Below are 112,350 nucleotides of genomic sequence, written 5' to 3' on the forward strand. Positions count from 1 at the left end.
GCCACACCTTGCCGCCTTCAAAGCGCACGGGCAGGGTCGCGGCCATGGCCGCGATGCGCGGCTCGTGGGCGGTGTCGATGGCCAGGCCGGCACGCAGCGCGGCCAGCGCCGTGATGCGGTACATCGCGCCCGAATCCAGAAAACGGTAGCCCAACCGCTGCGCCACGGCCGCAGCCACCGTGCCCTTGCCCGAGGCCGTGGGCCCGTCGATGCAGATCACCGGAATGCGCTCGGTGGCGGCCTGCGACACCGAGAACAGCGTCTCGAAGTAGTCGGGGAAGGTCTTGGCCACGCATTTGGGGTCTTCGATGCGCACCGGCACCTGGGCGGGGTTGAACGCCGCGAGCGAGAAGCACATGGCCACGCGGTGGTCGTCGTAGGTGTGGATGCTGGCGGCGGTCCAGTCGTGCACCCGGGCTGGCGGCGTCACGCGGATGAAATCGGCGCCTTCGTCCACGGTGGCGCCCAGCTTGCGCAGCTCGTTGGCCATGGCGGCGATGCGGTCGGTCTCCTTCACGCGCCAGCTCGCAATGTTGGTCAGCGTGGTGGTGCCCTCGGCGTACAGCGCCATCACGGCCAGCGTCATGGCGGCGTCGGGGATGTGGTTGCAGTCGAGCGCGATGGATTTGAGCGGCCATGCTCCGCGCTCGATGTGCAGCCAGTTGGGCCCGCCCGTGACCACCGCGCCCATGGCGCGGGCCGCCTCGACAAAGCGGATGTCACCCTGGATCGAGTCCAGCCCCACGCCCCTGATCTTGATGCCTTTGGGGTCTTTGGGGCCGCTACCGCTGGGTGCGATGGCGCCGAGTGCTATGAAATAGCTAGCGGATGATGCGTCGGCCTCGACGTGGATGCTGCCGGGCGACTGGTACCGGCTGCCGGCCGGGATGGTGAAGCGCTGCCAGTTCTGGTGCTCCACCACGATGCCGAAGCGCGCCAGCAGCTGCAGGGTGATGGCGATGTAGGGCTTGGAGATCAGCTCGCCCACCACTTCGATCACGATGGGCTGCGTGGCCGCCGCGAGGGGCAATGCCATGAGCAAGGCAGTGAGGAACTGGCTGGAAACATCCCCGCGCACACGGATCGGCGCGGCCATCGCCAGCGCAGGCACTCCGTCGGCGTGGGCAATGCGCAGCGGCGGGTAGCCATCGTTGCCCAGGTAGTCGATGCGGCAGCCCAGTTGGCGCAGCGCGTCGACCAGGTCGCCGATGGGCCGCTCGTGCATGCGCGGCACGCCGGACAGTTCGAACTCGCCCCCCAGCAGCGCCAGTGCCGCCGTCAGCGGCCGCATGGCCGTGCCCGCATTGCCCATGAAGAGCTTGGCAGGCGACTGCGGCGCGCGGCCGCCCAGCCCGGTGATGTGCACGGTGCTGCCGCTCTCGTCGACGGTGCAGCCGATCTGGCGCAGCGCATCGAGCATCACACGCGTATCGTCCGACGCCAGCAGGTCGTGCACGGCGGTGGTGCCATTGCTCAGCGCCGCCAGCAGCAGCACCCGGTTGGAAATGCTCTTGGAGCCCGGCAGATGGACTTCGCCCGCAGCGGCTTGCAGGGGAGGCAGGTCTAGGAAAGCAGTGCTGTACATCAGTGTGATTCGTCCATCGCTCAAAAGAGCATTAACCAGCCCGGTGAGTCGAGCCAGAGCACGAGGGCCGCAGGCCAAGTCAGTGGCGGTCATCCGCCAAACCCTGCGCACCCGTCACGCCCTACGAAACCGGCGCGCCCCAGGCGAGTGCACCCGTGGAACTGGCTCCGCCAGGCCACCGGGTGCGTCCCCCTTTGGGCGAAGGCGCCGCAGGCGACTCAGGGGGCTACCAGGCCGGGGGCTACTTCCGCTTCGCGCCCATGCGCCAGTGCGCCCGCGTCTCGCTGGCCAGCGTCAGCATGTCTTCCAGCGACTGGCTGTCGCTTTTTTCCATGGCCTCTTCGATGTTGTGCAGCGCCTGCCGGAACAGTTTGGACTGGGCGATGAGCTCTTCGCGGTTGGCCAGCAGGATGTCGCGCCAGACCTTGGGGTCGCTGGCCGCGATGCGGGTGAAGTCGCGAAAGCCCGGGCCGGCCAGCGACAAGAACTCATCGCCTTCGTTCTGTCCGGTGATGCTGTTCATCATGGCGAACGCCAGCACGTGGGGCAGGTGGCTCACGGCCGCAAACGCGGCGTCGTGCGACTCGGGCGACATGCTGCTCACGCGGCAACCGAGCGCCGTCCAGATCTCGCCGGCCTTTTGCAGTTGCACGGTCAGCGTGCGTTCGGTGGGCGTCAGGATGACCTGGCGGCCGCTGTACAGGTCGGCCTCGGCGTGCTCCACGCCCGACACTTCGCGCCCTGTGATCGGGTGCGCGGGAACGAACGAGCCCACCTGGTCGCGCAGTGCGCGGCGCGCAGCCTGCACCACATCGGCCTTGGTAGAGCCCACGTCCATGATCAGCATCTGCGGGGTGACCAGGTGCTTGATGGCCTTGAGCGTGGCTTCGGTGGCGGCCACCGGCACGGCCAGGAGCACGACATCGGCGCCCGCCACGGCCAGCAGGGCCGACGGGGCCTCCACATCGATCACGCCCATCTGGCGCGCGCGGTCGGTGGTGGAGGGCGACTTGCTGTAGCCCACCACGCGCTTGACGAGGCCCGCCTTTTTCATGGCCAGGGCGAACGAGCCCCCCATGAGCCCGCAGCCGATCAGTCCCAATTGTTCAAACATGGCGGTGGCTCCTTACGACGACACGGGGTAGGTCCCCAGGACCTTGTAGAACGCGCACAGGCTGCGCAGTTCTTCCAGCGCCCGCGCCACGTGGGGCTGGGCCGGATGGCCGTCGAGGTCGATGTAGAAGTAGTACTCCCACTGGCCCGTGCGTGCGGGGCGCGATTCGAAGCGCGTCATGGAGACGCCATGCGTCTTGAGCGGCACCAGCAGGTCGTGCACCGCGCCGGGCTGGTTGGGCACCGACACCACGAGGCTGGTGCAGTCCTTGCCCGACGGCGGTGGCGTCTGCAGCGTGTGCGGCAGGCAGATGATGGCAAAGCGGGTGCGGTTGTAGGCGTCGTCCTGGATGGCATGCGCCACGATGTGCAGGCCGAACTGCGTGGCGGCGCGTTCGCTCGACAAGGCTGCCCAGCCGGGGTTGGTGGTGGCCAGGCGCGCGCCTTCGGCGTTGCTCGACACCGGGCGGCGCTCGGCGTGCGGCAGGTGCTTGGACAGCCACGCCTGGCACTGCGCCAGTGCCTGCGGATGGGCCAGCACCACCTCGATGCCGTCGAGCGAGTTGCTCGTGCGCAGCAGGTTGTGGCGCACCAGCAGGCTGACTTCGCCCACCACATGGGTAGGAGTGTGCAGGAACAAGTCGAGCGACCGCGTGACCACGCCTTCGGTGGAGTTCTCCACGCCCACCACGCCGTACTGCGCGCTGCCGGCGGCCGTGGCGTGGAACACCTCGTCGAAGTTGGCGCAGTACATCAGGTCGGCCGCGCCGCCGAAGAATTCAATGGCCGCCTGCTCGCAGAACGTGCCTTCGGGGCCGAGCACGGCCACGCGCTGGGGCGATTCGAGCGCCAGGCAGGCGGACATGATCTCGCGCCAGATGGCGGCCACGTGCGGCCCCTTGAGCGGTCCGGGGTTGGCCGTCTGGATCTTCTCGATGACCTGCGCCACGCGGTCGGGGCGGAAGAACGGCGTGCCTTCGCGCTTTTTGACTTCGCCCACTTGCTCGGCCACCAGAGCCCGCTGGTTGAGCAGCGTGAGCAATTGCTGGTCGATGGAGTCGATCTGCACGCGCAGGCTGGCGAGGTCGGGTGAGGCTTGCGGAGTATTCATGAATGGGGTGTCAGTGCGCTGTCGCGAGAACGGGTGTCGGTCTGGGTTCCGGTTCAGGCGTGCTTTTGTTCAAATTCTCGCATGTAGTCCACCAGCGCCTGCACGCCGGCCAGCGGCATGGCGTTGTAGACGCTGGCGCGCATGCCACCCACGGACTTGTGGCCCTTGAGCTGCAGCAGGCTGCGTTCCTTGGCCCCGGCCAGGAACGCATCGTTGCGGCTTTCGTCGCGCAGGAAGAACGGGATGTTCATGCGCGAGCGGCAGTTGGCGGCCACCTTGTTCACATACAACTGCGAGCCGTCGATGGCGTTGTAGAGCAGGTCGGCCTTGGCGATGTTGCGCTGCTCCATCGCGGCCACGCCGGTCAGGCCGCCTTCGGTCTGGCGCTGGAGCCACTGGAAGGTCAGCCCGGCAATGTAGATGCCCCAGGTCGGCGGCGTGTTGTACATCGACTGGTTGTCGGCCACGACACGGTAGTCGAACGCGCTGGGGCAGGCGGGCAGGGCGTGGCCCAGCAGGTCTTCGCGCACCACGACCAGAGTGAGGCCGGCGGGCCCGAGGTTCTTCTGAGCACCACCGAAGGCCAGGCCCACGCGCGACCAGTCCACGCTGCGCGAGGCCACGTGCGACGAGAAATCGATCACCAGGGGCGCATCACTGCCCAGCGCTTTGAGGTCGGGCAACTGGTGGAATTCGATGCCGTTGATGGTCTCGTTGCTGCAGATGTGCACGTAGCTCGCGCCGCGGCTCAGCGTCCAGGTGGCAGGGTCGGGCAGTGTGGTGAAGCCGGTGTCCTCGGCCGAGCCGACGATGTTCACTTCGGCGGCGTACTTGCGCGCTTCCTTCTGCGACTTCTGGCTCCAGCTGCCGGTCAGCACGAAGTCGACCACGCCGGCACGCGACAGGTTCAGCGGAACGATGGCGTTTTCGGCCAGGCCACCGCCCTGCATGAACAAGATCTTGAAGTGGGCCGGGACCGCCAGCAGCGCGCGCAGGTCGGCCTCTGCCTGTTCGTAGATGGACAGGAATTCCTTGCCGCGGTGGCTCATCTCCATCACGCCCATGCCGCTGCCGTGCCAGTCCAGCATTTCGGCAGCGGCTTGCTCCAGCACTTCGGCAGGGATGGCGGCCGGGCCGGCCGAGAAGTTGTAAGGGCGGGTCATGGTCTGGCAGTCAGTCAAGTCAAAAATGCTGCCAGCGCTTGTTGGTAAAGCGCTGGCAGCTATATTTTTAGTAGCATTCGGGTGCCATGCCCATCATGGCACCCGGCAAGGACGGGGCGTCGGGGTCAGGCGTCTGACGCCGGCGGCGTGTCGGCATCCGGGGAGCCAGCACCGTCGGCGCTGGCGTCGCCCTCTGCATCGACATCGGCCACGTTGGCGTCGTTTTCCACGATGCGCTGCAGGCCGCTGAGCTTGGAGCCTTCATCCAGCGCAATCAAGGTCACGCCCTGGGTCGCACGGCCCAGTTCGCGGATCTCGGACACGCGGGTGCGCACCAGCACACCCTTGTCGGTGATCAGCATGATCTCGTCGTCCGCATGCACCAACGTGGCGGCCACGACCTTGCCATTGCGCTCGCTTTGCTGGATGGCGATCATGCCCTTGGTGCCACGGCCATGGCGCGTGTATTCGACGATGCTGGTGCGCTTGCCGTAGCCGTTTTCGGTGGCGGTCAGCACGCTTTGCGTCTCGTCTTCGGCCACCAGCATGGCGATCACGCTCTGCCCGTCTTCGAGTGTCATGCCGCGCACGCCACGGGCCTGGCGGCCCAGCGGGCGCACGTCGTTCTCGTCGAAGCGCACGGCCTTGCCGCCGTCGCTGAACAGCATCACGTCGTGCTTGCCATCGGTCAGCGCAGCGCCGATCAGGTAGTCGCCGTCGTCCAGGTTCACGGCGATGATGCCGCCCTTGCGCGGGTTGCTGAATTCATCGAGCGCCGTCTTCTTCACGGTGCCCATGCTCGTGCCCATGAACACGTAGCGGTCGGCCGGGAAGGTGCGCATGTCGCCGGTCAGTGGCAGCACCACGTTGATCTTCTCGCCGTCCTGCAGCGGGAACATGTTGACGATGGGGCGGCCCCGCGAGCCGCGCGAGCCGGCGGGCACTTCCCAGACCTTGAGCCAGTACAGGCGGCCGCGGTTGGAGAAGCACAGGATGTAGTCGTGCGTGTTGGCGATGAAGAGCTGGTCGATCCAGTCGTCTTCCTTGGTCGCCGTAGCCTGCTTGCCACGCCCGCCGCGCTTTTGGGCGCGGTATTCGGACAGGGGCTGGCTCTTGATGTAGCCGGTGTGGGACAGCGTCACCACCATGTCGGTCGGCGTGATCAGGTCTTCGGTGGAGAGGTCCTGCGCGCTGTATTCGACGATGCTGCGGCGCGCGCCCAGCTTGTGCTGGCCGAATTCCGTCTTGATGGACGTGAGCTCTTCGCCAATGATGGTGGAGACGCGTTCGGGCTTGGCCAGGATGTCCAGCAGGTCTTCGATGACCGCCATGACTTCCTTGTACTCGGCCACGATCTTGTCCTGCTCGAGCCCTGTGAGGCGCTGCAGGCGCATCTGCAGGATTTCCTGGGCCTGCGTTTCCGACAGGCGGTACAGGCCGTCCTGGCCCATGCCGAACTCCTTTTCCAGGCCGTCGGGACGGTAGTCATCGGCATTGATCACGCCGCCGTCTTCGCGGGTGCGGGTGAGCATCTCGCGCACCAGCTTGCTGTCCCACGAGCGCGCCATCAGTTCGGACTTGGCCACCGGTGGGGTGGGTGCGTTGCGGATGATGGCGATGAAGTCGTCGATGTTGGCCAGGGCCACGGCCAGGCCTTCGAGCACATGGCCGCGGTCGCGCGCCTTGCGCAGCTCGAACACCGTGCGGCGCGTCACCACTTCGCGGCGGTGCTGCAGGAAGACGACGATCAGGTCCTTGAGGTTGCACAGGCGGGGCTGGCCGTCGATCAGCGCCACCATGTTCATGCCGAAGGTGTCCTGCAGCTGCGTCTGCTTGTACAGGTTGTTGAGCACCACCTCGGGCACTTCGCCGCGCTTGAGCTCGATCACCAGGCGCATGCCCGACTTGTCGGACTCGTCCTGGATGTGGCTGATGCCGTCGATCTTCTTTTCGTGCACCAGCTCGGCCATGCGCTCCTGCAGCGTCTTCTTGTTGACCTGGTAGGGCAGCTCGTCCACGATGATCGCCTGGCGCTGGCCGCGGTCGATGTCCTCGAAATGGCACTTGGCGCGCATGATCACGCGGCCGCGGCCCGTGCGGTAGCCGTCCTTCACGCCATTGATGCCGTAGATGATGCCAGCCGTGGGGAAGTCGGGCGCCGGAATGATCTCCATCAACTCGTCGATGGAGGCCTCGGGGTGGCGCAGCATGTGCAGGCAGGCATCCACCACCTCGTTGAGGTTGTGCGGTGGAATATTGGTGGCCATGCCCACTGCAATGCCGGCCGAGCCGTTGACCAGCAGATTGGGCAGTTTGCTGGGCAATACCAGCGGCTCTTTTTCGCTGCCGTCGTAATTGGGCCCGAAATCGACGGTTTCCTTGTCGATATCTCCGAGCATTTCGTGCGCAATCTTTGCCAGGCGGATTTCGGTATACCGCATCGCAGCAGCGTTATCGCCGTCCACCGAGCCGAAATTGCCCTGGCCATCCACCAGCATGTGGCGCAGCGAAAAATCCTGCGCCATCCGGACGATCGTGTCGTACACCGCCGAGTCGCCATGCGGGTGGTACTTGCCGATCACGTCCCCCACGATACGGGCGGACTTCTTGTAAGGCCGGTTCCAGTCGTTATTGAGTTCATGCATCGCGAACAGCACACGGCGGTGCACTGGCTTCAAGCCATCGCGAGCGTCGGGCAGGGCCCGACCCACGATCACGCTCATCGCGTAATCGAGATAACTGCGCCGCATCTCCTCTTCAAGGCTGATGGGCAGGGTTTCTTTGGCAAACTGGGTCATTGGGGGCGGCGGCGGTGGCAAAGGAGAATCATTTTAGAGGTAAGAGCGTGTAGCGCCTCAGCAACATATCGTGGCAATTCCGGTTTTGTCCTACGGAGCCTACACGGGTGCCACCGCTTTTGCCCTGTTACGTATGGCACAATCGTTTGAACGCTTCGGGTGGTGGTCACCCCAGGCGTCCTGATTCGCAGCGCGGCTGCGGCTTTTTCCCCAAGAGGAGAACCATGAAGAAACTGAACAAAGTGGCGATGTTGTTTGCCTCTGCAGCGCTCGCAACCGCCGCTGGCGCACAAACCGTTGACAACTGGCGTGATGCTTCTGGCCAACTGGTCTGGAAGAACGGTACCAACGAATATTGCTGGCGCAATGCTAACTGGACGCCTGCTACGGCAGCTCCTGGCTGCGACGGCGCAATCGTTGCTCCCGCTCCTGCCGCTGCTGCTCCTGCACCTGGCGCCGCTCCTGCACCTGCTGCTGCTCCCGCACCAGCTCCAGCACCAGCACCCGCTGTTGCCACCAAGGTGACGTACGCTGCTGACGCATTCTTCGACTTCGACAAGTCGGTGCTGAAGCCAGAAGGCAAGGCCAAGCTGGACGACCTGGTTTCCAAGGTCAAGGGCATCAACCTGGAAGTGATCATCGCCGTGGGTCACACCGACTCCGTGGGCTCTGATGCTTACAACCAGAAGCTGTCGGTTCGCCGTTCCGAAGCCGTGAAGGCTTATCTGGTGTCCAAGGGCATCGAAAAGAACCGCGTTTACACCGAAGGCAAGGGCGAAAAGCAACCTGTCGCCGACAACAAGACTGCCGAAGGCCGTGCGAAGAACCGTCGCGTGGAAATCGAAGTGGTTGGCACGCGCGCCGCTCAGTAATCCCCGGATTGCTGTTATGCACAAAAAAGCCCCGGCAACGGGGCTTTTTTGCGTTTGGGGCTTTTAGATCCTTCATCTCTATCGTGGAAAATGACAGCCATGAGTGAAACCGTCAACGCAGATCCCGCCGAACTGGCCAAATTCTCCGAACTTGCCCACCGCTGGTGGGACCCCGACAGCGAGTTTCGGCCTTTGCACCAGATCAATCCTTTGCGGCTTGAATGGATCAACGGCTTGTGCCAGCTTTCGGGCCAGCGCGTGCTGGATGTGGGATGCGGCGGCGGCATTTTGGCCGACTCCATGGCGCGCAAAGGTGCCCAGGTGCTGGGGATCGACCTGGCAACCAAGGCGCTGCGCGTGGCACAGTTGCATGCTCTGGAGGCCCAAACGTCCCAGATAGAGTACCGGGAAATCAGTGTGGAAAGCCTGGCTGCAGAGCAACCTGGCACCTTCGATGTGGTCACCTGCATGGAAATGCTGGAACACGTTCCAGATCCCGCCTCGGTCGTCAAGGCCTGCTCGGCGCTCGTCAAGCCGGGCGGTTGGGTGTTTTTCTCTACCATCAACCGCAACGCCAAGGCATTCATGCTGGCGATTGTGGGCGCCGAATATGTGCTGAATATGCTGCCGCGGGGCACGCACGAATACGCCAAGATGATCAAACCCAGCGAACTGGCCATCAGCTGCCGGGGGGCGGGCCTGGATATTCAGGCCACGCGGGGCCTGGAATACAACCCGTTGACCCGGCGTTATTGGCTCAGTGCCGACACCAGCGTGAACTATCTTTTCGCAACCCGCCGCAGCGCCTGACACGATTGACCATGTTTCACAATATTCGCGCCGTTCTGTTCGACCTGGACGGAACACTGATCGATAGCGCCCCGGATCTGGGCGCTGCAGCCGACAAGATGCGCACGGACCGGGGCTTGTCCTGCTTGCCGTTGGAGCGTTACCGCCCCATGGCCGGGGCAGGTGCGCGTGGCATGCTGGGGGAAGCCTTCGGAATGACGCCCGATCACCCTGACTTTCCCGTCATGCGGGAGGAGTTCTTCGTGAACTATGAGTCGCGCATGACCGAACTCACCAGCATTTTCGACGGGGTGCCGCAGTTGGTGGTACAACTGCTCGAGCGAAACCTCGCGTGGGGCGTCGTCACCAACAAGGCCGCGCGCTTCACCGAGCCGTTGACCCGCGCCATGCCACTGTTTGCCAGCGCCGGGGCGGTGGTCAGTGGAGATACGACACCGCACGCCAAGCCCCACCCCGCACCCTTGCTCGAAGCAGCGGCCCGCTTGAAGATCGCACCCGAGTTCTGCATTTATGTGGGTGACGATGAACGAGACATCGTCGCTGGGCTGGCAGCCGGCATGGGAACCGTCGCGGCGACCTATGGCTATCTTGGCTCCAAGAGCGATCCGCTCCAGTGGGGCGCCCACGCGGCAATTAAATCTCCCACCGAGCTCTTGCAATTGCTCGAAGGCGCCTAAAATAGAGGTTCTGGGGCTGTCCTGGTTTCGACGTGGGTTCGGAGTCGGTGTGGTGCATGTCGAGCTTGAGTCACGCTCGTAAATCTCGATTTAACAAACTAACTGCAAACGACGAACGTTTCGCACTCGCTGCTTAATTGCCAGTGAGCCTTGCAACAGTTGGCCGATGGGCTGGGCAAGGGGGTTCTGAGCAATCAGTGCCTCCCGGCTGCAAGGATAATTACATGGGCTGGCTTTGATCCGGGTACCTTGGGTTGAAGTGAGAAAATAGGGTGCTGGCCGACGTTGTAGCGTGCGACTGCGCGATAACGTTAGCGAGACTTAAATCAGACCGCTAAACATGTAGATCTGCCCGATGAAGGCTTGCGGACGCGGGTTCAATTCCCGCCAGCTCCACCATACAAAGCACCGCCACACTCTGGAGAACCCAGGCTGTGGCGGTTTTTCTTTGCCTATCGGCAAAACTGCTTGGCAGGATCGGCGTAGGTAGCCTCGCCGCGTCGCGTGCGGCTGCTCCAGCGTTGTGTCAGCGGCGCTGTTTTTTAGTTGCAACCGCCTCAACGAGGACGGGGTCGCCACCACCTCGGATCACACTGTGCTGAACGCACTTCGCGATAAAGCCTTGGCCGCCTCCTGCCACAGCATCATTCAAGGAAAAAAGCGTTTCAACGCCTCTTCGAACGCCGGAACATCGGCACCCACGTGCGAGGTGTTGTACTCGGCCTTGAGCAGCGCCAGACCGGGCAGGCTCTGCGCGGACATCTGGTTGTACAGGGGGATGCCAATCAGCGGATGGTTTCCATTGCTGGCACCGGCAATGAACAATGTGGTGGGGAGCGGCTTGCCCTCTATCGTCTTTTCAAATCCCAGCACGCCGGCGGGGCTGGAGTATTCACCCACGCTGCACTCCGTGGAAAGGTAGTGCGAAAAGCTGGGCGGGCGGCCGGCCTGTGCCTCCAGCACCAGGGCGGCCACCACAAAGTAACCGCCGTGTGACAGCCCGGACAGCGCGCGGCGCTTGGGGTCTGCGCGGTACTGGCTTTCGATGGCGGGCGCGAGTTCCTTCACGATGAAGTCGAGGTATCTGGATGCCCCGGGCTGAAGGAAGTCTGTAGTGCGCCACGCAGTACCGCCAATGCCGACCAGGATTGCCTGCGTGCCCCGGCGCTGCATCACTTCCTTGAAGGTATCGAATCGCGACCGATTGGGCCCACCGCTCCCCGGCGCGACCCCGCCATAAGGCGCATCACCCTCCGTGGCGTAGATCACCGGCAGTGCCGCGGTGCCGCCCGCGTAGCCTGCAGGGATGAACACCTGAATGGAATAGGTGCTGCCGGTCGATGCGGACTGCATGGAAGAGTTGACGACTTGTCCCGCTGTTTCGGGCGGCGGAGCGTCGGGGCCGGATGAGCCCCCGCCGCCACATGCGCTCAAGGCGCCTGCCAGTGCCGCGGCCAGTGCAGCGCGCCGCGCGGGTTGGAATGATCCCTGGTGCATGTGTGTCTCTCCCTGTAGAGAGGCATTCTGGCACGCAAGCGTGGGAGTACCTGTTGCGCACGCTAAGCCTCGCTCAGAATGCCGTTGACCATCAGCTCCAGAAGTGCGGCACGCAAAGCGTCTTGCGGATCGTGGACATCGGTGACCGCGCCACGCTCCACCCATATGGCGCGGCCGTCAAAGTTGTAGTCGGTGGCCTGAAGATGCCGGACGAGGGCTTCGACCTCCTGGAAGTCTTTGTCCGATATGTTCCTGGCGAGGGTGACAGTGATACCCATGGCAATCCTGTAAGGCCAGCGTTGCGAAATCCAGGGTGATAGCCTGATGGAGCATGCGCCCGTTTGTCACGCCCAGGGCTCATCGTTTACCAGTGTCGCGGCCAGGCTGACGTGGGGGCCGTGATTTGTGCCACTGCGCACGCGAAAGGTGGGTGGTGCTCACATTCGCTCAGCACTGACCGTCAAGCGCCGCCAACAGTGACGCCGCTGATGTTTCGGGATCTCTACAGACCGGCGATGGCGGCTGCCAATGCCACCGCCACCACTTGCACGCCGAAAAATATCACCAGGATGGGCATTGCATCTCCTCGGGGAAAACGCCAATCCTACGAATGCGAATAATTCTTGTGACTGCCTTTTCTGCTTGCGACGATGTCAGACTCATCCTACGCAAAAGGCAATTTCCGGTATGTTGCTGACACAAACCGCCAATGGCTGTTCAGTGAGTGTGGGTTTAGGCAACAGACGCTGCACGCCATCGGCGCAGCTCCGCCATTGGAGAGCAGCCTGTTTGACCGCTATCTTGTAGCGACGTGTATCAATTCTTGAAGCTGCTTTTGCAGCGCCGCAAAATCGATACTCGTTCACGCCGGAGGCCGCCATGCCAATGGAGTATTTGAGACAACTCGAGCGCGACGAGCTCCCACTGGTCGAGTGGGACGTCGTCAACATCGACAAACTGCGTGTCCTGCATGCTGCAGGAATGGTGGAGGTGCAGCTTCCACCCGTGGATTCACCCTGCCAAAAAGCCCAGGTTCTGTACGTCACGGGACTGGGTTGCGCCACGCTCCGGGCCCATGGCGCAAGGATGCGAATGTCCCGCCGCAACCCCGCCCAACGCGATCTGGAAGCGTCCTTCGACTAGTGGTTGCAGCAGGCCCGCGACTGGGACGCGGTGGTCGGCACGGAGCATCTGTCCTACAAATTGATGCGCTGCACAAGAATGGTGTGCACGAGGGGGCTGTCTCTACCATGGGTCATCCGTAACACTGGCATGGCCAGGCGAAAGGCACCTATGAGCAGTTGGCACAAATTGGCCCTCGGAAACGACGACCAGGCATTCGAACCCACCTTGCGCATCCAGCAGATGTTCATGTCCAAGTTCCTGATGTGCCGTCCGGGTTCCGGCCGCGCGCTGTTTTCTTGCTACGACAAGGAAAACGACAACCTCTGGCTCTACTTTTCGCCGGCAGCTGAAGACATCGCTGTGCGCGTGTACGCCGAGCCGTGCGACCCGCCCACGGCGCTGGACTGCATAGGGTTGCTGGCGGGCGAGGGCGATGCGTTGGGAATCGAGGCGCCAGAACTGGCAAAGGCCGCTTGAACGCATGGCGCCTTTACAGCGGAGGCGTCATGTGCCAAGGGCGAGGTGGAGTCGTGCAGGTACTGACCAGGGATCGTAGGCATATTCCTACAACCTGCCGCATGACGTTCTGACATCGCCGCGCATGGCCCGATGCGCCAATGACTTTCACCAAGCGCAATCCAAGTGCATTGCGCAACCCTTCCAAATTCGTTGCGAGGATTTCATCATGTCGTTCTCTGCTTTTTCTTCGTCCCACCATCTGGAAGCTTGGCCTGAGCTGCCGTCGTTTCAGATGGGCCAGCCTTCAGACCGGGTTGAGCAGCGTCAGCAAACGGACGACCTGCGATCGCTCTATGGCGACGGCCACGGCGTCGAGCGTGAATTGCAGTTCTCCGACCTGGGCTGTCGCCAAACGCAGGCAATGGGCTAGGCAGCCCTGTTTCATCCGCCTTCAGGGCGCAATCGCCTTGGTTCCCACGCTTCACATTCGAGGGCACGGCGCCTCCCACTACCAGGCGCGCATATTCAGGGGCCAGGAGTTGATCGGTGAGCCCAGTGTGCACACCAGTGTGGAGCAGGCCATTGCCGCACACGCAGCCGGGGCGGGGCTCGCGGGTGTCACGGGTTTTCATCTATGGTATGAGGGCTGCACCGTAGGCGCTGTGCCTCTCACACAAATGCGCGACCAAGCCCACAGCCTCGCACAGAGGCTGATCGTTCTGACCGCCGTGATGCGGTAGCTGAACCCTCGCGTCGCCCATGCCACCGCCTGCAGGCCACGGGCGATACAAAGCGAAATAAACCGAAACTGCGCCGAGACCACCTCGGCCTGCCTCCGCGGCACCATCAGGGTCATGTTCAACACCGTCCGTGAAAGGACTGCATCATGAAACCCTGGATCAAGAAAACCCTGGTGGGATTGTTCGGCGCTTCGATCATGGTGGGTGGGCTCACCGCTTGTTCCAGCGGCCACCACTACCGCCAGGGGGCCATGACGCCTGAAAAGATGGCCGAGATGCGCGGCAAGGTGGTGGAGCGCGTGAGCAGCAAGCTCGATCTAACCGATCCACAAAAACAGAAGCTGAATGTCTTGGCGGACAAGCTCGAAGCGCAGCGCACCGCCTTCATCGGCAAGACGGCCGACCCGCGTGCAGAGGTGCAGGCCATCATGGCGGGCGACAAGTTCGACCGCACCCGCGCCCAGGCGCTGATGGACGAGAAGACCCGCGCAGTGCAGGCCAACAGCCCCGAGGTGATCACGGCGCTGGCAGACTTCTATGACAGCCTGAACGCCGACCAGCAGCAGAAAGTGCGCGAGCTGATGCAGCGGCGCAAGGGTTGGATGGCCCGCGGCTGAGGCAGGGGCATCGACATGTCTCCACTGCTGCAACCCATCCATCAACTCGCAGGGCAGCTGCGTGAGCATGGCCCCGCGCTGCTGGCGGGCATGCCCGAGCCGCACGACGAACTGATGTCCCTGGTGTGGGGCCCCCGGTTTGACCGCGAACACGCGCTGGGCCTGGTGGCGCGCCAACCGGCGGGCGCTGCCCACGCACTGCCTGCCTTGCTGGCCGCGGCGGATGCCTTCGATGCCCTGCACATCCCCGTGCAGCGGCGCTTGCGTGACCTCATCCGCCGGCACCGCGCATTGAGCGCAGTGCCGCAGGAAACACAGGCCGACGACCGCTACGGCGATGAGGCGGTTGCCGGCTGGCAGGGCCACCACGCAACGCCCACCGGCCAGCCTGCGATCGCTGTGCGCGGACAGGAGCGCCAGGATTGGGGCATGGCCGAGGAAGCGGGGCAACCCTGGAGCATTGCGCCCAGCGGCCACCAGCCCCTGGCTGGACGCACCCTGCCAATGTAAGAATCGCGCATGCACCGCATCCTCCTCATCGACGACGACGAACAGCTCGGGCCTCCGCTGACCGTGTATTTTCAGCGGTTCGAGCTGGAGCTGACCCATGCGCTGCGTCCCAGCGACGGACTGGCACGCCTTGCGGCGGGCGGCTTTGATGCTGCCATCCTCGATGTCATGCTGCCCGAAATGGATGGCTTCGAGCTGTGCCGCACCATCCGCAAGCAGGGCGACCTGCCCGTGGTGATGCTCACGGCCCGGGGCGAGGTGATGGACCGCGTCGTCGGCCTGGAGCTGGGGGCGGACGACTACCTGCCCAAGCCCTTTGAGCCGCGCGAACTCGTGGCCCGCCTGCAGACCGTGCTGCGCCGCCGCCGCGCGCCGGGGCAGGGCGGCGGCGACACCGGCGTCCTCGAGTTCGAGGGCCTGGTGATCGATGCGGCGCGCCGCAGCGTGCTGCGCCAGGGCACCGCTATCGAGCTGACCGGCACGGAGTTCGACCTGCTGCACCTGCTGGCGCGCGATGCCGGCAAGGTCTTCAGCCGCGACGACATCCTGAACCAGCTGCGCGGGCACGAGGCCGAGCTGTACACCCGCGCGGTCGACATCGTGGTCAGCCGCCTGCGCAAGAAGCTGGAGCCGCTCGACTGCATCAAGACGCTGCGCAACGCCGGCTACTCCCTGGCCCTGCGGCGGGCAGCCGCGCCATGAGGTGGCGGCGACGGCTGAGGGCAGAAGACATCCCCGGCGTGGAGCACGACTGCCCCTGGCACCGCCGCGCAAGCCGGGCGGTGGGGTACTCGCTGCGCATCCGGCTGGTGCTGGTGTTCATGGCATTGGCCGTGACGGTGGCCATCGCTTTCATGGGCGGCGTGCAAAAGGCCGTGTCGGTCGGCTGGCGCGAGGCTGCGCGCCCCTTGCTGATGGACTACGTGGACCGCCTGACCGCCGAGATCGGCAACCCGCCCAGCATCGAGCGCGCGCAGGCCATTGCCAAGCGCCTGCCCATCACGCTGCGCATCGACGGGCCGGTGGTGCACTGGGAGTCCCACCCCGACCAGCCGCGCCCGGACTGGATGAGCGACAAGTTCCAGCGCGAGGACCACTGGAACGGCCACGGCAGCGACGACCAGGGCCGGCGGCTCTTGCAGCGCATCACGGCCGACGGGCACAGCATCGAATTCGGGCTCAACGCGCTGTCGTGGGACAAGCGCCCGCGCATCGCGTGGGGCACGCTCACCGTGCTGCTGCTGCTCACCGCGCTGGCGTACGTGTACGTGCGCCACCTGCTGCGGCCGCTGGACGACATCCGCATGGGCGCCCAGCGTTTTGGCGAGGGCAACTTCGCGCAGGCCATCCCCGTGCGGCACGCCCACCGGCCCGATGAGCTGGGGCAGCTGGCCGCCACCATCAACACCATGGGTGACGACATCCACCAGATGCTGGAGGCCAAGCGCGCCCTGCTGCTGGCGATGAGCCACGAGCTGCGCAGCCCGCTCACCCGGGCCCGCCTGAACACCGAACTGCTGCCCGAAAGCCCCGAGGTGCAGACCCAGCGCCTGGCGCTGATGCGCGACCTGGGCGAGATGGCCGGTCTCATCACCGACCTGCTGGAGAGCGAACGCCTGGCCGGCCGCCACGCCGCGCTGCACCGCGAACCCACCGACCTGCCCGCCCTGGCGCGCGAAGTGATCGGCGAGCTGGGCAGGCGCCACGCCACTGCAGCGTCGATCGTGTTGCATGCTGGCGGGCAGGAAGAGGCCCTGCAAACGCTGTCGCTCGACCGCTCCCGCCTGCGGCTGCTGCTGCGCAACCTGCTGGACAACAGCCTGCGGCACAGCGACCCCGCAGCGCCTCCGCCCGAGCTGTACCTGCGGCGGGTGGATGCCGCGGTGGAGATCGAGGTGCGCGACCACGGGCCGGGCGTGCCGCGCGAACACCTGCCGCATCTGGCCCAGGCCTTTTACCGGCCCGACACCGCGCGCCAGCGCACCACCGGCGGCGTGGGGCTCGGGTTGTACCTGTGCCGCCTGGTGGCGCAGGCGCATGGCGGCACGCTGCAGATGCGCAACGCGGAGCCCGGCCTGTCGGTGACCGTGCGGCTGCCGGTCGTGGGTTGACGCCAGAATCGCCAGCCCGCCGCAGCTGCGGCACACCGCGTTTAACGAACTCGGCGGAAGGCGCGCGCGAACCGGCTTGGGGTCTGGGCACGTGAGCAGTTCGCCGCGGGGCAGGGCGCCGTTGCCTCGGGGGCCGGCCTCCCGGGGCAACGGCGTGGGCTTTGCACGGCGTTGGTGCGCGCCGCGCACACGCCGCACCGTCCCGGATGCCTTTGCGCAAATTCAGTGTTTTGAAAAGCTTCTGAAGAATACCTGCCTACCGCTTGATGGGTCGGCCTGGATAGCTATCGAATGTGTAGCAAGTTCGCGTTGGGGGCGTTCTGCGACGTTCTCCACCCCGCCTTGGCCCCGTTCTTGCTGATGCAGGTGACCCCGCTCTCAAATGGGTCACGCCTCTAGCGTTTACCCTGTATATACAGGTATGCTCGGGCTGTCATCATGGCGGCTGCAAGCGGGTGCGACCCGGCCGGAGTGGGCAAAGGTACTTTCTTCAAACAGGAGCAGATGATGACTCGATCGGTTGTGAAATGGACGTCGCTGGCGGCAGCCGCGGCTTGCGTGATGGCGGTGGCCGCACCGGCCCAGGCGCAAGAGACCAAGATTGTGCTGGGCATGTCCGGCTGGACGGGCTTTGCGCCGCTCACGCTGGCCGACAAAGCAGGCATCTTCAAGAAGAACGGCCTCGACGTGGAGATCAAGATGATCCCGCAGAAGGACCGCCACCTGGCCCTCGCCTCCAAGTCCATCCAGTGCGCCGCCACCACGGTCGAGACGCATGTGGCCTGGAACGCCAACGGCGTGCCCATCGTCCAGATCTTCCAGATGGACAAGTCCTACGGCGCTGACGGCATCGCGGTGCGTGGCGACATCAAGGGCTTTGCAGACCTGAAGGGCAAGACCATCGGCGTGGATGCGCCCGGCACCGCTCCGTATTTCGGCCTGGCCTGGATGCTCAGCAAGAACGGCATGAGCCTCAAGGACGTGAAGACCACCACGCTGTCGCCCCAGGCGGCCGCGCAGGCCTTCGTGGCGGGGCAGAACGACGCTGCCATGACGTACGAGCCGTACTTGTCTACCGTGCGCGACAACCCTGCCGCGGGCAAGATCTTGGCCACCACGCTCGATTACCCCATGGTGATGGACACCGTGGGTTGCGACCCCACCTGGCTCAAGGCCAACGGCAAGGCCGCGCAGGCCCTGGCCAACTCGTACTTCCAGGCGCTCGACATGATCAAGGCCGACCCGACCAAGTCCAACGAGATCATGGGCGCGGCGGTCAAGCAGTCGGGCGAGCAGTTCGCCAAGTCGTCGTCGTTCCTGCGCTGGCAGGACAAGGCCGCCAACCAGAAATTCTTTGCCGGCGAGCTGACTGCGTTCATGAAGGACGCCACGGCCATCCTGCTGGAGGCCGGCATCATCCGCAAGGCGCCAGAGGATCTGAACGTCACCTTCGACGCGAGCTTCATCAAGTAAATCGTTCCTGGAAGAAGAGCGCGCCATGTCTGCTGTGCAACCCCTGTCCGTGACCACGCCCCAAGCCCCCGTGCGCCGGCGCTCGCTCGCTCCCCTGGAGCCTGTGAGTGCCCGTGCCCGCTGGCTGCTGGGCTTCGGTTTTTTTGTGTTGTTCGTGCTGGTGTGGGCGTTCTTCACGCTGGGCGGCTTCGTGTCGCCCACCTTCCTGGCCAGCCCTGTCACCATGGCCAAGGAAGGCTGGCTGTTGTTCAGCGAGTACGGCTTTCACAAGGACATCGGCATGACGGTGTGGCGCGTGTTCGGCGGCTTCATCCTGGCCGCCGTCATCGCCGTGCCGCTGGGTATCGCGATGGGCGCATACAAGGGCATCGAGGCGTTCTTCGAGCCGTTCGTCTCGTTCTGCCGCTACCTGCCCGCGTCGGCCTTCATCCCGCTGCTCATCCTGTGGGCCGGCATTGGCGAGACGCAGAAGATCCTCGTCATCTTCATCGGCTCGGTCTTTCAGATCACGCTCATGGTGGCCGTCACCGTGGGTGGCGCGCGGCGCGACCTGGTGGAGGCTGCCTACACGCTGGGCGCGGGCCACAAAGGCATCGTCACGCGGGTGCTGATCCCCGGCGCCGCGCCCGAGATCGCTGAGACCCTGCGCCTGGTGCTGGGCTGGGCCTGGACGTACGTCATCGTGGCCGAGCTGATCGGGTCGTCGAGCGGCATCGGCCACATGATCACCGACAGCCAGTCGCTGCTCAACACCGGCCAGATCATCTTCGGCATCATCATCATCGGCCTCATCGGGCTGGTGTCCGACTTCGCCTTCAAGGCGCTCAACCACCGTCTGTTTGCCTGGAGTTTTGTGCGATGAGCCGCGTTTCCATACAAGCTGTTTCGCGCGTCTTCGAGACCGCCAAGGGCCAGCGCACACAGGCGCTGCAGCCGGTCGACTTCGAGGTCAAGGACAACGACTTCGTCACCATCCTCGGCCCGTCGGGCTGCGGCAAGTCCACGCTGCTGCGCATCGTGGCGGGGCTGGACCACGCCACCAGCGGCCGCGTGCTGCTCGATGGCGCACCGGTCGAAGGCCCCGGGCCCGAGCGCGGCATGGTGTTCCAGAGCTACACGCTGTTCCCCTGGCTCACCATCGAGCAGAACATCCGCTTCGGCCTGCGCGAGCGCGGCATGCCCGAATCGCAGCAGAAAGAGCGCGCCGCGTACTTCATCGCCAAGGTGGGGCTGCGCGGCTTCGAGCAGCACTTTCCCAAGCAGCTGTCGGGCGGCATGCAGCAGCGCACCGCCATTGCGCGCGCGCTGGCCAACGACCCCAAGATCCTGTTGATGGACGAGCCCTTCGGCGCGCTCGACAACCAGACCCGCGTGCTCATGCAAGAGCTGCTGCTGGGCATCTGGGAGGCCGAGCGCAAGACCGTGCTGTTTGTCACCCACGACATCGACGAGGCCATCTTCATGGCCAACCGCGTGGCTGTGTTCAGCGCGCGGCCCGGCCGCATCAAGACCGAACTGGCGGTGGACCTGCCGCACCCGCGCCACTACACGATCAAGACCAGCCCCGAGTTCATGGACCTCAAGGCGCGGCTGACGGAAGAGATCCGCGCCGAGTCCATGGCAGCGGACCTGCATTAAGGCTTTATGAGCGCCCGTCCTTCCCGCCGTCCCGCAGAGGCTCCGCGCAACGGGCCCCGTGCCGCCGCAGCCAAGGCGGTCGTGGCCGTCGCTGCGCCCGCGCAGGCCATGGCGCTGTACGAGCAGGTCAAGGACCACATCTCGCGCAAGATCCAGGAAGGCATCTGGCGCGCGGGCGACCGCCTGCCGTCCGAGAACGAGCTGGTCACCCAGTTTGGCATCTCGCGCATGACGGTGAACCGCGCGCTGCGCGAACTGGTGGAGCAGGGCCGCATCGTGCGCGTGGCCGGCGTGGGCAGCTTCGTGGCCGAAGACAAACCCCAGTCCACGCTGCTGCAGATCGCCAACCTCGCCGGCGAGATCCGCCAGCGCGGGCACGACTACCGCTGCGACGTGCTGGCAGTGGAGCGCATCTCGGCCACGCTCGAAGTGGCCGCTGCGCTCGACCTGCGCACGGGCGAGTCGGTGTTCCATTCGCTGTGCATCCACCGCGAAGACGGCGTGCCCGTGCAACTGGAAGACCGCCACGTGAACCCCCGCCAGGTGCCCCAGTTCGCCGCGCAGGACTTCACGCTGCTGCAGCCCTCCGAATACCTGGTGCGCAACGTGCCGTTCGACCAGATCGAGCACGTGGTCGACGCCGTCATGCCCACTGCAGAGCAGGCCACGCTGCTCGAGATGTCGCCGCAAGAGCCCTGCCTGCTGCTCACCCGCCGCACCTGGTCGCGCGGCGTGCCGATCACCGTGGTGCGCTGCCTGCACCCCGCCACCCGCTACCGCCTGGGCAGCCGATTTCGGGCGGACGGCAATCCCGTCGCAGGGTGAACGAGATGCCGATGTTCCTCCCCAGCCCACGCACCCCCAACCCGTTCGGGCTGAGCCTGTCGAAGCCAGGGCGCGAACACCGCAGCCCTTCGACAAGCTCAGGACGAACGGGCTGAGTGACCGACCAGCGTTGACTGACTGATTTTTCGCTTGTACCTACTTGTATATACAGGATGACCCCAATGACAAAAACGACCGCTTCGGCCTCCATCACCCTGCACCCTGGCCACGTACCGTTGGCCACGCTGCGCGCCATCTACGCCGCGCCCGTCCAGCTGTCGCTCGACCCGTCCGCACGCGCGCTCATGCAGGCATCGCTGGCCACGGTGCAGCGCATCGTGGACGAAGACCAGGTGGTCTATGGCATCAACACCGGCTTCGGCAAGCTCGCCAGCACCAAGATTGCCCACGAGCGCCTGGCCGAGCTGCAGCGCAACCTGGTGCTGTCGCACAGCGTGGGCACGGGCGATGCGCTGGCCGACGATGTGGTGCGCGTCATCCTGGCGACCAAGGCCATCAGCCTGGCGCGCGGGCACTCCGGCATCCGGCCCGAGATCGTGGATGCGCTGCTGGCCATGGCCAATGCCAACGTGCTGCCGGTGATCCCGGCCAAGGGCTCGGTGGGCGCGTCGGGCGACCTGGCGCCGCTGGCGCACCTGGCCTGCGTGCTGATCGGCGAAGGGCAGGCCAAGGTCAACGGCACGGTGGTGTCGGGGGCTGACGCCATGCGCTCCATCGGCCTGGCGCCGTTCGTGCTGGGCCCCAAGGAAGGGCTGGCGCTGCTCAACGGCACGCAGGTGTCCACCTCGCTCGCGCTGGCCGGTCTGTTCGGCGCGGAGAGCGTGTTCGCGGCCGCGCTGGTGGCGGGCTGCCTGTCGCTCGAAGCCATCAAGGGCTCGGTCAAGCCGTTTGACGCACGCATCCACGAAGCGCGCGGCCAGGCCGGGCAGATCGCCGTGGCGGCCGCCGTGCGCGCCTTGCTGGACGGCAGCGCCATCGACACCTCGCACCCGAACTGCGGCCGCGTGCAGGACCCGTACTCCATCCGTTGCGTGCCCCAGGTGATGGGCGCGTGCCTGGACAACCTGCACCACGCCGCGCGCGTGCTGACCATCGAGGCAAATGCAGCATCCGACAACCCGCTCGTCTTCGACAATGGGGACGTGATCTCCGGCGGCAACTTCCACGCCGAGCCGGTGGCCTTCGTGGCGGACATCATCGCGCTGGCCGTGGCCGAGATCGGCGCCATCTCCGAGCGCCGCCTGTCGCTGCTGCTCGACCCGGGCCTCTCGGGCCTGCCGGCCTTCCTGATCCGGGACAGCGGCGTGAACTCGGGCTTCATGATCGCGCAGGTCACCGCCGCCGCGCTGGCGGCCGAGAACCAGTGCCTGGCCAACCCCAGCAGCGTGACCAGCCTGCCCACCTCGGCCAACCAGGAAGACCATGTCTCCATGGCCACCTACGGCGCGCGGCGCCTGGGCGACATGGTGCGCAATGCGGCGGTGATGGTGGGCATCGAGGCCATGGCCGCTGCCCAGGGCATGGAGTTCGACCGTGCCTTGAAGTCATCGCCTCTGGTGGAAGACCAGTTCGCCGCCATCCGCCAGCGCGTGGCGTACCTGGAGCAAGACCGCTACCTCGCCACCGACATCGAAGCCATGCGCGAGTGGGCGATGCACACGCCGTGGCCTGCGCCGCTGCTGCAGTGCCTGCCCAGCCACGCCTGATTTCCTTCCATTCACACCCATCGATTCCCAGGAGCCCACCATGAACGCCAACGACGCCATCATCGCTGCCGCAGCTTCCTCCACCCCCAGCACCGACCCGCGCCACGACGCCAGCCGCGTGATCCGCGCGCCGCGCGGCAACCAGCTCACCTGCAAGAGCTGGCTCACCGAGGCGGCCTACCGCATGATCCAGAACAACCTCGACTCCGAAGTGGCCGAGCGCCCGCAAGACCTGGTGGTGTACGGCGGCATCGGCCGTGCCGCGCGCAACTGGGAGTGCTATGACCAGATCCTCGCCTCGCTCAAGGAGCTGAACGACGACGAAACCCTGCTCATCCAGTCCGGCAAGCCCGTGGGCGTGTTCAAGACCCATGCCAACGCGCCCCGCGTGCTGCTGGCCAATTCCAACCTGGTCCCTAAGTGGGCCAACTGGGAGCACTTCAGCGAGCTGGACCAAAAGGGCCTGTTCATGTACGGCCAGATGACCGCCGGCAGCTGGATCTACATCGGCACGCAAGGCATCGTGCAGGGCACCTACGAGACCTTTGCAGAGGCCGGCCGCAAGCACTACGGCGGCTCGCTCGAAGGCAAGTGGATTTTGACCGCGGGCCTGGGCGGCATGGGCGGCGCGCAGCCGCTGGCAGCCACGTTCGCGGGCGCGGTGTCGCTCAACATCGAGTGCCAGCAAAGCAGCATCGACTTTCGCCTGCGCACGCGCTACGTGGACAAGCAGGCGCGCGACATCGACCATGCGCTCGAGCTCATCCAGCAGCACACGGCAGCCAAGGAGGCCGTCTCCATCGCCCTGCTGGGCAACGCGGCCGACGTGCTGCCCGAGCTGGTCAAACGTGCCCAGGCCGGCGGCTTGAAGCCCGACCTGGTCACCGACCAGACCTCGGCCCACGACCTGGTCAACGGCTACCTGCCCGCGGGCTGGACGGTGGAGCAGTGGCGCGCCGCGCAGCAGGACGTGACCCAGCACGAAGCCCTGAAGCAGGCCGCAGCCCGGTCGTGTGCCGTGCACGTGCAGGCCATGCTGGACTTCCAGTCCATGGGCATCCCCACGGTGGACTACGGCAACAACATCCGCCAGGTGGCGTTCGACGAAGGCGTGAAGAACGCGTTCGACTTCCCCGGCTTCGTACCCGCCTACATCCGCCCGCTGTTCTGCGAAGGCAAGGGCCCGTTCCGCTGGGTAGCGTTGTCGGGCGATCCGGAGGACATCCGCAAGACCGACGCCAAGATCAAGGAGCTGTTCCCCGAGAACAAGCATGTGCACCGCTGGCTCGACATGGCGGGCGAGCGCATCGCCTTCCAGGGCCTGCCCGCACGCATCTGCTGGCTGGGCCTGGGCGAGCGCCACATCGCGGGCCTGGCCTTCAACGAGATGGTCAAGAGCGGTGAGCTCAAGGCCCCCATCGTCATCGGCCGCGACCACCTGGACACCGGCAGCGTGGCCAGCCCCAACCGCGAGACCGAAGCCATGAAGGACGGCACCGATGCCGTGAGCGACTGGCCGCTGCTCAACGCGCTGCTCAACACCTCGGGCGGCGCCACCTGGGTCAGCCTGCACCACGGCGGCGGCGTGGGGATGGGCTACTCGCAGCACTCGGGCATGGTCATCGTGGCCGACGGCACCGACGCCGCAGCCGAGCGCCTGGCGCGCGTGCTGGTCAACGACTGCGGCAGCGGCGTGATGCGCCATGCCGATGCGGGGTATGAACTGGCGGTGGAGACGGCCAGGAAGCAGGGGCTGAAGCTGCCGATGGTGAAGTGAGGGAATGTGCGGGGGCCGTGCAGGCCCCCGTCCGTTCGGGCTGAGCCTGTCGAAGCCAAGGTCCATCGGCAACCACCACCTCCACAATCTCTTCCCATGAACTTCTTTGACCTCGCAACCATTCCCAGCACCCCGTGGAAGAACGGCGGAGGCAGCACGCAAGAGCTGGCCTGCTGGCCGCCCGGCGCGGACATGAACAGCTTCGAGTGGCGCGTGAGCCTGGCCACGGTCGACCGGCCCGGGCCGTTTTCGGTCTTCCCGGGCATCGACCGCCAGATCATGCTGCTGGGCGGGGACGGCCTGCACCTGCGCAGCCCTGGCTGGGAGCAGTCGCTGGACCAGCGCTGGCAGCCGTTCGCCTTCTCTGGCGATGACGCGGTGGACGGAGCCATGCTCGGCGGCACGTCGAAAGACTTCAACCTGATGCTGCGCAGGGGCGTGTGGAGCGGCTCTTTGCAGGTGCTGCGTGAAGCGCCACCGCCGCCTGCAACGGCTGGGTTGTGCATGGTGCTGCAGGGCCGCTGGCAAGGTCCGCGCGTGCTGCAGGCGGGGCAGGGCTTTTGGTGGACTGGAGGGCAGGGCAAGGGCGTAAAGCCTGTGCTTGATGACGGCCCGGAGCCGGTTCTGGCCTGGATAGCGCTCGAAGACGTTGGCGGGGGCAATCCTTCCTTGGTTGGAGGAGTGCGGGGGTGACGGGTGAGTCAGGCACCGTGCCTGCGGTACGGCCCCCTCTCCCCCAGCCCCTCTCCCGCAAGGGGCGAGGGGGGCCAGAACGCCGGGCAGCGCGCGAGCATGTCCCGGTATTCACTCCCTCTCCCGCAAGGGGCGAGGGGGCCAGAACGCCGAGCAGCGCGCGAGCATACGCCGGTATTCACTCCCTCTCCCCCTGCGGGAGAGGGCTGGGGAGAGGGGGCGAACAGGCATGCTGCCCGCAACACACGTCCTCTTCACGGCCCACCTGCCAACGACCCCAGCCATCCAGGCCCCGCACTCCCCAAAAATTGATTCAAATCAGCCCCTACCGCTTGTCAGTCAAGCGCTACCAGCTATCAAAAACATAGTAAACATGACCCAGCCCATACCCCCCAGCGCCGACGGCATCTGGCACCACCTGCGCCCGGTGCCCGAACTCACCGTATTCGATGCACCGCTGCCGCCCGGAGCGCCGGCCTGCCTGGTGGTGCAAGGCGGCACGGTGCGCTGGGTCGGCCCCGCATCTGCGCTGCCCGCCACCTACGCAGACCTCCCCCGCCACGATGCCCGCGGCGCCCTGGCCACGCCCGGCCTGGTGGATTGCCACACCCACCTCGTCTATGGCGGCCAGCGGGCCAACGAATTCGCCATGCGGCTGGCGGGCGCCACGTACGAAGAAGTGGCCCAGGCCGGCGGCGGCATCGTGTCGTCCGTCAAGGCCACGCGCGAGGCGTCCGAGGACGAACTCTTTGCCCTCGCAGCTCCCCGCCTGCAGGCCCTGCTCGACGAAGGCGTCTGCGCCATCGAGATCAAGTCCGGCTACGGCCTGGCGCTGCAGCACGAGCGCAAGCAACTGCGCGTGGCCCGCCGCCTGGGCGCAGCCTTCGGCGTCACGGTGCGCACCACCTTCCTCGGCGCGCATGCGCTGCCGCCCGAATACGCCGGCCGCAGCCAGGACTACACCGACCTGGTCTGCAATGAGATGCTGCCCGCGCTCGCGGCCGAAGGCCTGGTCGATGCGGTGGACGTGTTCTGCGAACGCATCGCCTTCACGCTGGCCGAAACGGAGCAGGTCTTCCAGGCAGCGCAAAAGCTCGGCATTCCTGTCAAGCTGCATGCCGAGCAACTCTCCGACATGGGCGGCGCGGCCCTGGCGGCGCGCTACGGTGCGCTGTCGTGCGACCACATCGAGCACCTGTCGCAAGACGGCATCGCGGCCATGAAGGCCGCCGGCACCGTGGCCGTGCTGCTGCCCGGCGCCTACTACACGCTGCGCGACACGCACCTGCCGCCCATCGCGCAGCTGCGCGAAGCCGGCGTGCCCATGGCCGTGTCCACCGACCACAATCCCGGCACATCCCCGGCGCTCAGCCTGCTGCTCATGGCCAACATGGCGTGCACGCTGTTTCGCCTGACGGTGCCCGAGGCCCTGGCCGGCATCACCACGCATGCTGCGCGCGCGCTGGGCCTGCAGGACACGCACGGCCTCATCGCGGCGGGCCGACCCGCCCACTTCGTGCTATGGCCGCTGGGCGACGCGGCCGAGCTGGCCTACTGGTACGGCCACAAGCCCGCCTGCACCATCGTGCGGCAGGGGCGTGTGGCGGCCGACGGCCTGGGCATCCACACGCACCAGGAGGCACCCCATGGCGCTTGACGCACCGCACAGCCTTTTCGCCGCCGACGCGCTGCTGCCCACCGGCTGGGCGCGCAACGTGCTGTTGCAGTGGGATGGGGCAGGGCGCTTCACCCACATCGCCGCCGATGCTGCAGCGCCCGCGGGCGCGCCGGTGGCTGCGGGCCCGGTGGTCCCGGGCATGCCCAACCTGCATTCGCACGCGTTCCAGCGCGCGTTCGCAGGCCTCACGGAGTACCGCGGCGAAAGCCAGGACAGCTTCTGGAGCTGGCGCAACCTGATGTACCGCTTTGCCGCACGCATCACGCCCGAGTCGCTGGAGGCCATCGCCACCTGGCTGTACGTGGAGATGCTGGAGGCCGGCTACACCTCGGTGTGCGAGTTTCACTATGTGCACCACAACCAGGACGGCACGCCGTACGCCACCGATGCCGAAATGTCGCTGGCCCTGCTGCGCGCCGCGCGCCACGCGGGCATCGGCATCACGCTGCTGCCGGTGCTGTACCAGACCAGCGGCTTCGGCGCCAAGCCGCCGCGGCCGGACCAGGCACGCTTCATCCGCAGCACCGATAGCATGCTCTCATTGTTGGAGCGCCTGGCGCCCGCTGCGCAAGCGCAAGGGGCCGCTTTGGGCCTGGCGCCGCACTCGCTGCGCGCCGTGCCTCCCGACAGCCTGCGCGCCGCCGTGCAGGGCCTCACCGCCCTGAACCCGCATGCGCCCATCCACATCCACATCGCCGAGCAGACACAGGAGGTGGACGACTGCATCGCCTGGAGCGGCCAGCGCCCGGTGCAGTGGCTGCTCGACCACGCCACGGTGGACGCACGCTGGTGCCTGGTGCACGCCACCCACATGACGCCGGACGAATACGCCGCCGCCGCGCGCACCGGCGCCGTGGCGGGCATCTGCCCCACGACCGAAGCCAACCTGGGCGATGGCATCTTCGACATGCCACTGTGGCTGAAACACGGCGGCCGCTGGGGCGTCGGATCGGACAGCCATGCCTGCGTGAACGCGGCCGAAGAGCTGCTGATGCTGGAGTACGGCCAGCGCCTGTCGCGCCGCCAGCGCAACGTGCTGGCCAGCAACACCCAGGCCGAGGTGGCCACGGCCATGACCCTGCAGGCCGTGGCCGGCGGTGCGCAGGCCGCGGGCCGCGCCGTTGCAGGGCTGGCGGCGGGCCAGCAAGCCGACCTGGTGGCGCTGGATGCGCAGCACGTGGCGCTGCGCGATCTGCCCGCGCACAGCATGCTCTCGGCGCATGTGTTCGGCAGCCACCGTACCTCGGCCATCGACAGCCTGTGGGTGGCGGGCGTGCAGCGCGTGGCGCAAGGCCGCCATGCGCTGCATGACGCCGCCGCGCAAGCGTTTGTGGCGGCCCGGTCCGCCACCATTGCGACGGACGCCTGAGATGGGATGCGCTGTCAATGATTTCAGACCGTTCGGGCTGAGCCTGTCGAAGCCAGGGCAGTCACGTTCGGCATCTCTCCCCCCACCGTTCGGGCTGAGCTTGTCGAAGCCAGGGTGCTCGCCACAACACCTATCGACCTCACCGCAACCACCGCACTCCACACCATGACCAACACCGCACCACCGTCCCCCTTCCTGTTTCACCAAGGCACCCAGCCCCTGTTGATCTCCATGCCCCACGCAGGCACCTACGTGCCGCCCGAGCTGGCCGCTCGCTTCACCGACGAAGCCCGCCAGGTGCCCGACACCGACTGGCACATGGAGCGCCTGTACGGCTTTGCGCGTGACATGGGCGCGTCCATCCTGGTGGCCACGCACTCGCGCTACGTGGTGGACCTGAACCGTCCGCCGGACGGCGCGAGCCTGTACCCCGGCCAGAGCGTCACGGGCCTGTGCCCGGTGGACACCTTCGACGACACGCCCATCTACGCGCATGGCGACGTGCCCGATGACGCCGAAGTGGCAGCGCGCCGCGATGCCGTCTGGGCGCCGTACCACGCGCAGCTGCGCGCCGAGCTCGACCGCATTCGTGCGCAACACGGCGTGGCGGTGCTGTGGGACGCCCACTCCATCCGCTCGGTGCTGCCGCGGTTCTTCGACGGCAAGCTGCCCGACCTGAACCTGGGCACCGCCGAGGGCGCCAGCTGTGACCCGGCGCTGGCCGCCGAGTTGCTGGACATCGCCAAGGCCGCCACGGGCTACACCGGTGTGCTCAACGGCCGCTTCAAGGGCGGCCACATCACGCGGCACTATGGCCAGCCCGAGCGCAACATCCACGCAGTGCAACTGGAGATGACGCAGTGCAGCTACATGCAGGAGGCCCTGCCATTCGACTACCTGCCCGACGTGGCGGCCGGCGTGCAGCCGCACCTGCAGCGCATGCTGCAGGCGGCGCTGGCGTTTGCGCAGGGTCAAGCAGGGCGCTGAAACGTGGCCAGCTTTACCTTGGCACTGGGCCTGCGCACGGGCTATCGGTGCTAGTATGGGCTGAACGGCCCGGCCTGGGCCGTCCGGTGCGCCACCTGGCCACCGCTGCGGAAGGAGCCGCATCCTGATGGAGTCTGCGGCTTACTACTACATGCCCTTGTTCAAACCCGGCGCGATCGTCCACATCGGCGCGACCCGCGAGACGGTGAGCCACGTGGTGGTGCGGCGGGGCGGGCTCATGGTGCACCTGGTGGGGCACGAGTCACCGGTGCATCCCGACACCTTGCGGCTGGCACCCAGCGCCTTTCAGCTCAGCCGCGTTCCCGATTGATGTGATGTGCGCGCCGTACCGTGCCCTGGTGGGACACGGTCGCGGCACTGCACTGCGTGTGCGGGTCAGGCGATGGCGCGCTGCCCCATCGCTTCGCCCAGCTGAATGGGCCGCGCCGGCGCCCACTGCGGGTTGAAGTGCAGCGGCCCTTGCGGGAACAGCATCACCACCGTGGAGCCGAGCAGGAAGCGGCCCATCTCCTGGCCCTTTTGCAGGCTCACCTGGCCGGCCTGGTATTCCCACTGGCGCAGATGGCCGGGGCGCGGCGGGTTCACCTGCCCATGCCACACCGTGGCCATGCTGCCCACGATGGTCGCCCCCACCAGCACCAGCACGAACGGGCCGCGCTCCGATTCGAACACGCAGACCACGCGTTCATTGCGTGCGAACAGGCCCGGCACGCCGCGCGCCGTGGTCGGGTTGACCGAGAACAGCTCCCCCGGCACGTGGATCATGCGCGTGAGGTCGCCTGCGCACGGCATGTGGATGCGGTGGTAGTCGCGGGGGCTCAGGTACAGCGTGGCGAAATGGCCGTTCTCGAAGCGTGCACCCAGGGCCGCGTCGCCGCCGACCAGCGCCGTGGTGGAGTACGCATGCCCCTTGGCCTGAAAGACCTGGTCCTTGGCAATGGGCCCGAACTGGCTGATCGCGCCGTCCACCGGGCAGATCAGGTCCGCATCGGCCAGCGGGCGCGCACCGTCCTTCAAGGCCCGCGTGAAGAAGTCGTTGAACGACGCATAGCTCGTGATGTCGGGGTTGGCGGCCTCGGCCATGTTCACGTTGTAGCGCGCCACGAAGCGGCGGATCACCGACGTGGTCAGGCCCCCGAACTGCGCCGATGCAAACTTGCCGGCCAGGGCCGTCAATGCTTGCTTGGGAATGAGGTACTGCGGAAGAACGGCGAGGCGGTCAGACACGGGATGGACTTCCTTGATGGAGCGGAGCGGGCCATTCTACGGGGGCCCGTCGGTGGGAGAGGGATGCGGCTGCCGTCGCGGGATGGGCGGCGTGCCAGGCATCGGGGCGGGGCGCCCAGCGGGCGGGTTCATCGGCCTGTACCAGTGTGCCGATGTACTCGCCCAGGTCGACGCCCAGCGCATCGCGCGCCGCTGCCGCCCCGGCATCGCTGCGGCTGGCGGTCGTCACAAACCGGGTGAACGCGGCCCAATCGCCGGCGGCCATCTGCGCCACGGCGATGCGGGCCAGGTCGTAGGACAGCTGGTTGCCGTCGTCCGTGCGGTGAAAGGAGTCGCCCGTCCAGAACTCCTGCACGCGCTCGGCGGTCCAGAAGCGCTGGTGCCGCTGGTGCATGGCCTGGGGCGTTTGCTGCCCGCGTGCAGCGCCGGCCAGGCGGTGCTCGGTGTTCACGGCCAGGCCTTCGTCCAGCCAGGTGGGCAGGCGCAGATACGAGAGGGCGCTGTGGGTCAGCTCATGGGCGATGACGGGCTCGATGGCAGCCAGGTCGGCCTGCACCACCACGAAGTGCGGGCAGCCGTGGTGGATGAACATGCCGCCGCTGAACGCGAACTCGCCCGCATCCGGGTAGAACTGGGCCACGTATTCGTAGTAGGTGTCTTCACTGTCCAGCACCAGCACGACGCTTTTCTCGCCCGCATGGAAGTGGGCCACGCCGTCGAGCACCTTGAGGATGCGCTGGCGGGTCTTGCTCACGAACTGCGCGGTTGCGCGCGCCACGGCAGGCTCCAGGGCGGACAGGATGTAGACGTCCTCGCTCTCGTGCAGGTGAGGATGGGGCTGCACCCGGCCGCCCAGCGCGTCGCGCAGGTGCAGGAGCCATGCGCGGCGGGCCTGGTTGATCGCCTCGGTCACCACAGGGTCGGCGGCCCCCGGCCGGGTGGCCCATTCGTCCACGGCCTGCCAGTCCAGTTGCACGAAGCCGCCAGGCTCGGTGTGCAGGTGGGCCAGCACGTCAAACGGCGCGCTGCCCGCGAGCTCGATGCTGGTGGGCGCCACGGTGGCGTGTGCCGCTGTGGTTGGCGTTGCTGCCGCCTGCTGGCGCGCCGCCGCTTGCGCGGGTGCGGGCAGGTGGTGAAAGGCCAGGAATGCGCCCATGAACGGCACGATCCACACGCCCATCACCAGCAGGGCCTTGCGCTGGGAGAACTCGTCGGACCGCAGCACGCGCCGCGTCGCGGCGGCATTGATCAGCACCAGGGCGGCAAGGGCGATGGCGAGGAAGGCGAGGGGGCTCATGGGGCAGTGCAGGCAGCGCAAGTGGTGGGGCGAGGGGGTGAGTGCGCCTGTGGCGTGGGGCCGCAGGCCGAAGCGCCGGATGCTACACGCCCGCACTCCGCGCAGCGATTACACCCCCAGGTACTGCTCCAGCAGCGCGGGCTGGGCCTGCAGCGCGTCGGAGCTGCCCTCGAACACCACCTGGCCCTTGACCAGGATGACATTGCGGTCGGTGATCTGCGTGACGTGTTTCCAGTTCTTGTCCACGATCACGCTGCTGATGCCGCTGTCCTTGATGAGGCTGCAGATGCGCCAGATCTCGCGCGCGATCAGCGGGGCCAGCCCTTCGGTGGCTTCGTCGAGGATGAGCACGTCGGGGTTGGTCATGAGCGCGCGGCCGATGGTGAGCATCTGCTGCTCGCCGCCGCTCAGCTGCTGGCCGCCGTGTCCCAGGCGCTCCTTGAGGCGCGGAAAGGTCTCCAGCACGCGGTCGTAGGTCCAGTCGCGCTGGCCGCGCGTGCCGGCGCGGGCGGCCATCTGCAGGTTCTCCACCACGCTCAGGTTGCCGAAGATGCCGCGGCCTTCGGGCACGTAGGCGATGCCCAGGCGCGCCACTTCGTAGGGTGGCCGGCCGGTCATGTCGCGCCCGGCGACGGTGACGCTGCCCGAGCGCGGCGGCACCAGGCCCATCAGCGACTTGAGCAGCGTGCTCTTGCCCATGCCGTTGCGGCCCATGAGGCCGATGGTTTCGCTGCGGCCCACGCGAAAGTCCACGCCATGCAGGATGTGGCTGGGGCCGTAGAAGGTGTGGATGCCGCGGGCATCGATCCAGGGGATGTTGCTCATCTCATTGACCCCATTGCGCGGCGCACTACCCGCAGCCCGCCAAACTGGCGCGGCCCATGCGCGGGCAGCCGCGCAAGGGCCGCCCCGCCGCGCTGGCTGCGTCCCCCTGCCCGCATTGCGCAGCAATGCGGGAGCGGGGGGAGGGCGCGAAGCGACTCAGGGGGGTGTTGTTTCAACATCAATGATCCTCGCCCAGGTAGGCGGCCTGCACGCCCGCGTCGGCGCGCACCTCGGCCGGTGTGCCGTGGGCGATGACTTCGCCGTTGACCATCACGGTGAGCCGGTCGGCCAGCGCGAACACGGCGTCCATGTCGTGCTCCACCAGCATGATGGCGTGCGCGGGTTTGAGGCGCTGCAGCAGGCCGACCATGCGCTCGGCCTCGGCCACGCCCATGCCGGCCAGCGGTTCGTCGAGCAGCAGCACCTGGGGCTCGGTGGCCAGGGTCATCGCGATCTCCAGCTGGCGCTGCTCGCCGTGGCTCATGGTGCCTGCGATGGCCGTGCGCCGGTCTTTCAGGCCCGACAGCTCCATGGCGCTTTCCAGGCGGGCGTGAAGCGCTCTGTTATTGATAGCGGCGTGGCGCGTGTCCTGCCACCAGCGCAGCGGGTTCCAGGGCTGCTGCGGGTCGCGCGACTGTGCGGCCAGGCGCACGTTCTCGTGCACCGTCAGCGGCATGAAGATGTTGGTCTTCTGGTAGCTGCGCCCCAGGCCCTGGCGCGAGATGCGCTCGGGCGCCCAGCCCGTCACGTCGGTGGTGCCCAACTGCACCTGGCCCGAGGTGGGCGGCAAGTCGCCTGAGAGCAGGTTGGTCAGCGTGGACTTGCCCGCGCCGTTGGGGCCGATGACCGCATGGATGCGGCCCCGCCACAGGTCCACCGACACGCCGTGGACGGCAGCCAGGCCACCGAAGCGCTTGGTCAGGTTGCGGGCAGACAGCAACACGTCATCGGCCATGGTGCGTGCCCTCCGGTGCATCGGTTTGTGCCTTGGCCCGGCGCCAGTTCAGCATGCCCAGCAGCCCGCGTGGCGCGGCCAGCACCACCAGCACGATGAAGCTGCCCATCAGCAACTGCCAGTGCTTGGTGATGTCCTTGAACACATGCAGCAGGATCTCGAAAGCAAACGCACCCACGATGGCCCCGGCAAAGTTGCCCATGCCGCCCAGGATGACCATCATGATCGCGTGCGCGCTCATGTGAAAGCCCATGAGCTCGGGATTCACATAGCCTGTCTGGGCGCCCCACAGGTAGCCCGCCAGCCCCGCCAGGGCGCCGGCCACGGTGAACGCGGTGAGCTTGTAGCCCCGCGTGCCGAAGCCCATGGCGCGCATGCGGTGCTCGTTGATGCGCACGCCCGCCAGCGCCCGGCCCAGCGGGCTCCACAGCAGGCGGCGCAGCAGCACATAGACAATGACGACCAGCGCGAGCGTGAAGTAGTAGAAGGTCTTGCGGCCTTCCAGGTCGAACGGCAGCCAGCCGAAAATGGACGCATCGGGCCGGAAGTTGATGTACAGGCCGTCCGAGCCGCCCAGCACCTTGTTGTCGAAGAACAGGTAGAACACCATCTGCGCGAACGCCATCGTGACCATGATGAAGTAGATGCCGTGGGTGCGCACCACGAAGAAGCCGATGACGAGGGCCACCAGCCCCGCGCCCGCCACGGCGAGCGGCAGGGTCCACCACAGGCTCACCGGGGCGTCGGCGGGCGTGAGGAAGGCCAGCGCATACCCGGCCACGCCGAAGTACGCCGCATGGCCCAGCGACACCAGCCCGGTCACGCCCTGCAGCAGGTCCAGGCTCATCGCGAAGATGGCCATGATCAGCATGCGCGTGACCATCTGCACGTAGAAGTCGCTGCCGACGAACGGAAAGGCCAGCAGCGCCACCAGGCCCATGGCCAGGACGAGCTGCGCGCTGCGGGGCAGCACTTCGATGTTGGAGCGCGGGGAGCTCATTGTTTGAACAAGCCTTCAGGTTTCCACAGCAGCACGGCTGCCATCAGCATGTAGACGAGCATCCCCGCCATCGAGGGCAGCAGCACCTTGCCGAACGTATCCACCAAGCCCACCAGCAGCGCCGCGATCAGCGCGCCGCGCACCGACCCGATGCCGCCGATCACCACCACCACAAAGCACATGATCAGCACCGACGAACCCATGTTGGGGTAGACGCTGGAGATGGGCGCTGCCACCATGCCCGCAACGGCGGCCAAGCCCACGCCGATCGCGAACACGACGGCATGGATGAGCTTGATGTTCACCCCCAGCGACTCCGCCATGTCGCGGTTGAAGGCCCCTGCGCGGATCTTCATGCCCAGCCGGGTTTTGGAGATCAGCAGGTACAGGCCCAGTGCCAGCACGATGCAGACGCCGGAGATGAACAGCCGGTACACCGGGTAGGACAGCGTGTCCGTGAGCGGTATGGACCACTCCAGCATCTTCGGGATGGCCACGCCGTGCACGTCGTCGCCCCACAGGATGGAGCGCAGCTCCTCGAAGATGTAGATGAGGCCAAAGGTCAGCAGCACCTGGTCGAGGTGGTCGCGGTGGTAGAAGTGCCGGAACAGCAGCCACTCCAGCGCCAGGCCGAACACCACGGCCAGCACAGCCCCGCCCAGGATGGCCAGCGTGAGGCTGCCGAAGTAGCCCGACAGCGAATACCCCAGGTAGGCCCCCAGCATGTAGAAGCTGCCATGCGCCAGGTTGACCACGCCCATGATCCCGAAGATCAGCGTGAGACCCGCGGCCAGCATGAACAGCAGCAGGCCGTACTGCACGCTGTTGAGCAGTTGAATCAGAAAGGTCGCGAAGTCCATGGGCGTGGTGAGGGTGGCGGCGGGTGCAGTGCGGCGGGCGGCTTGCGGGCCTGCGCGGTGGAGTCATCCACGGGTGAGTGTGTCATGGTGCGGTGTGTCCCGCGCAAGGCAGGTAGACGCCCTGGCTCAGCGCCTGCGCGCATGGGCCACGCCCGCGCGCAGGCAGTGCCGTCGTGCACGCAGCGTGCCGAAGAACAAGGGCGGGGCCGCTGCGTCGGGCAGCGTGTCCGCCCACCTCAGCCCATGCGGCAGCCGGCGCCGCTGTCGGCCAGCGCCTTGGCGGCCACGCCGATCACCTTGTTTTCCTTGTTCTCCACGCGGCGCAGGTAGATGTCCTGCACGGGGTTGTGCGACTTGCTCATCGTCCACTTGCCGCGCGGGCTGTCGATGGTGGCGCTTTCCATCGCCTTGATGACCGCGGGCTTGGCAGACAGGTCACCCTTCACGGCATTGGCGCCCTGCACCAGCAGCAGGCCGGTGTCGTAGCCCTGCACGGCATACACGTCGGGCTGGCTGCGGAAGGCCTTGGCGTATTCCAGTCGGAACTGCTTGTTGCGCGGCGTGTCCAGCGAATCGCTGTAGTGCATGGTGGTGATGATGCCGTCGGCCGCGGGGCCCGCCGCATCGAGCACGCCTTCGGTGAGGAAGCCCGAGCCGTACAGCGGGATCTTGTCCTTGAGGCCTGCGGCCGCGTAGTCCTTGATGAACTTGGCCGCGCCGCCGCCCGCGAAGAAGCAGGCCACTGCGTCCGGCTTGAGCGCGGCGATCTCGGTCAGCAGCGCCTGGAATTCCACGTTGGGGAAGGGCAGGCCCAGTTCCTTCACGATGGTGCCGCCGGCGGCGGTGTAGCTTTGCTTGAAGCCCTCGAAGGCTTCGTCGCCGGCCGCGTACTTCCAGGTGATCCACACGGCCTTCTTGTGGCCCTTTTCGACCATGGCCTTGCCCAGCGCCAGCGTGGGCTGCGAGTTGCTGAACGAAGTGCGGAACACGTTGGGTGCGCAGAGCGCGCGGGTGGCGGCATGCACGCCCGCGTTGGGAATCAGGTTGAGCACGCCGGTGTCGCGCGCCACCTTCTGGATGCCCATCTGCACGCCCGAGTGCACGGTGCCGATCAGCACATCCACCTTGTCGCGCTGCACCAGCTTGCTGGCGTTTTCCACGCCCTTGCTGGGCTCGGACTCGTCGTCCACCTTGAACCATTCGATCTCGCGGCCGCCGAGCTTGCCGCCTTGCTGGTCGATGGCCAGGCGCACACCGTTCTCGATGGCCACGCCCAGTTGCGCAAAGGTGCCGGTGTACGGCAGCATGAAGCCGACCCGCACCTTGCCGCTTTGCGCCCGCACGATGGAGGGCAGCAACAGGCCCGTGGATGCGGCGCCCACGAGGGCGGCGCTGCGGCTGATGACGAGTCGGCGGGTGGTCATGGGGCGGGTCTCCTTTGTTTAGGCTTAAAGCAATTTAACCCAAGGCCCTCCTGTAGAAAACTATGGCTTACCCGTACCGATGGCGCAGGTGCGGTTGGTGGGCCGGTGGGCGGTGGTGGACCGGCGTGCGGCCTGGGGCTGCAGCAGAGCCCCCGCTTGAGCGCTGTCCAGCCCAGCGGAGCACAATGCGGGGCCGTTTTTCATGGCCTCTGCAGGCCTGCGAGGCTTGCAGGGCCTGCGGCCTCCTGTGTCGCGACGAGAGGGTGTCGCTCCCCGTCTCAGACTGTTCCATGTCCTCTTCCGAGTCCCGTTCCGCTTCATCGTCCGCCGCCAAGCCCCAGCCCGCTGCCATCACGTCCCGCGCCCGCATCGGGCGCTGGCTGCGCAACTTCTGGCCGGCGCCACTGGGCATCGACGGGCGCGAGCGGCTGCGCTTCATCGTCGGCGCCGTGATGGGCGTTTTCATCACCGCGTTGCTGAGCCGGTGGTGGGCGCAGGGCGTCGGCATCGCGCACGGGCCCTGGATGATTGCTTCGCTGGGTGCCAGTGCCATCCTGGTCTTCGGCATGCCGTCGAGCCCGCTGGCGCAGCCCTGGCCGGTGCTGGGCGGCAGCACGCTGTCGGCCGTGGTCGGCGGGGTGTGCTCGATGCTGGTGCCCGATCCGGCGCTGGCTGGCGCGCTGGCGGTGGGGCTGGCCGTGGCGCTCATGGTGCCGCTGCGCTGCCTGCACCCGCCGGGCGGCGCCATGGCGCTGTATGTGGTGCTGACGGCGGGCGACGGGGTTCATCTGGCCATGTTCCCGATCCTGTTCAACGTGGTCGTGCTGCTGGTGGCGGGCGTGGTCTACAACAGCCTGACCGGCCGCAGCTATCCGCACCCCCAGCGCACGCCGGTGCGTGCCAGCGTGGCGCCTGGTGCTTTTACTGCAGGCGACGTGGATGCTGCGCTGGCGCACTACAACCAGGTGCTGGACGTGAGCCGCGCGGACCTGGAGGGGCTGCTGTACCTCGCCGGGCGGGCAGCGTTCCAGCGCACGCTGGGCGAGGTGCGCTGCGCGGACATCATGTCGAAGCCGCCATTCGCGGTGGAGGCGGGCGTGTCGCTCAAGGATGCCTGGGCCCTGATGCGTGCCCGTCAGATCAAGGCGCTGCCCGTGGTGGACGGGCAGCAACTCGTGACCGGCATCGTCACCGTGGCGGACTTCATGCGGCTGGCCAACCTGGAAGTCCATGAGGGCCTGGGCCGGCGCCTGCGTACGCTGGTGATGGGGCGCGGCGACCAGCCCGGCACGGTGGGCGAGATCATGTCGCACCCCGTGCAGGTGGCCCGCACGGACCAGCACGCCATGGACCTGGTGCCGCTGTTCTCGCACGGTGGGCACCACCACATTCCCATCGTGGACGCCGGCGAACGCCTTGTGGGCGTGATCACCCAGACGGACCTGGTGCGCACGCTGGCCATCGTGGTGCAGGGGCGCGACGGCCCAGCGGGGCAGGGCGGCCCGTCGGACAGCTGTGTGCAGACCGCAGCCCCCACCGCCGCGCCATAGGCAAAAACAGGGTTCCGCGGTACAATTGACAGGCTTTGCACAGCGCTTTGCCTGTCCACTGACGCCGTCTCCCCCGGCTTTCTGCCTGATCTGCGCCCCGGGTGCAGCGACTCCCACCGCCCGCAATGCACCGTGTGCCGAGTACAACCGGTCACGCCGTAGCTGCCATGGTGGATGCACAAGTAGTCAGGCGCCGATCACAGAATATTTGTTTGAAGAGATAGAACATGGCCAAAGAAGAACTCATTGAAATGCAAGGCTCCGTCACGGAAGTCCTGCCCGACTCGCGCTTTCGCGTCACGCTGGAAAACGGCCATCAACTGATTGCCTACACCGGCGGCAAGATGCGCAAGCACCACATCCGTATCTTGGCGGGCGACAAGGTGTCGCTGGAAATGTCGCCCTACGACCTGAGCAAGGGCCGGATCACCTTCCGCCACCTGGCAGGCCGCGGCCCGGGCCCTGGCGGCAACCGATAACCCGGTGTTCGCGTGCGGTGTGTTGAAAATTTCAAAAAAACCGCAACGAACCCAAAACAGCTGAAATTCCGTTATAGAATACGAGCTGTCGGAGCGTAGCGCAGCCTGGTAGCGCATCTGCTTTGGGAGCAGAGGGTCGCGAGTTCGAATCCCGCCGCTCCGACCAATGTTTGAAGGCCTTGCAGCACATGCTGCAAGGCCTTTTTGCTTTGTGGGCCTGCTTGTCTGTTTCGGGTGACAAGCCCGCTTCGGATCGCATGGAGTGCGGGTGCCGCAGGGCAGAATACCGGTTGCACCGTCGTACCGTTGCACCGCGTCACCATCCACACCGCGCTGCATGCTGTCTGGTGCCTCCAGGGCGCGCCAGGGCTGTTGATGGCGCCGTGCTGACCCACTCCGAACACGATGACCCCACCTGTGCCTTCGCCTCCCTTTGTCCTTGCGCCGCGGCACCCCCGTTACGACACGGTGGATGCGCTGCGCGGTCTGGCCATGGTGTGGATGACGGTGTTTCACCTCTGCTTCGACCTGAGCCATCTGGGCTTCTGGCCGCAGAACTTCCGCGCCGACCCGTTCTGGACCTCGCAGCGCACGGTCATCGTGAGCCTCTTTCTCTTTTGCGCAGGCCTGGGGCAGGCCATCGCCTTGCACCAGGGGCAGGGGTGGGCGCGCTTCGGGCGGCGCTGGGGGCAGATCGCGGGCTGTGCCTTGCTGGTCACCGTGGGCTCGGTGGTGATGTTTCCGCAGAGCTTCATCTACTTCGGTGTGCTGCACGGCATGGCCGTCATGCTGCTGGTGGCGCGGCTCACGGCGGGCTGGGGCCGTGGGTTGTGGCTGGCGGGCTTGCTGGCGGTGGCGCTGCCGCCGCTGGCCCATCATCTGCTCACGGGCGCCTGGGCCGACGCAGCGCCCTGGTTCAACAGCCGCTGGCTCAACTGGCTGGGCCTGGTGGGGCGCAAGCCATTCACCGAGGACTATGTGCCCGTGCTGCCCTGGCTGGGTGTGATGTGGTGGGGGCTGGCCAGCGGCCAATGGCTGCTCGCCCGGCGCAGTGCCTGGCTGCAGTGGCGGCTACCGAGGGCCCTGCGGCCCTTGGCCTGGCTGGGGCGGTGGAGTCTGAGCTACTATATGGTGCACCAGCCGGTGATGATCGGCGTGTTGATGGCGGTGGCCTGGTGGAGGGCCTAGCGGCCTGAGGCCAGGTTCCTGCGCGTGCTGAAGTCTTGGCGCAGGAGTCGCGGGGCAGGGGCTTGTGGTGAAGGCTTGGCGCTTTGGAGCGGGCCTGGAATGGACATCGATCGGCCTGGACCGACTCGGAACCGGCACAAACGCGGGAGCCCCGCATGTCGGGATTCTGTGCATGATCTCTGGCTGCGCGGGCCGGCGTGGTGCAGCGTGATGTGGCCCGACCGCCCATGAAAAAACGCGGCCTGGGCCGCGTTTTTTGGGGGCAGGCCCGGTAGGCCGAGCCGCTGGCGTCTGGGTTGCCCAGAAGCGCTGTCGATGGATTAGATTACTCGACCTTGGCCTTGGTGCGCAGGTCTTCCTGGAACTTGGCCAGCTTTTGCTGTTGCAGTTGCTGGGCGACCTGGGGCTTCACTTCTTCCAGCTTGGGCAGTTCGGCCTGGCGCACATCGTCCAGGCGGATGATGTGGTAGCCGAACTGGCTCTTCACGGGGGTCTCGGTCATCTTGCCCTTTTGGAGCTTGACCAGGGCTTCGCTGAACTCACCCACGTAGCTCGATGGGTTGGCCCAATCCAGGTCGCCACCCTTGGCGCCAGAACCTGGGTCCTTGGATTGCTTCTTGGCGATGTCTTCGAACTTGGCGCCCTTCTTGATGGAAGCGATGATCGCCTTGGCGTCCGATTCCTTTTCCACCAGGATGTGGCTGGCCTTGTATTCCTTGCCGCTGTTGGCGGCCGCGAACTTGTCGTACTCGGCCTGGATTTCGGCGTCGGTCACGGGGTTGTTCTTTTGGTAGTCGGCGAACAGTTCGCGGATCAGGATGGTCTGGCGTGCCAGTTCCATTTGCGACTTGTAGTCGGCGGAGCCTTCCAGTCCGCGCTTTTGCGCTTCCTGCATGAAGATTTCGCGGGTGATCACTTCTTCCTTGATCTGGCCTTCGATATCGGGCGTCACGGGGCGGCCCGAGCGTTCCACTTGCTGCCTGAGGGCTTCAACGCGCTCTTTGGGCACGGCCTTGCCGTTGACGATGGCCACGTTCTGGGCAAAGGCTGGCAGGGCCACGGTGCCCAGCACGGCAGCGGCGACGAGGCCGGACAGGAGCTGTTTCTTCATGCGGAATCCAAAAATTGAAAGGTTGTTTTTGCGCCAGCTGAAATCCGGCGCCTGGGTAGCTGGGGCCGGTTCAGAGAACTTCAATGGCGAGGGCGTGGACGCCTTGGTCAATAAATTCTTGCAGCGCATCATACACAAGGCGGTGCTGCGCGACCCGGGGCTTGCCTGTAAACAAAGGTGACGAAATGCGCACCCGAAAATGCGTGCCGAAGCCGGTGCCATTGGCCCCGGAATGCCCGGCGTGGGCGGCGCTTTCGTCCAGCACCTCCAGGGCGGTGGGCGTGAGCCGCTGGGCCAGGGCTTGGTGCATCTGTTGCGCTATGGAGATGGACGTGGTCATGTCGGCGTCCCTTAAGCCACAGGCTCGTCGTTCTTGAGGTGCGGGGCGATGTAGATGCCCTGGCCTACCAGAAAGACCAGCGGAAAGGCGTAGCCCCACAGCTTGAAGTCCACCCACGCCTCGGTGCTGAAGTTGAGCACCACGTAGGCGTTGACGGCCGACATGAAGGCGCAGTAGATGATCCAGGCGACGTTCAGGCGCGTCCAGATGGCGTCGGGCAGCGTCAGCTGGCCGCCCAGCAGCATCTTGAGGAAGTTCTTCTTTAGGATCCACAAGGCCACGGCCAAAGCGATCGACATGGCGCCGTAGAGCACCGTGGGCTTCCACTTGATGAAGCGGTCGTCCTGCAGCACCAGCGTGAGCGTGCCGAACAGCAGGATCAGCACCAGCGTCACCTTGTGCATGGTCTGCAGCCGGCGTTCCATCGCGTAGATCAGGCCCATCTGCACCACGGTGGCGGCCATCAGCACGGCGGTGCCCACGTAGATGCCGTAGAACTTGTAGGCCCCGAAGAACAGCAGGATGGGGAAGAAGTCGATCAGAATTTTCATGAAGTCAGGCGAGAGTCTCGGCGGTCAGCCCTTGTCGGTTTCGAAGTCCAGCGACGCCGAGTTCATGCAGTAGCGCAGGCCGGTCGGCGCAGGGCCGTCTTCGAACACGTGGCCCAGGTGGGCCCCGCATTGTGCACACACCGTCTCGGTGCGCACCATGCCGTGGCTGCGGTCCACGATTTCCTTGATGGCGCCGGGCACGGCTTCGGAGAAGCTCGGCCAGCCGCAGCCCGCGTCGAACTTGGTCACCGAGTCGAACAATTTGGCACCGCAGCAGATGCAGTGGTAGCTGCCATCAGCCCAGTGGGCTTCGTACTTGCCGGTGAATGGGCGCTCGGTGGCCGCATGGCGGGTGACCTGGAAGGCCACGGGTTCTGCGCCCTTGTCGCGCAGCACGGCTTGCCATTCGGCGTCGGTTTTTTGTACGGGGTGGGTCATGATGAACAGCTGATCTCGATGGAAGACGCCCAGTCGGGCGGAAAGGCTGCGTAGGCGTCGTGCCCGGGGTGCTCGTCGAAGGGGCGCTCCAGCAGCCGCTGAAGGGTTTGGACTTCGCTGAAGTCGCCAAGTTTCGCAGCGCGGATGGCTTGTTCGCCCAAATGGTTGCGCAGCACGAATTTGGGGTTGGTCTTGAGCATCAAATCGGCTGCTACCGCTTGATCATCCAGCGCAAGTAGCTCTGAATATGATAGCAACCATGCGTCGAACGCCTCGCGGTCGGCAAACAGGTCGCGCACGGGCTCGAAATCGCTGCTGCCCACCGCGTGCGAGAGCCGGCGCCAGAAGATAGGGTAGTCCACGCCGTTCTTGGCCAGCAGCTGCAGGATGCCGTCGATGAGTGCGCCGTCCTGCTCGCGCGCCGTGGGCAAGCCCAGCTTGGCCCGCATGCGGGCCATGAACTCTTCGGGGAACGCCGTCTTGTACGACTCCAGCGCCTGCTTGGCCAGCTCTTCGTCGCCGATGAGCGGCAGCAGGGCCTGGGCCAGGCAGAACATGTTCCAGTACGCCACGTTGGGCTGGCGGTTGTAGGCGTAGCGGCCTTGCGTGTCGCTGTGGTTGCACACATGGCCCGGCACGAACGCGTCCAGAAACTGAAACGGCCCGTAGTCGATGGTCAGGCCCAGGATGCTCATGTTGTCGGTGTTCATCACGCCATGGCAAAACCCCACGGCCTGCCACTGCGCCATCAGGCGTGCGGTGCGCTCGCTCACGGCCTGCAGCAGCGCTGCGTAGGCGTTGCCGCCGAACTCGGCAGTGCCGCGGCATGCGGGGTAGTAGCGGTCGATGACGTAGTCGGCCAGCGCCTGCAGCTGGGGCTCCAGTCCATTGGCGGCAAAGTGCTCGAAGTGGCCAAAGCGCACGAAGCTGGGCGCCACGCGGGTGACCACCGCGGCGGTCTCGACCTCTTCGCGCCGCACGGGGCCGGGCGACCCGGTGATGCACAGCGCGCGCGATGTCGGCACGCCCAGGCCGTGCATGGCCTCGCTGCACAGAAACTCGCGGATGCTCGATCGCAGCACGGCGCGGCCGTCGCCCCCCCGCGAATAGGGCGTGCGGCCGGCGCCCTTGAGCTGCACTTCGTAGCCGCTGGCCGTCTCGCCCAGCAAGATGGCGCGGCCATCGCCCAATTGCCCGGCCCAGACGCCGAACTGGTGGCCGCTATAGACGCTGGCAAGAGGGCGCGAGCCCGCCAGCAGCGCATTGCCGGTGAACGCCTGCAGCGCCTCGTCGGTGTGCAGCACCGCAGGGTCCAGCCCGATCAAACCCGCCACGTCGGCGCTGCGGCCGACCCAGTGGGGCGCGGGCAGCGGAGTAGGGCGCAGCTCGGTATAAAAATCCGGGCCCAGGGCGGCAAAACCGTGGTTCCAGGCCAGGCCGATGTCGGCAGGGGTTTCGCTGTCGGCGCGCTGATTCATTGCCCGATTGTCTCGCACCGCCGATGCCCCCGAGCCGACAGGGCCATGGCCACGACACACAGGCCCCTGGCTTGCTCTGCCTTGGTCATCCCCCTTGTCAGGACGCCGCTTCGGGCTCGGGGTGCAGCACCTGCGCGCGGTACTGGCCGGGCGGCATGCCGAACCAGCGCTTGCACGCCCGAAACAGGTTGCTCTGGTCGGCAAAGCCCAGCAGGTCGGCGATCTCGCCCAGGGAGCGCCGCGCATCGCTCAGGTGCTGGCGCGCCAGCTCGCAGCGGGTGTCGTCCAGCAGCTGCTGGTAGCTCACGGATTCGGCCTGCAGGCGCCGCTGCAGCGTGCGGTCGGTCAGGTGCAGGCGCGCTGCGATGTCTTCGCGCCGCGGCTCGCCCAGGTGCAGCACGCGGGCGATTTCGGTGCGCACCCGGGTGCTGGCCAGCGTCTGGCCGAGCTGGTCCAGCTCGGACTCCACCATGCGCTCGTGCAGCGCCCACAGGCTGGGGTTGTGCGTGGGGATGGGCGCCAGCAGGTCGGCGTCTGCCAGCAGGAACCGGTTGGCCGGCTGCCCGAACCGTGGCAGCACCCCGAAGGCCACGCGGTAACGGGCGTCGTCCTGCGGTGGCGGGGTGGTCAGCTCCACGGCCTGCGGCACCAGGTCGCGCCGGGTCAGCCAGCAGCACAGCGTGAACAAGGTCAGGACCGCGAATTCGATGCGCTGGCGCGGAATGGGCCGGCTGGCGCCGATGTGGCTGATCGCCAGCCAGTGGCCCTGGCCGCGCGGGTCACGCTGCATCTCGAAGGTGGTGGCGTCCGATATCAAGGCCATCTGCCGCTGCAGGTGCTCGAAGCCGATCAGCAGGTTGGGGCCCGACGCCAGCGCATAGCCCACCAGGTCCACATTGCCGTAGCGCGCCGCCAGGTCCCGCGCCAGGCCCAGGCCGGGGCGGCCGTACCGCGCCGCGGCGGCCTCCCACAGGCGGCTCACGCGGTCCACATCCACACGGGTCTGCTGCTGCAGCAGGGCGGGCAGGTCGATGCCCGCTTCGGTGCACAGGTCTGCGGCAGGCAGGCCTTCGGCTGCAAACATGTCCGCAATGCCGCGCACCCACGCGGCGGAGCTGGTGCGCGGTGTCATGGCCGGGCTGCCGGGTCAGGGTTAACGCGAGGGTGGTGTTCTGAAGTCACTGTTTTGGCACGGTTGCGATAGTGGGCCGATGGCGATGCGTTCACACAATCGTCGCTGAGGTTTGGCCCTGCCGCAAGTGTGACGCTTCAGAGAGGCCCGACCCATTCCTGAAAACCCCCAAGGAGACAAGACATGGCTGATTTTCAACGCCGCGTGCGCTTTGGCGCCGCCGTGCTGGCAGCATTGATGGGTACGGCCTGCGGCGGCTCCAGCGGCACGCCACCCGAGCTGCGCGAGACCCGCTACGGCGCGGTGCGCGGCACCGACGACAGCGCCACCACCGGCACCTACGCCTGGAAGGGCCTGCCGTTTGCCAAGCCCCCCGTGGGCGACCTGCGCTGGCAACCGCCCGCAGAGCCCGCAGCCTGGACGGGCGAGCGCGATGCCACGCGGTTTGGCAGCGCCTGCCTGCAGATGGGGCGCCTGTACGGCCCCGGCGCCAACAACCGCTTTGACGACACCATCGGCCAGACTCTGGGCACCCCCGTGGGCAACGAAGACTGCCTGACCCTGAACATCTGGCGCCCGGCCAACGGAGACAACAACCTGCCCGTGCTGCTGTTCCTGCACGGCGGCAGCGGCATATCGGGCTACACGGCCGACCCGGTGTACGACGGCGCGGCGCTGGCGCGCAAGGCCAACGCGGTGGTCGTAACGGCCAACTACCGGCTCGATGTGATGGGCTTCTTTCAGTTGCCCGCGCTGCACACCGGCAGCCAGGCGTACAGCGGCAACTACGCGCTGCTGGACAACATCCAGGCGCTGCGCTTCATCCAGGACAACATCGGCCGCTTTGGCGGCAACGCGGGCAACGTCACGCTGATGGGGCAGTCGGCGGGTGCCACCAATGTGCTGGCTCTGCTGACCGCACCGCCAGCCGCAGGTTTGTTCCACAAGGCACTGCCGGTCAGCGCCGGCATCTCGCTGCCCACCAACCTGCCCGCAGGCACCATCCCGACGCTCAACCCGGCCAGCAAATACGCGGCGCAGGCGGGGGCATTGCTGGCGGCCCTGGCCGTGGCCGACGGGCTGGCGCCCGACGCCGCCGCGGCGGCTGCGCTGGTGTCCGGCTGGACGCCCGCACACACCGCCAGCTACCTGCGCGGCAAGGACGGCCGCGTGCTGCTGCAGACCGTGCTCAAAGGCGGCCTTACGGGCTCGGGGCCCATCCCGGATGGCGTGGTGATTCCGGTCGACCCGATCGCCGCCATCGGGGCAGGGCGCTACCACAAGGTGCCGGTGCTGTCGGGTTACACGCTGGACGAGGCCAAGCTCTTCGCGCCCTTCCTCGCACTGCTGGGCGGCAAGCCCGGCATGAAGATCAGCGACGCCGAGCGCTTTGCGATGACGCAAAGCTTCAACCCCGATGCGCCCACCGCGCTCACCGCGGCCGACGTCATCGACGCGTCGTACCTGCCCGTCACCGCGCCGGTCACCGGCTACAACGCCCGTATGAAGCTTCTGGGCGCCGCTTTCATCGACCCGAGCCGCGACAACCTGCTCAACACGCTGCGCACCCAGCAGGCCAACGTCTGGAGCTACCAGTTCAACTGGGCCCAGCAGCCCGCGCCCTGGAACGATGTGTACGGCGCAGCCCACGGCTTCGATCTGCCGTTCGTGTTCGGCAACTTCGGCCCTTCATTGCTGGCCAAGGCCGCCAACAGCACCGCCAACCAGCCGGGACGCCTGGCCCTGTCGGGCGTGATGATGGACAGCGTGCGCGCCTTCGTGCACACCGGCAACCCCAACCACGCCGGCCTGGGGCAGGAGTGGCAGGCCTGGCCGCGCAGGTTCATCTTCGACGCGGACCAGAAGGCTGCGCGCCTCAGCGTTCAGTAAGCGTGTTCAGTCAGCCTGCCCGGTGATGTCCAAGCCCATGTCCGTTCAGGATGCCACGGTGGCGGCAAGGTATGCACTCAGTGCGTCGTCATCCACGATGGCGACCTTGCCGAAGTCCAGAGACACGATGCCCAGCCCTTCCAGCGTTTGCAGCACGCGGTTCACCGTCTGGCGCGACAGGCCGACCAACTGGCCCAGCTCGTCCTGCGTGAGGTTGAGCCGGCGCGTGCTGCGCCAGAACAGCCGGCTCAGGTACAGCGCCACGCGGTGCTCGGTGGACTGCGTGCGGCCCGCCTCGATGATGGTCATGGCCTGGCCCAGGCGCATGTTCAGGTGCAGCACCAGGAACTGGTTGAAGCCCAGGTGCGTCTCGCGCAGCGCGTTGAACAGCGGCAGTGGCAGGCACAGCAAGGTGGTGGGACGCAGTGCGACCACGTTGTACTTGCGCGGCTCGGGCTTCATGGCCGAGCCTTCGCCGAACCACTCGCCGTCGGGCACGCCGATGAACGCCGACGAGCGGCCCTTGCTGGCAGGGCTTTGCAGCATCACCAGGCCCGACAGCACGGCGTACCAGCCCTGCACGGCGCTGCCGGCGGGCATCATCACCGCGCCCTTGTCGCCCTGGATGGAGAACACCTCGGCCCGCAGCCGCTCCTGCAGGGCTGCGGGCACGCTGGCGAACCAGGGCTGGGCTTCGATGAAACGCTGGGCGGTGGGCGCAAAGCAGAGCATGCGCCGCATTGTCCCGGGTTCAGAAGCCATGAGGGTATTCCCTGTGCGTTTGTCAACGGGGCGACAGGTGTTGGCAAGCCCGCGCCTGCGGCGCACACTGCCCTTGCCCCGATGGAATGCGCGCCGCGGGCTGCGGGTTTTCACCACCAGCGTGACACGTCCGAAGGCCCGCACCGCGCTACGATGATCTTTCCATTCACCACCACATCCAAGGAGCCCCCATGCTGGGTCTGATGCAGAGCCAACCGCTCTTGATTTCGTCGCTGATCGAGTTCGCCGAGCGCCACCATGGCGACGCTGAAATCGTCTCGCGCCGGGTCGAGGGCGACATCCACCGCTACACGTACCGAGACCTCGGGGCGCGTGCGCGCCGCCTGGCCCATGCGCTGGATGCCCTGAAGCTGCAGTTCAGCGACCGCGTGGCCACGCTGGCCTGGAACGGCTACCGCCACATGGAGATGTACTTCGGCGTCTCCGGCTCGGGCCGCGTGCTGCACACCGTCAACCCGCGCCTGCACCCCGACCAGATCGCCTGGATCGTCAACCACGCCGAAGACCAGGTGCTGTGCTTTGACCTGACCTTCCTGCCCCTGGTGCAGGCCGTGCACGCCAAGTGCCCCACGGTGAAGAAGTGGGTAGCGCTGTGCGATGCGGACAAGCTGCCGGCAGACTCCGGCGTGCCAGGACTGGCCAGCTACGAAGAGTGGATCGGCGCCTATGCGCCCGACTACGCCTGGCCCGAGTTCGACGAGAACTCCGCGTCCAGCATGTGCTACACGAGCGGCACCACGGGCAACCCCAAGGCCGCGCTGTACAGCCACCGCTCCACCACGCTGCACGCCTACGCCGCGGCGCTGCCCGACGTGATGTGCCTGTCGGCTCGCGACTCGGTGCTGCCGGTGGTGCCCATGTTCCACGTCAACGCCTGGGGCATTCCGTACTCGGCCGCGCTCACGGGCTGCAAGCTGGTGTTCCCGGGCCCGGCCATGGACGGCAAGTCCATCTACGAACTCATCGAAGCCGAGAAGGTGACCTACGCCGCGGGCGTGCCCACCGTGTGGCAGATGATGCTCGGCCACATGAAGCCCGCGGGCCTCAAGTTCTCCACGCTGCGCCGCACCGTCATCGGCGGCTCGGCCTGCCCGCCCGCCATGATCCATGCGTTCAAGGAAGACTACGGCGTCGAGGTGCTGCACGCCTGGGGCATGACCGAGATGAGCCCGCTGGGCACGCTGTGCACCCTGAAGAACAAGCACCTGGCGCTCTCCAAGGACGAGCAGATGAAGGTCCTGCAAAAGCAGGGCCGCGCGATCTACGGCGTGGACATGAAGATCGTGGGCGGCGACGGGGCGGAACTGCCGTGGGACGGCAAGACCTACGGCGACCTGCTGGTCAAGGGCCCGTGGATCGTGGACAGCTACTTCAAGGGCGAGGGCGGCAACCCGCTCGTCAAGGACGCACAGGGCCGCGGCTGGTTCCCCACGGGTGACGTGGCCACCATCGACGCCGACGGCTTCATGCAGATCACCGACCGCAGCAAGGACGTGATCAAGTCCGGCGGCGAGTGGATCAGCTCCATCGACATCGAGAACATCGCGATGGCGCACCCTTCAATTGCCATGGCTGCCTGCGTGGGCATGCCGCACCCCAAGTGGGACGAGCGCCCCATCGTCGCGGTGGTCAAGCGGCCCGGCACCGAGGTCACCCGCGAAGAGCTGCTCGCCTTCTACGAGGGCAAGACCGCCAAGTGGCAGATCCCCGATGACGTCGTGTTCGTCGAGGCCATTCCGCTGGGCGCCACCGGCAAGATGCTCAAGACCCGATTGCGCGAGCAATTGAAGGATTACAAGCTTCCGGGCCTGTGATGAAGACGGGCCCCGCGCTCGGGGGAGCGCGGGGCCAGTCGCGTGTGCGACGCTGGTAGGGGCAATCCCTGAGCATCGCTTTGTTGCAACGCGGTACGCTGCGTTTTATATATTTACAAGGAGACAAGACCATGAAGTTCGCTATTAAGGCTGTAGCAGCCTCGGTAATCCTGGCAATTGCTGGCGGGGCGTTCGCTCAAAAGGGCGAGACCGTCAAGATCGCCTGGCTCGACCCGCTTTCCGGCCTGATGGCGGCCGTGGGAACCAACCAGCTCAAGAGCTTCCAGTTCATCGCTGAAGAGTTCAACAAGAAGAACGCCGCAGGGGTCAAGTACGAGATCATCGGCATCGACAACAAGCTCAGCCCGCAAGAGACCACCAGCGCGCTGCGCTCGGCCATGGACCAGGGCGCACGGTACGTGGTGCAGGGCAACGGCTCCGGCCCGGCCCTGGCCATCATGGACGCGCTGGAAAAGCACAACGCCCGCAACCCCGGCAAGGAAGTCCTCTTCCTGAACTACGCCGCGGTGGACCCCGACCTCACCAACAGCAAGTGCAGTTACTGGCACTTCCGCCTGGACGCGGACACCTCCATGAAGATGGAAGCCCTGACCACGTACATGAAGGACATGCCCGAGGTCAAGAAGGTCTACCTGATCAACCAGAACTACGCGCACGGCCACCAGGTCGCCAAGTACGCCAAGGAAATGATGGGCCGCAAGCGCCCTGACGTGCAGTTCGTCGGCGACGACCTGCACCCGCTGGCCCAGGTGCGCGACTTCGCGCCCTACATCGCCAAGATCAAGCAGTCGGGCGCCGACAGCGTGATCACCGGCAACTGGGGTTCCGACCTGGCGCTGCTCATCAAGGCCGCCAACGACGCGGGCCTGAACAACGTCAACTTCTACACCTACTACGGCTCGGTCACCGGCAGCCCCACGGCCATGGGCTCGGCCGCCGCAGGCCGTGTGTACATGGTGGCCTACGCCCACATGAACCTGCCCGGCGAGATCAACAAGATCGTGGTGGACTACAAGAAGAAGTTCAACGACGACATGTACACCGGTGCGGTCTACCACGCCTTCACCATGCTGTCCGAGGGCTTTGCCAAGGCCAAGTCCACCGACCCCGTCAAGGTGGCCGCGGTGTTCGAAGGCATGAAGTTCAAGAGCTTCAACGGCGAGGTCGAGATGCGCAAGACGGACCACCAGCTGCAGCAGGGCCTGTTCATCTCCAAGTGGGAGAAGGCCGGCGGCAAGTACCCGCTCGATTCGGAGAACACCGGCTACACCTTCGTGCCCGTGAAGTACTACGAGCCCTATGTGGCCAGCACGCCCTCCTCGTGCCAGATGAAGCGTCCGTAAACCCTGCGCAATCGCTTCGAGGCCCGAGCCACTCGGGCCTCTTTTTTTACCCCTGCAGTGAAAAATTCCAATGAATACTGAGTTTTTCGTGATCTCGCTGCTGAACGGCGTGAGCTACGGGCTCCTGCTGTTCATGCTCAGTTCGGGCCTCACGCTGATCTTCAGCATGATGGGTGTGCTCAATTTTGCGCACACCAGCTTCTACATGCTGGGAGCCTATTTCGCGTTCACCATCTCCGGACTGGTGGGCTTCTGGCCGGCGCTCGTGATTGCGCCGCTGGTGGTGTTTGCACTGGGTGCCGCGTTCGAGCGCTATTGCCTGCGCCGCGTGCACAAGTTCGGCCACGTGCCGGAGCTGCTCGTCACGTTCGGGCTCTCGTACCTCATTCTGGAAGTGGTGCAGCTCGTGTGGGGCCGCTCGACGGTGCCCTACGGCCTGCCCACGCAACTGCAGGGCCCCCTGTTTTCGCTGTACGGCACGCAGTTCCCCAAGTCGCGCTCGTTCGTGATGCTGGTCGCGCTGCTGATGCTGGTGTCGGTGTGGCTGCTGCTCACCCGCACGCGCATTGGCCTGGTGATCCAGGCGGCGCTCAAGTACCCGCACATGGTGGAGGCGCTGGGCCACAACGTGCCGCGCGTGTTCATGCTCGTGTTCGGCGGCGGCGCGGCCCTGGCGGGCCTGGCGGGGGTGATCGGCGGCAACACCTACGTCACCGAGCCCGCCATGGCGGCGTCGGTGGGCTCCATCATCTTCGTGGTGGTGGTGGTGGGCGGCATGGGCTCGCTGGCGGGGGCCTTCCTCGCGTCGCTGCTCATCGGGCTGGTGCAGACCTTTGCCGTGGCGCTCGACTACTCGCTCATCCATGTGTTCAAGGCGGTGGGCGTGGCCGTCACCGACCAGACCTTCGGCTACCCGCTGCTCAAGCTCACCATCTCGCAGGTGGCGCCCATCCTGCCGTACCTGTTCCTCGTGCTGATCCTGATCTTCAGGCCCAAGGGCCTGCTGGGCACGCGGGAGGACTGAAGCCATGAATTCCAATTCGACACTTACCACCACTGGCTCCGGCGCCAGCTCTTACTACCGGTTCAAGCCCTGGAACGTGGGCCGATTCGTCATCTGGACGCTGTTCGCCGCCATGCTCATCGTCGCGCCTATGCTGTTTCGCAGCAGCCTGGCGCTGACGATGCTGTCGCAGATCGGCTACCTGATCATCATCTGCCTGTCGTACAACATCCTGCTGGGGCAGGGCGGCATGCTGAGTTTCGGGCATGCGGTCTACACCGGGCTCGGCTCGTTCATCGCCATCCACGCGATGAACATGGCCACCAAGGGCACGGTCAACATTCCGCTGGTGCTCATCCCGCTGGTGGGCGGCCTGGCCGGCGCGTTCTTCGCCATCATCCTGGGCTTCGTCACCACCAAGAAGTCGGGCACCACGTTCGCCATGATCACGCTCGGTATCGGCGAGCTGGTGGCGTCCATGGCGCTGATGTTCCCCGAGTTCTTCGGCGGCGAAGGCGGCATCACCACCGACCGCACGTACGGCAAGGCCTTCTTCGGCCTGAACTTCGGCTCGGGCATGCAGGTGTACTACCTGATCGCGGCCTACTGCTTCGTGTGCACCGCGGCGATGTTCGCCTTCACCGGCACGCCGCTCGGCCGCATCCTGAATGCGGTGCGCGACAACCCAGAGCGCGTGGAGTTCATCGGCTACAACACGCAGCGCGTGCGCTACTTCGCGTTCATCATCGCGGGCTTCTTCGCGGGCATCGGCGGGGGCCTGGCCACCATCAACTTCGAGATCATCACCGGCGCCGACAGCCTGAGCGTGATCCGCTCGGGCGGCTACCTGCTGTTCACCTTCCTGGGCGGGGCCACGTTCTTCTTCGGGCCCATCATCGGTGCGGTGCTGCTGGTGCTGGCCTCGGTGCTGCTGTCCGAGCTGTCCAAGGCCTGGCTGCTGTACCTGGGCCTCGTGTTCCTGTTCATGGTGATGTATGCGCCCGGCGGCATCGCCAGCCTGATCATGATGAACCTGCGCCTGGCCAAGTACGGCAAGCTGCGCCAGTTGGGCACTTCGTACCTGGCGCTGGCCGGCACCGCGCTGGTGGGCGTGCTGGGGGCGGCCTGCATGATCGAGATGACTTACCACCTGCAACTGAACGCGGCACTCGGGCCGGAGCTGACCTTCCTGGGCGCCACGCTCAACGCCAAGGGCTTTGCCAGCTGGTTCGGCGCCATCTTCGTGATGGTCACGGGCTTCGGGCTGTTCGAGCTGTGCCGTCGCCAGTTCCTGCGCCAGTGGGGCACGATCCAGGAAGAAATCGAACACCACATCAAGCGTACGGAGGCGCTGTGAACATGGCCGCTGACAACGCAACCCCTGCCTACGCCCTGGAACTGCGCGACCTGCGCAAGAGCTTTGGCAAGACCGAAATCATCCGTGGCGCCAACCTGGTCGTGGCTCCTGGCGAGCGCGTGGCCATCATCGGGCCGAACGGCGCTGGCAAGTCCACGCTGTTCAACCTGATCAGCGGGCGCTTTGCGCCCACCAGCGGCGACGTGATCCTGAACGGCCAGCGCATCAACGGCCTGGCGCCGTACGAGATCAACCGCAAGGGCCTGTCGCGCAGCTTTCAGATCACCAACATCTTCCCCAAGCTGAGCGTGTTCGAGAACCTGCGCTGCGGCGTGCTGTGGAGCATGGGCTACAAGTACACGTTCCTGCGCTTCTTGTCGAACCTGCACGACGCCAACCAGCGCGCCAAAGAGCTCATGGAGATGATCAAGCTCGACAAGAAGCGCGACACCCTGGCCATGAACCTCACCTACGCCGAGCAGCGGGCGCTGGAGATCGGCATCACCATCGCGGGTGGCGCCAACGTGATCCTGCTGGACGAGCCCACGGCCGGCATGAGCAAGAGCGAGACCACACGCTTCATCCACCTCATCAAGGAAGTGACCGAAGGCCGCACCCTGCTGACCGTGGAGCACGACATGGGTGTGGTGTTCGGCCTGGCCGACAAGATCGCGGTGGTGGTCTATGGCGAGGTGATCGCCTTCGACACCCCCGACAAGGTGCGCGCCAATGCGCGCGTGCAAGAGGCCTACCTGGGCTCCGTCGTGGCCGATGAGCAAGGCGCGGGACACTGACTGACTATGCTGAAAATTGACAACCTCCACGCCTACTACGGCAAGAGCCATGTGCTGCATGGTGTGAGCTTCGACGTCCAGCCCGGCGAGATCGTGGCGCTGCTCGGGCGCAACGGCTCGGGCCGCTCGACCACCGCCAAGGCCATCATGGGCCTGGTGGACTGGGAGGGCACGCTCGAATGGAAGGGCCAGGCCCTGAACGGCAAGAAGGCCTACGAGATCGCCCACCTGGGCCTGGGCTATGTGCCCGAGAGCCGCGACGTGTTTCCCAACCTCACGGTGCACCAGAACCTGCTGCTGGGCCAAAAGGGCAACGGCAAGGGCAGCCGCTGGTCGTTCGACGACATGTACGAAATGTTCCCGCGCCTCAAGGAGCGCCAGCACACCGAGGCGGGCGTGATGTCCGGCGGCGAGCAGCAGATGCTCACGCTGTGCCGCACGCTGATGGGCGACCCGGACCTCATCATCATCGACGAGCCCACCGAAGGCCTGGCGCCCAAGATCGTCGAGCTGGTGGGGCAGTACCTGCAGACCATCAAGGCGCGCGGGATTTCGGTGCTGCTCATCGAGCAGAAGCTCACCATCGCGATGAAGATCTCGGACCGCGCGCTGGTGATGGGACACGGCTCCATCGTGTTCCAAGGCACGCCGGACAGCTTGCGGGCCGACAACTACATCCGCAAGGAATGGCTGGAGGTTTAGCAGAGCGATCCCCCTGAGGCGCTGCGCGCCCCGGTGCAGCCGCCAGAGACGGCAGCCCTTCGTGCCGTCCAATCCTGCGCAGGCAGGCTTGGAGCCGCGGCACTCAGCCCCTTCTCTCGAATCGCTGCGCGATTCGGGAAGGGGGACGCAGCCCTCGCTGCGGGGCGGCCCTTGCTTGGCTGCGCTGGCCTCGGGGCGCGCCAGTTGCAAAGATCCGGGGCACGGCGGACGCACTGGAATGCGTGCCGCTAACCCGCGATCCACAGAGGCGCCCGGTCTTCAGTGGCGCCTCTTTTTTTGCCAGCATGAATCTACTCGTCAGGGGATATCTGAAACCCCCTTGTCCCGCCCGGGACAAATTGACACGCCAAACCGTTTCGAAGCCCCTACAATAAAAACGCACGATCGTTCTTTTTCACTCTCCAAGGAACAACAGCACCATGACCGCTGAATACAAAGTCCACGGCTCCGTTGCCGTGATCACGCTGGCAAACCCTCCCGTCAACGGGCTGGGCCTGGCCACCCGCCAAGGTATCGTGGACGGCCTGGCCCGTGCCAATGCCGATGCAGCGGTCACATCCATCGTCATCACCGGCGCCGGCGGCGCCTTCTCGGGCGGTGCGGACATCAAGGAATTCGGCACCGACAAGTCGCTGCAGGAGCCCAACCTGCTGTCGGTGATCCTCGCCGTAGAAAACTCGGCCAAGCCGGTCGTGGCCGCCATGCACACCGTCGCCATGGGCGGCGGCCTGGAGCTGGCGCTGGGCTGCCACTACCGCATTGCCGCACCTGGCTGCTCGATTGCGCTGCCCGAAGTCAAGCTGGGCCTGATCCCCGGCGCGGGCGGCACGCAGCGCCTGCCGCGCGTGATCGGCGTCGAAGCCGCGCTCAACCTGATCGTGAGCGGCGAGCCCGTCAAGAGCGAACTGATCGCCGGCGTGCCCGGCCAGAAGCTGTTCGACAAGCTGGCCGCATCGCCCGAGTCGCTGGCCGAAGAAGCCCTGGCGTTCGCCCAGAGCGTGGCCGATGCGCGCCCGCTGCCCCTGGTGCGCAATTTCCCCTGCAAGCACCCTGAAGGCGACGCGTACTTCCAGTTCGCGCGCAACATGGTCAAGGGCATGGCCAAGAACTTCCCCGCGCCTGCCAAGTGCGTGGATGCGGTCGAAGCGGCCACCAAGAAGAAGTTCGCCGAAGGCATGCTGGTCGAGCGCGAGATCTTCATCAACCTGATGTGGACCCCCGAGTCCCGCGCCCTGCGCCATCTGTTCATGGCAGAGCGTGCCGCGAGCAAGATCCCTGACGTGCCGTCGGACACCCCCAAGCGCGACATCAAGCTGGTGGGCGTGATCGGTGCGGGCACCATGGGCGGCGGCATCGCCATGAACTTCCTGAACGCCGGCATCCCCGTCAAGATGCTGGAGATGAAGCAGGAGGCCCTGGACCGCGGCATCGGCACCATCAAGAAGAACTACGAAGCGCAGGTCAAGAAGGGCAAGCTCAAGGAAGACAAGTACGCCCAGCGCATGGCGCTGCTGTCCACCACGCTCAGCTACGACGAGCTCAAGGACTGCGACCTGATCATCGAAGCCGTGTTCGAAGAGATGGGCGTGAAGGAAGCCGTGTTCAAGCAGCTGGACGCCGTGGCCAAGCCCGGCGCCATCCTGGCGTCCAACACCTCCACGCTGGACGTGGACCAGATCGCCAACTTCACCCAGCGCCCGCAGGACGTGGTGGGCATGCACTTCTTCAGCCCTGCCAACGTCATGAAGCTGCTGGAAGTGGTGCGTGGCAAGGCCACCGCCAAGGACGTGCTGGCCACCGTGATGGCCGTGGCCAAGAAGATCAAGAAGACCGCCGTGGTCTCGGGCGTGTGCGACGGCTTCATCGGCAACCGCATGATCGAGCGCTACAGCCAGCAGGCCGGCTTCCTGCTGGACGAAGGCGCCACGCCCCAGCAGGTGGACAAGGCCATCGAGAAGTTCGGCTTTGCCATGGGCCCGTTCCGCATGGGCGACCTGGCCGGCAACGACATCGGCTGGGCGATCCGCAAGCGCCGCTACAGCGAAAAGCCCGACATGAAGTACAGCAAGACCGCAGACCTGCTGTGCGAGCTGGGCCGCTTCGGCCAGAAGACCGGCGCAGGCTGGTACGACTACCAGGCCGGTAAGCGCGATGCGATCCCGAGCGATGTGGTGAACAAGATGATCGAAGAGCACCGCAAGACCCTGGGCACGGCGCCCCGCAAGATCTCCGACGAGGAAATCGTGCAGCGCCTGGTGTTCGCCCTGGTGAACGAAGGCGCGCACATCCTGGAAGAGGGCATTGCCAGCAAGTCCGGCGACATCGACATGGTGTACCTGACCGGCTACGGCTTCCCCATCCACCGCGGCGGCCCGATGCACTATGCCAGCGAAGTGGGCCTGTTCAACGTGGTGCAGGCGATGAACCGCTTTGCCCAGAACCCCATGGACGACGCCAACGCCTGGAAGCCCGCTCCGCTGCTGGCCAAGCTGGCCGCCGAAGGCAAGGCCTTCCAATAAGCCCGCGCCACCGTTCACCGATTAAAGGATTTCCCATGACCTCCGCAGTGATTGTCTCCACCGCCCGCACGCCGCTCGCCAAGAGCTGGAAGGGCTCCTTCAACATGACCCATGGCGCCACGCTGGGCGGCCACGCCGTGCAGCATGCCGTACAGCGCGCAGGCATCGACGGCGCCGATGTCGACGACGTCATCATGGGCTGCGCCACGCCGGAAGGCGCCACGGGCAGCAACATCGCGCGCCAGATCGCGCTCAAGGCCGGCCTGCCCATCACGGCGTCGGGCATGACGATCAACCGCTTTTGCTCGTCGGGCCTGCAGACCATCGCCACCGCGGCCCAGCGCATCATCGCCGGCGAAGCCGACGTGTACGTGGCGGGCGGTGTGGAAAGCATCTCCTGCGTGCAGCAGGAGATGAACCTGCACATGATCCAGGACCTGGCCCTGGCCAAGCAAAAGCCCGAGATCTACTGGAGCATGCTGCAGACCGCCGAACAGGTGGCCAAGCGCTACAACATCGGCCGCGATGCGATGGACGAATACGGTGCCGCCAGCCAGCAAAAGGCCTGCGCAGCCCAGGCCGCCGGCCTGTTCGATGCCGAGATCGCGCCCATCACCGTCACCGCCGGCATTGCCGACAAGACGCTGGGCCTGATCACCAAGCAGGTCACAGTGAGCAAGGACGAGGGCACGCGCGAAGGCACGACCAAGGAAGGCATCAGTGGCATCCGCCCCGCGCTGCCCGGGGGCGTGATCTCGGCCGGCAATGCCAGCCAGTTCTCCGACGGCGCAGGCGCCTGCGTGGTGACCAGTGAAGAGTACGCCAGCAAGAAGGGCCTCAAGCCCCTGGGCCGCTTCCTAGGCTTTGCCGTGGCCGGCTGCGAGCCCGACGAAATGGGCATCGGCCCGGTGTTCGCCGTGCCCAAGGTGCTCAAGAAGCTGGGCCTCACCGTGCAGGACATCGACCTGTGGGAGCTGAACGAGGCTTTCGCCGTGCAGGTGCTGTACTGCCGCGACAAGCTGGGCATCCCGGCCGACCGCCTGAATGTGAACGGCGGCGCGATCGCCGTGGGCCACCCCTACGGAGTGTCGGGCCAGCGCCTCACGGGCCACGCGCTCATCGAAGGCAAGCGCCGCGGCGCCAAGAAGGTGTGCGTGACCATGTGCATCGGCGGCGGCATGGGTGCTGCCGGCGTCTTCGAGGTGTTCTGACCGATAGCGTTCCGGCGCTCTGCCGGCATGCGCACCGGGCCGGCCTTGCCCAAGGCCGGTCTGTATAAGGGGCTTGCATACATGGCCGCCGAGCGCGTGCGGGTGGCGGGTCTCTGAATGCGGCAGGGCCATGGATGCAGTGACAGGGGGTTGAGAAGAAGGCGCTACAAATTGTTGCCTTGTGGGGGCGCGCAAACCCCAGCGGCGGCACCGGCGCGCGGCAGAATCCGCCGCGGTTGCTGGCGCCCCAGGGTGCCGGGCCGTCTCCGCCTTTCTTCGTTTTCTTCCTTTCACCGGTTTTCCCATGCGTCGCACAACTTCACTTCGATTTCTCACCGCACTCTCCGCGCTGGCCGTGGCCTGCGGTGCCCACGCACAGAGCTTCAAGCTCCAGCAGCCGCTGGAGGCCGACGCCGACGTGGTGCTGCAGGAGATCGTGCTCGACGCCAAGCAGACCCGCGTCACCCTGGTGGTGAAGAACAGCACCGACGAGGCCTTCGAAGCCTGCGCGCAGCCCACGGGCTCGCCCGATGCCTTCACGCTCAAGGACCTGGACAGCGGTGCGGTGCTGCCGCAGCGTGCGATCAGCGGCCTTACGCTGTGCAACGTGAAGATGGACACGGTCAAGCCTGGCCGCACCAAGTTTCTGAAGATCACTTTCCCGCCGCTCCCGGCAGGTGCCACGCGCCTGCAGCTCGGAGAGGCCAGCTGCCAGCCCAAGCCCGATTCGGACATGGAGTACTGGTGTTTCAAGAACATCGCGCTGCCCGCCCGCTGATCCTCGCGCCGGCGAGGGGGCAGGGCATGCAGCATTCAAGGAGACCTCATGACCCTGCGTTCCACGCTCGACTTTTTGCTGTACGACTGGCTGGAGGCCGAGAGCCTCTCGGCCCGCGGCCGTTTCGCTGACCATTCGCGCGAAACCTTCGACGCGGTACTGGACACCTGCGAGCGCATCGCGCGCGAGAAGTACGCGCCGCACAACCGCACGGTGGACATCGAGGAGCCGCACTTCGACGGCGAGAAGGTCATCCTGCCCCGGGCGACGTACGAGGCCCGCAAGGCCTACGCCGAATCGGGCCTGCTGTCGGCCGCGCAGGACTATGACATCGGCGGCATGCAGCTGCCTTACACGGTAGAGGCGGCGGCCAACAGCTTCTTTGCGGTGGCGTCGATCAGCATCGGCTCCAACCTTCTGACCTCGGGCAACGCCAACCTGCTGATGGCGCACGGCACGGCGCTGCAGAAAGAAGTCTTCGCACTCAACGAGTTCAACGGCCGCTGGTCGGGCACCATGTGCCTGTCCGAGCCGCAGGCGGGCTCGTCGCTGTCGGACGTGGCCACGCGCGCCGTGCCCGATGGCAGCGACTTCGAAGCCGACCCGCTGGGCGCGCGCTATCGCCTCACGGGCAACAAGATGTGGATCAGCTCGGGCGACCACGAGCTCACCGAGAACATCGTGCACCTGGTGCTGGCCAAGATCCCGGGGCCGGACGGCAAGCTCGTGCCCGGCACGCGCGGCATTTCGCTGTTCATCGTGCCCAAGAAGATGGTCGATGTAGAGGGCCAGCTGACCGGCGAACGCAACGACGTGGCGCTGGCGGGCCTGAACCACAAGCTGGGCTGGCGCGGCACCACCAACACGCTGCTCAATTTCGGCGAGGGCAAGTTCCCGGTGGGCGGGCAGGCCGGCGCCGTGGGCTACCTGGTGGGGCAGCCGGGCAAGGGCCTGCACTGCATGTTCCACATGATGAACGAGGCGCGCATCGGCATCGGCATGGCGGCCACCATGCTGGGCCTGGCGGGCTACTACGCCAGCCTGGACTACGCCAGGAACCGCCCGCAGGGCCGCCCGGTGCAGGGCGCCAAGGACGCGGCAGGCGGTGCCCCCGCCGCCGTGGTCAAGGACGCCGCGCAGCCGCAGGTGCGCATCATCGAACACGCCGACGTCAAGCGCATGCTGCTGGCCCAGAAGGCGTATGGCGAAGGCGCGCTGGCGCTCAACCTGTTCTGCGCCCGTCTGGTGGACGAGCAGCACACGGGCGACGCCGCCGCGGCCGACGAGGCCCGCCTGCTGCTCGAAGTGCTCACCCCCATCGCCAAGAGCTGGCCCAGCGAGTTCTGCCTGGAGGCCAACTCGCTGGCCATCCAGATCCACGGCGGCTACGGCTACACGCGCGACTTTCCGGTGGAGCAGTACTGGCGCGACAACCGCCTGAACATGATCCACGAGGGCACGCACGGCATCCAGGCCATGGACCTGCTGGGCCGCAAGGTGCTGATGGAAGGCGGGCGCGGCCTCACGCTGCTGGCCGGGCGCATCAACGCCACCATCGAGCGGGCGATCCAGGTGCCCGCGCTGGCCGCGCATGCCAACGCGCTGGGCGCCGCCCTGCAGCAGATCGGCGCCGCCACCAAGGCCGCGTGGGCCACGGGCCAGCCGGCCGATGCGTTGGCCAATGCCGTGCCGTACATGCAGGCCTTCGGCCACACGGTGCTGGCCTGGGTCTGGCTGGACCTGGCGCTGGCGACGCTGGCCGACGACGCCGTGCTGGCACAGCCCGCCAGCGTGGGCCGCATGGGCGCCATGCGCTATTTCTTCCACTACGAGCTGCCCAAGATCGGCGCGTGGCTGCAGGTGGTGAGCACCCGCGATGCGACGTGCGCCAGCTTTCCTGAAGAGGCGTTCTGACCATGGCCACACCACGCGCACTGCAGCGCCTGCACCAGCTCATCTGGGCGCTGATCTACGGCGGCTTGCTGGTGCTGGTGCTGGGCATCGCCACGGCGCGCACGGACGATGCGCTGGGCTGGACCCTCATCGCCGTCGGCGGGGTGGCTGCCGTGGTGGGGCTGGTGCTGATCGGCGTGCGCTCGCGGCTGCGGGCAGATGCTGCGCCATGACGCGGTCAGCGCCCTCTGCATGCCGTGGCCCCATCCGCGACACTCCCGCGACATGGCACCTCCGCGTTGCATCGCACAATCATTGCGTGACTTGATTTCATGTGCCGGATGGCCGCACGCCCGCAGGGCGGGCCGTTCGCACCCTGACTGCAGACCCACAAACCCAAGGAGACACACTTCATGACCCGCACCATCCAGCAACTGTTCGACCTGACCGGCAAGACCGCCCTCGTGACCGGAGGCTCGCGCGGCCTGGGCCTGCAACTGGCCCATTCGCTGGGCGAGGCGGGCGCCAAGATCGTGCTCAGCTCGCGCAAGGCGTCCGACCTGGAAGAAGCCACCGCCGACCTGCAGGCCGCCGGCATCGACGCGCGCTGGATCGCCGCGGACTGCTCCAACGAAGCCGACATCCGCCGCCTGGCCGACGAAACCCTGGAGCGCCTGGGCCACGTGGACATCCTGGTGAACAACGCCGGCGCCGCCTGGGGCGCCCCGGCCGAAGACCACCCCGTGGACGCCTGGGACAAGGTGATGAACCTGAACGTGCGCGGCTATTTCATCCTGAGCCAGCACATCGCCAAGCACAGCATGATCGCGCGCCGCAGTGGCAGCATCATCAACGTGGCGTCCATCGCGGGCCTGGGCGGCAATCCCAAGGGCATGAACACCATCGCTTACAACACGTCCAAGGGCGCGGTGATCAACTTCACCCGCGCGCTGGCGGCTGAATGGGGCAAGTACAACATCCGCGTCAACGCCATCTGCCCGGGCTTCTTCCCGAGCAAGATGACGGTGGGCACCCTGAAGGCCATGGGTGAGGAAGCCCTGGCCGCGCACGCGCCGCTGGGCCGCCTGGGCGACGACGAGGACCTGAAGGGCCTGTGCGCGCTGTATGCGTCGGATGCGGGCAAGCACATCACCGGCCAGTGGCTGGCAGTGGACGGCGGTGTGAGCATCGTCACTGGAGGCTGATGGCCCCGGCTGCACGCCCGCCCGGCGTGCAGGCCGGAGCAGGCGGAGCAGGCGGAGCGGGGAGTTTGGGCAGTGTGGGCAGTGCACCCGATGCCCTCGCCATGCCCGTGGTTGTGCCGCCGAGGCAGTGCGAAGGCGTATGCTTTTGCCTCCCTACAAAAACTGGAGTTACCTGTGCTGAAATTTGGTGTCGAGATTCCCTTTGTCAGCCACCTCGGCTTCACCCTGCACCGCATGGAGAAGGGCGAATCCGAGCTGCGCTACGAAGCCAAGCCCGAGCACCTGAACTCATTCGACGTGACCCACGGCGGCGCGTCGATGACGCTGCTGGACGTGACCATGGCCACGGCCGCGCGCAGCGAGACCCCCGACATGGGCGTGGTCACCATCGAGATGAAGACCAGCTTCATGCAGCCCTCCCGCGGCCCGCTGGTGGCCAAGGGGCGGCTCATCCACCGCACGGCCACCATGGCATTCACCGAAGGCACGGTGTACGACGCGCAAGGCAAGATCTGCAGCCACGCCACCGGCACCTTCAAGTACGTCAAGCGCCTGCCGGTGGACGGCCGCAGCGTCAATGGCCTCAAGGTGATTTCCACCGACTGAGTCCGCCCGAAATTCAAGTAAAAATGGCCGCTACCGCTTGATAGATAAGCGCTGGCAGCTATAAAAATAGTAGCAAACGTTCAAGGAGCTCCCCATGCCACGCAATCAGCAAATCGTTCTCGACAACCGTCCCCAGGGCGAGGCCGTGGCCAGCAACTTCAAGCTGGTCGCCACGGACACGCCTGCGCTGCAGGACGGCCAGGTGCTGGTGCGCCACCACTACCTGAGCCTGGACCCGTACATGCGCGGCCGCATGAACGAGAGCAAGAGCTACGCCGCGTCGCAGGGCCTGGGCGAGGTCATGATCGGCGGCACCGTGGGCGAGGTGGCCGAGAGCCGCCACCCCAAGTACGCCGTGGGCGACAAGGTGGTGGGCATGGGCGGCTGGCAGGAATACAGCGTGGTCGACGCCAACGCCCCCGGCGCGCTGCGCAAGGTGGACACGGCCCACGTGCCGCTGTCGCACTACCTGGGCGCGGTGGGCATGCCCGGCGTGACGGCCTGGTATGGCCTGGTCAAGATCATCGCCCCCAAGGAAGGCGACACCGTGGTGGTGAGCGCCGCCACCGGCGCCGTGGGCAGCGCGTTTGCCGCGCTGGCCAAGGCGCGCGGCTGCCGCGCGGTAGGCATTGCCGGTGGTGCTGAAAAATGCAAGTACGCCGTAGAGGAACTGGGCTTCGACGCCTGCATCGACTACAAGCAGCACAGCGACGTCAAGGCCATGTCCAAGGCGCTCAAGGAAGCCTGCCCGAACGGCATCGACGGCTATTTCGAGAACGTGGGCGGATGGATCATGGACGCGGTGATGCTGCGCATGAACGCCTTCAGCCGCATCGCCCTGTGCGGGATGATCGCCGGCTACGACGGCGCGCCGCTGCCCATGGCCAACCCTGCGCTCATGCTCATCAACCGCATGAAGGTCGAAGGCTTCATCGTGAGCGAGCACATGGAAGTCTGGCCCGAGGCCCTGAAAGAGCTGGGCACGCTGGTCGGCACCGGCAAGCTGCGCCCGCGCGAGACCGTGGCGGACGGCATTGCCGCCGCACCCGAAGCGTTCCTGGGCCTGCTCAAGGGCAAGAACTTCGGCAAGCAGCTCGTGAAATTGATCTGAGCATGGGCATGATGGAAACCAGCAACCCGTCGCCCCACCTGCGCTGGACCTGGGCCCGCTTCGACGACCTGGGCGTGCACGCGCTGCACGACGCGCTGGCCCTGCGCTGCAAGGTGTTCATCCTGGAGCAGGGCCCCTACCAGGACCCGGACGGCGCCGACAAGAAGTCGCACCACCTGCTGGGCTACGACGACGCTGGCGTGCTGCAGGCCTGCCTGCGCGTGGCAGACCCGGGTGTGAACTACGCCGAGCCATCCATCGGCCGCGTGGTCACCGCCAAGGAGGCGCGCGGCAACGGCACGGGCCGGGCGCTCATGCAGGAGGGCATCGCCCGCTGCACCGCGGCGTGGCCGGGCCACGGCATTCGCATCAGCGCCCAGGCGCACCTGCAGCGCTTCTACGGCAGCCTGGGTTTTGTCACGGTGTCGGACGAGTACCTCGAAGACGACATCCCCCACGTCGAAATGCTGCGGAGCCCGTCATGACGACAACCGCACCTGCCGCCGGCCTGGTCCGTACCCACGACGTGTTCAACCAGAGCACGCCCTGGGCGGATGTGAACCTGTTCACCACCAACCAGCCGCTGCAGGATGCGCTGCGCCTGCACAGCCCCGCGCTGCCGCTGGCCGGCCTCACGGCCCTGGGCGCAGAGATGGGCTCGGCCGAAATGCAGACCCACGCGCGCCTGGCCAACACGCACAAGCCGCAGCTGCACACCCATGACCGCTTCGGCCACCGCACCGATGTGGTGGAGTTCCACCCCAGCTACCACGCGCTGATCGGCGCGGCGCTGCGACACGGCCTGCACGCCACGCCCTGGTCGCGCACGGGTGCAGCAGCGGCGTACGCCCACACCGGGCGGGCCGCCGGCTTCATGCTGTTCACCGAGGCCGAGCCTTCGGTGCTGTGCCCGGTCTCCATGAGCTATGCGGTCACGCCAGCACTGCGCGGCAACACCGCCGTGTGGGCCGATTGGAGCGCGGGCCTGGCCAGCACGCAATACGACCCGCGCCTGGCCTTGTTCTCGCAAAAATCCGCGCTCACCATGGGCATGGGTATGACCGAGAAGCAGGGCGGGTCGGACGTGCGCGCCAACACCACCCAGGCCGTGGCCGACGGCGAGGATGCCTGGGGCCCGCGCTACCGCCTGACGGGCCACAAGTGGTTCTTCTCGGCGCCCATGTGCGATGCCTTCCTGGTGTTGGCGCAGGCGCCCGGCGGGCTGACCTGCTTCTTCCTGCCGCGCGTGCTGCCGGACGACCGCAACGGCGTGCTCAACAGTATCCGCATCCAGCGCCTGAAGGACAAGTTGGGCAACCACGCCAACGCCAGCTCCGAGGTCGAATTCATCGACGCGAACGCCTGGCGCGTGGGCGACGAAGGCCGCGGCGTGGCGCAGATCCTGGAGATGGGCACCATGACGCGGCTGGACTGCGCCCTGGGCACCAGCGGCCTCATGCGCCAGGCGCTGACCATCGCGCTGCACCACACGCGCCAGCGGTCGGCCTTTGGCAAGAAGCTCATCGAGCAACCCCTCATGCGCAACGTGCTGGCCGACCTGGCGCTGGAGAGCGAGGCCGCCACCGCACTGTCCATCCGCCTGGCCAGCGCCTTCGACAAAAAGGCCACCAGCGAGCACGAGGCCGTCATGGCCCGCCTGCTCACGCCCGTGGCCAAGTTCTGGGTGTGCAAGCGCGGCAGCGTGTTTGCGCAGGAGGCCATGGAATGCCTGGGCGGCAACGGCTACGTGGAAGAGGGCGGCGAAGGCACCATGGCCCGCATCTACCGCGAGATGCCGCTCAACTCCATCTGGGAAGGCGCCGGCAACATCATGGCGCTGGACCTGCTGCGCGCCGTGCGCCGCGCCGACACCGCCGCGGCCCTGGCCGACGAACTGGCCCCCGCGCGCGGCGCCCACCCGGCGCTCGACCGCCTGGCCAGCGCGCTGCCCCTGCGCGTGGACGCGATGACCACCGAGGCCGAGGCCCGCCGCCTGGCGCAGGACGTGGCCCTGGCCGTGCAGGCCGCGCTGCTGTACCGCAGTGCACCCGGCGCCGTGTTCGGTGCCTTCTGCGATTCACGCCTCGCCGGCGACTGGGGCTACAGCTTCGGCACGCTGGGTGCGGGCGTGGACCTGGACGCCATCTTGGCCCGCGCGCTTCCGATCTGATTCACCCCACAGAATTTTGCGGAGAAACCCATGTCCCATCTCATCCTGCACCACTACCCCTCGTCGCCGTTTTCCGAAAAGATCCGCCTGGTGCTGGGCTTCAAGAAGCTGGCCTGGAAGTCCGTGATCATCCCCAGCATCGCGCCCAAGCCCGATGTGGTGGCGCTCACGGGCGGCTACCGCAAGACGCCGTTCCTGCAGGTCGGTGCCGACATCTACTGCGACTCCGCATTGATCTGCGACGTGCTGGAGCACGAGCAGCCCGAGCCCGTGCTGTACCCGCCGCACCTCAAGGGCGTGGCCCGGGTGTTTGCGCAGTGGGCCGACAGCAGCCTGTTCTGGGCGGCCATGGCCTACAACCTGCAGCCCAAGGGCGCATCGGCCATGTTCGCCAACCTGCCGCCCAACGTGGCCCAGGCCTTCAGCGAAGACCGCCGCGAGATGAGCGCGGGCATGCAGCGCCTGCGCCCCGCAGACGCCACGGCGGCCTACCGCTCGTACTTGCGCCGCATCGCGCACATGGCCGAGGAGCATGACTTTTTGTTCGGCGCCGAGCCGTGTCTTGCCGACTTTGCTGCCTACCACCCGCTGTGGTTCACCCGCCAGTGCGTGCCGGTGATGGCCGACATTTTTGCGGCCACGCCCGCGGTGCTCGAATGGATGGACCGCCTGGCCGCGCTGGGCCACGGGCGCATGGAGAAGTTCGCGGCCGAAGACGCCATCACCGTGGCGGCCGGCGCAGAGCCGCTGCCGCTGATGGACGATGTGTTCCAGGACGAGCACGGCATCCCGCTGGGCTCGCAGGTCGCCATCGCCGCCGAGAGCTTCGGCACCGAGCCGACCGAGGGCGAGCTGATCGCCGCCACCCGCACCCGCTACACCCTGCGCCGCACCGACCCGCGCGCGGGCACCGTGCACGTGCACTTCCCGCGCATCGGGTATGTGCTGCGGGCTGCGAAGGCCTGACGGCGGCGCCGCGCCACCTCACAACCACACCCACACCCACACCCACACCCGTTCGGGCTGAACCTGTCGAAGCCAGGGCAGCCCTCGCGGACACCCTTCGACAAGCTCAGGGCGAACGGCAGGGCGATGGATGACTCGGTGACCGCACGGATGCATCGATACATGCCCTGGCGCTGAACACACACAAAACCACACACCACTTCAAGGAGACACCACCATGATCGACAACTTTGCCGGCAAGACCGCCGTACTCACTGGCGCAGGCTCGGGCTTCGGCCTCGAATGCGCGCGCATCGGCGCCCGCCTGGGCATGAACCTGGTGTTGGTGGACGTGCAGCAGGACGCGCTCGACGCCGCCACGGCGGAGATGCAGGCGGCGGGCGTGCAGGTGCTGGCGCGCAAGGTCGACGTCTCCAACGCCGCGCAGATGGAGCAACTGGCCGCGGACGTGCAGCAGCGCTTCGGCGCGCCGCACCTGGTGTTCAACAACGCCGGCGTGGGCGCGGGCGGCCTGGTGTGGGAGAACTCGGTCAAGGACTGGGAATGGGTGCTGGGCGTGAACCTCTGGGGCGTGGTGCACGGCGTGCGCCTGTTCACGCCGATGATGCTGGCGGCCGCCAAGGCAGACCCCGCCTGGCGCGGCCACATCGTCAACACCGCCAGCATGGCGGGCCTGGTGGATGCGCCCAACATGGGCATCTACAACGTGAGCAAGCACGCGGTGGTGAGCCTGTCGGAGACGCTGTACCAGGACCTGTCGCTGGTCACGGACCAGATCAAGGCCAGCGTGCTGTGCCCGTTCTTCGTGCCCACCGGCATCGCCCAGAGCCACCGCAACCGGCCCGGCGACATGCCGGCCGACAAGCCCACCAAGAGCCAGCTCATCGGCCAGGCCATGAGCGACAAGGCCGTGGGCAGCGGCAAGGTGACCGCGGCCGAAGTCGCGCAGAAAGTGTTCGACGCAGCGGCGCAGGGCCAGTTCTACATCTACAGCCACCCCAAGGCCATCGCTTCGGTGCAGACGCGCATGGAAGACATCATGCTGGGCCGCAACCCCACCGACCCGTTTGCCGGCAAGCCCGAAGTGGGTGAGCAACTGCGGGCAGCGCTCAGGGCCGAAGGTTGAGGATAAAGGGCAGGGTTTGAGGTCAAATAGGCCTCTACCGCTTGCTGAGCAAGCGCAAGCAGCTATTAAAGATATAGCAATTCCTGTGAAGCCGGACAACGACCCCACCGCCCAGCGCGCCCCGCTCGCCCACCTCACCCATTCGGGCGACGCCGCCCCGCATGCGGTGGGCGGTTTCGCGCTGTTCGGCACCGCCATCGGCCACTGCGGCATCGCATGGCAGGGCGATCTGCTGGCGGGCGTGCAATTGCCCGAAGACGCGGGCGAAGCCGCGACACGTGCCCGCATGCAGCGGCGCTTTCCGCAGTTGTCCGAATGCGCCATGCCGCCCGCCGTGGCCGCCTGGGCCGCGCGCGTGGTGGCCGCGCTGGAGGGCGTGCACGACGATCTGCTGGACGTGCCGTTGGCCACCGAGGGCGTGCCGCCGTTCAACGCCCGCGTGTACGCACTGGCCCGCCGCATTCCGCCGGGCAAGACCATGACCTACGGCGAGATGGCCGCCGCGCTGGGTGAGCCCGGTGCAGCGCGCGCCGTGGGCCAGGCGCTGGGCCACAACCCGTTTGCGCCTGTGGTGCCATGCCACCGCATCCTGGCTGCGAATGGCAAGACCGGTGGCTTTTCGGCCGGAGGCGGCGCCGCCACCAAGATGCGCATGCTCGACATCGAGGGCGCGTTTGCGCATGACACGCTGGCGCTGTTTGCGCCCCGGGGCTGACGCGGGTTCAGCCGTAGTCGCAGTTGCAGCTGCACCTGCAGTTACAGCCCCACGGACCTACCCGCGTTTCCTGAGCATCGCCGATCCGCTGCTGGCCATCGCCAGCTCTTCGGTGGTGGCCAGCAGGGCAGGGCCCAGGGCCAGCATGCGCTCCTCGGTCAGGCGCACCAGCGGCCCTGCAATGGTGACCACGCCGATCACCGCGCCGTTGTGGCTGCTGCGGATGGGCGCGGCCATGGCGGTCATGGCGGGCGCGAACACTTCCACGATCATGCTGAAGCCGCGCTGGCGCGCCGCCTTCAGGTAGGCCAGCAGGGCCTTCACGGTGGTGGGTGCGTTGGGGCCGTAGTCCTCGGGCTTGCCAAAGCCCTGCTGGGACACCAGCGCCAGCGCTTCCTCATCGCTCAGGGTGGACAGCCACGCATGGCCGGCCGAGCTGCACGACAGGTTCACCGACAGGCCCATGTCCGGGTCGTAGCGCAGGCCGCGCACGGCGCCCTGCGCCTTGGCGACGAAGGTCAGCTCGCTGCCGTCCACCACGGCCAGGCGCACCAGCTCGCCCGATTCGGCGGCCAGCCGGTCCAGCAGCGGCTGGGCGATGTCCACGATGCCGCTGGCGCTCAGGAACCCCAGGCCCAGCGACACCAGCTTGATCGTCAGCATGTAGTTGCCCTGGTTGTGCTCCTGGCGCACATAGCCGCAGCGGACCAGCTCGGCCAGCAGCCGGTGCGTGGCGCTCAGCGGCATGTCCAGCTCGGACGCGAGGTTCGACAGCGCCTTGCCTTCGGGGTGGGGCGCGAGGTGTTCCAGGACTTTGAAGCTGCGCTCGAGGATGCTGCTCATGGCAATGGCTTTCGAATGGGGACGGGCAGGCTGGGGGCGCTGGCACCGGTTGGGCAGCAATGTACCAAAATTTGTTAAAGGGTTTCTACTATGGAAACACTTTCCACTTTTTTCTACGATGCATCCCAAGCGCTGCGGCGGCGACATCGGTTGCGCCCTGGCAGCCTTGCCCTTTTTTTTGATGGAGATGCCCCGTGAAGAAAACTGCCTGCCTTCTGGCCACCGCCGGCCTGTCCCTGTTGCTGGCCCTGCCGGCCGCGGCCCAGCAAGAGCGCGTGATCCGCTTCGGTCACCTGAACAATGCGGACCACCCGGTGAGCTTTGGCGTGAAGCGTTTTGCCGAGCTGCTGGCGGCCAAGAGCGGCGGCAAGCTCAAGGTGCAGGAATACCCAGCCTCGCAGCTGGGCAACGAGCTGCAGCAGCAGTCGGCCCTGCAGGGCGGCGTGCAGCAGATGTCGGCCCCGGCCACCACGTCGCTGGCCGGCATCGTCAAGGAATTCGGGCTGGTGGACTTTCCGTTCGCGGTGGCCAACTTCGCCCAGGCCGATGCGCTGCTGGACGGCCCGCTGGGCCAGACTCTGATCGCCAAGCTGCCCGAAAAAGGCCTGGTGGCCCTGGGCTACTGGGACCTGGGCTTTCGCAACGTGACCAACAGCAAGCGCCCCATCACCAAGGCCGATGATTTCGACGGCCTGAAGCTGCGCGTGATCCCCAACCCGGTGTTCCTCGACACGTTCAAGGCCTTCAAGGCCAACCCGGTGCCCATGCCGTTTGCCGAGCTGTACGGCGCGCTGGAGGCCAAGGCGGTGGACGGCCAGGAGAACCCCTATGCGGTGATCCTGTCGAACAAGATGTTCGAGGTTCAGAAGTACGTGAGCGCCACCAACCACGTGTATGCCGCCAACATCGTGCTGGTGAGCAAGAAGTTCTGGGACCAGCTGACCCCCGCCGAGCAAAAGATGATGCACGACGCCGCCAACGAGGCACGCGGCTACCAGCGGCAGGTAAGCCGTGCCGCCGCGCAGAAGTCGGTAGGCGACCTGCAGGCCAAGGGCATGGCCTACAACGAGATCGCGCCGGCCGAGCTGGCCCGCATGCAGCAGATCGCCAAGCCCGTGATCGAGAAGTTCGCCGCCACCTACGACCCGGCCATCGTGAAGCTCTACAACAGCGAACTCGCCCGCATCCGCAAGTAAGAGCGCCTGGCAAAACTCTTCTGGCGTCGTTGCTGCGTCTTGTCGTGCTATTCGCACTGCCTGCGACGCAGCGCCTAGCCAGAACCGCTTCGCTGAGCTTTGTCAGCCGCTCTCAACCCTTAACACCCCATGAAAATCCTCGTCCTCCACGGCCCCAACCTCAACCTGTTCGGGCGCCGCGAACCCCACATCTACGGCACCACCACGCTGGCGCAGATCAACGAGCGGCTGCAAAAGCTCGCAGCCGAACTGCAGGTAGAACTGGCCATCGTGCAGTCCAACCATGAAGGCGCGCTCATCGACTTCCTGCACGACCACATCGACGCGGCGCAGGGCGCGCTGGTGAACCCCGCGGGCCTCACGCAGCACGGCGTGCCGCTGCACGATGCGATCAAGGCCATGCCATTCCCGGTGATCGAAGTGCACATGTCCAACATCGCCGCCCGCGAGGCCTGGCGCGCGCATTCCATCATCTCGCCCGCCGTCAAGGCCACGGTGCAGGGCTTCGGTCCGCATTCGTACCTGGCGGCGCTGCGCTCGCTGGTGGAGAGCCTGCGCGAGGCTGCCCAGGCCGCCTGAGTACCTATCCTCCATCACAGGAAATACAACATGAATCGGTGGATGGATGGCGCCTGCCGCGGCCTGGAGGCGGTGATCGCCGCCATGCTCGCGTTGATGGTGGTGCTGGTGTTCGGCAACGTGGTGCTGCGTTACGGCTTCAACTCGGGCATCACCGTGTCGGAAGAGGTCTCGCGCTGGCTCTTCATCTGGATGACCTTCCTCGGGGCCATCGTCGCGCTGCGCGAGCATGGCCACCTGGGGGTGGACATGGTGGTGCAGCGCTTGCCGGCCGTGGGCAAGAAGATCTGCCTGGCCCTGGGCCATGGGGTGATGCTGTACATCGTGTGGCTGCTGTTCCAGGGCAGCCTGGCGCAGGCGCGCATCAACTGGGACGTGACGGCGCCAACCACGGGCGCGTCCATGGCCATCGTCTATGCGGCGGGCCTGGTGTTTGCCGTGTGCGCTGCGCTCATCCTGGCGATTGATCTGTACCGCCTGCTCAGCGGCCAGATCGCCGATGCAGACCTGGTGATGGTGCAGGAGTCCGAAGAGGCCGTGCAGCTGCAGCAGATCCTGGGCTCGGCAGGCACCACCCATGCGTCCCCCGGCAAGGAGGGCGCGCGATGACCATCTTCGTCTTTGTGGGCGCGCTGCTGCTCGCCATGGCCATGGGCATCCCGATCGCGTTCTCGCTCTTGGCCAGCGGTGTGGCGCTGATGTGGCACCTGGATCTGTTCGACGCGCAGATCCTGGCGCAGAACCTGATCAGCGGGGCCGACAGCTTTCCGCTGCTGGCCGTGCCGTTCTTCATGCTGGCCGGCGAGATCATGAACGTGGGCGGCCTGTCGCGCCGCATTGTGGACTTTGCGCTGGCCCTGGTGGGCCACGTGAAGGGCGGGCTGGGCTACGTGACCATCATGGCCGGCTGCCTGCTGTCGGCCCTTTCGGGCTCGGCGGTGGCCGATGCGGCGGCGCTCACCGCGCTGCTGCTGCCCATGATGGTCAAGGCCGGGCACGACAAGTCGCGCGCGGGCGGGTTGATCGCAGCCACCGGCGTCATCGGCCCGGTGATCCCGCCGAGCATCGGCCTCGTGATCTTTGGCGTGGCGGCCAACGTGTCGATCTCCAAGCTGTTCCTCGCGGCCATCGTGCCGGGCATCCTGATCGGTGCGGCGCTGTGGCTGACGTGGGCCGTGCTGGTGCGCAGCGAGAAGATCGTGCCCCCGCCGCGCAAGTCTGCGGGCGAGATCCTCACGGCCCTGCGCAAGGCGCTGTGGGCGCTGATGCTGCCGGTGATCATCCTCGTGGGCCTGCGCATGGGCGTGTTCACGCCCACCGAGGCGGCCGTGGTGGCGGCGGTGTACGCGCTGTTCGTGTCGGCCGTCATCTACCGCGAGATCACCTGGCGCGACCTGTACGGCATCTTCGTGGCCGCGGCCAAGACCAGCGCCATCGTGATGTTCCTCATCGCCGCCGCCATGGTGAGCGCGTGGCTCATCACCGTGGCCGACCTGCCGTCCAAGGTGGTGGGGCTGCTGCAGCCCTTCATGGACAACAAGGTGCTGCTGATGGCGGCCATCATGGTGCTGGTGATGCTGGTGGGCACCGCCATGGACATGACGCCCACCATCCTGATCCTCACGCCCGTGCTGATGCCGGTGGTGACGGCCGCCGGCATCGACCCGGTCTACTTCGGCGTGATGTTCATCATCAACAACTCCATTGGCCTGGTCACGCCGCCCGTGGGCACGGTGCTGAACGTGGTGGCCGGGGTGGGCAAGATGTCGATGGACGACGTGACCCGCGGCGTGGTGCCCTTCATGATCGCGGAGTTCGCCATCATGTTCCTGATGGTGCTGTTCCCCTGGCTGGTGATGGGCCCTGCGCGTTGGTTCCATGGGTGACGAGCGCGGGCGCGGCTGGCGTGGCTCGCGCGGATGATCCGCGCCTGCGGCAGTGCCGGTGCAGGGCCGGCCGCAGGGTAAGCCGGGGTGGCTGCTGGGGCGCAGCGGGTGTTACATTCAATCGCACCTGTCGCCATGCCCGCGTGATGCGGTCGCTGGCGCCGCCCCATCACCACCCCCCCGACGACAAGGACCCCCTGCATGCCCCCGGACCGCGAGCGACTCACCCGCATGCTCTTCGATGAGTACATCGAGATGTATGCCGCACGCGATACCCGGCTGCTCGCGCGTTTCAGCGACAGCTTCAGCGGCTTTGCCGGCAGCAGCGACAAGCTGGTGAAAAGCCGGGCCGAATGGGTCGACGTGACGCAGCAGGACTTTGCCCAGGTGCCCACGCGCATCGGTATCGACATGGTGGACCTGTTCGTGCAGGACCTGGGCCCGGACCTGCTGGCGGCCACGGCGTTCTTTCACATCCACCTGCCGATCCCCGATGCGCTGTTCTCCCGCGAGACGGCCCGCAAAGTGGTGCTGTTCCGGCGCGAGCCCGCGGCGACCGCAGGGCAGGGCACCGAGGGCGACTGGAAGATCGCGCACGTGAGCGTCTCCATCCCTTACGGCAAGGCGCACGGCAGCGAGGTGTACCCCATCGACGACCTGCGCCAGCGCAACAGCGAGCTGCAGGCGCTGGTCGACGAGCGCACCGAGGCGCTGGCGCAGGCCAACCACCGGCTGGAGCTGCTGAGCAATACCGACGGCCTCACGGGCATCGCCAACCGCCGCCACTTCGACGAAGCCCTGGCGCGCGAATGGGCCCGGGCCCAGCGGGCCCGCACACCGCTGGCGCTCATCATGCTGGACGTGGACGTGTTCAAGCACTTCAACGACCACTACGGCCACCTGGCGGGCGACGCCTGCCTGAAAGCACTGGCCCTCACGCTGGTACAGACAGGCGCCCGCCGCGAAGGCGAGCTGGCCGCGCGGTTTGGCGGCGAGGAGTTCGTGGTGCTGCTGCCCGGCTCGGACCTGCAGGCCGCCGCCGACGTGGCGCGCCGCATCCAGGAGGCCATCGTGCAACTGGCGCTGCCGCACGAGGGCGCGCCGCACGGCATCGTGACCGTGAGCTTCGGCGTGGCCAGCCTGCAGCCGCAGCGCGAGCAATTGCCCGAAGAGCTGGTGCGCCAGGCCGATAGGGCGCTGTACCGTGCGAAGCAGGGCGGGCGGCATAGGATTGAGCTGGCGCAGGTGGTGGGGGAGGGGTAGGGGAGGGGCGAGGTTGATCTTTAGGGGAAGTTGTCAGCAGTCGGACTTGCGCGCATAGGTTTGCGGTAATCAGTTTTCTTTGCGCGCCTCCGCATATTCGTTTACTAGGTTTCGTGTCATCCCTCTTTCGGTTTTATAAGATCCAGCTCCTCGTTACAAGTTGCGGTGTCTACCGTCGTGGGATAGCAGGAATCGGCCACAAGCAGGCATACGGCAATGCAAGAGTTTCCATTCATACGCACCCCCGACATCTTCGTTTTGAACGTAGATGTGGATACGCCTGGACTGTTGCGAAGCTTCTTTCGAACTGAATGGGGCGAATCGAACGAGGAACTTTGCTTCTTTGATGGCATGTTGCTGGGCCTCGTGGAGCCGCCATCCAACGCAAGCAAGTTGCAACTTTCGTTGGTTCCCCGATTGGACCCGCATCGCACATATCCATGGCCGACCGCGAGTGATTTTGCAGATGCGCTATCTGCGATTTGCGACGCAGCTCGAAGCCGGAACATTTGGTGCGAAGTCGATGCCGACCAGTATCCGGTGACCTTGATTTCCGACCCGGTGCTAGTTGCCGAGCAACTGAAACAGGTGCTGGCCTTCTGTAGAGGTCAGTCCGAAGTTTGCCCCTCGTTTTCCACAGGAGGCGCCTTCCCATTTTCGTGAGGCGAAGTCGGCTTCGGGCCCGCTAGCGTCCTTCGCTGTGGGGCTGAATTCCGCCAGGAGCAGACATCTTTGGAGGCGACGGTTAAGCATGAAAACAGACAACACAGAAGGACCGGAACGGGGGATGCTCCTGTCCCATCCGGAGTGGGCTGGCCTTGAGCATTTGCCGGCACGAGAATTTCTGCAAGCAGTGAAGGCGCGAGATTTAGAAGTGGCTGAGATGCGCGAGATTGCTCGGCTTGCGACTAGAAAAGCGTTGGAGGATTACCAACCTATTGCGCCCGAGGTACCGCTGGACTTGACTGTCCAGATTGAGGGTGGCGAGTATGTTTTCCAACTGTTCGGGTTGACAGAATCGTGTCCACCGGTCGTGTTCGCCACAGCTCGGGTCAATCCCAGAAACCGGTCAGTGGCGGTCAAAGTGTCAGGCTTGGCTCTACGCTCTGACTAGCTTTCAAAGGACCGCTTTGGGCCCAAAGCAGCCGGGCGTTGTCTCCTAAATCAGTCGTTCAGAATTGCGAAACGCCCTTGCTTCTCAAGGAAACTGGTCGGCTGGCCCCAGCATAATGCCGTAGAACGTCGCACCAACAAAGTTCGTTCCGACTAGCACAGCACCATCCAAGCCTATCGACTCGATAGCCGCATCTCCGAAAGTCGCGTTGGTCAGATCGGCTCCAGTGAACGTCGCGCACTTGACGTTGCAGTTTCTAAAGCTGGTCCCGCGAAGGCTTGCGCCAGTGAAGTCTGCACTGTGAAACCAGGAATGCGGCCCGAAGCTTGCCCCATCAAGGGTAACGCGAGAAAGATTGGCCTCAGACAAATCTACGTTCGGGAAATGCCGTTCACCCAGCGCGTATCGCTGCATCAGTTCTTGAAGCGTTGACGGAGGGGTGTAGTTGTCTGTAGTCATCACTGAAGGCAGCTTCTGGCCGATATGCGAAGTCTAGCCGCCTGCTGCGACGTACCGCGTACAAATCCGACGCCGGAGTGTCCACCAAACAATGGCGTTTCGCATAACGCCCAATCGCGGCCTGAGCAAGCGGCACGCCTGCGTTCCCTCAAGCGAAGGACATTCCGGGTTTTCCCGCACCCGCGCACCGAACTGGTGACAATCGTCGGCTATGCAAACGACCCGTTTCTTCAAGATGGCCCTCATCCTGGGCCTGCTCTCGGCCATTGGCCCTTTTGCCATCGACATGTACCTGCCGGCGCTGCCGGAGATCGGCGCCAGCCTGGGGGCGGAAGTCTCTGCGGTGCAGTGGAGCCTCACAGCCTTCTTCGTCTCGCTGGGTGTGGGCCAGCTGTTTTATGGTCCGATCTCCGACATGGTGGGGCGCAAGCCGCCGCTGTATGCCGGGCTGCTGCTGTTCACCCTGGCCAGCGTGGGCTGCGCGCTGGCGACCGACATCGAGACGCTGGTGGCCCTGCGCTTCGTGCAGGGGCTGGGCGCTGCGGCGGGCATGGCGATTCCGCGGGCCGTGGTGCGGGACCTGCACACCGGCACCGAGGCCGCGCGGCTGATGTCGCTGCTGATGCTGGTGTTCAGCATTTCGCCATTGCTCGCGCCCCTGGCCGGCAGCGGCGTGATCGCCCTGACGGGCTGGCGCGGAGTGTTCTGGGCGGTGGCCGTGGCAGCGGTGGCCGGGCTGGTGCTGGTGTCGCAGGGCCTGCAGGAGACGAGACCCGCGGCCGACCGGCTGGAGAGCAGCCTGGGCAGCGCGCTGTCGGGCTACGCGCTGCTGCTGCGTGACTGGCACTACATGGGCCTGGTGTTCATCGGCGGCTGCTCGATGGCGGGGTTCTTCGTGTACCTGGCGGGCTCGCCGTTTGTGCTGATCAATCACTATGGCCTCACGCCGGTGCAGTACAGCCTGGCGTTCTCGGTCAACGCGGCGGCGTTCTTTGCGGCGGCGCAGTTCAATGCGCAACTGGGGGGGCGTTTTGGTTTGGTGAACACGGTCAAGGCGGCCGTCACCGGGGCGGGCGTGATCATGGTGGCCCTGCTGGCCTATTACCTGGCCGGGGGCGACCAGCTGGCCGTGCTGCTGGGGCTGTACTTCTTCGCCAGCGCGCTCATGGGGCTGGTGATCCCGACCACCTCGGTGCTGGCGCTGGAGGAGCATGGCGCCATCGCCGGCACCGCGTCGGCCCTGCTGGGCACGCTGCAGATGCTGATCGGCGCCGTGGCCATGGGCGTGGTCGGATTGTTCGCCACCGGTAAACCGCTGCCGATGGTGGTGGGCATGGCCAGTGGTGCCCTGATGGGCCTGGTGCTCACGTGGGTCACGCTGGGCCGCAGCCGGCCCGTGCAAGCGCAAGCACAGGCGCAGAATCAAGCGTCTTGAGCGTCAAGGACTCGAAGACATTCTGAATATCTGACGCTATCAAAAATATAGCTGATAGCGCTTATCCAGAGCGCGGTAGAGCCGCTTTTTCCCCTGAATCTGCACGCCCTGTGCCGTATGTGGCTCTGCCCACGGCGTGGATCAGCACCAGCCCTGCGCGCACAGCTCGCCCGCCCGCTAATCCGTGGTGCCCCGGCCGGACAGCGGCACGTCGATGTCGCGCCAGGCGAGGTCAGTGCTATTCAGTCCGTCCGGCCGCTTTCCATGGCGGTGCAGCGGCTCAGCTGCGGGCGCGGTCGCGCAGCGCGCGGGCCCCGCCGGTAATGCCTGCTCCTGGAGAACTGGCGCGTGCCAGTTTGCCGACCACGCCGTCTCGGCCCGATGCTGCGCGGGCGATCAACGCGCTGCCCACGGCCCGGCCGACCATGCGGCCGAGAAAGCCCCGGCTTTTGCCGGCGGTGCGCATCACCAGCAGGCCAGCGCCCAGCACCAGCCAGCGTTCTGCCGGAAAGCCCGGGCGGGCCTCATCCCTGGTGCGGACTTCGTTGATCTTCTGGCGGATGCCCATGTGTGATTCCCCTTGGCTTGGATGTGATGGGCTCCATCGTTGCCGGGGTGGGTGCCGCGCGTTGTCAGCCTGCGGTTGTGCTGGCGGTGATCCGTGTCCTACGCCGCGGTGCCGGCGGGCGCTTGCAACGCCGGTGCATCAGGGGCAGCAGGCTTGGCATGTCCGCTGGCCGCAGCCACTGCGCGTGCCAGCCCCAGTACCGTGTGCGGGGCCGAGCCTTCGGCGTGGTTGCTGATGGTGACGAACGCGTTCTGACCGCGCCCGGTCATGCCCGCAATCACGGCGGCCAGCTCGGTGCGGGTTTCTTCGTCGGGGTGGTGCAGGCGGTCGTAGGGCTGGTACAGCTTTTCGGCGTCTTCGTAGCCGTACGGGCCGTGCACCGGGTGCAGGTTCCAGCGGCATACCAGCGGGCCGGGCCACAGCGCGCGCAGCACCGGCAGCTGGTCCTTCAGGGCCGGCATCTTGGCGTGCAGGCCCAGGCAGTAGGTGGCGCCGGCCTCGCGCAGCACGGCGGCGAAGTCGGGGGTCAGCCACTCGGGGTCACGCACTTCCACCGCGATCACGCCGTCGGGTGCCAGCGGGGCCAGTGCGGGCTGCGCGAGCAGCATGGCGCGCAGGCGCTCCAGCAGCAGCGGAAGGCGGTCGAGCTGCGCCAGCGGCAGCGGGCTGAGCTGGAACACCAGCACCCCGAGCTTGTGCCCCAGGCCTTGCAGTGCGGGCTCCACGAACTCGCTGCGGGCCAGCTCGGGGCTCAGGAAAGCGGGGTTGGGCTCGCGGCCCCGGCCATCCTCGGCGCGCACCAGTGCGTCGGTGACCAGGCTGGGCGCCTTCACCACGAAGCGGAAGTCGTCGGGCACCTGCGATGCGTAGCGCTCGTATTGGCTCACCGTGAGCGGCCGGTAGAAGCTGCGGTCGATGCTCACGGTGCGCAGCAACGGGTGCTGGGCATACACCGGCAGGCCTTGTTTGGACAGCATGGACTCGGAATGCTCGCCCTCCCACACCAGGCCTTTCCAGCCGGGGTAGGTCCACGACGAAGTGCCCATGCGCAGTTGCGGGGGCAAGGCGGCCGCCAGCGCACGCAGGTCGTCGTGCCCCGGGGCAGGGTGCACGCCGGTGCGGCGTGGTCGGGAGGGTGGTGCCGGGTCGGTGCCAAACCCGTCCGTGGGCGTGTCCGGCTCGGGCGGCTGCTTGCGGGGGGCGGGCGAGGGCGGCGGTGTGGGCGGGCCGCCGAACAGGTCGTCTTGCATTCAGGCGGGCAGGGCAGGACGTTGGCTCATGGGGGGCAGGCTCACAGGCCTCCGAACAGCCCGCTTTCATCGAGCAGCTCGTAGGTGATCTCGGGGCGCTGGTCCAGGCTCTTCTTGATGGCAGCGGGGATGGCCTGGCGCGTCTTGCGGCACAGGCCGGGCTGGTCCAGCACCAGGATGGCGATGCCGCGCAGCGTGCGCACCTCGTTCGGGCCGGGGGTGATGGACAGGCGCACGCCCAGTTGCTGCTCCATGCGTGCCTGCATGCGACGCAGGTCGTCAAGGCTGGTCAGGTTTTCCAACCGCTCGAGCAGTTTCTTTTCTTCGGTGCGTGTCAGGCGAAGAATGCGCACGTCGCCGCCGGGCGCCTCGATCAATGCGTCCCGCCCGCACACGCAGGTGCCGGGCGGGCATTCGGTGCGGATGGGGAAGGGGATGGGGTCGTTCATGGCAGCCTGCGCATTCTAGGGACCTCTGCAGGACCACCACGCCGTGGGGTCGGGTGGGGGCCAAAGCGCCTGTGGCAAACTCCCGCGCTTCGCGTTTTGTTTGTTTCAGAACCGGCTGCGCCCCGCAGGGCAAAGGCCGGTTCGCCGTCAGAGAGAGTTCGCACACACATGCAGCAGATCATCCGGCAGTTGGCCGCAGAAATCAGGGTCAGTGAACAACAGGTGCGTACAGCCGTCGAGCTGCTGGACGGTGGGGCCACCGTGCCTTTCATCGCACGCTACCGCAAGGAAGTGACCGGCGGCCTGGACGACATCCAACTGCGTGAGATCGAAGCGCGCCTGTCGTACCTGCGCGAGCTGGAAGACCGCCGCGCCGCGGTGCTCAAGAGCATCGACGAGCAGGGCAAGCTGACCGATGCGCTGCGCGCTGCCATCGCCGCCTCGCCCACCAAGCAAGAGCTGGAAGACATCTACCTGCCCTTCAAGCAAAAGCGCCGCACCAAGGGCCAGATCGCCCGCGAGTTCGGCATCGAGCCGCTGGCCGACAAGCTGTTTGCCGATCCCACGCTCGACCCCGCCAAAGAGGCTGTGGCTTTCACCAAGCCGCCCGAGGTGCTGGACGACGGCAAGCCCGGCGCTGATTTTTCGACCGTGCCCGCCGTGCTCGACGGTGTGCGCGACATCCTGTCCGAACGCTGGGCCGAAGACGCCGTGCTGGTGCAGGGCCTGCGCGAATGGTTGTGGGCCGAAGGCCTGCTGCGCAGCAAGAAGGTCGACGGCAAGAACGAGAACGACCCCGAGGTCTCCAAGTTTCGCGACTACTTCGAGTACGACGAACCCATCGGCCGCGTGCCGTCGCACCGCGCACTGGCGGTGTTCCGCGGCCGGGGGCTGGAGATTCTGGAAGCCAAGCTGGTGCTGCCCGTAGAGCCAGAGCCCGGCAAGCCCAGCCTGGCCGAAGCCAAGATCGCCCTGCACCTGGGCTGGAGCCATGCAGGCCGGCCCGCCGACGACCTGATCCGCAAGAGCGTGGCCTGGACCTGGCGCGTGAAGCTGTCGCTGTCGACCGAGCGCGACCTGTTCGCCCGCCTGCGCGACGACGCCGAGAAGGTCGCCATCAAGGTGTTTGCCGACAACCTGCGCGACCTGCTGCTGGCCGCACCCGCCGGCCCGCGCGTGGTGATGGGGCTAGACCCGGGCATCCGCACTGGCGTGAAGGTGGCCGTGGTGGACGACACCGGCAAACTGGTGGAGACCGCGACGGTGTACCCGCACGAGCCCAAGCGCGACTGGGACGGCTCGCTGTTCACCCTGGCCAAGCTGGCCGAAAAACACGGCGTGAACCTGATCGCGATTGGCAACGGCACGGCCAGCCGCGAGACCGACAAGCTGGCTGCCGACCTGATCAAGATGGCCGCCAAGGCCGAGCGCGCCATCGAGAAGGTGGTGGTGAGCGAGGCCGGCGCGTCCGTCTATTCCGCCAGCGAATACGCCTCGCAGGAGATGCCCGATGTGGACGTGAGCCTGCGCGGCGCGGCCTCCATCGCCCGCCGCCTGCAGGACCCGCTGGCCGAGCTGGTCAAGATCGACCCCAAGAGCATCGGCGTGGGCCAGTACCAGCACGACGTGAACCAGAGCGAGCTGGCCCGCACCCTGAGCACCGTGGTGGAGGACTGCGTGAACTCGGTGGGCGTGGACCTGAACACGGCCAGCGTGCCGTTGCTCAGCCGCGTGTCGGGCCTGTCGGGCAGCGTGGCCAAGGCCGTGGTGCGCTGGCGCGAGGCCAACGGTGCGTTCAAGAGCCGCAAGCAGCTCATGGACGTGGCGGGCCTGGGGGCCAAGACCTTCGAGCAGAGCGCAGGCTTCCTGCGCATCCGCGGTGGGGACAACCCGCTCGACATGACCGGCGTGCACCCCGAGACCTACCCCGTGGTCGAGCAGATCATGGAGAAGACCGGCAAGCCCGTGGCCGAGATCATGGGCCGCGCCGACATGCTCAAGACGCTGAAGCCCGAGCTGTTCGCCAACGACAGGTTCGGCGTCATCACCGTCAAGGACATCCTGGGCGAGCTGGAAAAGCCCGGCCGCGACCCACGCCCGGACTTCAAGGTGGCGCGCTTCAACGACGGCGTCGAGGACATCAAAGACCTCAAGGAAGGCATGATCCTGGAGGGCACCGTGAGCAACGTGGCCCAGTTCGGCGCCTTCATCGACCTGGGCGTGCACCAGGACGGCCTGGTGCACGTGAGCCAGCTGGCGCACAAGTTCGTGAACGACGCGCGCGAAGTGGTCAAGACCGGCGACATCGTCAAGGTCAAGGTCATGGAGGTGGACGTGGAGCGCAAGCGCATCGGCCTGTCGATGAAGCTCGACGCCGCACCGCCGCGCCAGAGCGGCGACCGCGGCGCGCCGCGCGACAACCGCTTCGAGGGCGCGGGCCGGGGCTATGCCCAGCCGCAGCGCCGGGCCAACGAACCCGCGCAGCAGTCGGCCATGGCGTCGGCGTTCGCCAAGTTGCAACAGGCCAAGAATCGTTAGGTGCCGGGCGGGGAGGGCGGGCCATAATCGGCCCAACCAAACCCTTCGGTGCCCTACCCCATGGAGTTGAACGCACTGCTGGCCCAACCAGTGGCATTGCCCAGTTTGCCGCGCGCCGTGGCGCTGCTGATGAACGAGCTGGCGCACGACGAGCCCAGCCTGCGGCGCCTGAGCCAGCTTTTCGGCACCGACCCCACGCTGGCGGCACGGCTGCTGGAGCTGGCCAACTCGCCCACCTTTCAGCTGCCGCGCCAGATCGCCGGCATCCCGGAGGCGCTGGCGCTGCTGGGCACCGGGCAGGTGCGCGCACTGGTGTCGTCGGCCACGCTGGGCACGACGTCCCGCTCGGTGCCGGGTGTGAACATGCAGCAGTTCTGGCGCTACAGCCTGAACACCGCCAAGCTCGCGCGGTCGCTCGCAGGCATCGTGCACCAGAACCAGATTGCCGCCTTCACGGCCGGCCTGCTGCATGCGCTGGGCGAGCTGGTGATCCACCTGGCCGACCCGGACAAGGCGCACTCCGTCAACACCCTGGTCGCGCCGTTCGACCTGCGGCGCGGCAAGATCGAGCACCGCATCTTCGGCTACAGCTACGGCCACGTCACCGCGGCCCTGGCCCGCCGGTGGCAGCTGCCCGAAACGGTGGTGGACGCCCTGCAGCACCAGGGCGCACCTTTCGACAACAACGTCTACGAGCCGCTGGCCGGGGTCATCCACCTGGCCTCCTGGCGCGCCCGCGCCCGCGAGGCCGAGCTGGACGACCGGGAGCTGGCGGTGTCGTTCCCCGGCGAGGTGGGCCTGACGCTGGGGCTCGACATCGACATGGTGCTGCAGCAGGACCCGATCGACTGGACGGTGAAGCCCGAGGCGGCCGACTACGTGGTGTGACCTGGCCGCCAAGCCCGGGGTGCGGCGTATCGCCCGCAGCGGGTGATGCGCAGGGCCGCGGCGGATGACAGCGCGACAGGCGCAAGCGCCGGGCTTTGCGACAATCCCCGCCCATGAAAGCCCTGCGCATCCATGCCGGCCCCCGCGCCCGCGAACACCTTGAACAACACGGCCTGCAGCCCTCCGATGTGGGCGTGATCCCCGGCGCAGCGGGTGGCCCCAAGGGGCTCATCCTGGGGCCGCTCGACCGGTTCATCTTCGGCCAGTGGCTGCCGCAATCCACCCAGCCGGTGCACCTGGTCGGCGCCTCCATCGGCGCGTGGCGCATGGCCACGGCCTGCCTGCAGGATTCGGTGGCGGCCTTCGAGCGGCTGGAGCACGACTACATCCACCAGAACTACGACCTGCCGCCCGGCAAGAAGCGGCCCACGGCAGCGCATGTGAGCGAGCGGTTCGGCCAGAACCTTGATGCGTTCTACGGCGGCCGCGTGAAAGAGGTGCTCAACCACCCGCGCTACAGGCTGCACATCGTCACCTCGCGCGGGCGCCACATGCTGCGGCGTGAGCACGGCCTGGCCACGCCGCTGGGCTACCTGGGCGCTTTCCTGACCAACACCGTGCACCGCAAGGCCCTGGGCGCCTGGCTGGAGCGGGTGGTGTTTTCATCGCCCGATGCCGTGGGCACGGGGGCCGACGCTGCCACCCTGGCATGCGCTGCGCTGCCCTTTGCCACGTCGGACTACCGCACGCGGCAGGTGCTGCTGAACGCCGGCAACTTCATGCAGGCGCTGCAGGCGAGCTGCTCCATCCCGTTCGTGCTGCAGGCGGTGCACAACATCCCCGGCGCGCCGCGGGGGGCTTACTGGGATGGCGGCATCACCGACTACCACCTGCACCTGGCGTACGGCAAGCCATCGCAGACTTCTAAACCGACACCGACACCCACATCGGCACCGATGCCGGCGCAAGCGCAGTCACGGACACCGGACACGATGTTGGATGGTGCTATTGATTTAATAGCTGGTAGTGCAAGCGGAGAGAGCGGTGGCAGCCAAAATCAACACAAATACCCTTCGCGCCCATCGCCCGGGCTGGTGCTGTACCCGCATTTCCAGCACAGCGTGGTCCCCGGCTGGCTGGACAAAGGCCTCAAGTGGCGCCACCGCTCCACGGCCGCCCTGGACAACATGGTGGTGCTGTCACCCAGCCCGGACTGGGTGCGCTCCCTGCCCCATGCCAAGCTGCCGGACCGCAACGACTTCACCCACTACGGCACGGACAGCGCTGCACGCGCCAAAGCCTGGCTCACGGCCACGCGGGCCAGCCAGCAGCTGGTGGACGAGTGGGCCGCCTGGCTGGAGCGGCCGGACATGGGCCTGGTTCAGCGCCTGTGATCGGAAGGGGCTGCCGCAGCGCGGCGCGCGGCCTCCTGCACGGCCTTGGCGGCGTGGCGCGTGGTGTGACCGCGCGCCCAGCTGAGCACCTCGTGCGCCGGCATGGGCCGTGCAATGCCGAAGCCCTGGGCACGCTCGCAGCCCAGCTCCAGCAGCCGGGCCGCCTGCTCGGCGGTCTCCACACCTTCAGCCACCGCATGGCGCTGGAAGGCTGCTGCCAGCGCGACGATGGCGCACACCAGCGTGAGGTCGTCCTCGTCGTCGAGGATGCCGCGCACGAACGACTGGTCGATCTTGATCGTCTCGGCCGGCAGGCTTTTCAGGTACGACAGCGATGAGAACCCGGTGCCGAAGTCGTCCAGCGCAAAGCGCACGCCGAGCGCCTGGCAGCTTTGCATCATGTGGCGCATGTACTGCATGTCTTCCAGCGCGGCGGATTCGAGGATCTCCAGCTCCAGCCGGGTGGGCGACACCTCGGGGCAGGTGTGGAGGATGTCTTTCAGGCGCTCGACGAAGTTGGGCCGGTGGAAGTGCCGCGCGGAGATGTTCACGCTGACCTCCCAGAGCATGCCGGCATCGGTCCAGTGGCGCATCTGGGTCAGCGCCTGGCGCAGCACCCATTCGCCCAGCTCCACCTCCAGCTCCGCGTCCTCGATGAGTGGCAGCACATGCTGCGGGCCCAGCAGGCCTTGCTCGGGGTGCTGCCAGCGCAGCAGGGCCTCCAGGCCCAGGATCTCGCCGGTGCGCAGGTGGACCTTGGGCTGGTAGTGCAGCACCAGTTCACCCGCGTGCAGCGCCCGGGCCACGCGGGTCTGGCGGGTGTGCTGGGTCTGCACGGCATGGTCGAGCTGCACGTCGAACACGTGCATCTGGTTGCGCCCGAAACTCTTGGCCTGGCACATCGCCTGGTCGGCATGGCGCAGCAGGGTGTCGGGGTTGGCGTCGTCCTGCGGGAACACCGCCACGCCCACGCTCACGGTGGTGGTGATCACGCGGTCGTCGATGGCGTAGGGCGCTGCCAGCTGCTGCATCAGCACGCGCACGCGGGATTCGACCGCCGGCACGTCGGCCTGCTCGCCCAGCAGCAGCACGAACTCGTCGCCACCCATGCGCGCCACCGCATCCTGCGGCGTGATGAAGGCGCCCAGGCGCCGGGCGGTTTCTTTCAGAAGGCGGTCGCCCACGCGGTTGCCGTGGGCGTCGTTCACGGCCTGGAAGTGGTCCAGGTCGAGCATGCACACGGCCAGCAGCAGGCCCTTTTGCCGGGCCACGAAGATCGCGTGGGTCAGCCGCTCGGCCAGCGCGGCGCGGTTGTACAGGCCCGTGAGCGCGTCGTGCCGCGCGTGCCAGGAGATCTGGTGGCGCAGGTTGCGGGTTTCGGTCACGTCGCGGAACACCAGCACGCAGCCCACGGCCATGCCGTCGCCCTTGCGGATGGCCGAGGCGGTGTATTCGATGGCGTAGCGCTCGCCGGAGCGGTGGATCAGCAATTCGTGCGTGGCCTGCTGCAGCGCGCCGGGCACGGTGTCGCGCTCCGCGGCCGCGTTGGCATTGCGGCTGGCCGGGTCTTCGTACAGGCGGAACACGGTGTCCAGCTGCCGGCCCGTGGCCTGGTCGGCGTTGAAGCCGGTCATGAGCTGCGCGGCCTCGTTGATGGTCTCGATGCAGCCCGCCAGGTCGGTGGTGATCACGCCGTCGCCGATGGACGCGAGGGTGACCTCGGCACGCTCTTTTTCGGCCCGCAGGGCCTCTTGCGCGCGCTTGCGCTCGGTCACATCCACCAGCGTGCCGATGGTGCCCGCCAGCTCGCCGCTGGTGGTGGTGAACGGCGCCTCGTAGTAGGCCATGTCCCGCGGCGGGTGGTGGTTGGCCGGGCGGATGCGGATCTCGTTGTCCTGCGCCATCGCGATCTGGGCCGAGCGCTCGGGCGAGAGCTCCGGCGGGTAGAAGGTGCTGGGCGGCGCGGGGTGCGCCAGGTCCGCCCGGGGCTGGAAGAGCCGCTGCCAGGCGCGGTTCACATCCAGGTAGGCGCCCTTGGGGTCGCGCACGAACACCGGCAGGGGCAGGGCGTCGATGAGCTGGCGCGTGAAGTGCAGCTGCTCGCTTTGCAGGTGCTGGGTTTCGCGCAGCGACAGCACCAGCGACTGCACCTTGCCCGCCATGTCGTTGAAGGTGGCGGCCATGGCGCGCGACTCGAGCGTGCCGGTCACGTCCATGCGGGTGTCCAGACGGCCTTGGCGAAACGCGTCGGTGGCCTCGGCCAGGCGGCGCAGCATGCGTGCGTTGGCGCGCAGCAGCAGCGTCAGCAGAAAGAAGATGGTGAAGATGTTCAGCGCCGAGATGCGCAGCTGCACCAGGACCGTTTTCCAGATCTGGCCCACCAGCGGCTCGGTGTGCAGCGACACCGTCAGGCGCCCGGGTTGTCCCGTCAGGGTGTTCTGCCCGAACTGCTGCACCAGCGGCCCGATGTCGATCCAGCGGGTGAACCAGTCGGGCGCGAGGGGGGCGGGGCGGGCGCTGGCCACCTGCACCGCCGGCTGGCTGCCCACGGTCCATTGCAGGGATTGCACGGCCGCCGCAGTCGCCAGGCCTTCCCTGAGCACGATGGCCGCGCCCTCCGCGTCGCCTGGCGGCAGCGCCGACAGGGCGGGCAGCAGCGAGTCACCCATGCGGCGCAGCTCGCTGGTGGCGTGGCGGCTGGCCTCGGCCGTCTCCGTGGACAGCAGGTAGTGGTAGCGCACGGCGGTGACCACCAGGATGATCAGCACGATGGGCACGTACAGGCGGGGGTACGTGCCCCGCCAGAGCCAGTTGCTGAGTTTTCCGGTGCGCATCGTGTGTGGCCTTCCCCAAAACCCGAAGGGTAAAAAATTGTTAATTAATTAATTCTTTGTGGGCGAGTCTAGCGCTTCGTGCGGGCGGGGCGCGCGCAGAGCGTGCGATGGTGTGAGTTTTCGTGAGTATTGGATCTCGTCGGCACGGGCAGCACCCCGCACCAGCGCAATGCGCGCGCTCAGCGTGCGTTGAGAGGCGGTGGGTTCGGGTCCGCAGAGCGATGGCGGTGATCGCCGTCATCGCCCTTGCTCGGGCGGATGGCGTTGATGGGGGTTGGGGCGCTGATGGAGCGCGGACGCAGCCGCAGGGCTGCGCCGCCTGGCCGGTCACATCGACTGGGCCAGGATGTCGCGGTATTCCTCGGGCGTGGCCACGCGCGGGTTGGTCTTGTGGCAGTGGTCGGCCATCGCACCCTTGATGATGTCGTCGAACAGCGCCTCGGTCACGCCCAGGGCGGCCAGGCCCGTGGGCAGGCCCAGGCGGGCGTTCATGTCGCGGATGGCTTCGGGGATGTCGCCCGCGGCTGCCAGCCCCATGGCGTGGGCCATGCGCTCCAGGCGCCTGTCCTTTTGCACCGACTCGGCGCCCGCATTGAAGCGCACCACGGCCGGCAGGAACATGGCGTTGAGCGTGCCGTGGTGCAGGCGCGGGTTCACGCCGCCCAGGCTGTGGCTCAGCGAGTGCACCGCGCCCAGGCCTTTCTGGAAGGCCATCGCGCCCTGCATGCTGGCACTCATCATCTGCAGGCGCGCGTCGCGGTCGCTGCCGTTTTTGGTGGCGGGCTCGATGTGGGCCCAGCCACGGGTGAGGCCGTCCAGCGCGATGCCGTCGGCCGGCGGGTTGAACGCGGCGGACATGAAGGTTTCCATGCAATGCGCAATCGCATCCATACCGGTAGCAGCGGTCAGCGCAGGGGGCAGGCCCAGCGTCAGCTCGGGGTCGCAGATGGCGGTCTTGGGCACCAGGTTCCAGGAGTGAAAACCGAGCTTGCGGTGGTCGTCCACGATGATGATCGCGCCGCGGGCCACCTCGCTGCCCGTGCCGCTGGTGGTGGGCACGGCGATCAGCGGCGCGGCGCGGTCGGTGATGCGCGGCGAGCCGCCCTCGATGGTGGCGTAGTGCGTCAGCGGCCCCTCGTGCGTGGCAGCAATCGCGATGCCCTTGGCGCAGTCGATGGCCGAGCCGCCGCCCACCGCGATCAGGCCGTCGCAGCCGTGGGCCTTGTACACCTCCACCGCAGCCCGCACGGAAGCCTCGGTGGGGTTGGCGGGGGTCTGGTCGAACACTGCCACGGGCAGGCCGGTCAGCGCATCCAGCGCCTTTTGCAGCACGCCCGCGGCCTTCACGCCAGGGTCAGTCACCACCAGCGGGCGCGTGATGCCCACGCGCTCGCACTCCTGCTTGAGCAACTGGACGGCGCCGAACTCGAACTGGATCTGGGTGACGTAGTAGATGAAAGCCATGGTGGTTGCAGAAGTTACGTTTACGATGGATCGCTGAAGCTGTCCGTTGCCGTGCCTGCGAAGCGAGACGGAGTCGGCCACTGCGCTGTGCGCGGGGCCGCTCTGCGAGGAGCGTGGAGTGCAGGCGCCGGACAGGTTCCAGGCACTCTACAACCCGGAGACACCGATGACCACTCAGCAAACCCTCATTTCCCTCGCTCTAGCGGGCGCGTCCGTCGCTTTTGCGACAGTCGCCCAGGCCGAATGCCTGACCGATGCGCAGGCCTCGGAACTCGTCGCCAACTACTTGGCCAAAACGCCCGCCGCGAACCTGGAGAACCTGTCCGACGCCGACGGTGCCTGCACCCGCGGCAAGGTCAACCAGCTGCTGGCGCAGCGGCTGGGCAAGGTGGTGGGCTACAAGGCCGGGCTCACCAACCCCGCAGTGCAAAAGCGCTTCAACACCGACAAGCCGGTGTGGGGCAAGCTCTACGAAGGCATGATCCTGCCAAGCGGAGCCTCGGTGGACGCGGCCTTCGGTGCCCGCCCGCTGTATGAAGCCGACATGCTGGTGCGTGTGAAAAGCGCCGCCATCAACCACGCGAAGACGCCCATGGAGGTGCTCGACGCGGTGGACCAGGTCATCCCCTTCATCGAACTGCCCGACCTGCTGGTGCAGGCACCGCCCAAGCTCAACGGCGCGGGTGTGAGCGCCATCAACGTGGGCGCGCGGCTGGGCGTGGCCGGCACGCCGCTGCCGGTGCCTGCCTACCGGGGCGAGCGCTTTGCGATGCTGCAGGCGCTGGCCGACATGAACGTGTCGCTCACCGACGCCAGCGGCGCGCGCCTGGGCGGCGGCAAGGGCAGCGACATTCTGGAGCATCCGCTCAATGCCGTCGTGTGGCTGGCCGGCGCCCTGCAGCAAGAGGGCCTGACCATGCAGCCGGGCGACCTCATCAGCCTGGGCTCGTTCTCGCCGCTGCTGCCGCCCAAGGCCGGCCTGTCGGTCACGGCCACGTACGACGGCCTGCCGGGTGCCGCGCCCGTGCGCCTGAGCTTCAAGTAAAAAAGAAACCATGCATGCGCCCGCGCCCCGGCCCGTGCGGGGGAGGGCGCGGCTTTGCCAGAGATTTCCCATTGACCGCTGACCTGAACATCCACCACACCCGCCTGACCCCCCAGATGCGCAGCGTGCTCGAGCGCATGGCCCGCGCCGGGCACGCGCCGCTGCACACCCGATCGCCCCAGGATGCCCGCGTGGCCTACCAGGCCGGTGCCGACGTGCTGGAGGTGCCCAAGGCCCAGTTGGCACGCGTCGAAGACCTGACCATCCCGGCCCGCGACGGGTATGCGTTGCCGGTGCGGCTGTACGCCCCCAGCACGGACGCGGGCCTGCCGCTGCTGCTGTACACGCACGGCGGGGGCTTCACCATCGGCAACATCGCCACGCACGACATCCTGTGCCGTGAACTCGCGCGGCTGGCCGGGTGCATGGTCGTGTCGCTGGACTACCGGCTGGCGCCCGAGCACCGCTTTCCGGTGGCCAGCAACGACGCCTGGGATGCGCTGGCCTGGCTGGCTGCGCAGGGGGGCGCATGGGGCGCAGACACCGCCCGCCTGGCCGTGGGCGGCGACAGCGCGGGCGGCACGCTCGCCGCGGTGAACGCCATCCTGGCGCGCGATGCGGGCCTGCCGCTGGCACTGCAGATGCTGTTCTACCCCGGCTGTGCCGCACACCAGGACACGCCATCGCACACCACGTTCGCGCGCGGCCTGGTGCTGGAAGAACCCGCCATCAGCTGGTTCTTCGGCCACTACGTGCAAAGCCGCGCCGAGCGCGAGGACTGGCGCTTTGCACCGCTGCTCGCGCCCGATGTGGATGGCGTGGCGCCCGCCTGGGTGGGCCTGGCCGAGTGCGACCCGCTGGTGGACGAAGGCGTGGACTATGCCGACAAGCTGCGCCTGGCGGGCGTGCCGGTAGACCTGGAGATCTACCGCGGTGTGACGCACGAATTCATCAAGATGGGCCGCGCCATCCCTGAGGCACGCCAGGCCCATGCCGATGCGGCGCGCGCACTGCGCAGCGCCTTCGGCCTGGACTGACCCTTCATAACAATCCTTGGAGACAACGACACCATGCAACGCAGTGATTTCCGACTGTTCCACCGCCTGCGCGTGCGCTGGGCCGAGGTGGACATGCAGAAGATCGTGTTCAACGCCCACTACCTGATGTACATCGACACCGCCATGTCCGACTACTGGCGGGCGCTGGGGCTGCCTTACGAGAGCAGCATGCACGCCCTGGGCGGCGAGATGTACGTGAAGAAGGCGACGGTGGAATACCACGCGTCGGCACGGCTCGACGACACGCTGGAGGTGGGCCTGAAGTGCGCGCGCATCGGCACCTCGTCCTGCCTGTTCCAGGCGGGCATCTTTAGCGGCGACCGGCTGCTGATATCGGCCGAACTGGTCTACGTGTTCGCCGACCCGGCCACGCAGACCTCGCGGCCCGTGCCGCCCGCGCTGCGCGCCATCTTCGACGGCTTCGAGGCCGGCCACGACATGGCCGAAGTCAAGACCGGCGACTGGAACACGCTGGGCCGTGATGCAGGCCGCGTGCGCACCGATGTGTTCGTGCGCGAGCAGGGCATTCCCGCCGAGATCGAGGCCGATGCGCTCGATATCTCGGCGCGCCACGCGGTGCTCTACAACCGCCTGGGCATGCCGATTGCCGCGGGGCGCCTGCTGCAGCCCGAGCCCGGCGTCGGCCGCATCGGCCGCATGGCGGTGGACCGGTCCGTGCGCGGCGGGCGCTGGGGCCGGCAACTGCTGGATGCCCTGGTGGGCGCGGCCAAGGCGCGGGGCGACACCGAGGTGCAACTGCACGCCCAGCGCAGCGCCGAAGGGTTTTATCGCCGCGCCGGGTTCAAGGTGGTGGGCCAGCCGTACGAGGAGGCTGGCATTGCCCACATCGCCATGGCGCAGCGGCTTTAGTGCCCCGCATGGGCACGGCCGTGTCACGGCTGGGTGCGGCGCCTGTGGATGCTATAAAAATATGAGCAGCTACCGCTCGCCAGACAAGCGGTAGAGCCGTTTTTTTATCAAATATCGTCGAGCAGTGCGTAAGGCAGGGGCTGCAAGGACAGCGCCACGCCGTCCGCCGCACCCACCTGCAGGCTGTCCTGCGCGGCTGCGATCTGCAGCGACACGATGGCGTCGACCCCCCCCGCCGGTGCCGCCGCAACCTGCACCACCGTGCCGCACGGCTGCTCCAGGTCGTTGGTGCTGAACACCTCGGCGCCGACGGCCACTTCGGAGGCAGCGTGGGCCACGTAGGCCCGGCGCTTGAGCGTGCCGCGGAACTGGCTGCGCGCCACCACTTCCTGGCCGGGGTAGCAGCCCTTCTTGAAGTTCACGCCGCCCACGGATTCGTAGTTCAGCATCTGCGGCACAAAGGCTTCGACCACCGGGGTGGTCAGCGTTGCGACGCCGCTTCGGACCTCGCCCCAGGCCCACACCGCCGGGTCGATGGCTGTGCCCGTGGGCGCAGGGTCGGCCACCGGCGCCACCCACAGCGCACGGGGCTGGCCGTCGGCGGGGTACAGGTGCACCACCGACGCGGCGCCCACGTCCGCCTTGGTCCAGGCGGGCTGTGCGCCCTGGGGCAGGGCCGTGACGGCATCGCCCGCCAGGCCGTACAGCGCGAAGTCGGCCGTCGCATCTGTCAGCTTGGCCTTGGCACGCAGCACGAACATCGACAGGCGCTTGAGGGTGGGGGGCAGCAGGTCGGGGCTGCACAGCAGCAGAATCTCGGTAGCGCTGCGCCTGAAGCCGATGAAGGTGGCCTGCATGCGGCCCTTGGCCGACAAAAAGGCCGCCAGGCGGGCCTGGTCGTCGCCCAGCAGGGCGAAATCCTGGGTGAGCTGGCCGTGCAGGAACTTGGCGGCGTCTTCGCCTTCGACGCGAATCACGCCCAGGTGGGACAGAGGGGCAATGCCGTTCAGAGGGTGGGTCATCGCTGAATTATGATGCCCGGTTCTACACATACATTCATCAGGGTTGTGCGACGTCTACTTGCTTTGATCTTGGTGGTTCTCATAGGTGCCGGTGGTGCCGCCTTCTGGTGGCTGCACCAGCCGCTGGTGACCGGCGGCGAGCCGCTGGAGCTGGCCATCGAGCCCGGCACCACGCCGCGCGGCATCGCCCGTGATGTGGTGGCCGCGGGTGCGCAGACCGACGCCCGTTTGCTGTACGCCTGGTTCCGCTTCTCGGGGCAGGACCGTGCGATGAAGGCCGGCAACTACGAAATCCCCCCCGGTACCACGCCGCGCAGCCTGCTCAACAAGCTGGTGCGCGGTGAAGAGTCGTTGCGGGCACTGACCCTGGTGGAGGGCTGGAACTGGCGCCAGGTGCGCCAGGCGCTGGCCAAGGAAGAGCAGCTCAAGCACGACGCCGCGGCCCTGAGCGACGAGGCCCTGATGGCGCAACTGGGCCGCCCGGGCGTCGCACCGGAGGGCCGCTTCTTCCCCGACACGTACGCCTATGCCAAGGGGTCCGGCGAGATCGCCCTGCTGCGCCGCGCCCTGCACGCCATGGACCGCAAGCTCGAAGCCGCCTGGGCCCAGCGCGCGGCCGACACGCCGCTCAAGTCGGCCGACGAGGCGCTGGTGCTGGCCAGCATCGTCGAAAAGGAAACCGGCCGCGCCAGCGACCGCGCCCAGATCGCGGGGGTGTTCAGCAACCGGCTGCGCGTGGGCATGCTGCTGCAGACCGACCCCACCGTCATCTACGGCCTGGGCGAGAAGTTCGACGGCAACCTGCGCAAGCGCGACCTGCTGGCCGACACCCCCTGGAACACCTACACCCGCGCAGGCCTGCCGCCCACCCCGATTGCCATGCCGGGCAAGGCCGCACTGGTGGCCGCGGTGCAGCCCGAGGCCACGCGTGCGCTGTACTTCGTGGCCAAGGGCGACGGCACCAGCCACTTCAGCGCCTCGCTCGAAGAACACAACCGCGCCGTGAACCGGTACCAGAGAGGCGGGCAATGACGCAAGGCCTGTTCATCAGCTTCGAAGGCATCGATGGGGCGGGCAAGTCGTCGCACATCGAAGGCCTGGCCACGGCGTTTCGCGCACAGGGCCGCACGGTGACCGTGAGCCGCGAGCCCGGCGGCACGCCGCTGGCCGAGAAGCTGCGCGAAATGGTGCTGGCCGACCCCATGGACGCGCTCACCGAGTCGCTGCTGATCTTCGCGGCGCGCCGCGACCACTTGCTCAACGTGATCGAACCTGCGCTCGCGCGGGGCGAGGTGGTGCTGTGCGACCGCTTCACCGACGCCACGTTTGCCTATCAGGGTGCAGGCCGCGGGTTCGACGTGGGCGTGCTATCGACTTTGGAGCGCCTGGCGCAGACGGGGCTTGCGCCAGACGCCGGTTTGATGCGTGAACCGGATCTGACGGTGTGGTTTGACCTGGCCCCTGAGGTGGCCGCGGAGCGCTTGACGGGTGCACGCGTGCCGGACCGCTTCGAGTCTCAGCCGGTCGAGTTCTTCCGCCGCGTATCACAGGGCTATGCCGACCGTGCAGCCGCGGCGCCGCAGCGCTTTGCCCGGCTGGATGCGGCGCAGGACCGCCACCGCGTGTGGCAGCAGCTCACCAGCGTCTTCGTGCGCAAGGGCTGGCTGGCGATCATGGTGGCGTCGCAAGGAGGCCCGCGATGAGCAGCGACGCGCCATCCGCCGCGCTGGCCCCCTGGATCGCCGCCCAGCGCACCAGCCTGCTGGCGCAGCGCGGCCATGCCTGGCTGCTGCAGGGCCCGTCGGGCCTGGGGCAGTACGCGCTGGGCCTGGAGATGGTGCGCGCCTGGCTGTGCGACACGCCCGGCCCGAACGGCGCCTGTGGCCAGTGCAGCAGTTGCCACGCCATCGAGGTGCGCACCCATGCGGACCTGTGCGTGCTGATGCCCGAGGTGCAGATGATGGCGCTGGGCTGGCCGCTGTCCGAAAAGGCGCAGGCCGATATCGACGACAAGAAGCGCAAGCCCAGCCGCGAGATCCGCGTGGAGGCCATGCGCGATGCGGTGGAGTTTTCGCAGCGCACCTCGGCCCGGGGCCGCGGCAAGGCCGTGCTGGTGTATCCGGCCGAGCAGATGAACCACATCACGGCCAACGCGTTGCTCAAGACGCTGGAGGAGCCGCCGGGCGATGTGCGCTTCGTGCTGGCCAGCGAGGCCGCGCACCAGCTGCTGCCCACCATCCGCAGCCGCTGCCTGGGCCATGCGATGGCCTGGCCGGCCGAGGCCGAGATGCTGCAGTGGCTGCGCGGGCAGGGCGTGGCCGACGATGCGGCGAAGGCCTTCTTGCGTGCCGCAGGCGGCCGGCCCGACGATGCCTTGGCCTGGGCCCAGTCCGGCCGCAGCCCGCAGGCGTGGTCCGCGCTGCCCCAGGCCATGGCCAAGGGCGACGTCACCGCGCTGGGCGACTGGGCGCCCGCCCAGGCCATCGATGCACTGCAAAAGCTCTGCCACGACCTGATGGCCGCAAGCGTGGGCGCCGCGCCACGCTACTTCGCTGCCGCCGACCTGCCCAAGGCGGTGCCGCCGCTGGGCGCGCTCACGCGCTGGTCGCGCGCGCTGGCCAAGGAGGCGCGCACCGCAGAGCATCCGTTCAACGCAGGGCTCATGCTGGAGGCGCTTGTGGCGCAGGCGCGAAACACCCTACACTCCAGGCAACCAGCCCCAGGCACCCACCCATGAGCAGTCCTTCCACCGCACCCCGCCCCAGCGTCATGCAGCTGGCCATCAAGGAAAAGGCGGCCTTGTATGCGGCCTACATTCCCTTTTTTGCCGAAGGGGGCATATTTGTCCCCACCCAGCGCGACTACAAGCTGGGCGATGATGTCTATGTGCTGCTGACCCTGCCGGACGATACGCAGCGCTACCCCGTGGCAGGCCGCGTGGCCTGGGTGACGCCGGCCCGCGCGGCGGGCAACCGCACGCAGGGCGTGGGCATCCAGTTCCCCAAGGACGAGAAGTCGCGCCAGCTCAAGGTCAAGATCGAAGAGCTTCTGGGCACGGCCCTGGGCTCCGACCGTCCGACCCAGACCATCTGACACGGCCTGCGTGCCCGGTGCCGACCCGCGCAGGCGTGTCGGCATTTTTATTGGGGGCAGAACTTACGCGCGCCAGGGTGGTCGCACTAGCTTCGCTGCCCGGCAACTCACCGGTCCGCCCCGTTTGTTACCGCTTCGTTTTCCTGATACCGCATGTACACCGACTCGCACTGCCATCTCAACTTTCCGGAACTGCTGAGCCAGTTGCCCGCCATCCGCCAAGCCATGGCCCAGGCGCAGGTGGACCGGGCCCTGTGCATCTGCACCACGCTGGAGGAGTTCGAGGGCGTCCACGCTCTGGCCACGGCCCACGACAACTTCTGGAGCACGGTGGGCGTGCACCCCGACAACGAGGGTGTGCAGGAGCCCACCGTGCAGGACCTGCTGACCCGCGCCGCGCTGCCCCGGGTGGTGGCGATCGGCGAGACCGGGCTTGACTACTACGGCATGGAAGACCGCAAGGGCGGCCGCAGCATTGCCGACCTGGAGTGGCAGCGCGACCGTTTTCGCAACCACATCCGCGCAGCGCGCACCTGCGCCAAGCCGCTGGTGATCCACACCCGCAGCGCATCGGACGACACGCTGGCCATCCTGCGGGAGGAGGGCGAGGACGGCGCCGGGAACATCGCCGGGGGCGTGTTCCACTGCTTCACCGAATCCATGCAGGTGGCCCGCGCCGCGCTGGACCTGGGCTACTACCTGTCGTTTTCGGGCATCGTCACCTTCAAGACCGCGCAGGAGCTGCGCGACGTGGTGGCCTACGTGCCGCTGGACCGCACATTGATCGAGACCGACAGCCCCTACCTGGCGCCCGTGCCCTACCGCGGCAAGACCAACAGCCCGGCCTATGTGCCGTACGTGGCCCAGCAGGTGGCCCAGACCAAGGGCATCGCGGTGGAAGAGGTGGCCGAGGCCACCAGCCGCAATTTCGAAACCTTGTTCAAGGGGGTCACCGCATGACGAACGTGCACGCAGACGGGGCATCGCCCGCCATCGACACCACCATCATCACCAACGCCACGGCGACCGCGGCGGCTGGCGCAAACCCTGCGCGCACGCCCCGCCGCAAGGTGCTGGCGGGCCTGGCCGCGGCCCTGGTCGCGCCCTGGGCGTGGGCCGGAGCGTACGAAGATTTTTTCTCGGCCATCCAGCGGGACGACGGCAACGCCATCACGGCGCTGCTGCGCCGCGGCTTCGATCCGAACACGCGCGACGCCAAAGGGCAGGCGGGCCTGCTGATCGCGCTGCAGAATGACTCGCTCAAGGCTTTCACGGCGCTGCTGGCGGCACGCAACATCAAGGTCGAGGTGCGCAACGCCCAGGATGAAAGCCCGCTGATGCTGGCGGCCATCAAAGGCCATATCGACATCGTGCGGGCCCTCATGGCGCGCGATGCCGACGTGAACAAGACCGGCTGGGCGCCCTTGCACTATGCGGCGTCTGCCGGGTCTGCGCAGCACACGCAGATCATCGCGCTGCTGATCGAGAACCATGCTTACATCGACGCCACGTCGCCCAACGGCACCACGCCGCTGATGATGGCCGCGCAGTACGGATCGCTGGCATCGGTGCAGCTGCTGCTGGACGAAGGCGCTGACCCTACGCTCAAGAACCAGCTGGGCCTGACCGCGGCCGACTTCGCGATGCGCGTGAACCGCACGGACTCGGCCGCGAAGATTGCGGAGGCGCTGCGGCGCCGGCAGCCCAATCGCGGCCAGTGGTAGGGTGGGTCGGTGAGGGCAGGGAGCAAGGGGGGCAATAGGGCCGCATTGAGCGGCGCCTCCTGACGGAGGTCCCTGGCTGCCGGACCCTTCATGCCCTGGAGCGTTGCCTGGGCCGTTGTGCGGTGCTACTCCACATGCTGCCGCCTCTGACGCGTGCGCGTTCTCTGCGCAGCTGTCTCAGCCCAGCGGAGCGGCTTCACCCGATGCCGGGCGTGACTGCAGGCGCGCGTAGAGCCCGCCCTGCGCCATCAGTTCGGCATGCGTTCCCTGCTCGGCAATGCGGCCGCGCTCCATCACCACCACGCGGTCGGCATGTTCGATGGTGGACAGGCGGTGCGCAATCACCAGCGTGGTCCGGCCCTGCATCAGGCGTTGCAGCGCGTCCTGCACCAGACGCTCCGACTCGGTGTCCAGCGCCGATGTGGCTTCGTCCAGGATGAGGATCGGCGCGTCCTTGTACAGCGCCCGTGCAATGGCCAGCCGCTGGCGCTGCCCGCCCGACAGCTGCGTGGCGTTGTGGCCCACCACCGTGTGGATGCCCTGGGGCAGGGCGGCCACGTGGGCGGCCAGGTTGGCGGCGTCCAGGCAGTCGAGCACGCGCTGCTCGTCCACGGCGTGGCCCAGCGCCACGTTCGCGGCAATGGTGTCGTTGAACATGACCACGTCCTGGCTCACCATCGCAAACTGCGAGCGCAGCGAGCCCAGGTCCCAGTCGGGCAGCGGCTGCCCGTCCACCAGAATCTCGCCGGCCGACGGCATCACGAACCGCGGCAGCAGGTTGACCAGCGTGGTCTTGCCCGCGCCCGACGGCCCCACCAGCGCCACGATTTCACCGGGAGCCACCCGCAGGCTGACCTGGTCCAGGGCCGGCGCGTGGTCTGGCCCGAAAGACACCGTCACGCGGTTCAGTGCCAGCTCACCCTTCACGCGGTCGGTGCGGTACTGGCCGCCACTCTCGGCACCCGTATCGCCCAGGAGTGCCAACCCCCTCTCCAGCGCGGCGACGCCGCGCGTGACGGGGCTGGCGACATCGGCCAGGCGCCGGATGGGCGCGATGAGCATCAGCATGGCCGTGATGAACGACACGAATCCGCCCACCGTGACGTCCTTGGTGTCCACCGCGCCACGGCTTTGCCACAGCGCGATGCAGATCACCACCGACAGTGCGGCGGCCGCCAGCAACTGCGTGAGGGGCGTCATCGCGGCGGACGCAATCGTGGACTTGATGGCCAGGCGCCGCAGGCTGCCGCTCAGCCCCGCAAAGCGCTCCGCCTGGCCCTCCTGGGCACCATGCAGCCGCACCATGCGGTGGGCCAGCACGTTTTCTTCCACCACATAGGCCAGTTCGTCCGTGGCCTGCTGGCTGCTCTTGGTCAGGTGGTACAGCCGTTTTGACAGGGTCTTCATGATCCAGGCCACGCCGGGCACCACCACCGCCACGATCAGCGTGAGCTGCCAGTTGAGGTACAGCAGGTAAAACAGCAAGGCCAGCAGCGTGAAGCCGTCGCGCGACAGCCCCATCAGCGCCTGCACCAGCAGCGTGGCGCCGGTCTGCACCTCGTACACCACGGTGTTGGACAGCGCGCTGGCCGACTGGCGCGTGAACAGGCCCATCTCGGCCGCAAGCACGCGGTCGAACAAGGACTGGCGCAGTATCAGCATGCCTTCGTTGGCGATGCGCGCCAGGGCGTACTGCCCGACGAACTGGGCCAGGCCCCGCACGAAGAAGATCCCCAGAATGGCCAGCGGCACCATCCACAGCTGCAGGGTGCCCTGGGTGAAGCCCCGGTCCAGCAGCGGCTGCAGCAAGGCGGGTATGAGCGGTTCGGTGATGGCCCCGATGAGCGTCGCCGCAATCGCCAGGCTCCAGGCCAGCCGCTGGTTGCCAAAGTAAACGGATAACCGTTTAAGGCGTGTGGTCAGGCTGGCAGGGGGGGCGACGGGGGCTGGGGCAGGCGCGGCGCCTGGGTTGGTGGCTTGCATGTGCGGCCGATTCTACGTTTGTGCCTGCAGCCGGCCGCAGTGTGCCGCCGCGCCGCATCTCAAAAAAATGAGCACCCTTTGCAGGACTGGCGCACAGTTTGTCACAGGGGTTTTCCCGCTGTGTGTAACATTCGGGGTTGCTCAGAGCCTGTTCAATGTCCTGTTCGGCCAATGCTGGATGCCAATGACCACAGATCGAATCCCATCTCAAAAACCTTCCGCGGCCCTGCCGCACCCCCTGCGCCGCCACGTGCTGGCCGCGCTGATCGCCACACCCGCCGTTCCGGCCCTTGCGCAGTTTCGCGTCGAGGTCACGGGTGTGGGTCTCACCCAGTTGCCCATCGCCATAGCGCCCTTCCGGGGCGAAGCGCAGGCACCCCAGAAGATCGCTGCCATCGTGCAGGCCGACCTGGAGCGCAGCGGCCAGTTCCGCGCTGTCGACGCCACGGGTGCCGCGCTGGATGAAACGGCCCGCCCGGACGTCGCCCTGTGGCGCCAGAAAAGCGCCGATTCGCTGGCCACCGGCAGCATCACGCGGCTGTCCGATGGCCGTTTCGACATCCGCTTTCGGCTGTGGGACGTCGTCAAGGGCCAGGACCTGGGTGGCCAGAGCTTCGTCGTCACGCAGGGAGACCTGCGCCTGGTGGCCCATCGCATCGCAGACTTCATCTACGAAAAGCTCACCGGTGAGCGCGGCATCTTCTCCACGCGCATCGCCTACGTCACCAAGACAGGCCCGCGCTACAGCCTGTGGGTGGCCGATGCCGATGGCGAAAACTCGCAATCGGCCCTGTCCAGCCCCGAGCCCATCATCTCGCCTGCCTGGTCCCCCAATGGCGGCCAGCTGGCGTACGTGTCGTTCGAGTCGCGCAAGCCGGTGGTGTACGTGCACGACGTCGCATCGGGCCGCCGCCGCCTGATCGCCAACTTCCGCGGCTCCAACAGTGCGCCCGCCTGGGCGCCGGACGGCCGCTCGCTGGCGGTCACGTTGAGCCGCGATGGCGGCTCCCAGCTGTACACCATCGACGCCAACGGCGGTGAGCCACGCCGTCTGATGCAAAGCGCGGGCATCGACACCGAGCCCGTGTACTCGGGCGACGGCCGCAGCATCTATTTCGTGAGCGACCGCGGCGGTGCGCCGCAGATCTACAAGGTGACCGCATCCGGCGGCAACGCCGAGCGCGTGACCTTCACCGGGTCCTACAACATCTCGCCGAGCGTGAGCCCTGACGGTAAGTGGTTGGCCTACATCTCCCGTGTGGGCGGCGCCTTCAAGCTCCACGTCATGGATTTGTCCAGCGGTACGGTGAATGCCGTGACCGACTCGACGGCCGACGAAAACCCCAGTTTTGCGCCCAACAGCCGCCTGATCGTGTACGCGACCCAGCAGCAGGGCCGCGAAGCGCTCATGACCACCACGCTCGACGGCAAGATCAAGGCGCGTCTGGCGGGGCAGGCTGGCGATATCCGCGAACCGGACTGGGGTCCGTTTCAAAAGCAGTGAACTAATTTTCAGTTTCAGTTATCAAGTTTTCAGGAGAATTTTGGATGATCAAACGCTTTACCCTCGCCCTTTCCATCGTCGCGCTCATGGCTGGTTGCAGCTCCGGTGTGAAGCTGGACGACGTGCCTGTCGAAGACAAGAACGCTACCTCGACCACAGGCGCGAACAACAGTGGCGCCAATTCCGGCAACACGGCGCAAAGCGGTGTGGCAGGTGTGGACCTGGGCCAATCGGCGCGTGACGCGGCAGGCCCCCAGGGCGTGGCCCGCATCGTGTATTTCGACTACGACAGCTACGTGATCAAGCCTGAATTCCAGTCGCTGATCGAAGCGCACTCCCGCTTCATCAAGTCCGGCGGCAACCGCAAGGTCATGATCGAAGGCCACACCGACGACCGCGGCGGCCGTGAGTACAACCTGGCACTGGGCCAAAAGCGTGCAGAAGCCGTGCGCCGTTCGCTGGGCCTGCTGGGCGTGCCGGACAACCAGATCGAAGCGGTGAGCTTCGGCAAGGAAAAGCCCGCAGCGGCGGGCAACTCGGAAGACGCTCACGCGCAAAACCGCCGCGCTGAACTGTCTTATCGTTGATGCGCGCGTTGTCTTTTTCCTTCCCCCGCAAGGCGCTGGCAGCGGCGACGCTGCTGGCAGTGTTGGTGCCGGCAAGCCACGCAGCGCTGTTTGAGGACGATGAAGCACGCCGCGCCATCCTGGAGATGCGCCAACGGGTCGACGGCCTGCAGGCCGCCCAGCAGCGCTCTTCGGACGAGGTGCGCAGGCTGGGCGAAGACAACAGCCAGCTGCGCCGCAGTTTGCTTGACCTGCAGACGCAGATCGAGACCCTGCGCGTGGAGCAGTCCAAGCTGCGCGGCCAGAACGAGCAATTGCTGCGTGATGCGGCGGACCTGCAAAAGCGGCAAAAGGACATCGCCCAGGGCGTGGACGAGCGCCTGCGGCAGTTCGAGCCCGTGAAGGTGACGCAGGACGGCCAGGAATTCCAGGCCGACCCGGCTGAAAAACGAGACTTCGACGCCGCACTGGCCGTGTTCCGTTCGGGCAAGTTTCCGGACGCCAGTGCCGCCTTTGCCGCGTTCGTGCGGCAATACCCTCGCAGCGGCTTTGTGCCGTCGGCCCGCTTCTGGCTGGGCAATGCCCAGTACGCGACGCGCGACTACAAGGAATCCATCAACAACTTCAAGTTGATGCTGGCAGACGCGCCGACCCACGCGCGCGCGCCGGAAGCCGCCTTGTCGATCGCCAACTGCCAGATCGAGCTCAAGGACACCCGTGCAGCCCGCAAGACGCTGGAAGATCTGGTGAAGGCCTATCCCCAGTCTGAAGCCGCCATGGCGGCCAAAGAGCGTCTCTCGCGCCTGAAGTAGCAATGACCGTCGAGGTCTCTTTGCCGGACGCCGCGCCTGCCGCAGAGCTGGCGCGGCGCTTCGGCGGGCTCGAGCGGCTGTACGGGGTTGCGGGTGCCGCCCGCATCCGCCACGCCCACGTGGCCGTCATCGGCGTCGGCGGTGTGGGGTCGTGGACCGCCGAGGCCCTGGCGCGCAGCGGGGTGGGGCACATCACCCTGGTGGACATGGACCATGTCGCCGAATCCAACATCAACCGCCAGATCCACGCGCTGACCGACACCGTCGGCCAGGCCAAGGTCGTGGCGATGCAGCAGCGCATCGCGCAGATCAACCCTGCCTGCACCGTCCATTGTGTGGACGACTTCGCCACCCCGGAGAATTGGCCCGGCCTGCTGCCGCATCCGGTCGATGCCGTGGTCGATGCCTGCGACCAGGTCAAGGCCAAGACCGCCATGGCCGCCTGGGCGCGCCATGTGGGAGTGCTGCACATCGTGGTCGGTGCCGCTGGCGGCAAGCGCCATGCGCACAAGGTCGACGTCGATGACCTGTCGCTCACCACGCACGACCCGCTGCTGGCCCAGGTGCGCTACCGGCTGCGCAAGGAGCACCGCGCTCCGCGGGACGGCAAGAAGATCGGAGTCGCCTGCGTCTTCAGCCGCGAGGCGGTCGCCGCGCCCGATGCGTCGTGCAACATCGACGGCGACGGCTCCCTGAATTGCCACGGCTACGGCTCTGTCGTGGCCGTGACCGCCACCTTCGGCCAATGCGCCGCCGGCTGGGTGCTCGATCAGCTCGCTGCTGGCATTCAGAAAAAACCACTCAAAAAGACGCTATAATCCAAGGCTTTGCAGCAGTTGATCAATCGGCTGCCTGCAACAGGTCGGGACGTTAGCTCAGTTGGTAGAGCAGCGGACTTTTAATCCGTTGGTCACAAGTTCGAATCTTGTACGTCCTACCACCAACACATTGTAGATATTAGAAAGCCTGCTATTTAAAACATAGCGGGCTTTTTTCCATTTTGGGGCTGGTGACAGTCTGGTGACAGTTTCAAAGTTGATGAGCGGAAGTTGCAACCAACGCACCCGGAGCCTGAAGTGGTGTTCAAGTGGCTTATCAGGGGCCCTTTGATACTTGGGCACTGACTGTGCAATCGGTCTGGTGCGAGAACACCGTAACTCAGCCCCAGACGCGTCTAACGGACAGTTTTTGGTCAACTCTGCACCGACTTTGCGGAGCCTGCTCTGGTCAGAGTGTCATTTCCAAGTTCGACGCACTGCTTCATCGCTCATCCATCGGAAAGGGTGCTCGCGCCTTGAGCGCAGTGAATTGGGAAGCACCTCTTCAATCGCGGCTTCGACGAGCGCTCTCAATGAGGGCCCAGGTTTCCCGACTGTGCACGCGTTCACGACAAGATCCCCTTGGCGGTAAATCAGCTTGAGCCGTTCCTGAAAGTACGCCCTCGCTCCGCTGTCCCATGCCTCACGGAACACTTTGCTCCTGTAAAGGCGAGTGGCCTGACCGAGCGAGCATTGATAGGGGGATGGCGTTGATCAAGTAAAGCTGGGTCTCGTTCTTATTCCAACACGGAGGCACGAGCAATCCGGCTCGTTTGCGGATGTGGCGCCCCGTCACCCCATTTGCGGGCCAGGGCGTGTACGGCTGCCTGGACCCGTATTCATCGATGTGGGGTGACTCCAAGACGAGCAGGATGCATTGGACTTCGCTGCACCTTTCCGGCAGTGCCTGTGCCACCGAACTCCAGTCCCTCAGATCAGTTAGCTGTGAAATGCGGCCAACTAACCTGTCTGGACACTCACGTCGATCAAAGTTCGGTGTGGAACTCGGGCACACGCTGTGGACGGACCTCTCGAAATCAGCAGGAGTGAAAGCAGCGGGGGTTTTCATGGAGCGCAGCTTGCCCCTTCGTGGGCCGATATCGAAGAATTGCGACCCTCGAGGATATGACGTTTTCTCACGGATTCAAGACATGTGTACATGTGTGGACGCAGCCTGTCATCTGTGGCATGAGAGCTTCTGGCTGCGTTAAACTACATAGTCGCGCCTGGGCTTAGCGCTGCTGACCACCTTTGTTTAAGAACTCAATCCCCGTGCGTTTGACCAGTTCCTGATAGCTGATCGGTGGCCCAGCTACCTCACGCTCACGGTTCGCCTGCCAATGCGCCCATGCCCGCTGTGTCGTCGCGTCGTACACCAGCTTGTAGAGATAGGTCGGCACGCGCACGCCGTTGTCTCCAACGCGCGGACTGCTCTCGGTGAAAACGGGACCTGTGATCACAAACACATCCCCCTTGGCCCGCTTTACATAGTGCCGCGTGTCCTGCTCAATCTTGTTCCAGGCGCCACCGTTGTGCTGAGCATTCTGGGGGACCATATTCGCCAAACTGAAGCTCTGGGCCATGGCCGTTGGCGTTGGCATATCTCCCGCAGGTGCCATGTGCCCACGGCTGTAGCCAGAGTTCTTGTAGTCCTCCAGCTCCGCCCGTTCGCCACTGGGCAAGCGCGCATCCGCAAAAAACCGTTTGGCCCGTTTCTCATCGGCATCCTCGATGAGCCTGCGGTTCAACCGCTGGGCCACAAACACTGGCGTCTTCGTCGCCCCGGAGTGCAATATCGCAAACGCTTCATAGCAAAGCTCGCGCAGCTGTGGCCGGGGCGTGATGGCCGGAGGAGTTCCATTCGCAAAGAACTGCGGGCATTGCGCAAAGGAGGTGGGTTCGGGCGTGAGCAGCGCCGCACTGTCGAACTGCTGAGAACGTGCCCAGGAAAGATTCGGGAGAGCAATGCCGGCAAGAGACAGGGCCAGCACAGCCGCCAGGCGCACACGGCCTGGACAAGAGAAAAAACGATTCACAGAAGAGGCGAGCAAGTGGAAAAAAAAGATGCCAGATTGGAGCACCGTTCACGGTTCGCTTCTGGCCCGAATGCTCAGATCCTGCAGGGATTTACAGCTGCTTGCAGAGTGGGGGGCACAAACAGAAAGGGCTCCCCAAAGGGAGCCCGATCTGCCTGCCCGCCCCTGCGGTTCAGTGAACACTCCCCACGGCACCAGCACCCGCAAATGCGATGTGCCACCACCATGGGAAGTCTTGCAACTGCATCAATTCAACCCAAGCAGTTGGTATGCCAAGTTCCATGGCGCTGAATTCGCCAAAGGGTGAGGGCTTCTTCATGCATCACACTGATTCGACAGGTAACTCTACCTGCTGTGCCGGATCTTTCGCCCGGTGCACAAACAGCTCCAGTGGCGGCACTTTGATCAGCGCCTCTGCCTGCTCGATAGTGCCTCGCAGCCAAGTATCCCAGTCCCCCTTTTCCAGCGGCACCACGGTACGCTTGTCCTGCATGTCGGGCGCGCGCTTGGGGTCAGGCCGGTGCATCAGGTTGAGAACCGGCACGTCGTCGCAGTTCTGCGTGATCATGGTGTAGCTGGGCAGCACCTCGCCCGTGGCCGGGTCGGTCCATTCGCTCCACAGGCCCGCCAAGCCCCAGGGCTCGCCGTCGGCCCGCTCGAACTGCCATGGGATGTGCTTGCCTGTGCCCCAGTAGGGTTCGACATACAGCTGCGCCGGGATGATGCAGCGCTGCCCCTTGCGCCAGGGGCCGCCGTAGGTCCATGACTTGGCCATGCCCTCGCGCCGGGCGTTGACGGTGCTCAGGCGCTTGCCGTCCGTGCCGGTAGGGATGTGCGTCTTGGAGTGCGGCGGGATCATGCCCCACTGGCCTACCACCAGTTCTCGTCCAGCTTCGCCCTTGGCCCGCAGGAACGGCCCACGGTACAGCGGGCTCATCTTGTCGCGCCACTCTTCCTCGGGAACGTCACCGAAGTGCAGCACCAGCTGCTCACGGCCCGGGACCTCGTAGTAGGTACACATGGCATCATTCTGGCAGCAGGGAGCTATACTGTAAATATGTACAGTCTTTGGAATTCCTCGCTACCGGTGCCGTACGACACGGCGGCGCAGTCGCTGGCCTTGCCCCTGTGCGGGGTGAGCGTGCGCGCGGGGTTTCCATCGCCAGCGGACGACTTCGTGGTGGAGCGGCTGGACATCATGCAGTTGCTGGTGAAGCACCCCCAGGCCACCTATTTCTGGCGCGTGCGGGGCGACTCGATGCGGGACGCTGGCATCGAGGACGGCAGCATCATCGCCGTGGACCGGGCGATCAAGCCCAAGCACAACAGCATCGTCGTGGCCATTGTGGACGGCGAATGCACCGTGAAGTATCTGCACCAGCGCGCCGGCCGGATCAAGCTGCGGGCGGCCAACCCTACCTATCCCGACATCATTCCCCGAGAAAGCCAGACCATTGAGGTGTGGGGCGTGGTGAGCGGGTGCGTGAAGCTGTTTCTCACCTGATCTGATGGACGGAGGCCAGCATGTATGCGCTGGTGGATGGCAACAATTTTTACGTGAGCTGTGAGCGGGTTTTCCGCCCCAGCCTGAACGGCCGCCCGGTGGTGGTGCTGAGCAACAACGATGGCTGCGCCATCGCCCGCAGCAATGAAGCCAAGGCCCTGGGCATCAAGATGGGGGCGCCGTGGTTCCAGATTCGGCACATGGAAGAGACCCACGGCCTGGTGGCCTTGAGTGCCAACTTCACCCTATACGGCGACATGAGCAACCGGATGATGAGCCTGGCGGCGGGTCTGGGGCCTTCACAAGAGATCTACAGCATCGATGAATCGTTCGTGGGCCTGCAGGGCCTGCGGGGCGACCTGATCACACGCAGCCACGCCATCCGCGCCCGCATCCACCAGTGGGTGGGCATCCCCTGCGGCATTGGGATTGGCCAGACCAAGACGCTGGCGAAGCTGGCCAACCACATCGCCAAGACGGCCGAGCGCAAACCGGGGAGTTACCCCGCCGAGCTGGCGCAGGTCTGCAACCTGTCCGCCTTGCCGGCTCAAGACCTGGACGATGTGCTGGCCAGCACGCTGGTGGAAGAAGTCTGGGGCGTGGGCCGCAAGATCGGCGCGCAACTGCATGAATGCGGCGTGCATACGGTGCTCGACTTGGCCCGGCTGGACCCAGCCATGGTGCGCAGGCGCTGGAGCGTGGTGCTGGAGCGCACCGTGCGCGAACTGCAGGGTATGCAGTGCATTGAGCTGGATGACGCGCCCGAGCCCAAGAGAGAGATCGCCTGCACCCGGTCATTCGGCCAGGCGGTGACGGAGCTGCCGCCGCTGGTGGAGGCCGTGAGCGAGTTCGCCAGCCGTGCGGCCGAGAAGTTGCGCAAGCAAGGGAGCCTGGCAAGCCAGCTGCTGGTGTTCTGCCACACCTCACCTTTCCGACCCGGACCCCGATTCAACCGCAGCATCGTGGTGCCACTGCGCCGGCCTACGGCTGACACGGGAAAGCTGGTGTGGGCGGCTGTAGCTGGCATGCGCCGCATGTACGAGCCTGGGTACAAGATGGCCAAGGCAGGGGTGATGCTGCTGGACCTGGTGCCGGGCAATGCGCTGCAGGGAGAGCTGGATCTGGAGGATGAAGACCACCGGGACCGCACCCAGCTGATGGTGGCTTTGGATGCGCTCAACCAGCGCTATGGCAAGGGCACCGTGCATTCAGGTGCCACGGGGGGCACCAACAAGGGCAAGGGCTGGGGGATGAAGCAGGAGAGGCGAACGCCGCAGTACACGACGCGGTGGGAGGATGTGCCGGTGGCGCGGGCCTGAGAGTGGCGGCGCTCGCACGCTGGAGATCTGTTTTGCAGCGGTTGCCGTCGCTCGTCCTGCCGCTATGGAAGTCCGCTGACGATCTCTCATCGGTCGTTCGGAGTAGTGGGCCATATTTTTGGATGGAGATAGAGAACACCAATCTATTAGCTCCTCACATGGCTTGCGCTTTCAAGCCAGCTTAAGGCAATGCTGAACAAGTAACGTCATATCCATCGCAAAGCCATTTGAATGCCAAATGGCCCGCAAAGATACTGTGCTTTGCCCCACAGGGCCTGTTTCGGGAGCCTTTGAGCCCCCTTCGGACCCTTACGGGCGCACCTGTCCCTGCAGGCGCCCTCGGGCAAGGTAGATGTTGGCCAGCGCCAAGGCCGTGAACGCACGCGTGGCGTTCTTTTGCAGCCCGCGATAGCGCACCTTGGTGAATCCCCACAGGCGCTTTACCACCGCAAAGACATGCTCGACCCGAGCGCGCACCCGTGACTTGTTGCGGTTCTTGGCCCGCTGAACTTCGTCCACCTCGCCCGCACGGCGGGTGCGCTGGTTGGTGAAGTCCTTGGCCCTGGGGGCTTTGCTCGCTATCAGTGTTTTCTGGCCGGCGTAGGCCGAGTCGCCGTACACGCGCTGTTCGTTGCCATGCAGCAGATCGGGCAGCGGATGTTTGTCGTGCACGTTGGCCGCCGTCACCACAGCGCTGTGCGCCAGCCCGCTTTGACTGTCCACGCCAATGTGCAGCTTCATGCCGAAATACCATTGCTGGCCTTTGCGAGTCTGATGCATGTCGGGGTCACGCGCCTTGTCGGCGTTCTTGGTAGAACTGGGCGCTGCGATGATGGTGGCATCCACGATGGTTCCGGTATTGACCTTGAAGCCCCGCTCCTGCAATTGCTGGCCTACCTTGGCGAACAAGGCTTCGCCCAGTTTGTGCTCATGGAGCAGTTTGCGCAACTTCAGCAGCGTGGTGGCATCGGGCACGCGTTCGCGACCCAGGTCAATGCCCACAAAGCGGCGCAGACTGGCGCTGTCATACAGGGCCTGCTCGCACGCCAGATCGGCCAGGTTGAACCAGTGTTGCAGGAAATGGATGCGCAGCATCCGCTCCAGGCCAATGGGCGGGCGGCCATTGCCTGCCTTGGGGTAGTGCGGCTCTATCACCTGACACAGAGCGGCCCATGGCACTATTGTCTGCATGGTCCGCAAGAAATCTTCGCGTCGGGTGGGTTTGCGCGAATGCTCGAATCCGTTGTCTTGATCTGCGGCCATTGCCAGGGTCTGCTGCTTCATCTGCGGATAACGTTTGACCCCCATCAACGGTGGACCTTAATCAGCGTTGCCCTAACTATCGAACCTTCATTCGAGAAATCCCCTGCCGCAAGTGTCTTGGATGCAAGGTTGGACGCATCCTGAATGTACATTTGGACGAGCCCTCAATGTACATTTGGACGGTAAACGCACCATTGCTTTCCCATGCATAGTCCGACCATCCCGTTTCGCCTAGTCTCCACTCAGCGCGAAGAGCAATTGGCTCAATTCAACGCCAGGAAAGAAATTGCTTGGTTTGGGTTTAGGGGGGCGTTCAAAGAGCCAGGCTTGGCGATCATCAATTTCACCAAAATCGAATCTGGCCTTCAGGGAGGTGGAGGAACCTCCGCAATCAATGGCGGTGTTATCGCCGCAGGTTTTGATGCAGCCTTCGTGCTTGCCGGTTTGGGTCACTACGATTCCAAGGTCGTCGTCACTCTGGAGTTGTCGGTCAAATTTTTGTCCCTTGCACTTGTCAACGAGTCGCTTGCATTCCAAGCGCATGTGGTTCGATCTGCTAAAAACTTCTCGTTCGCCGAGGGCTTTCTCTCTCAGGCAGGTACAGGGCCAGCCCAGCATTTGGCAATTGCCACCGCTATGGTGGCGCCTGCGCGCTAGGCACGCGGCGGGAATGCGCAAGGCGCCAAAGGTGTCCTTCCCCTCGGCTGAGATGGAGATTTTCGACGGTCGTTCACCCAAGGCGCGAGCGTTCTAACTCGTAGAGACACCACCAGCAATGGGCTCGTTTGCTGCTTTCCGAGCTTATATGCCGATTGAATTCCGTGAGGCCTTGACCTTCCCACCGTGGCAAGGTTCATAGTCAAAACGTGAATCAACCAAAGGAGGCTCACATGGTCCATATCAATGTTCCTGATATGACGTGCGGCACTTGCGCCCAGCGCATTGGTCGTGCAATAGCTCAGGCCCAACTGCCTGGGGGCGTCGAAGTAGAAATCGACGTAGCTACACGTCAGGTACGCATCCCGGCGCAAGCCGGAGAAAGCACCGTGGAGCTTGTCCGCTCAGCGATTGAGCGTGCTGGATATAAAGCAGACGCGGCGGTGAGTCCTGCATCTCGCCGAACAACCGGTGGCTGCTGCTGTGCGTCTCGGCCCGTAGCCCCTGTTGACGTGGATCAAGACGGTGCAAGGCAGACGTCGTCATGCTGCAGTTGAACTACCAAGGAGACCATCATGCGTCTGAACATCGTCGCTGGGCTGTTGACAACCCTATTCGTGGCAGGCTGTGCCGTCGCGCAATCGCCAAAACCTGAGGACGAACACGCAGGCCACCACCCCGGAGATGCACAGAGCGGCGGCGTCACAACCCAGTCTGCCCCGGCAGCCACTGCCGCGTCTGCACCGGACGCCTTTGATCGTCAGATGAAGGCGATGCAGGAAATGCACAAAAAAATGCAGGCGGCCAAGACTCCCGCCGAACGCTCAGCGCTGATGGAGGAGCACATGAAGCTCATGCAGTCAGGCATGGCCACGATGGGCGCGGGTAGTTCTGGTGGCATGGGGATGGGAATGATGCAGCAAGGGGCGCAGACCAAACCTGCCATGCCTGCAGCCTCCGGAAACTCGGGTATGGGAGGCATGATGGGCATGCACGCTCAAATGGAGCGCCGTATGGCCATGATGGAGCAGATGATGCAAATGATGGTGGACCGCCAAGCAGCCATGCCATCCAAGTAGTCTCACCGCGAACGTTCTTTGCGGGGGAAGCTATCACTATTCCAAACGCTGGTGAGCTGCGCGAGGCTGGGTGACTCAGTCACTAACCACTGTGCAGTTGCGCCCGAGCGCCTTTGCCCTGTAAACAGCTTCATCAGAGCGTTTTAGCAGCCGGGCGAGGAAATCCGCTCCGGTTTGGTGTACTGCACATGCCAGCCCGACACTGACCGTTACTGGCCCCGCCAATGAGCGAACCCGTCTGGCGCATTTGTGCACCCGCTCCGCGATTCGGGCAGCGGCTTCTGCGTCCGCATCAGGTAACCAGAGGACGAATTCTTCCCCGCCGTATCGCGCCACCAGGTCCGAACCACGGGCGCCTGCCTGTAACTGGCGAGCAAAGTTCACCAGCACCCGGTCGCCCTCGGGATGGCCATGCGCATCGTTGATCCGTTTGAAGTAGTCCACGTCCACCATCAACAACGACACGGAACTCTGTCGAGAGGCCGTCCGTTGCCACTCTTGCACGGTCAATTCCAGCGCACGGCGGTTTTTAAGACCTGTAAGCGGATCAGAGAGACTCAGTTCCGAAAGCTGGCGAT

At 66.3% G+C, this 112,350-nt stretch carries 108 protein-coding genes, 2 tRNA genes and 1 other RNA gene (2 of these 111 cut by a window edge); 76 read left to right on the forward strand and 35 right to left on the reverse strand.

Annotated elements, in window-relative coordinates:
• The 5 genes from ASG27_RS18855 to gyrA form a co-directional block, all read right to left on the reverse strand.
• A protein-coding gene (locus ASG27_RS18855; protein ID WP_056419325.1) for a bifunctional 3-phosphoshikimate 1-carboxyvinyltransferase/cytidylate kinase crosses the window boundary here: on the reverse strand, window positions 1-1,585 show its 5' portion. The gene continues 455 nt to the left of window position 1, outside the view; only the first 1,585 of its 2,040 coding nucleotides appear in the window; its start codon is at window positions 1,583-1,585; its stop codon lies beyond the left edge, outside the window.
• A gap of 241 nt (window positions 1,586-1,826) precedes the next feature.
• Window positions 1,827-2,699, reverse strand: a complete 873-nt coding sequence (locus ASG27_RS18860; RefSeq protein WP_056419328.1) for a prephenate dehydrogenase — start codon at window positions 2,697-2,699, stop codon at window positions 1,827-1,829.
• 12 nt (window positions 2,700-2,711) lie between these two features.
• The gene (pheA, locus tag ASG27_RS18865; RefSeq protein ID WP_056419331.1) at window positions 2,712-3,809 is read right to left on the reverse strand and encodes a prephenate dehydratase; all 1,098 of its coding nucleotides are present in this window, start codon (window positions 3,807-3,809) and stop codon (window positions 2,712-2,714) included.
• A 53-nt stretch (window positions 3,810-3,862) separates the two neighbouring features.
• Window positions 3,863-4,972, reverse strand: coding sequence for a 3-phosphoserine/phosphohydroxythreonine transaminase (gene serC, locus ASG27_RS18870; RefSeq protein ID WP_056419335.1), 1,110 nt, complete (start codon window positions 4,970-4,972; stop codon window positions 3,863-3,865).
• Between the two features lie 125 nt (window positions 4,973-5,097).
• Window positions 5,098-7,770, reverse strand: coding sequence for a DNA gyrase subunit A (gene gyrA / locus ASG27_RS18875; protein ID WP_056419338.1), 2,673 nt, complete (start codon window positions 7,768-7,770; stop codon window positions 5,098-5,100).
• 224 nt (window positions 7,771-7,994) lie between these two features.
• Between gyrA and ompA the strand changes: the two genes are divergently transcribed.
• The 4 genes from ompA to ssrA all read left to right on the forward strand — a co-directional run bounded on the left by ompA (window position 7,995) and on the right by ssrA (window position 10,528).
• Window positions 7,995-8,642, forward strand: coding sequence for an outer membrane protein OmpA (gene ompA, locus ASG27_RS18880; RefSeq protein WP_056419340.1), 648 nt, complete (start codon window positions 7,995-7,997; stop codon window positions 8,640-8,642).
• Between the two features lie 99 nt (window positions 8,643-8,741).
• On the forward strand, window positions 8,742-9,452 hold the full coding sequence (gene ubiG, locus ASG27_RS18885) for a bifunctional 2-polyprenyl-6-hydroxyphenol methylase/3-demethylubiquinol 3-O-methyltransferase UbiG (RefSeq protein ID WP_056419343.1): 711 nt from the start codon (window positions 8,742-8,744) through the stop codon (window positions 9,450-9,452).
• A gap of 11 nt (window positions 9,453-9,463) precedes the next feature.
• Window positions 9,464-10,129: an HAD family hydrolase gene (locus ASG27_RS18890; RefSeq protein ID WP_056419886.1), complete on the forward strand. Its 666-nt coding sequence runs from the start codon at window positions 9,464-9,466 to the stop codon at window positions 10,127-10,129.
• Window positions 10,130-10,141: 12 nt separating this feature from the next.
• Window positions 10,142-10,528, forward strand: a transfer-messenger RNA (tmRNA) gene (gene ssrA / locus ASG27_RS26090).
• 249 nt (window positions 10,529-10,777) lie between these two features.
• Here the strand turns inward: ssrA and ASG27_RS18895 are convergent.
• Window positions 10,778-11,482, reverse strand: a complete 705-nt coding sequence (locus ASG27_RS18895) for an alpha/beta hydrolase (RefSeq protein ID WP_056419344.1) — start codon at window positions 11,480-11,482, stop codon at window positions 10,778-10,780.
• A 206-nt stretch (window positions 11,483-11,688) separates the two neighbouring features.
• A complete protein-coding gene (locus ASG27_RS27165) occupies window positions 11,689-11,904 on the reverse strand; it encodes a hypothetical protein (protein WP_056419348.1) in 216 nt (71 codons plus the stop codon).
• Between the two features lie 601 nt (window positions 11,905-12,505).
• On the opposite strand from ASG27_RS27165, the gene ASG27_RS18905 reads away from it, so the two are divergent.
• The 18 genes from ASG27_RS18905 to ASG27_RS18995 all read left to right on the forward strand — a co-directional run bounded on the left by ASG27_RS18905 (window position 12,506) and on the right by ASG27_RS18995 (window position 29,686).
• Window positions 12,506-12,769, forward strand: a complete 264-nt coding sequence (locus ASG27_RS18905) for a hypothetical protein (protein ID WP_056419351.1) — start codon at window positions 12,506-12,508, stop codon at window positions 12,767-12,769.
• Between the two features lie 150 nt (window positions 12,770-12,919).
• On the forward strand, window positions 12,920-13,228 hold the full coding sequence (locus tag ASG27_RS18910; protein ID WP_056419353.1) for a hypothetical protein: 309 nt from the start codon (window positions 12,920-12,922) through the stop codon (window positions 13,226-13,228).
• A 208-nt stretch (window positions 13,229-13,436) separates the two neighbouring features.
• Window positions 13,437-13,640 carry a hypothetical protein gene (locus ASG27_RS18915; RefSeq protein WP_156370483.1) on the forward strand — a complete coding sequence of 68 codons (204 nt, stop codon included), beginning with the start codon at window positions 13,437-13,439 and terminating at the stop codon, window positions 13,638-13,640.
• 456 nt (window positions 13,641-14,096) lie between these two features.
• Window positions 14,097-14,567: a Spy/CpxP family protein refolding chaperone gene (locus ASG27_RS18925; protein ID WP_056419361.1), complete on the forward strand. Its 471-nt coding sequence runs from the start codon at window positions 14,097-14,099 to the stop codon at window positions 14,565-14,567.
• A 15-nt stretch (window positions 14,568-14,582) separates the two neighbouring features.
• Window positions 14,583-15,077, forward strand: coding sequence for a hypothetical protein (locus tag ASG27_RS27675; RefSeq protein ID WP_235504078.1), 495 nt, complete (start codon window positions 14,583-14,585; stop codon window positions 15,075-15,077).
• A 9-nt stretch (window positions 15,078-15,086) separates the two neighbouring features.
• Window positions 15,087-15,779: a response regulator transcription factor gene (locus ASG27_RS18935; protein WP_056419365.1), complete on the forward strand. Its 693-nt coding sequence runs from the start codon at window positions 15,087-15,089 to the stop codon at window positions 15,777-15,779.
• The gene (locus tag ASG27_RS18940; RefSeq protein ID WP_056419367.1) at window positions 15,776-17,188 is read left to right on the forward strand and encodes a sensor histidine kinase; all 1,413 of its coding nucleotides are present in this window, start codon (window positions 15,776-15,778) and stop codon (window positions 17,186-17,188) included. The genes ASG27_RS18935 and ASG27_RS18940 overlap by 4 nt, the downstream gene beginning before the upstream one ends.
• A gap of 507 nt (window positions 17,189-17,695) precedes the next feature.
• The gene (locus ASG27_RS18945) at window positions 17,696-18,661 is read left to right on the forward strand and encodes an ABC transporter substrate-binding protein (RefSeq protein ID WP_056419889.1); all 966 of its coding nucleotides are present in this window, start codon (window positions 17,696-17,698) and stop codon (window positions 18,659-18,661) included.
• Between the two features lie 25 nt (window positions 18,662-18,686).
• Complete coding sequence (locus ASG27_RS18950) at window positions 18,687-19,523, forward strand: ABC transporter permease (protein ID WP_056419370.1); 837 nt, start codon at window positions 18,687-18,689, stop codon at window positions 19,521-19,523.
• Window positions 19,520-20,299 (forward strand): ABC transporter ATP-binding protein, encoded by a 780-nt coding sequence (locus ASG27_RS18955; RefSeq protein WP_056419373.1) that lies wholly within the window; start codon window positions 19,520-19,522, stop codon window positions 20,297-20,299. Before ASG27_RS18950 ends, ASG27_RS18955 begins: the two co-directional genes overlap by 4 nt.
• Window positions 20,300-20,305: 6 nt before the next feature.
• Complete coding sequence (gene hutC / locus ASG27_RS18960) at window positions 20,306-21,124, forward strand: histidine utilization repressor (RefSeq protein WP_056419376.1); 819 nt, start codon at window positions 20,306-20,308, stop codon at window positions 21,122-21,124.
• Between the two features lie 182 nt (window positions 21,125-21,306).
• Window positions 21,307-22,851 (forward strand): histidine ammonia-lyase, encoded by a 1,545-nt coding sequence (gene hutH / locus ASG27_RS18965; protein ID WP_200912453.1) that lies wholly within the window; start codon window positions 21,307-21,309, stop codon window positions 22,849-22,851.
• Between the two features lie 40 nt (window positions 22,852-22,891).
• A complete protein-coding gene (hutU, locus tag ASG27_RS18970) occupies window positions 22,892-24,628 on the forward strand; it encodes a urocanate hydratase (protein WP_056419381.1) in 1,737 nt (578 codons plus the stop codon).
• Between the two features lie 96 nt (window positions 24,629-24,724).
• Window positions 24,725-25,321, forward strand: coding sequence for a HutD/Ves family protein (locus ASG27_RS18975; RefSeq protein WP_056419384.1), 597 nt, complete (start codon window positions 24,725-24,727; stop codon window positions 25,319-25,321).
• Between the two features lie 373 nt (window positions 25,322-25,694).
• Window positions 25,695-26,978 carry an imidazolonepropionase gene (gene hutI / locus ASG27_RS18980; protein WP_056419387.1) on the forward strand — a complete coding sequence of 428 codons (1,284 nt, stop codon included), beginning with the start codon at window positions 25,695-25,697 and terminating at the stop codon, window positions 26,976-26,978.
• Window positions 26,968-28,368, forward strand: a complete 1,401-nt coding sequence (locus ASG27_RS18985; protein WP_056419390.1) for a formimidoylglutamate deiminase — start codon at window positions 26,968-26,970, stop codon at window positions 28,366-28,368. The genes hutI and ASG27_RS18985 overlap by 11 nt, the downstream gene beginning before the upstream one ends.
• A 165-nt stretch (window positions 28,369-28,533) precedes the next feature.
• Window positions 28,534-29,355: an N-formylglutamate deformylase gene (gene hutG / locus ASG27_RS18990; protein ID WP_056419394.1), complete on the forward strand. Its 822-nt coding sequence runs from the start codon at window positions 28,534-28,536 to the stop codon at window positions 29,353-29,355.
• A gap of 127 nt (window positions 29,356-29,482) precedes the next feature.
• Window positions 29,483-29,686, forward strand: a complete 204-nt coding sequence (locus ASG27_RS18995; RefSeq protein ID WP_056419397.1) for a hypothetical protein — start codon at window positions 29,483-29,485, stop codon at window positions 29,684-29,686.
• 65 nt (window positions 29,687-29,751) lie between these two features.
• On the opposite strand, the gene asd is transcribed toward ASG27_RS18995, so the two are convergent.
• From asd to ASG27_RS19030, 7 genes are all read right to left on the reverse strand, one after another.
• Window positions 29,752-30,603: an archaetidylserine decarboxylase gene (gene asd, locus ASG27_RS19000; RefSeq protein WP_056419400.1), complete on the reverse strand. Its 852-nt coding sequence runs from the start codon at window positions 30,601-30,603 to the stop codon at window positions 29,752-29,754.
• Window positions 30,596-31,900, reverse strand: a complete 1,305-nt coding sequence (locus tag ASG27_RS19005; protein WP_056419404.1) for a hypothetical protein — start codon at window positions 31,898-31,900, stop codon at window positions 30,596-30,598. The genes asd and ASG27_RS19005 overlap by 8 nt, the downstream gene beginning before the upstream one ends.
• 108 nt (window positions 31,901-32,008) lie before the next feature.
• The gene (locus ASG27_RS19010; protein WP_056419408.1) at window positions 32,009-32,725 is read right to left on the reverse strand and encodes an ABC transporter ATP-binding protein; all 717 of its coding nucleotides are present in this window, start codon (window positions 32,723-32,725) and stop codon (window positions 32,009-32,011) included.
• Between the two features lie 178 nt (window positions 32,726-32,903).
• Window positions 32,904-33,680: an ABC transporter ATP-binding protein gene (locus ASG27_RS19015; protein ID WP_056165380.1), complete on the reverse strand. Its 777-nt coding sequence runs from the start codon at window positions 33,678-33,680 to the stop codon at window positions 32,904-32,906.
• Window positions 33,670-34,680, reverse strand: coding sequence for a branched-chain amino acid ABC transporter permease (locus ASG27_RS19020; RefSeq protein WP_056419417.1), 1,011 nt, complete (start codon window positions 34,678-34,680; stop codon window positions 33,670-33,672). The genes ASG27_RS19015 and ASG27_RS19020 overlap by 11 nt, the downstream gene beginning before the upstream one ends.
• On the reverse strand, window positions 34,677-35,540 hold the full coding sequence (locus ASG27_RS19025; RefSeq protein WP_056419419.1) for a branched-chain amino acid ABC transporter permease: 864 nt from the start codon (window positions 35,538-35,540) through the stop codon (window positions 34,677-34,679). Before ASG27_RS19025 ends, ASG27_RS19020 begins: the two co-directional genes overlap by 4 nt.
• Window positions 35,541-35,776: 236 nt before the next feature.
• Window positions 35,777-36,964: an ABC transporter substrate-binding protein gene (locus tag ASG27_RS19030; protein WP_056165384.1), complete on the reverse strand. Its 1,188-nt coding sequence runs from the start codon at window positions 36,962-36,964 to the stop codon at window positions 35,777-35,779.
• Window positions 36,965-37,254: 290 nt separating this feature from the next.
• Here ASG27_RS19030 and ASG27_RS19035 point away from each other — a divergent pair, with 290 nt between their 5' ends.
• From ASG27_RS19035 to ASG27_RS19050, 4 genes are all read left to right on the forward strand, one after another.
• Window positions 37,255-38,514: an HPP family protein gene (locus ASG27_RS19035; RefSeq protein WP_056419421.1), complete on the forward strand. Its 1,260-nt coding sequence runs from the start codon at window positions 37,255-37,257 to the stop codon at window positions 38,512-38,514.
• A gap of 227 nt (window positions 38,515-38,741) precedes the next feature.
• Window positions 38,742-38,993 (forward strand): translation initiation factor IF-1, encoded by a 252-nt coding sequence (infA, locus tag ASG27_RS19040; protein WP_056165388.1) that lies wholly within the window; start codon window positions 38,742-38,744, stop codon window positions 38,991-38,993.
• An 89-nt stretch (window positions 38,994-39,082) separates the two neighbouring features.
• Window positions 39,083-39,159: transfer RNA gene (locus tag ASG27_RS19045), tRNA-Pro, on the forward strand.
• A 239-nt stretch (window positions 39,160-39,398) separates the two neighbouring features.
• A complete protein-coding gene (locus ASG27_RS19050; protein WP_056419424.1) occupies window positions 39,399-40,181 on the forward strand; it encodes a heparan-alpha-glucosaminide N-acetyltransferase in 783 nt (260 codons plus the stop codon).
• Between the two features lie 325 nt (window positions 40,182-40,506).
• Here the strand turns inward: ASG27_RS19050 and ASG27_RS19055 are convergent, their stop codons facing one another.
• The 6 genes from ASG27_RS19055 to ASG27_RS19080 form a co-directional block, all read right to left on the reverse strand.
• Complete coding sequence (locus tag ASG27_RS19055; protein WP_056419427.1) at window positions 40,507-41,292, reverse strand: peptidylprolyl isomerase; 786 nt, start codon at window positions 41,290-41,292, stop codon at window positions 40,507-40,509.
• Between the two features lie 70 nt (window positions 41,293-41,362).
• Window positions 41,363-41,632: a BolA family protein gene (locus ASG27_RS19060; protein WP_056419430.1), complete on the reverse strand. Its 270-nt coding sequence runs from the start codon at window positions 41,630-41,632 to the stop codon at window positions 41,363-41,365.
• Window positions 41,633-41,643: 11 nt separating this feature from the next.
• On the reverse strand, window positions 41,644-42,183 hold the full coding sequence (locus tag ASG27_RS19065; protein ID WP_056419435.1) for a septation protein A: 540 nt from the start codon (window positions 42,181-42,183) through the stop codon (window positions 41,644-41,646).
• Between the two features lie 24 nt (window positions 42,184-42,207).
• Complete coding sequence (gene msrB / locus ASG27_RS19070; protein ID WP_056419437.1) at window positions 42,208-42,621, reverse strand: peptide-methionine (R)-S-oxide reductase MsrB; 414 nt, start codon at window positions 42,619-42,621, stop codon at window positions 42,208-42,210.
• Window positions 42,618-44,099 carry a protein adenylyltransferase SelO gene (locus ASG27_RS19075; RefSeq protein ID WP_056419441.1) on the reverse strand — a complete coding sequence of 494 codons (1,482 nt, stop codon included), beginning with the start codon at window positions 44,097-44,099 and terminating at the stop codon, window positions 42,618-42,620. Before ASG27_RS19075 ends, msrB begins: the two co-directional genes overlap by 4 nt.
• Window positions 44,100-44,196: 97 nt before the next feature.
• Window positions 44,197-45,231, reverse strand: a complete 1,035-nt coding sequence (locus ASG27_RS19080; protein ID WP_056419444.1) for an AraC family transcriptional regulator — start codon at window positions 45,229-45,231, stop codon at window positions 44,197-44,199.
• Window positions 45,232-45,414: 183 nt separating this feature from the next.
• Between ASG27_RS19080 and ASG27_RS19085 the strand changes: the two genes are divergently transcribed.
• Window positions 45,415-47,121 carry a carboxylesterase/lipase family protein gene (locus tag ASG27_RS19085; protein WP_056419447.1) on the forward strand — a complete coding sequence of 569 codons (1,707 nt, stop codon included), beginning with the start codon at window positions 45,415-45,417 and terminating at the stop codon, window positions 47,119-47,121.
• Window positions 47,122-47,166: 45 nt separating this feature from the next.
• On the opposite strand, the gene ASG27_RS19090 is transcribed toward ASG27_RS19085, so the two are convergent.
• Window positions 47,167-47,853 (reverse strand): Crp/Fnr family transcriptional regulator, encoded by a 687-nt coding sequence (locus ASG27_RS19090; protein ID WP_056419892.1) that lies wholly within the window; start codon window positions 47,851-47,853, stop codon window positions 47,167-47,169.
• A 221-nt stretch (window positions 47,854-48,074) separates the two neighbouring features.
• On the opposite strand from ASG27_RS19090, the gene ASG27_RS19095 reads away from it, so the two are divergent.
• The 19 genes from ASG27_RS19095 (at window position 48,075) to ASG27_RS19185 (ending at window position 69,259) form a co-directional block, all read left to right on the forward strand.
• Complete coding sequence (locus ASG27_RS19095; RefSeq protein WP_056419451.1) at window positions 48,075-49,718, forward strand: 3-(methylthio)propionyl-CoA ligase; 1,644 nt, start codon at window positions 48,075-48,077, stop codon at window positions 49,716-49,718.
• 131 nt (window positions 49,719-49,849) lie between these two features.
• A complete protein-coding gene (locus ASG27_RS19100) occupies window positions 49,850-51,082 on the forward strand; it encodes a branched-chain amino acid ABC transporter substrate-binding protein (RefSeq protein ID WP_056419453.1) in 1,233 nt (410 codons plus the stop codon).
• A 70-nt stretch (window positions 51,083-51,152) separates the two neighbouring features.
• Complete coding sequence (locus ASG27_RS19105; RefSeq protein ID WP_056165411.1) at window positions 51,153-52,106, forward strand: branched-chain amino acid ABC transporter permease; 954 nt, start codon at window positions 51,153-51,155, stop codon at window positions 52,104-52,106.
• Window positions 52,107-52,110: 4 nt separating this feature from the next.
• Entirely contained in the window at window positions 52,111-53,442 is a 1,332-nt protein-coding gene (locus ASG27_RS19110) for a branched-chain amino acid ABC transporter permease (RefSeq protein WP_056419455.1), read from the forward strand.
• A 2-nt stretch (window positions 53,443-53,444) separates the two neighbouring features.
• Complete coding sequence (locus ASG27_RS19115; RefSeq protein ID WP_056165414.1) at window positions 53,445-54,236, forward strand: ABC transporter ATP-binding protein; 792 nt, start codon at window positions 53,445-53,447, stop codon at window positions 54,234-54,236.
• 6 nt (window positions 54,237-54,242) lie between these two features.
• The gene (locus ASG27_RS19120) at window positions 54,243-54,938 is read left to right on the forward strand and encodes an ABC transporter ATP-binding protein (RefSeq protein ID WP_056419458.1); all 696 of its coding nucleotides are present in this window, start codon (window positions 54,243-54,245) and stop codon (window positions 54,936-54,938) included.
• Window positions 54,939-55,378: 440 nt separating this feature from the next.
• Window positions 55,379-57,478 (forward strand): 3-hydroxyacyl-CoA dehydrogenase NAD-binding domain-containing protein, encoded by a 2,100-nt coding sequence (locus ASG27_RS19125; RefSeq protein WP_056419460.1) that lies wholly within the window; start codon window positions 55,379-55,381, stop codon window positions 57,476-57,478.
• Between the two features lie 35 nt (window positions 57,479-57,513).
• Window positions 57,514-58,689: an acetyl-CoA C-acyltransferase gene (locus ASG27_RS19130; protein WP_056165419.1), complete on the forward strand. Its 1,176-nt coding sequence runs from the start codon at window positions 57,514-57,516 to the stop codon at window positions 58,687-58,689.
• 304 nt (window positions 58,690-58,993) lie between these two features.
• Entirely contained in the window at window positions 58,994-59,467 is a 474-nt protein-coding gene (locus ASG27_RS19135; RefSeq protein ID WP_056419463.1) for a hypothetical protein, read from the forward strand.
• A gap of 48 nt (window positions 59,468-59,515) precedes the next feature.
• A complete protein-coding gene (locus tag ASG27_RS19140) occupies window positions 59,516-61,381 on the forward strand; it encodes an acyl-CoA dehydrogenase (RefSeq protein WP_056419466.1) in 1,866 nt (621 codons plus the stop codon).
• A gap of 2 nt (window positions 61,382-61,383) precedes the next feature.
• Complete coding sequence (locus ASG27_RS19145) at window positions 61,384-61,593, forward strand: hypothetical protein (protein ID WP_056419469.1); 210 nt, start codon at window positions 61,384-61,386, stop codon at window positions 61,591-61,593.
• A gap of 180 nt (window positions 61,594-61,773) precedes the next feature.
• A complete protein-coding gene (locus ASG27_RS19150; protein WP_056165426.1) occupies window positions 61,774-62,565 on the forward strand; it encodes an SDR family oxidoreductase in 792 nt (263 codons plus the stop codon).
• A gap of 174 nt (window positions 62,566-62,739) precedes the next feature.
• Window positions 62,740-63,171 (forward strand): PaaI family thioesterase, encoded by a 432-nt coding sequence (locus tag ASG27_RS19155; RefSeq protein WP_082493236.1) that lies wholly within the window; start codon window positions 62,740-62,742, stop codon window positions 63,169-63,171.
• 94 nt (window positions 63,172-63,265) lie between these two features.
• Window positions 63,266-64,282 (forward strand): NADP-dependent oxidoreductase, encoded by a 1,017-nt coding sequence (locus ASG27_RS19160; protein WP_056419471.1) that lies wholly within the window; start codon window positions 63,266-63,268, stop codon window positions 64,280-64,282.
• An 11-nt stretch (window positions 64,283-64,293) separates the two neighbouring features.
• On the forward strand, window positions 64,294-64,767 hold the full coding sequence (locus ASG27_RS19165; RefSeq protein WP_056419896.1) for a GNAT family N-acetyltransferase: 474 nt from the start codon (window positions 64,294-64,296) through the stop codon (window positions 64,765-64,767).
• On the forward strand, window positions 64,764-66,452 hold the full coding sequence (locus ASG27_RS19170; RefSeq protein ID WP_056419474.1) for an acyl-CoA dehydrogenase family protein: 1,689 nt from the start codon (window positions 64,764-64,766) through the stop codon (window positions 66,450-66,452). The genes ASG27_RS19165 and ASG27_RS19170 overlap by 4 nt, the downstream gene beginning before the upstream one ends.
• Before the next feature lie 30 nt (window positions 66,453-66,482).
• Window positions 66,483-67,418, forward strand: a complete 936-nt coding sequence (locus ASG27_RS19175) for a glutathione S-transferase family protein (protein WP_056419477.1) — start codon at window positions 66,483-66,485, stop codon at window positions 67,416-67,418.
• Window positions 67,419-67,635: 217 nt separating this feature from the next.
• Window positions 67,636-68,544 carry an SDR family oxidoreductase gene (locus ASG27_RS19180; protein WP_056419481.1) on the forward strand — a complete coding sequence of 303 codons (909 nt, stop codon included), beginning with the start codon at window positions 67,636-67,638 and terminating at the stop codon, window positions 68,542-68,544.
• Between the two features lie 166 nt (window positions 68,545-68,710).
• Window positions 68,711-69,259 carry a methylated-DNA--[protein]-cysteine S-methyltransferase gene (locus ASG27_RS19185; RefSeq protein ID WP_056419897.1) on the forward strand — a complete coding sequence of 183 codons (549 nt, stop codon included), beginning with the start codon at window positions 68,711-68,713 and terminating at the stop codon, window positions 69,257-69,259.
• A 57-nt stretch (window positions 69,260-69,316) separates the two neighbouring features.
• Here the strand turns inward: ASG27_RS19185 and ASG27_RS19190 are convergent, their stop codons facing one another.
• Entirely contained in the window at window positions 69,317-70,102 is a 786-nt protein-coding gene (locus ASG27_RS19190; RefSeq protein ID WP_056165436.1) for an IclR family transcriptional regulator, read from the reverse strand.
• A gap of 194 nt (window positions 70,103-70,296) precedes the next feature.
• On the opposite strand from ASG27_RS19190, the gene ASG27_RS19195 reads away from it, so the two are divergent.
• The 7 genes from ASG27_RS19195 to ASG27_RS26915 all read left to right on the forward strand — a co-directional run bounded on the left by ASG27_RS19195 (window position 70,297) and on the right by ASG27_RS26915 (window position 76,140).
• Window positions 70,297-71,298, forward strand: a complete 1,002-nt coding sequence (locus ASG27_RS19195) for a TRAP transporter substrate-binding protein (RefSeq protein ID WP_056419485.1) — start codon at window positions 70,297-70,299, stop codon at window positions 71,296-71,298.
• A 129-nt stretch (window positions 71,299-71,427) separates the two neighbouring features.
• On the forward strand, window positions 71,428-71,877 hold the full coding sequence (locus tag ASG27_RS19200; protein ID WP_056419487.1) for a type II 3-dehydroquinate dehydratase: 450 nt from the start codon (window positions 71,428-71,430) through the stop codon (window positions 71,875-71,877).
• 30 nt (window positions 71,878-71,907) lie between these two features.
• Entirely contained in the window at window positions 71,908-72,486 is a 579-nt protein-coding gene (locus ASG27_RS19205) for a TRAP transporter small permease (protein WP_056419490.1), read from the forward strand.
• Window positions 72,483-73,763, forward strand: a complete 1,281-nt coding sequence (locus ASG27_RS19210) for a TRAP transporter large permease (protein ID WP_056165444.1) — start codon at window positions 72,483-72,485, stop codon at window positions 73,761-73,763. Before ASG27_RS19205 ends, ASG27_RS19210 begins: the two co-directional genes overlap by 4 nt.
• Window positions 73,764-73,964: 201 nt before the next feature.
• Entirely contained in the window at window positions 73,965-75,026 is a 1,062-nt protein-coding gene (locus ASG27_RS19215; protein ID WP_056419493.1) for a GGDEF domain-containing protein, read from the forward strand.
• Window positions 75,027-75,242: 216 nt separating this feature from the next.
• A complete protein-coding gene (locus ASG27_RS26910; RefSeq protein WP_156371537.1) occupies window positions 75,243-75,689 on the forward strand; it encodes a hypothetical protein in 447 nt (148 codons plus the stop codon).
• An 88-nt stretch (window positions 75,690-75,777) separates the two neighbouring features.
• Window positions 75,778-76,140, forward strand: coding sequence for a hypothetical protein (locus tag ASG27_RS26915; protein ID WP_156370485.1), 363 nt, complete (start codon window positions 75,778-75,780; stop codon window positions 76,138-76,140).
• 84 nt (window positions 76,141-76,224) lie between these two features.
• On the opposite strand, the gene ASG27_RS26095 is transcribed toward ASG27_RS26915, so the two are convergent.
• Complete coding sequence (locus ASG27_RS26095) at window positions 76,225-76,599, reverse strand: pentapeptide repeat-containing protein (protein ID WP_082485827.1); 375 nt, start codon at window positions 76,597-76,599, stop codon at window positions 76,225-76,227.
• A gap of 211 nt (window positions 76,600-76,810) precedes the next feature.
• Here ASG27_RS26095 and ASG27_RS19220 point away from each other — a divergent pair, with 211 nt between their 5' ends.
• Entirely contained in the window at window positions 76,811-78,034 is a 1,224-nt protein-coding gene (locus ASG27_RS19220; RefSeq protein ID WP_056419496.1) for a multidrug effflux MFS transporter, read from the forward strand.
• A gap of 280 nt (window positions 78,035-78,314) precedes the next feature.
• Here the strand turns inward: ASG27_RS19220 and ASG27_RS19225 are convergent, their stop codons facing one another.
• The 3 genes from ASG27_RS19225 to ASG27_RS19235 form a co-directional block, all read right to left on the reverse strand.
• A complete protein-coding gene (locus ASG27_RS19225) occupies window positions 78,315-78,602 on the reverse strand; it encodes a hypothetical protein (RefSeq protein WP_056419499.1) in 288 nt (95 codons plus the stop codon).
• Window positions 78,603-78,700: 98 nt separating this feature from the next.
• A complete protein-coding gene (locus tag ASG27_RS19230) occupies window positions 78,701-79,852 on the reverse strand; it encodes a DUF72 domain-containing protein (protein WP_056419502.1) in 1,152 nt (383 codons plus the stop codon).
• A gap of 41 nt (window positions 79,853-79,893) precedes the next feature.
• Window positions 79,894-80,301 carry a hypothetical protein gene (locus ASG27_RS19235; RefSeq protein WP_056419505.1) on the reverse strand — a complete coding sequence of 136 codons (408 nt, stop codon included), beginning with the start codon at window positions 80,299-80,301 and terminating at the stop codon, window positions 79,894-79,896.
• Window positions 80,302-80,469: 168 nt separating this feature from the next.
• On the opposite strand from ASG27_RS19235, the gene ASG27_RS19240 reads away from it, so the two are divergent.
• The 3 genes from ASG27_RS19240 to ASG27_RS19250 all read left to right on the forward strand — a co-directional run bounded on the left by ASG27_RS19240 (window position 80,470) and on the right by ASG27_RS19250 (window position 85,121).
• Window positions 80,470-82,839, forward strand: a complete 2,370-nt coding sequence (locus tag ASG27_RS19240) for a Tex family protein (protein WP_056419507.1) — start codon at window positions 80,470-80,472, stop codon at window positions 82,837-82,839.
• Window positions 82,840-82,899: 60 nt separating this feature from the next.
• Window positions 82,900-83,727, forward strand: coding sequence for an HDOD domain-containing protein (locus tag ASG27_RS19245; protein ID WP_056165464.1), 828 nt, complete (start codon window positions 82,900-82,902; stop codon window positions 83,725-83,727).
• A gap of 113 nt (window positions 83,728-83,840) precedes the next feature.
• Window positions 83,841-85,121 carry a patatin-like phospholipase family protein gene (locus tag ASG27_RS19250; RefSeq protein WP_056419510.1) on the forward strand — a complete coding sequence of 427 codons (1,281 nt, stop codon included), beginning with the start codon at window positions 83,841-83,843 and terminating at the stop codon, window positions 85,119-85,121.
• Here ASG27_RS19250 and ASG27_RS19255 read toward each other — a convergent pair.
• Together ASG27_RS19255 and ASG27_RS19260 are read right to left on the reverse strand one after the other, a co-directional pair.
• The gene (locus tag ASG27_RS19255; RefSeq protein WP_056419515.1) at window positions 85,109-87,955 is read right to left on the reverse strand and encodes a bifunctional diguanylate cyclase/phosphodiesterase; all 2,847 of its coding nucleotides are present in this window, start codon (window positions 87,953-87,955) and stop codon (window positions 85,109-85,111) included. The two genes, ASG27_RS19250 and ASG27_RS19255, sit on opposite strands and share 13 nt — an antisense overlap.
• 327 nt (window positions 87,956-88,282) lie before the next feature.
• Entirely contained in the window at window positions 88,283-89,419 is a 1,137-nt protein-coding gene (locus ASG27_RS19260) for an iron-containing alcohol dehydrogenase (protein WP_056419517.1), read from the reverse strand.
• 166 nt (window positions 89,420-89,585) lie between these two features.
• On the opposite strand from ASG27_RS19260, the gene ASG27_RS19265 reads away from it, so the two are divergent.
• From ASG27_RS19265 to ASG27_RS19275, 3 genes are all read left to right on the forward strand, one after another.
• Complete coding sequence (locus ASG27_RS19265) at window positions 89,586-90,464, forward strand: 2-keto-4-pentenoate hydratase (RefSeq protein WP_056419520.1); 879 nt, start codon at window positions 89,586-89,588, stop codon at window positions 90,462-90,464.
• A gap of 116 nt (window positions 90,465-90,580) precedes the next feature.
• On the forward strand, window positions 90,581-91,501 hold the full coding sequence (locus ASG27_RS19270) for an alpha/beta hydrolase (RefSeq protein ID WP_082485835.1): 921 nt from the start codon (window positions 90,581-90,583) through the stop codon (window positions 91,499-91,501).
• A gap of 33 nt (window positions 91,502-91,534) precedes the next feature.
• Window positions 91,535-92,392, forward strand: coding sequence for a YbgC/FadM family acyl-CoA thioesterase (locus tag ASG27_RS19275; RefSeq protein WP_056419526.1), 858 nt, complete (start codon window positions 91,535-91,537; stop codon window positions 92,390-92,392).
• 107 nt (window positions 92,393-92,499) lie between these two features.
• Here ASG27_RS19275 and ygfZ read toward each other — a convergent pair whose 3' ends face one another.
• Window positions 92,500-93,414 carry a CAF17-like 4Fe-4S cluster assembly/insertion protein YgfZ gene (gene ygfZ / locus ASG27_RS19280; protein WP_056419530.1) on the reverse strand — a complete coding sequence of 305 codons (915 nt, stop codon included), beginning with the start codon at window positions 93,412-93,414 and terminating at the stop codon, window positions 92,500-92,502.
• Between the two features lie 45 nt (window positions 93,415-93,459).
• Between ygfZ and mltG the strand changes: the two genes are divergently transcribed.
• The 6 genes from mltG to ASG27_RS19310 all read left to right on the forward strand — a co-directional run bounded on the left by mltG (window position 93,460) and on the right by ASG27_RS19310 (window position 98,231).
• The gene (gene mltG, locus ASG27_RS19285) at window positions 93,460-94,446 is read left to right on the forward strand and encodes an endolytic transglycosylase MltG (protein WP_396505235.1); all 987 of its coding nucleotides are present in this window, start codon (window positions 93,460-93,462) and stop codon (window positions 94,444-94,446) included.
• Window positions 94,443-95,117: a dTMP kinase gene (tmk, locus tag ASG27_RS19290; protein WP_056419538.1), complete on the forward strand. Its 675-nt coding sequence runs from the start codon at window positions 94,443-94,445 to the stop codon at window positions 95,115-95,117. The genes mltG and tmk overlap by 4 nt, the downstream gene beginning before the upstream one ends.
• Complete coding sequence (locus ASG27_RS19295) at window positions 95,114-96,151, forward strand: DNA polymerase (protein WP_056419540.1); 1,038 nt, start codon at window positions 95,114-95,116, stop codon at window positions 96,149-96,151. Before tmk ends, ASG27_RS19295 begins: the two co-directional genes overlap by 4 nt.
• The gene (locus ASG27_RS19300) at window positions 96,148-96,507 is read left to right on the forward strand and encodes a PilZ domain-containing protein (RefSeq protein WP_056419543.1); all 360 of its coding nucleotides are present in this window, start codon (window positions 96,148-96,150) and stop codon (window positions 96,505-96,507) included. The genes ASG27_RS19295 and ASG27_RS19300 overlap by 4 nt, the downstream gene beginning before the upstream one ends.
• Before the next feature lie 153 nt (window positions 96,508-96,660).
• Window positions 96,661-97,467 carry a TatD family hydrolase gene (locus ASG27_RS19305; protein WP_056419545.1) on the forward strand — a complete coding sequence of 269 codons (807 nt, stop codon included), beginning with the start codon at window positions 96,661-96,663 and terminating at the stop codon, window positions 97,465-97,467.
• On the forward strand, window positions 97,464-98,231 hold the full coding sequence (locus ASG27_RS19310; protein WP_082485828.1) for an ankyrin repeat domain-containing protein: 768 nt from the start codon (window positions 97,464-97,466) through the stop codon (window positions 98,229-98,231). The genes ASG27_RS19305 and ASG27_RS19310 overlap by 4 nt, the downstream gene beginning before the upstream one ends.
• Window positions 98,232-98,408: 177 nt before the next feature.
• Here the strand turns inward: ASG27_RS19310 and msbA are convergent, their stop codons facing one another.
• A complete protein-coding gene (gene msbA / locus ASG27_RS19315) occupies window positions 98,409-100,214 on the reverse strand; it encodes a lipid A export permease/ATP-binding protein MsbA (protein WP_056419548.1) in 1,806 nt (601 codons plus the stop codon).
• 184 nt (window positions 100,215-100,398) lie between these two features.
• Here msbA and tolB point away from each other — a divergent pair, with 184 nt between their 5' ends.
• The 5 genes from tolB to ASG27_RS19340 all read left to right on the forward strand — a co-directional run bounded on the left by tolB (window position 100,399) and on the right by ASG27_RS19340 (window position 104,036).
• Window positions 100,399-101,718, forward strand: a complete 1,320-nt coding sequence (gene tolB / locus ASG27_RS19320) for a Tol-Pal system beta propeller repeat protein TolB (RefSeq protein ID WP_056419551.1) — start codon at window positions 100,399-100,401, stop codon at window positions 101,716-101,718.
• 44 nt (window positions 101,719-101,762) lie between these two features.
• Window positions 101,763-102,305 (forward strand): peptidoglycan-associated lipoprotein Pal, encoded by a 543-nt coding sequence (gene pal / locus ASG27_RS19325; RefSeq protein WP_056419554.1) that lies wholly within the window; start codon window positions 101,763-101,765, stop codon window positions 102,303-102,305.
• Window positions 102,305-103,096 carry a tol-pal system protein YbgF gene (gene ybgF / locus ASG27_RS19330; RefSeq protein ID WP_056419556.1) on the forward strand — a complete coding sequence of 264 codons (792 nt, stop codon included), beginning with the start codon at window positions 102,305-102,307 and terminating at the stop codon, window positions 103,094-103,096. The genes pal and ybgF overlap by 1 nt, the downstream gene beginning before the upstream one ends.
• Window positions 103,097-103,098: 2 nt before the next feature.
• Window positions 103,099-103,914, forward strand: a complete 816-nt coding sequence (locus ASG27_RS19335; RefSeq protein ID WP_056419559.1) for a tRNA threonylcarbamoyladenosine dehydratase — start codon at window positions 103,099-103,101, stop codon at window positions 103,912-103,914.
• A 46-nt stretch (window positions 103,915-103,960) separates the two neighbouring features.
• Window positions 103,961-104,036: transfer RNA gene (locus ASG27_RS19340), tRNA-Lys, on the forward strand.
• Between the two features lie 1,110 nt (window positions 104,037-105,146).
• Here ASG27_RS19340 and ASG27_RS19345 read toward each other — a convergent pair.
• From ASG27_RS19345 to ASG27_RS19350, 3 genes are all read right to left on the reverse strand, one after another.
• Window positions 105,147-105,827, reverse strand: a complete 681-nt coding sequence (locus tag ASG27_RS19345) for a DNA/RNA non-specific endonuclease (protein WP_235504088.1) — start codon at window positions 105,825-105,827, stop codon at window positions 105,147-105,149.
• Window positions 105,828-106,122: 295 nt separating this feature from the next.
• Window positions 106,123-106,269: a hypothetical protein gene (locus ASG27_RS26920; RefSeq protein WP_156371538.1), complete on the reverse strand. Its 147-nt coding sequence runs from the start codon at window positions 106,267-106,269 to the stop codon at window positions 106,123-106,125.
• A gap of 3 nt (window positions 106,270-106,272) precedes the next feature.
• Window positions 106,273-106,971 (reverse strand): SOS response-associated peptidase, encoded by a 699-nt coding sequence (locus tag ASG27_RS19350; RefSeq protein WP_056419560.1) that lies wholly within the window; start codon window positions 106,969-106,971, stop codon window positions 106,273-106,275.
• 36 nt (window positions 106,972-107,007) lie between these two features.
• Between ASG27_RS19350 and ASG27_RS19355 the strand changes: the two genes are divergently transcribed.
• Both ASG27_RS19355 and ASG27_RS19360 read left to right on the forward strand, forming a co-directional pair.
• On the forward strand, window positions 107,008-107,454 hold the full coding sequence (locus tag ASG27_RS19355; RefSeq protein WP_056419563.1) for a LexA family protein: 447 nt from the start codon (window positions 107,008-107,010) through the stop codon (window positions 107,452-107,454).
• A 20-nt stretch (window positions 107,455-107,474) separates the two neighbouring features.
• Window positions 107,475-108,773: a Y-family DNA polymerase gene (locus ASG27_RS19360; RefSeq protein ID WP_056419567.1), complete on the forward strand. Its 1,299-nt coding sequence runs from the start codon at window positions 107,475-107,477 to the stop codon at window positions 108,771-108,773.
• A gap of 309 nt (window positions 108,774-109,082) precedes the next feature.
• On the opposite strand, the gene ASG27_RS19365 is transcribed toward ASG27_RS19360, so the two are convergent.
• Window positions 109,083-110,057: an IS5 family transposase gene (locus tag ASG27_RS19365; RefSeq protein ID WP_056419570.1), complete on the reverse strand. Its 975-nt coding sequence runs from the start codon at window positions 110,055-110,057 to the stop codon at window positions 109,083-109,085.
• 183 nt (window positions 110,058-110,240) lie between these two features.
• Here ASG27_RS19365 and ASG27_RS19370 point away from each other — a divergent pair, with 183 nt between their 5' ends.
• From ASG27_RS19370 to ASG27_RS26105, 3 genes are all read left to right on the forward strand, one after another.
• Window positions 110,241-110,693, forward strand: a complete 453-nt coding sequence (locus tag ASG27_RS19370) for a PaaI family thioesterase (protein ID WP_056419573.1) — start codon at window positions 110,241-110,243, stop codon at window positions 110,691-110,693.
• A 233-nt stretch (window positions 110,694-110,926) separates the two neighbouring features.
• Window positions 110,927-111,250, forward strand: a complete 324-nt coding sequence (locus ASG27_RS28020) for a heavy-metal-associated domain-containing protein (RefSeq protein ID WP_082493245.1) — start codon at window positions 110,927-110,929, stop codon at window positions 111,248-111,250.
• Between the two features lie 18 nt (window positions 111,251-111,268).
• The gene (locus ASG27_RS26105; RefSeq protein WP_015012969.1) at window positions 111,269-111,772 is read left to right on the forward strand and encodes a hypothetical protein; all 504 of its coding nucleotides are present in this window, start codon (window positions 111,269-111,271) and stop codon (window positions 111,770-111,772) included.
• Between the two features lie 75 nt (window positions 111,773-111,847).
• Here ASG27_RS26105 and ASG27_RS19380 read toward each other — a convergent pair whose 3' ends face one another.
• A protein-coding gene (locus tag ASG27_RS19380) for a sensor domain-containing diguanylate cyclase (RefSeq protein ID WP_056419579.1) crosses the window boundary here: on the reverse strand, window positions 111,848-112,350 show its 3' portion. Its footprint extends 427 nt past the window's final position; the window shows 503 of its 930 coding nt (coding positions 428-930); its start codon lies off the right edge, out of view; the stop codon is at window positions 111,848-111,850.

The organism is Acidovorax sp. Leaf191, from assembly GCF_001424425.1.
Classification (GTDB): Bacteria; Pseudomonadota; Gammaproteobacteria; order Burkholderiales; family Burkholderiaceae_C; genus Acidovorax.

Coding starts and splice junctions, on each gene's coding strand:
- ASG27_RS18860 (WP_056419328.1), bottom strand. CDS start 2,699: ATGTTTGAACAATTGGGACTGATCGGCTGCGGGCTCATGGGGGGCTCG.
- pheA (WP_056419331.1), bottom strand. CDS start 3,809: ATGAATACTCCGCAAGCCTCACCCGACCTCGCCAGCCTGCGCGTGCAG.
- serC (WP_056419335.1), bottom strand. CDS start 4,972: ATGACCCGCCCTTACAACTTCTCGGCCGGCCCGGCCGCCATCCCTGCC.
- gyrA (WP_056419338.1), bottom strand. CDS start 7,770: ATGACCCAGTTTGCCAAAGAAACCCTGCCCATCAGCCTTGAAGAGGAG.
- ompA (WP_056419340.1), top strand. CDS start 7,995: ATGAAGAAACTGAACAAAGTGGCGATGTTGTTTGCCTCTGCAGCGCTC.
- ubiG (WP_056419343.1), top strand. CDS start 8,742: ATGAGTGAAACCGTCAACGCAGATCCCGCCGAACTGGCCAAATTCTCC.
- ASG27_RS18890 (WP_056419886.1), top strand. CDS start 9,464: ATGTTTCACAATATTCGCGCCGTTCTGTTCGACCTGGACGGAACACTG.
- ASG27_RS18895 (WP_056419344.1), bottom strand. CDS start 11,482: ATGCAGTCCGCATCGACCGGCAGCACCTATTCCATTCAGGTGTTCATC.
- ASG27_RS27165 (WP_056419348.1), bottom strand. CDS start 11,904: ATGGGTATCACTGTCACCCTCGCCAGGAACATATCGGACAAAGACTTC.
- ASG27_RS18905 (WP_056419351.1), top strand. CDS start 12,506: ATGCCAATGGAGTATTTGAGACAACTCGAGCGCGACGAGCTCCCACTG.
- ASG27_RS18910 (WP_056419353.1), top strand. CDS start 12,920: ATGAGCAGTTGGCACAAATTGGCCCTCGGAAACGACGACCAGGCATTC.
- ASG27_RS18915 (WP_156370483.1), top strand. CDS start 13,437: ATGTCGTTCTCTGCTTTTTCTTCGTCCCACCATCTGGAAGCTTGGCCT.
- ASG27_RS18925 (WP_056419361.1), top strand. CDS start 14,097: ATGAAACCCTGGATCAAGAAAACCCTGGTGGGATTGTTCGGCGCTTCG.
- ASG27_RS27675 (WP_235504078.1), top strand. CDS start 14,583: ATGTCTCCACTGCTGCAACCCATCCATCAACTCGCAGGGCAGCTGCGT.
- ASG27_RS18935 (WP_056419365.1), top strand. CDS start 15,087: ATGCACCGCATCCTCCTCATCGACGACGACGAACAGCTCGGGCCTCCG.
- ASG27_RS18940 (WP_056419367.1), top strand. CDS start 15,776: ATGAGGTGGCGGCGACGGCTGAGGGCAGAAGACATCCCCGGCGTGGAG.
- ASG27_RS18945 (WP_056419889.1), top strand. CDS start 17,696: ATGACTCGATCGGTTGTGAAATGGACGTCGCTGGCGGCAGCCGCGGCT.
- ASG27_RS18950 (WP_056419370.1), top strand. CDS start 18,687: ATGTCTGCTGTGCAACCCCTGTCCGTGACCACGCCCCAAGCCCCCGTG.
- ASG27_RS18955 (WP_056419373.1), top strand. CDS start 19,520: ATGAGCCGCGTTTCCATACAAGCTGTTTCGCGCGTCTTCGAGACCGCC.
- hutC (WP_056419376.1), top strand. CDS start 20,306: ATGAGCGCCCGTCCTTCCCGCCGTCCCGCAGAGGCTCCGCGCAACGGG.
- hutH (WP_200912453.1), top strand. CDS start 21,307: ATGACAAAAACGACCGCTTCGGCCTCCATCACCCTGCACCCTGGCCAC.
- hutU (WP_056419381.1), top strand. CDS start 22,892: ATGAACGCCAACGACGCCATCATCGCTGCCGCAGCTTCCTCCACCCCC.
- ASG27_RS18975 (WP_056419384.1), top strand. CDS start 24,725: ATGAACTTCTTTGACCTCGCAACCATTCCCAGCACCCCGTGGAAGAAC.
- hutI (WP_056419387.1), top strand. CDS start 25,695: ATGACCCAGCCCATACCCCCCAGCGCCGACGGCATCTGGCACCACCTG.
- ASG27_RS18985 (WP_056419390.1), top strand. CDS start 26,968: ATGGCGCTTGACGCACCGCACAGCCTTTTCGCCGCCGACGCGCTGCTG.
- hutG (WP_056419394.1), top strand. CDS start 28,534: ATGACCAACACCGCACCACCGTCCCCCTTCCTGTTTCACCAAGGCACC.
- ASG27_RS18995 (WP_056419397.1), top strand. CDS start 29,483: ATGGAGTCTGCGGCTTACTACTACATGCCCTTGTTCAAACCCGGCGCG.
- ASG27_RS19005 (WP_056419404.1), bottom strand. CDS start 31,900: ATGAGCCCCCTCGCCTTCCTCGCCATCGCCCTTGCCGCCCTGGTGCTG.
- ASG27_RS19010 (WP_056419408.1), bottom strand. CDS start 32,725: ATGAGCAACATCCCCTGGATCGATGCCCGCGGCATCCACACCTTCTAC.
- ASG27_RS19015 (WP_056165380.1), bottom strand. CDS start 33,680: ATGGCCGATGACGTGTTGCTGTCTGCCCGCAACCTGACCAAGCGCTTC.
- ASG27_RS19020 (WP_056419417.1), bottom strand. CDS start 34,680: ATGAGCTCCCCGCGCTCCAACATCGAAGTGCTGCCCCGCAGCGCGCAG.
- ASG27_RS19025 (WP_056419419.1), bottom strand. CDS start 35,540: ATGGACTTCGCGACCTTTCTGATTCAACTGCTCAACAGCGTGCAGTAC.
- ASG27_RS19030 (WP_056165384.1), bottom strand. CDS start 36,964: ATGACCACCCGCCGACTCGTCATCAGCCGCAGCGCCGCCCTCGTGGGC.
- ASG27_RS19035 (WP_056419421.1), top strand. CDS start 37,255: ATGTCCTCTTCCGAGTCCCGTTCCGCTTCATCGTCCGCCGCCAAGCCC.
- infA (WP_056165388.1), top strand. CDS start 38,742: ATGGCCAAAGAAGAACTCATTGAAATGCAAGGCTCCGTCACGGAAGTC.
- ASG27_RS19050 (WP_056419424.1), top strand. CDS start 39,399: ATGACCCCACCTGTGCCTTCGCCTCCCTTTGTCCTTGCGCCGCGGCAC.
- ASG27_RS19055 (WP_056419427.1), bottom strand. CDS start 41,292: ATGAAGAAACAGCTCCTGTCCGGCCTCGTCGCCGCTGCCGTGCTGGGC.
- ASG27_RS19060 (WP_056419430.1), bottom strand. CDS start 41,632: ATGACCACGTCCATCTCCATAGCGCAACAGATGCACCAAGCCCTGGCC.
- ASG27_RS19065 (WP_056419435.1), bottom strand. CDS start 42,183: ATGAAAATTCTGATCGACTTCTTCCCCATCCTGCTGTTCTTCGGGGCC.
- msrB (WP_056419437.1), bottom strand. CDS start 42,621: ATGACCCACCCCGTACAAAAAACCGACGCCGAATGGCAAGCCGTGCTG.
- ASG27_RS19075 (WP_056419441.1), bottom strand. CDS start 44,099: ATGAATCAGCGCGCCGACAGCGAAACCCCTGCCGACATCGGCCTGGCC.
- ASG27_RS19080 (WP_056419444.1), bottom strand. CDS start 45,231: ATGACACCGCGCACCAGCTCCGCCGCGTGGGTGCGCGGCATTGCGGAC.
- ASG27_RS19085 (WP_056419447.1), top strand. CDS start 45,415: ATGGCTGATTTTCAACGCCGCGTGCGCTTTGGCGCCGCCGTGCTGGCA.
- ASG27_RS19090 (WP_056419892.1), bottom strand. CDS start 47,853: ATGCTCTGCTTTGCGCCCACCGCCCAGCGTTTCATCGAAGCCCAGCCC.
- ASG27_RS19095 (WP_056419451.1), top strand. CDS start 48,075: ATGCTGGGTCTGATGCAGAGCCAACCGCTCTTGATTTCGTCGCTGATC.
- ASG27_RS19100 (WP_056419453.1), top strand. CDS start 49,850: ATGAAGTTCGCTATTAAGGCTGTAGCAGCCTCGGTAATCCTGGCAATT.
- ASG27_RS19105 (WP_056165411.1), top strand. CDS start 51,153: ATGAATACTGAGTTTTTCGTGATCTCGCTGCTGAACGGCGTGAGCTAC.
- ASG27_RS19110 (WP_056419455.1), top strand. CDS start 52,111: ATGAATTCCAATTCGACACTTACCACCACTGGCTCCGGCGCCAGCTCT.
- ASG27_RS19115 (WP_056165414.1), top strand. CDS start 53,445: ATGGCCGCTGACAACGCAACCCCTGCCTACGCCCTGGAACTGCGCGAC.
- ASG27_RS19120 (WP_056419458.1), top strand. CDS start 54,243: ATGCTGAAAATTGACAACCTCCACGCCTACTACGGCAAGAGCCATGTG.
- ASG27_RS19125 (WP_056419460.1), top strand. CDS start 55,379: ATGACCGCTGAATACAAAGTCCACGGCTCCGTTGCCGTGATCACGCTG.
- ASG27_RS19130 (WP_056165419.1), top strand. CDS start 57,514: ATGACCTCCGCAGTGATTGTCTCCACCGCCCGCACGCCGCTCGCCAAG.
- ASG27_RS19135 (WP_056419463.1), top strand. CDS start 58,994: ATGCGTCGCACAACTTCACTTCGATTTCTCACCGCACTCTCCGCGCTG.
- ASG27_RS19140 (WP_056419466.1), top strand. CDS start 59,516: ATGACCCTGCGTTCCACGCTCGACTTTTTGCTGTACGACTGGCTGGAG.
- ASG27_RS19145 (WP_056419469.1), top strand. CDS start 61,384: ATGGCCACACCACGCGCACTGCAGCGCCTGCACCAGCTCATCTGGGCG.
- ASG27_RS19150 (WP_056165426.1), top strand. CDS start 61,774: ATGACCCGCACCATCCAGCAACTGTTCGACCTGACCGGCAAGACCGCC.
- ASG27_RS19160 (WP_056419471.1), top strand. CDS start 63,266: ATGCCACGCAATCAGCAAATCGTTCTCGACAACCGTCCCCAGGGCGAG.
- ASG27_RS19165 (WP_056419896.1), top strand. CDS start 64,294: ATGGAAACCAGCAACCCGTCGCCCCACCTGCGCTGGACCTGGGCCCGC.
- ASG27_RS19170 (WP_056419474.1), top strand. CDS start 64,764: ATGACGACAACCGCACCTGCCGCCGGCCTGGTCCGTACCCACGACGTG.
- ASG27_RS19175 (WP_056419477.1), top strand. CDS start 66,483: ATGTCCCATCTCATCCTGCACCACTACCCCTCGTCGCCGTTTTCCGAA.
- ASG27_RS19180 (WP_056419481.1), top strand. CDS start 67,636: ATGATCGACAACTTTGCCGGCAAGACCGCCGTACTCACTGGCGCAGGC.
- ASG27_RS19190 (WP_056165436.1), bottom strand. CDS start 70,102: ATGAGCAGCATCCTCGAGCGCAGCTTCAAAGTCCTGGAACACCTCGCG.
- ASG27_RS19200 (WP_056419487.1), top strand. CDS start 71,428: ATGAAAATCCTCGTCCTCCACGGCCCCAACCTCAACCTGTTCGGGCGC.
- ASG27_RS19205 (WP_056419490.1), top strand. CDS start 71,908: ATGAATCGGTGGATGGATGGCGCCTGCCGCGGCCTGGAGGCGGTGATC.
- ASG27_RS19210 (WP_056165444.1), top strand. CDS start 72,483: ATGACCATCTTCGTCTTTGTGGGCGCGCTGCTGCTCGCCATGGCCATG.
- ASG27_RS19215 (WP_056419493.1), top strand. CDS start 73,965: ATGCCCCCGGACCGCGAGCGACTCACCCGCATGCTCTTCGATGAGTAC.
- ASG27_RS26910 (WP_156371537.1), top strand. CDS start 75,243: ATGCAAGAGTTTCCATTCATACGCACCCCCGACATCTTCGTTTTGAAC.
- ASG27_RS26915 (WP_156370485.1), top strand. CDS start 75,778: ATGAAAACAGACAACACAGAAGGACCGGAACGGGGGATGCTCCTGTCC.
- ASG27_RS26095 (WP_082485827.1), bottom strand. CDS start 76,599: ATGACTACAGACAACTACACCCCTCCGTCAACGCTTCAAGAACTGATG.
- ASG27_RS19220 (WP_056419496.1), top strand. CDS start 76,811: ATGCAAACGACCCGTTTCTTCAAGATGGCCCTCATCCTGGGCCTGCTC.
- ASG27_RS19225 (WP_056419499.1), bottom strand. CDS start 78,602: ATGGGCATCCGCCAGAAGATCAACGAAGTCCGCACCAGGGATGAGGCC.
- ASG27_RS19230 (WP_056419502.1), bottom strand. CDS start 79,852: ATGCAAGACGACCTGTTCGGCGGCCCGCCCACACCGCCGCCCTCGCCC.
- ASG27_RS19235 (WP_056419505.1), bottom strand. CDS start 80,301: ATGAACGACCCCATCCCCTTCCCCATCCGCACCGAATGCCCGCCCGGC.
- ASG27_RS19240 (WP_056419507.1), top strand. CDS start 80,470: ATGCAGCAGATCATCCGGCAGTTGGCCGCAGAAATCAGGGTCAGTGAA.
- ASG27_RS19245 (WP_056165464.1), top strand. CDS start 82,900: ATGGAGTTGAACGCACTGCTGGCCCAACCAGTGGCATTGCCCAGTTTG.
- ASG27_RS19250 (WP_056419510.1), top strand. CDS start 83,841: ATGAAAGCCCTGCGCATCCATGCCGGCCCCCGCGCCCGCGAACACCTT.
- ASG27_RS19255 (WP_056419515.1), bottom strand. CDS start 87,955: ATGCGCACCGGAAAACTCAGCAACTGGCTCTGGCGGGGCACGTACCCC.
- ASG27_RS19260 (WP_056419517.1), bottom strand. CDS start 89,419: ATGGCTTTCATCTACTACGTCACCCAGATCCAGTTCGAGTTCGGCGCC.
- ASG27_RS19265 (WP_056419520.1), top strand. CDS start 89,586: ATGACCACTCAGCAAACCCTCATTTCCCTCGCTCTAGCGGGCGCGTCC.
- ASG27_RS19270 (WP_082485835.1), top strand. CDS start 90,581: ATGCGCAGCGTGCTCGAGCGCATGGCCCGCGCCGGGCACGCGCCGCTG.
- ASG27_RS19275 (WP_056419526.1), top strand. CDS start 91,535: ATGCAACGCAGTGATTTCCGACTGTTCCACCGCCTGCGCGTGCGCTGG.
- ygfZ (WP_056419530.1), bottom strand. CDS start 93,414: ATGACCCACCCTCTGAACGGCATTGCCCCTCTGTCCCACCTGGGCGTG.
- tmk (WP_056419538.1), top strand. CDS start 94,443: ATGACGCAAGGCCTGTTCATCAGCTTCGAAGGCATCGATGGGGCGGGC.
- ASG27_RS19295 (WP_056419540.1), top strand. CDS start 95,114: ATGAGCAGCGACGCGCCATCCGCCGCGCTGGCCCCCTGGATCGCCGCC.
- ASG27_RS19300 (WP_056419543.1), top strand. CDS start 96,148: ATGAGCAGTCCTTCCACCGCACCCCGCCCCAGCGTCATGCAGCTGGCC.
- ASG27_RS19305 (WP_056419545.1), top strand. CDS start 96,661: ATGTACACCGACTCGCACTGCCATCTCAACTTTCCGGAACTGCTGAGC.
- ASG27_RS19310 (WP_082485828.1), top strand. CDS start 97,464: ATGACGAACGTGCACGCAGACGGGGCATCGCCCGCCATCGACACCACC.
- msbA (WP_056419548.1), bottom strand. CDS start 100,214: ATGCAAGCCACCAACCCAGGCGCCGCGCCTGCCCCAGCCCCCGTCGCC.
- tolB (WP_056419551.1), top strand. CDS start 100,399: ATGACCACAGATCGAATCCCATCTCAAAAACCTTCCGCGGCCCTGCCG.
- pal (WP_056419554.1), top strand. CDS start 101,763: ATGATCAAACGCTTTACCCTCGCCCTTTCCATCGTCGCGCTCATGGCT.
- ybgF (WP_056419556.1), top strand. CDS start 102,305: ATGCGCGCGTTGTCTTTTTCCTTCCCCCGCAAGGCGCTGGCAGCGGCG.
- ASG27_RS19335 (WP_056419559.1), top strand. CDS start 103,099: ATGACCGTCGAGGTCTCTTTGCCGGACGCCGCGCCTGCCGCAGAGCTG.
- ASG27_RS26920 (WP_156371538.1), bottom strand. CDS start 106,269: ATGAAGAAGCCCTCACCCTTTGGCGAATTCAGCGCCATGGAACTTGGC.
- ASG27_RS19350 (WP_056419560.1), bottom strand. CDS start 106,971: ATGTGTACCTACTACGAGGTCCCGGGCCGTGAGCAGCTGGTGCTGCAC.
- ASG27_RS19355 (WP_056419563.1), top strand. CDS start 107,008: ATGTACAGTCTTTGGAATTCCTCGCTACCGGTGCCGTACGACACGGCG.
- ASG27_RS19360 (WP_056419567.1), top strand. CDS start 107,475: ATGTATGCGCTGGTGGATGGCAACAATTTTTACGTGAGCTGTGAGCGG.
- ASG27_RS19365 (WP_056419570.1), bottom strand. CDS start 110,057: ATGAAGCAGCAGACCCTGGCAATGGCCGCAGATCAAGACAACGGATTC.
- ASG27_RS19370 (WP_056419573.1), top strand. CDS start 110,241: ATGCATAGTCCGACCATCCCGTTTCGCCTAGTCTCCACTCAGCGCGAA.
- ASG27_RS28020 (WP_082493245.1), top strand. CDS start 110,927: ATGGTCCATATCAATGTTCCTGATATGACGTGCGGCACTTGCGCCCAG.
- ASG27_RS26105 (WP_015012969.1), top strand. CDS start 111,269: ATGCGTCTGAACATCGTCGCTGGGCTGTTGACAACCCTATTCGTGGCA.